At 66.2% G+C, this 111,112-nt stretch carries 106 protein-coding genes (1 of these 106 cut by a window edge); 60 read left to right on the forward strand and 46 right to left on the reverse strand.

The genetic code is table 11. The annotated features are described in order from the left end of the window. The first annotated feature begins 13 nt into the window (after window positions 1–13). A complete protein-coding gene (locus tag C5F46_RS00920) occupies window positions 14–2,560 on the forward strand; it encodes a TIGR02302 family protein (protein ID WP_107323614.1) in 2,547 nt (848 codons plus the stop codon). A gap of 43 nt (window positions 2,561–2,603) precedes the next feature. Here the strand turns inward: C5F46_RS00920 and C5F46_RS00925 are convergent, their stop codons facing one another. Beyond that, window positions 2,604–3,563 (reverse strand): zinc-ribbon domain-containing protein, encoded by a 960-nt coding sequence (locus C5F46_RS00925; protein WP_107323495.1) that lies wholly within the window; start codon window positions 3,561–3,563, stop codon window positions 2,604–2,606. A 141-nt stretch (window positions 3,564–3,704) separates the two neighbouring features. Between C5F46_RS00925 and C5F46_RS00930 the strand changes: the two genes are divergently transcribed. The 3 genes from C5F46_RS00930 to C5F46_RS00940 are packed head-to-tail and all read left to right on the forward strand — an operon-like array spanning window position 3,705 to window position 6,027. Beyond that, a complete protein-coding gene (locus C5F46_RS00930; protein WP_107323496.1) occupies window positions 3,705–4,376 on the forward strand; it encodes a cell division ATP-binding protein FtsE in 672 nt (223 codons plus the stop codon). After that, complete coding sequence (locus C5F46_RS00935; RefSeq protein WP_107323497.1) at window positions 4,373–5,272, forward strand: cell division protein FtsX; 900 nt, start codon at window positions 4,373–4,375, stop codon at window positions 5,270–5,272. Before C5F46_RS00930 ends, C5F46_RS00935 begins: the two co-directional genes overlap by 4 nt. Continuing rightward, window positions 5,269–6,027: a lysophospholipid acyltransferase family protein gene (locus C5F46_RS00940; protein WP_107323498.1), complete on the forward strand. Its 759-nt coding sequence runs from the start codon at window positions 5,269–5,271 to the stop codon at window positions 6,025–6,027. The genes C5F46_RS00935 and C5F46_RS00940 overlap by 4 nt, the downstream gene beginning before the upstream one ends. Here the strand turns inward: C5F46_RS00940 and C5F46_RS00945 are convergent. The 3 genes from C5F46_RS00945 to C5F46_RS00955 all read right to left on the reverse strand — a co-directional run bounded on the left by C5F46_RS00945 (window position 6,024) and on the right by C5F46_RS00955 (window position 8,656). After that, entirely contained in the window at window positions 6,024–6,983 is a 960-nt protein-coding gene (locus C5F46_RS00945) for an acetyl-CoA carboxylase carboxyltransferase subunit alpha (RefSeq protein WP_107323499.1), read from the reverse strand. The two genes, C5F46_RS00940 and C5F46_RS00945, sit on opposite strands and share 4 nt — an antisense overlap. A 113-nt stretch (window positions 6,984–7,096) precedes the next feature. Further along, window positions 7,097–7,519: a Spy/CpxP family protein refolding chaperone gene (locus C5F46_RS00950; RefSeq protein ID WP_107323500.1), complete on the reverse strand. Its 423-nt coding sequence runs from the start codon at window positions 7,517–7,519 to the stop codon at window positions 7,097–7,099. Between the two features lie 180 nt (window positions 7,520–7,699). Next, window positions 7,700–8,656, reverse strand: coding sequence for an L-malyl-CoA/beta-methylmalyl-CoA lyase (locus tag C5F46_RS00955; protein WP_107323501.1), 957 nt, complete (start codon window positions 8,654–8,656; stop codon window positions 7,700–7,702). A 269-nt stretch (window positions 8,657–8,925) separates the two neighbouring features. On the opposite strand from C5F46_RS00955, the gene dgcN reads away from it, so the two are divergent. From dgcN to C5F46_RS00970, 3 genes are read left to right on the forward strand one after another with little or no spacing between them, the layout of a single operon-like run. Continuing rightward, window positions 8,926–9,927, forward strand: a complete 1,002-nt coding sequence (gene dgcN, locus C5F46_RS00960; RefSeq protein WP_107323615.1) for an N-acetyltransferase DgcN — start codon at window positions 8,926–8,928, stop codon at window positions 9,925–9,927. Window positions 9,928–9,960: 33 nt separating this feature from the next. Beyond that, on the forward strand, window positions 9,961–10,923 hold the full coding sequence (dgcA, locus tag C5F46_RS00965; protein WP_107323502.1) for an N-acetyl-D-Glu racemase DgcA: 963 nt from the start codon (window positions 9,961–9,963) through the stop codon (window positions 10,921–10,923). Between the two features lie 7 nt (window positions 10,924–10,930). Further along, window positions 10,931–11,791, forward strand: a complete 861-nt coding sequence (locus C5F46_RS00970; protein WP_107323503.1) for a D-amino-acid transaminase — start codon at window positions 10,931–10,933, stop codon at window positions 11,789–11,791. A gap of 48 nt (window positions 11,792–11,839) precedes the next feature. On the opposite strand, the gene C5F46_RS00975 is transcribed toward C5F46_RS00970, so the two are convergent. Then, entirely contained in the window at window positions 11,840–12,589 is a 750-nt protein-coding gene (locus C5F46_RS00975; RefSeq protein WP_107323616.1) for an N-formylglutamate amidohydrolase, read from the reverse strand. Between the two features lie 135 nt (window positions 12,590–12,724). On the opposite strand from C5F46_RS00975, the gene pyk reads away from it, so the two are divergent. The 5 genes from pyk to pheT all read left to right on the forward strand — a co-directional run bounded on the left by pyk (window position 12,725) and on the right by pheT (window position 18,564). Next, entirely contained in the window at window positions 12,725–14,170 is a 1,446-nt protein-coding gene (gene pyk, locus C5F46_RS00980; RefSeq protein WP_107323504.1) for a pyruvate kinase, read from the forward strand. Between the two features lie 116 nt (window positions 14,171–14,286). Beyond that, window positions 14,287–14,487, forward strand: coding sequence for a 50S ribosomal protein L35 (gene rpmI, locus C5F46_RS00985; RefSeq protein WP_107323617.1), 201 nt, complete (start codon window positions 14,287–14,289; stop codon window positions 14,485–14,487). 12 nt (window positions 14,488–14,499) lie between these two features. Next, window positions 14,500–14,865: a 50S ribosomal protein L20 gene (rplT, locus tag C5F46_RS00990; protein WP_107323505.1), complete on the forward strand. Its 366-nt coding sequence runs from the start codon at window positions 14,500–14,502 to the stop codon at window positions 14,863–14,865. 122 nt (window positions 14,866–14,987) lie between these two features. Continuing rightward, window positions 14,988–16,070 carry a phenylalanine--tRNA ligase subunit alpha gene (pheS, locus tag C5F46_RS00995; protein ID WP_107323506.1) on the forward strand — a complete coding sequence of 361 codons (1,083 nt, stop codon included), beginning with the start codon at window positions 14,988–14,990 and terminating at the stop codon, window positions 16,068–16,070. Between the two features lie 85 nt (window positions 16,071–16,155). Continuing rightward, window positions 16,156–18,564: a phenylalanine--tRNA ligase subunit beta gene (pheT, locus tag C5F46_RS01000; RefSeq protein ID WP_107323507.1), complete on the forward strand. Its 2,409-nt coding sequence runs from the start codon at window positions 16,156–16,158 to the stop codon at window positions 18,562–18,564. A gap of 38 nt (window positions 18,565–18,602) precedes the next feature. Here the strand turns inward: pheT and aroQ are convergent, their stop codons facing one another. The 4 genes from aroQ to C5F46_RS01020 are packed head-to-tail and all read right to left on the reverse strand — an operon-like array spanning window position 18,603 to window position 22,425. Next, complete coding sequence (gene aroQ / locus C5F46_RS01005; protein WP_107323508.1) at window positions 18,603–19,046, reverse strand: type II 3-dehydroquinate dehydratase; 444 nt, start codon at window positions 19,044–19,046, stop codon at window positions 18,603–18,605. Window positions 19,047–19,073: 27 nt separating this feature from the next. Next, window positions 19,074–20,678 (reverse strand): ABC transporter ATP-binding protein, encoded by a 1,605-nt coding sequence (locus tag C5F46_RS01010; RefSeq protein WP_107323509.1) that lies wholly within the window; start codon window positions 20,676–20,678, stop codon window positions 19,074–19,076. Next, window positions 20,675–21,484: an ABC transporter permease gene (locus tag C5F46_RS01015; RefSeq protein WP_107323510.1), complete on the reverse strand. Its 810-nt coding sequence runs from the start codon at window positions 21,482–21,484 to the stop codon at window positions 20,675–20,677. Before C5F46_RS01015 ends, C5F46_RS01010 begins: the two co-directional genes overlap by 4 nt. Then, on the reverse strand, window positions 21,481–22,425 hold the full coding sequence (locus C5F46_RS01020) for an ABC transporter permease (RefSeq protein WP_107323511.1): 945 nt from the start codon (window positions 22,423–22,425) through the stop codon (window positions 21,481–21,483). The genes C5F46_RS01015 and C5F46_RS01020 overlap by 4 nt, the downstream gene beginning before the upstream one ends. A 202-nt stretch (window positions 22,426–22,627) precedes the next feature. On the opposite strand from C5F46_RS01020, the gene C5F46_RS01025 reads away from it, so the two are divergent. Then, window positions 22,628–23,461 carry a L,D-transpeptidase gene (locus C5F46_RS01025; RefSeq protein ID WP_407947332.1) on the forward strand — a complete coding sequence of 278 codons (834 nt, stop codon included), beginning with the start codon at window positions 22,628–22,630 and terminating at the stop codon, window positions 23,459–23,461. 12 nt (window positions 23,462–23,473) lie between these two features. On the opposite strand, the gene C5F46_RS01030 is transcribed toward C5F46_RS01025, so the two are convergent. Together C5F46_RS01030 and C5F46_RS01035 are read right to left on the reverse strand one after the other, a co-directional pair. After that, complete coding sequence (locus tag C5F46_RS01030) at window positions 23,474–23,857, reverse strand: cupin domain-containing protein (protein ID WP_107323512.1); 384 nt, start codon at window positions 23,855–23,857, stop codon at window positions 23,474–23,476. After that, a complete protein-coding gene (locus tag C5F46_RS01035) occupies window positions 23,845–25,317 on the reverse strand; it encodes an ABC transporter substrate-binding protein (protein ID WP_107323513.1) in 1,473 nt (490 codons plus the stop codon). Before C5F46_RS01035 ends, C5F46_RS01030 begins: the two co-directional genes overlap by 13 nt. 147 nt (window positions 25,318–25,464) lie before the next feature. On the opposite strand from C5F46_RS01035, the gene panB reads away from it, so the two are divergent. The 9 genes from panB to arsJ all read left to right on the forward strand — a co-directional run bounded on the left by panB (window position 25,465) and on the right by arsJ (window position 34,769). After that, window positions 25,465–26,298 (forward strand): 3-methyl-2-oxobutanoate hydroxymethyltransferase, encoded by an 834-nt coding sequence (gene panB / locus C5F46_RS01040; protein WP_107323514.1) that lies wholly within the window; start codon window positions 25,465–25,467, stop codon window positions 26,296–26,298. Next, window positions 26,295–27,134, forward strand: coding sequence for a pantoate--beta-alanine ligase (gene panC / locus C5F46_RS01045; protein ID WP_107323515.1), 840 nt, complete (start codon window positions 26,295–26,297; stop codon window positions 27,132–27,134). The genes panB and panC overlap by 4 nt, the downstream gene beginning before the upstream one ends. Before the next feature lie 169 nt (window positions 27,135–27,303). Then, a complete protein-coding gene (locus tag C5F46_RS01050) occupies window positions 27,304–27,588 on the forward strand; it encodes a hypothetical protein (protein ID WP_235820041.1) in 285 nt (94 codons plus the stop codon). Window positions 27,589–27,601: 13 nt separating this feature from the next. Continuing rightward, the gene (locus C5F46_RS01055) at window positions 27,602–28,252 is read left to right on the forward strand and encodes a DUF1523 family protein (RefSeq protein WP_107323516.1); all 651 of its coding nucleotides are present in this window, start codon (window positions 27,602–27,604) and stop codon (window positions 28,250–28,252) included. An 83-nt stretch (window positions 28,253–28,335) separates the two neighbouring features. Continuing rightward, the gene (gene deoC / locus C5F46_RS01060) at window positions 28,336–29,292 is read left to right on the forward strand and encodes a deoxyribose-phosphate aldolase (RefSeq protein ID WP_107323620.1); all 957 of its coding nucleotides are present in this window, start codon (window positions 28,336–28,338) and stop codon (window positions 29,290–29,292) included. A gap of 9 nt (window positions 29,293–29,301) precedes the next feature. Next, entirely contained in the window at window positions 29,302–31,656 is a 2,355-nt protein-coding gene (locus tag C5F46_RS01065; RefSeq protein ID WP_107323621.1) for an aldehyde dehydrogenase family protein, read from the forward strand. A 66-nt stretch (window positions 31,657–31,722) separates the two neighbouring features. Further along, entirely contained in the window at window positions 31,723–32,544 is an 822-nt protein-coding gene (locus tag C5F46_RS01070; protein WP_107323517.1) for a metalloregulator ArsR/SmtB family transcription factor, read from the forward strand. 3 nt (window positions 32,545–32,547) lie between these two features. Further along, window positions 32,548–33,555 carry an ArsJ-associated glyceraldehyde-3-phosphate dehydrogenase gene (locus C5F46_RS01075; RefSeq protein WP_107323518.1) on the forward strand — a complete coding sequence of 336 codons (1,008 nt, stop codon included), beginning with the start codon at window positions 32,548–32,550 and terminating at the stop codon, window positions 33,553–33,555. Further along, window positions 33,498–34,769: an organoarsenical effux MFS transporter ArsJ gene (gene arsJ, locus C5F46_RS01080; protein WP_107323519.1), complete on the forward strand. Its 1,272-nt coding sequence runs from the start codon at window positions 33,498–33,500 to the stop codon at window positions 34,767–34,769. The genes C5F46_RS01075 and arsJ overlap by 58 nt, the downstream gene beginning before the upstream one ends. Window positions 34,770–34,818: 49 nt before the next feature. Here the strand turns inward: arsJ and grxD are convergent, their stop codons facing one another. The 4 genes from grxD to C5F46_RS01100 all read right to left on the reverse strand — a co-directional run bounded on the left by grxD (window position 34,819) and on the right by C5F46_RS01100 (window position 38,868). Next, on the reverse strand, window positions 34,819–35,178 hold the full coding sequence (grxD, locus tag C5F46_RS01085) for a Grx4 family monothiol glutaredoxin (RefSeq protein WP_107323520.1): 360 nt from the start codon (window positions 35,176–35,178) through the stop codon (window positions 34,819–34,821). Window positions 35,179–35,209: 31 nt separating this feature from the next. Further along, window positions 35,210–35,446, reverse strand: coding sequence for a BolA/IbaG family iron-sulfur metabolism protein (locus tag C5F46_RS01090; RefSeq protein ID WP_107323521.1), 237 nt, complete (start codon window positions 35,444–35,446; stop codon window positions 35,210–35,212). Between the two features lie 81 nt (window positions 35,447–35,527). Further along, window positions 35,528–37,687 (reverse strand): phosphoribosylformylglycinamidine synthase subunit PurL, encoded by a 2,160-nt coding sequence (gene purL / locus C5F46_RS01095; RefSeq protein WP_107323522.1) that lies wholly within the window; start codon window positions 37,685–37,687, stop codon window positions 35,528–35,530. A 269-nt stretch (window positions 37,688–37,956) separates the two neighbouring features. Beyond that, window positions 37,957–38,868, reverse strand: coding sequence for a LysR family transcriptional regulator (locus C5F46_RS01100; RefSeq protein ID WP_107323622.1), 912 nt, complete (start codon window positions 38,866–38,868; stop codon window positions 37,957–37,959). Between the two features lie 156 nt (window positions 38,869–39,024). Between C5F46_RS01100 and C5F46_RS01105 the strand changes: the two genes are divergently transcribed. Next, window positions 39,025–42,420 (forward strand): indolepyruvate ferredoxin oxidoreductase family protein, encoded by a 3,396-nt coding sequence (locus tag C5F46_RS01105; protein ID WP_107323523.1) that lies wholly within the window; start codon window positions 39,025–39,027, stop codon window positions 42,418–42,420. Between the two features lie 98 nt (window positions 42,421–42,518). Then, window positions 42,519–43,331, forward strand: a complete 813-nt coding sequence (locus C5F46_RS01110) for a glutamate racemase (RefSeq protein ID WP_107323524.1) — start codon at window positions 42,519–42,521, stop codon at window positions 43,329–43,331. Window positions 43,332–43,346: 15 nt separating this feature from the next. Here C5F46_RS01110 and C5F46_RS01115 read toward each other — a convergent pair whose 3' ends face one another. Continuing rightward, window positions 43,347–45,047: an FAD-dependent oxidoreductase gene (locus C5F46_RS01115; protein ID WP_107323525.1), complete on the reverse strand. Its 1,701-nt coding sequence runs from the start codon at window positions 45,045–45,047 to the stop codon at window positions 43,347–43,349. 121 nt (window positions 45,048–45,168) lie between these two features. Here C5F46_RS01115 and argC point away from each other — a divergent pair, with 121 nt between their 5' ends. The 11 genes from argC to C5F46_RS01170 all read left to right on the forward strand — a co-directional run bounded on the left by argC (window position 45,169) and on the right by C5F46_RS01170 (window position 54,052). Next, window positions 45,169–46,197 (forward strand): N-acetyl-gamma-glutamyl-phosphate reductase, encoded by a 1,029-nt coding sequence (gene argC, locus C5F46_RS01120; RefSeq protein WP_107323526.1) that lies wholly within the window; start codon window positions 45,169–45,171, stop codon window positions 46,195–46,197. Window positions 46,198–46,206: 9 nt separating this feature from the next. Then, on the forward strand, window positions 46,207–46,650 hold the full coding sequence (ccmE, locus tag C5F46_RS01125; protein WP_107323527.1) for a cytochrome c maturation protein CcmE: 444 nt from the start codon (window positions 46,207–46,209) through the stop codon (window positions 46,648–46,650). A 71-nt stretch (window positions 46,651–46,721) separates the two neighbouring features. Then, window positions 46,722–47,333, forward strand: coding sequence for a holin-associated N-acetylmuramidase (locus C5F46_RS01130; RefSeq protein ID WP_107323528.1), 612 nt, complete (start codon window positions 46,722–46,724; stop codon window positions 47,331–47,333). Then, on the forward strand, window positions 47,324–47,830 hold the full coding sequence (locus C5F46_RS01135) for a holin family protein (protein WP_107323529.1): 507 nt from the start codon (window positions 47,324–47,326) through the stop codon (window positions 47,828–47,830). Before C5F46_RS01130 ends, C5F46_RS01135 begins: the two co-directional genes overlap by 10 nt. A gap of 113 nt (window positions 47,831–47,943) precedes the next feature. Then, window positions 47,944–49,908 (forward strand): heme lyase CcmF/NrfE family subunit, encoded by a 1,965-nt coding sequence (locus C5F46_RS01140; RefSeq protein WP_107323530.1) that lies wholly within the window; start codon window positions 47,944–47,946, stop codon window positions 49,906–49,908. Window positions 49,909–49,913: 5 nt separating this feature from the next. Continuing rightward, window positions 49,914–50,369, forward strand: a complete 456-nt coding sequence (locus C5F46_RS01145; RefSeq protein ID WP_107323531.1) for a cytochrome c-type biogenesis protein — start codon at window positions 49,914–49,916, stop codon at window positions 50,367–50,369. Window positions 50,370–50,435: 66 nt separating this feature from the next. Next, on the forward strand, window positions 50,436–51,212 hold the full coding sequence (locus tag C5F46_RS01150; protein ID WP_107323623.1) for an enoyl-CoA hydratase-related protein: 777 nt from the start codon (window positions 50,436–50,438) through the stop codon (window positions 51,210–51,212). 57 nt (window positions 51,213–51,269) lie between these two features. Then, the gene (locus C5F46_RS01155) at window positions 51,270–52,313 is read left to right on the forward strand and encodes an aldo/keto reductase (protein ID WP_107323532.1); all 1,044 of its coding nucleotides are present in this window, start codon (window positions 51,270–51,272) and stop codon (window positions 52,311–52,313) included. Window positions 52,314–52,322: 9 nt separating this feature from the next. After that, complete coding sequence (locus C5F46_RS01160) at window positions 52,323–52,655, forward strand: hypothetical protein (protein WP_107323533.1); 333 nt, start codon at window positions 52,323–52,325, stop codon at window positions 52,653–52,655. Next, a complete protein-coding gene (locus tag C5F46_RS01165; RefSeq protein WP_107323534.1) occupies window positions 52,643–53,152 on the forward strand; it encodes a lipocalin/fatty acid-binding family protein in 510 nt (169 codons plus the stop codon). Before C5F46_RS01160 ends, C5F46_RS01165 begins: the two co-directional genes overlap by 13 nt. A gap of 9 nt (window positions 53,153–53,161) precedes the next feature. After that, on the forward strand, window positions 53,162–54,052 hold the full coding sequence (locus tag C5F46_RS01170; RefSeq protein WP_107323535.1) for a DMT family transporter: 891 nt from the start codon (window positions 53,162–53,164) through the stop codon (window positions 54,050–54,052). On the opposite strand, the gene C5F46_RS01175 is transcribed toward C5F46_RS01170, so the two are convergent. Beyond that, window positions 54,049–54,756 (reverse strand): NUDIX hydrolase, encoded by a 708-nt coding sequence (locus tag C5F46_RS01175; RefSeq protein WP_107323624.1) that lies wholly within the window; start codon window positions 54,754–54,756, stop codon window positions 54,049–54,051. The two genes, C5F46_RS01170 and C5F46_RS01175, sit on opposite strands and share 4 nt — an antisense overlap. Before the next feature lie 169 nt (window positions 54,757–54,925). Here C5F46_RS01175 and C5F46_RS01180 point away from each other — a divergent pair, with 169 nt between their 5' ends. The 4 genes from C5F46_RS01180 (at window position 54,926) to C5F46_RS01190 (ending at window position 57,076) form a co-directional block, all read left to right on the forward strand. Next, complete coding sequence (locus C5F46_RS01180; RefSeq protein WP_168796795.1) at window positions 54,926–55,510, forward strand: EF-hand domain-containing protein; 585 nt, start codon at window positions 54,926–54,928, stop codon at window positions 55,508–55,510. 78 nt (window positions 55,511–55,588) lie between these two features. After that, a complete protein-coding gene (locus tag C5F46_RS01185) occupies window positions 55,589–56,173 on the forward strand; it encodes an RNA polymerase sigma factor (protein ID WP_107323537.1) in 585 nt (194 codons plus the stop codon). Next, window positions 56,160–56,555 (forward strand): dihydroorotate dehydrogenase, encoded by a 396-nt coding sequence (locus tag C5F46_RS16530; RefSeq protein ID WP_181317722.1) that lies wholly within the window; start codon window positions 56,160–56,162, stop codon window positions 56,553–56,555. The genes C5F46_RS01185 and C5F46_RS16530 overlap by 14 nt, the downstream gene beginning before the upstream one ends. A 2-nt stretch (window positions 56,556–56,557) precedes the next feature. Further along, complete coding sequence (locus tag C5F46_RS01190; protein WP_168796793.1) at window positions 56,558–57,076, forward strand: periplasmic heavy metal sensor; 519 nt, start codon at window positions 56,558–56,560, stop codon at window positions 57,074–57,076. 15 nt (window positions 57,077–57,091) lie between these two features. Here C5F46_RS01190 and C5F46_RS01195 read toward each other — a convergent pair whose 3' ends face one another. Further along, entirely contained in the window at window positions 57,092–58,486 is a 1,395-nt protein-coding gene (locus tag C5F46_RS01195; protein ID WP_107323539.1) for a diguanylate cyclase domain-containing protein, read from the reverse strand. Between the two features lie 106 nt (window positions 58,487–58,592). Here C5F46_RS01195 and C5F46_RS01200 point away from each other — a divergent pair, with 106 nt between their 5' ends. From C5F46_RS01200 to dacB, 7 genes are all read left to right on the forward strand, one after another. Then, window positions 58,593–58,877 carry a DUF3572 domain-containing protein gene (locus C5F46_RS01200; protein ID WP_107323540.1) on the forward strand — a complete coding sequence of 95 codons (285 nt, stop codon included), beginning with the start codon at window positions 58,593–58,595 and terminating at the stop codon, window positions 58,875–58,877. A gap of 57 nt (window positions 58,878–58,934) precedes the next feature. Then, the gene (locus tag C5F46_RS01205) at window positions 58,935–59,648 is read left to right on the forward strand and encodes an HAD family hydrolase (protein ID WP_107323541.1); all 714 of its coding nucleotides are present in this window, start codon (window positions 58,935–58,937) and stop codon (window positions 59,646–59,648) included. A gap of 72 nt (window positions 59,649–59,720) precedes the next feature. Continuing rightward, window positions 59,721–61,466, forward strand: coding sequence for a DUF4153 domain-containing protein (locus C5F46_RS01210; RefSeq protein WP_133618331.1), 1,746 nt, complete (start codon window positions 59,721–59,723; stop codon window positions 61,464–61,466). 63 nt (window positions 61,467–61,529) lie between these two features. After that, window positions 61,530–62,189 carry a heme NO-binding domain-containing protein gene (locus tag C5F46_RS01215; RefSeq protein WP_107323543.1) on the forward strand — a complete coding sequence of 220 codons (660 nt, stop codon included), beginning with the start codon at window positions 61,530–61,532 and terminating at the stop codon, window positions 62,187–62,189. After that, the gene (locus tag C5F46_RS01220; RefSeq protein ID WP_235820043.1) at window positions 62,186–63,313 is read left to right on the forward strand and encodes a GGDEF domain-containing protein; all 1,128 of its coding nucleotides are present in this window, start codon (window positions 62,186–62,188) and stop codon (window positions 63,311–63,313) included. The genes C5F46_RS01215 and C5F46_RS01220 overlap by 4 nt, the downstream gene beginning before the upstream one ends. Before the next feature lie 27 nt (window positions 63,314–63,340). Then, the gene (locus C5F46_RS01225) at window positions 63,341–63,961 is read left to right on the forward strand and encodes a nicotinate-nucleotide adenylyltransferase (protein ID WP_107323545.1); all 621 of its coding nucleotides are present in this window, start codon (window positions 63,341–63,343) and stop codon (window positions 63,959–63,961) included. Window positions 63,962–64,011: 50 nt separating this feature from the next. Beyond that, complete coding sequence (gene dacB / locus C5F46_RS01230) at window positions 64,012–65,514, forward strand: D-alanyl-D-alanine carboxypeptidase/D-alanyl-D-alanine endopeptidase (RefSeq protein ID WP_107323546.1); 1,503 nt, start codon at window positions 64,012–64,014, stop codon at window positions 65,512–65,514. Between the two features lie 4 nt (window positions 65,515–65,518). Here dacB and C5F46_RS01235 read toward each other — a convergent pair whose 3' ends face one another. Then, entirely contained in the window at window positions 65,519–65,950 is a 432-nt protein-coding gene (locus C5F46_RS01235) for a tellurite resistance TerB family protein (RefSeq protein ID WP_207186696.1), read from the reverse strand. Window positions 65,951–66,049: 99 nt separating this feature from the next. Between C5F46_RS01235 and C5F46_RS01240 the strand changes: the two genes are divergently transcribed. Continuing rightward, entirely contained in the window at window positions 66,050–67,627 is a 1,578-nt protein-coding gene (locus tag C5F46_RS01240; protein WP_107323547.1) for a lysine--tRNA ligase, read from the forward strand. Between the two features lie 4 nt (window positions 67,628–67,631). Here the strand turns inward: C5F46_RS01240 and C5F46_RS01245 are convergent, their stop codons facing one another. After that, entirely contained in the window at window positions 67,632–68,507 is an 876-nt protein-coding gene (locus C5F46_RS01245; protein ID WP_107323548.1) for a CHAD domain-containing protein, read from the reverse strand. Between the two features lie 257 nt (window positions 68,508–68,764). Between C5F46_RS01245 and C5F46_RS01250 the strand changes: the two genes are divergently transcribed. Both C5F46_RS01250 and C5F46_RS01255 read left to right on the forward strand, forming a co-directional pair. Then, window positions 68,765–71,056, forward strand: a complete 2,292-nt coding sequence (locus C5F46_RS01250; protein WP_107323549.1) for a glycosyl hydrolase family 28-related protein — start codon at window positions 68,765–68,767, stop codon at window positions 71,054–71,056. Window positions 71,057–71,194: 138 nt separating this feature from the next. Then, window positions 71,195–72,844 (forward strand): SulP family inorganic anion transporter, encoded by a 1,650-nt coding sequence (locus C5F46_RS01255; RefSeq protein ID WP_168796792.1) that lies wholly within the window; start codon window positions 71,195–71,197, stop codon window positions 72,842–72,844. Here C5F46_RS01255 and C5F46_RS01260 read toward each other — a convergent pair. Then, window positions 72,841–73,659, reverse strand: coding sequence for a sulfotransferase family protein (locus tag C5F46_RS01260; RefSeq protein ID WP_107323550.1), 819 nt, complete (start codon window positions 73,657–73,659; stop codon window positions 72,841–72,843). The two genes, C5F46_RS01255 and C5F46_RS01260, sit on opposite strands and share 4 nt — an antisense overlap. A 149-nt stretch (window positions 73,660–73,808) precedes the next feature. Between C5F46_RS01260 and C5F46_RS01265 the strand changes: the two genes are divergently transcribed. Further along, window positions 73,809–75,386 (forward strand): DUF5928 domain-containing protein, encoded by a 1,578-nt coding sequence (locus C5F46_RS01265; protein ID WP_107323551.1) that lies wholly within the window; start codon window positions 73,809–73,811, stop codon window positions 75,384–75,386. 11 nt (window positions 75,387–75,397) lie between these two features. After that, window positions 75,398–75,778: an HIT domain-containing protein gene (locus tag C5F46_RS01270; RefSeq protein ID WP_107323552.1), complete on the forward strand. Its 381-nt coding sequence runs from the start codon at window positions 75,398–75,400 to the stop codon at window positions 75,776–75,778. 33 nt (window positions 75,779–75,811) lie between these two features. Here the strand turns inward: C5F46_RS01270 and C5F46_RS01275 are convergent, their stop codons facing one another. Next, window positions 75,812–77,122: an ATPase gene (locus C5F46_RS01275; RefSeq protein ID WP_107323553.1), complete on the reverse strand. Its 1,311-nt coding sequence runs from the start codon at window positions 77,120–77,122 to the stop codon at window positions 75,812–75,814. A gap of 132 nt (window positions 77,123–77,254) precedes the next feature. On the opposite strand from C5F46_RS01275, the gene C5F46_RS01280 reads away from it, so the two are divergent. After that, complete coding sequence (locus tag C5F46_RS01280) at window positions 77,255–78,883, forward strand: hypothetical protein (protein ID WP_107323554.1); 1,629 nt, start codon at window positions 77,255–77,257, stop codon at window positions 78,881–78,883. On the opposite strand, the gene C5F46_RS01285 is transcribed toward C5F46_RS01280, so the two are convergent. From C5F46_RS01285 to C5F46_RS01345, 13 genes are all read right to left on the reverse strand, one after another. Beyond that, window positions 78,864–79,370, reverse strand: coding sequence for a prepilin peptidase (locus C5F46_RS01285; protein ID WP_107323555.1), 507 nt, complete (start codon window positions 79,368–79,370; stop codon window positions 78,864–78,866). The genes C5F46_RS01280 and C5F46_RS01285 overlap by 20 nt on opposite strands. Window positions 79,371–79,375: 5 nt before the next feature. Further along, the gene (locus C5F46_RS01290) at window positions 79,376–80,236 is read right to left on the reverse strand and encodes a tetratricopeptide repeat protein (protein ID WP_107323556.1); all 861 of its coding nucleotides are present in this window, start codon (window positions 80,234–80,236) and stop codon (window positions 79,376–79,378) included. Between the two features lie 27 nt (window positions 80,237–80,263). Beyond that, the gene (locus tag C5F46_RS01295) at window positions 80,264–80,842 is read right to left on the reverse strand and encodes a tetratricopeptide repeat protein (protein WP_107323557.1); all 579 of its coding nucleotides are present in this window, start codon (window positions 80,840–80,842) and stop codon (window positions 80,264–80,266) included. A gap of 4 nt (window positions 80,843–80,846) precedes the next feature. Next, entirely contained in the window at window positions 80,847–81,848 is a 1,002-nt protein-coding gene (locus C5F46_RS01300) for a type II secretion system F family protein (protein WP_107323558.1), read from the reverse strand. A 10-nt stretch (window positions 81,849–81,858) separates the two neighbouring features. Then, window positions 81,859–82,827, reverse strand: a complete 969-nt coding sequence (locus C5F46_RS01305) for a type II secretion system F family protein (RefSeq protein ID WP_107323559.1) — start codon at window positions 82,825–82,827, stop codon at window positions 81,859–81,861. Window positions 82,828–82,838: 11 nt separating this feature from the next. After that, on the reverse strand, window positions 82,839–84,272 hold the full coding sequence (locus C5F46_RS01310; protein ID WP_107323560.1) for a CpaF family protein: 1,434 nt from the start codon (window positions 84,270–84,272) through the stop codon (window positions 82,839–82,841). Window positions 84,273–84,282: 10 nt separating this feature from the next. Next, complete coding sequence (locus C5F46_RS01315) at window positions 84,283–85,542, reverse strand: AAA family ATPase (RefSeq protein ID WP_107323561.1); 1,260 nt, start codon at window positions 85,540–85,542, stop codon at window positions 84,283–84,285. A gap of 239 nt (window positions 85,543–85,781) precedes the next feature. Further along, the gene (locus C5F46_RS01320) at window positions 85,782–86,438 is read right to left on the reverse strand and encodes an OmpA family protein (RefSeq protein ID WP_107323562.1); all 657 of its coding nucleotides are present in this window, start codon (window positions 86,436–86,438) and stop codon (window positions 85,782–85,784) included. A 4-nt stretch (window positions 86,439–86,442) separates the two neighbouring features. Further along, window positions 86,443–87,846: a type II and III secretion system protein family protein gene (locus C5F46_RS01325; protein ID WP_107323563.1), complete on the reverse strand. Its 1,404-nt coding sequence runs from the start codon at window positions 87,844–87,846 to the stop codon at window positions 86,443–86,445. A gap of 190 nt (window positions 87,847–88,036) precedes the next feature. Then, window positions 88,037–88,906: a Flp pilus assembly protein CpaB gene (gene cpaB / locus C5F46_RS01330; RefSeq protein WP_107323564.1), complete on the reverse strand. Its 870-nt coding sequence runs from the start codon at window positions 88,904–88,906 to the stop codon at window positions 88,037–88,039. Window positions 88,907–89,166: 260 nt separating this feature from the next. Next, window positions 89,167–89,361, reverse strand: coding sequence for a Flp family type IVb pilin (locus C5F46_RS01335; protein ID WP_107323565.1), 195 nt, complete (start codon window positions 89,359–89,361; stop codon window positions 89,167–89,169). Window positions 89,362–89,553: 192 nt separating this feature from the next. Continuing rightward, window positions 89,554–89,802 carry a Flp family type IVb pilin gene (locus tag C5F46_RS01340; RefSeq protein ID WP_107323566.1) on the reverse strand — a complete coding sequence of 83 codons (249 nt, stop codon included), beginning with the start codon at window positions 89,800–89,802 and terminating at the stop codon, window positions 89,554–89,556. Window positions 89,803–90,001: 199 nt separating this feature from the next. Further along, complete coding sequence (locus C5F46_RS01345; RefSeq protein WP_107323567.1) at window positions 90,002–90,193, reverse strand: hypothetical protein; 192 nt, start codon at window positions 90,191–90,193, stop codon at window positions 90,002–90,004. A gap of 351 nt (window positions 90,194–90,544) precedes the next feature. Between C5F46_RS01345 and C5F46_RS01350 the strand changes: the two genes are divergently transcribed. Both C5F46_RS01350 and C5F46_RS01355 read left to right on the forward strand, forming a co-directional pair. Next, window positions 90,545–91,378, forward strand: a complete 834-nt coding sequence (locus C5F46_RS01350) for a lytic transglycosylase domain-containing protein (protein WP_107323568.1) — start codon at window positions 90,545–90,547, stop codon at window positions 91,376–91,378. Window positions 91,379–91,388: 10 nt separating this feature from the next. Further along, entirely contained in the window at window positions 91,389–92,807 is a 1,419-nt protein-coding gene (locus C5F46_RS01355; RefSeq protein WP_235820045.1) for a UbiA family prenyltransferase, read from the forward strand. Window position 92,808: 1 nt separating this feature from the next. Here the strand turns inward: C5F46_RS01355 and C5F46_RS01360 are convergent, their stop codons facing one another. The 6 genes from C5F46_RS01360 to topA all read right to left on the reverse strand — a co-directional run bounded on the left by C5F46_RS01360 (window position 92,809) and on the right by topA (window position 100,021). Next, on the reverse strand, window positions 92,809–93,546 hold the full coding sequence (locus tag C5F46_RS01360; RefSeq protein WP_107323570.1) for an SDR family oxidoreductase: 738 nt from the start codon (window positions 93,544–93,546) through the stop codon (window positions 92,809–92,811). Further along, entirely contained in the window at window positions 93,543–94,850 is a 1,308-nt protein-coding gene (locus tag C5F46_RS01365; RefSeq protein WP_107323571.1) for an FAD-binding oxidoreductase, read from the reverse strand. Before C5F46_RS01365 ends, C5F46_RS01360 begins: the two co-directional genes overlap by 4 nt. Next, window positions 94,831–95,841: a lysylphosphatidylglycerol synthase transmembrane domain-containing protein gene (locus C5F46_RS01370; protein WP_107323572.1), complete on the reverse strand. Its 1,011-nt coding sequence runs from the start codon at window positions 95,839–95,841 to the stop codon at window positions 94,831–94,833. Before C5F46_RS01370 ends, C5F46_RS01365 begins: the two co-directional genes overlap by 20 nt. Before the next feature lie 102 nt (window positions 95,842–95,943). After that, window positions 95,944–96,573 (reverse strand): 3-oxoacid CoA-transferase subunit B, encoded by a 630-nt coding sequence (locus C5F46_RS01375; protein ID WP_107323573.1) that lies wholly within the window; start codon window positions 96,571–96,573, stop codon window positions 95,944–95,946. Window positions 96,574–96,576: 3 nt separating this feature from the next. After that, window positions 96,577–97,272: a CoA transferase subunit A gene (locus C5F46_RS01380; RefSeq protein WP_107323574.1), complete on the reverse strand. Its 696-nt coding sequence runs from the start codon at window positions 97,270–97,272 to the stop codon at window positions 96,577–96,579. 121 nt (window positions 97,273–97,393) lie between these two features. Beyond that, the gene (gene topA, locus C5F46_RS01385) at window positions 97,394–100,021 is read right to left on the reverse strand and encodes a type I DNA topoisomerase (RefSeq protein WP_107323575.1); all 2,628 of its coding nucleotides are present in this window, start codon (window positions 100,019–100,021) and stop codon (window positions 97,394–97,396) included. A gap of 144 nt (window positions 100,022–100,165) precedes the next feature. Here topA and C5F46_RS01390 point away from each other — a divergent pair, with 144 nt between their 5' ends. Further along, on the forward strand, window positions 100,166–100,615 hold the full coding sequence (locus C5F46_RS01390) for a hypothetical protein (RefSeq protein WP_133618329.1): 450 nt from the start codon (window positions 100,166–100,168) through the stop codon (window positions 100,613–100,615). A gap of 48 nt (window positions 100,616–100,663) precedes the next feature. Here the strand turns inward: C5F46_RS01390 and dprA are convergent, their stop codons facing one another. Next, window positions 100,664–101,815: a DNA-processing protein DprA gene (gene dprA / locus C5F46_RS01395; protein WP_107323577.1), complete on the reverse strand. Its 1,152-nt coding sequence runs from the start codon at window positions 101,813–101,815 to the stop codon at window positions 100,664–100,666. Window positions 101,816–101,910: 95 nt separating this feature from the next. Next, window positions 101,911–103,332, reverse strand: a complete 1,422-nt coding sequence (gene tldD / locus C5F46_RS01400) for a metalloprotease TldD (protein WP_107323578.1) — start codon at window positions 103,330–103,332, stop codon at window positions 101,911–101,913. A 151-nt stretch (window positions 103,333–103,483) separates the two neighbouring features. On the opposite strand from tldD, the gene thrC reads away from it, so the two are divergent. The 4 genes from thrC (at window position 103,484) to C5F46_RS01420 (ending at window position 108,187) form a co-directional block, all read left to right on the forward strand. Beyond that, complete coding sequence (gene thrC / locus C5F46_RS01405; RefSeq protein WP_107323579.1) at window positions 103,484–104,875, forward strand: threonine synthase; 1,392 nt, start codon at window positions 103,484–103,486, stop codon at window positions 104,873–104,875. Then, complete coding sequence (locus tag C5F46_RS01410; RefSeq protein ID WP_107323580.1) at window positions 104,872–106,134, forward strand: M16 family metallopeptidase; 1,263 nt, start codon at window positions 104,872–104,874, stop codon at window positions 106,132–106,134. Before thrC ends, C5F46_RS01410 begins: the two co-directional genes overlap by 4 nt. Beyond that, window positions 106,134–106,718, forward strand: coding sequence for a GNAT family N-acetyltransferase (locus tag C5F46_RS01415; RefSeq protein WP_107323581.1), 585 nt, complete (start codon window positions 106,134–106,136; stop codon window positions 106,716–106,718). Before C5F46_RS01410 ends, C5F46_RS01415 begins: the two co-directional genes overlap by 1 nt. Window positions 106,719–106,783: 65 nt before the next feature. Further along, a complete protein-coding gene (locus C5F46_RS01420) occupies window positions 106,784–108,187 on the forward strand; it encodes an FAD-binding oxidoreductase (RefSeq protein ID WP_107323582.1) in 1,404 nt (467 codons plus the stop codon). An 18-nt stretch (window positions 108,188–108,205) separates the two neighbouring features. Here the strand turns inward: C5F46_RS01420 and C5F46_RS01425 are convergent, their stop codons facing one another. Next, complete coding sequence (locus tag C5F46_RS01425; protein WP_107323583.1) at window positions 108,206–108,736, reverse strand: adenine phosphoribosyltransferase; 531 nt, start codon at window positions 108,734–108,736, stop codon at window positions 108,206–108,208. Between the two features lie 3 nt (window positions 108,737–108,739). Further along, a complete protein-coding gene (locus C5F46_RS01430) occupies window positions 108,740–109,615 on the reverse strand; it encodes an S-methyl-5'-thioadenosine phosphorylase (protein WP_107323626.1) in 876 nt (291 codons plus the stop codon). A 155-nt stretch (window positions 109,616–109,770) separates the two neighbouring features. Here C5F46_RS01430 and C5F46_RS01435 point away from each other — a divergent pair, with 155 nt between their 5' ends. Further along, window positions 109,771–110,625, forward strand: a complete 855-nt coding sequence (locus tag C5F46_RS01435; protein WP_107323584.1) for a DMT family transporter — start codon at window positions 109,771–109,773, stop codon at window positions 110,623–110,625. Here the strand turns inward: C5F46_RS01435 and C5F46_RS01440 are convergent. Next, window positions 110,622–111,112: the 3' portion of a flavin reductase family protein gene (locus tag C5F46_RS01440; RefSeq protein ID WP_181317723.1), read on the reverse strand. 115 nt of this gene lie beyond the right edge of the window; 491 of the gene's 606 nt are visible here — the last part of the coding sequence; the start codon falls outside the window, past its right edge; the stop codon is at window positions 110,622–110,624. The two genes, C5F46_RS01435 and C5F46_RS01440, sit on opposite strands and share 4 nt — an antisense overlap.

Below are 111,112 nucleotides of genomic sequence, written 5' to 3' on the forward strand. Positions count from 1 at the left end.
GCTTGATGCCGCGCTGCAGCGCCTGCGCTGGCCTCTGGGCTTGACGCGGGCTGGGATGGTGGCCGAGCGGGCGTTGCGCGCCTTCTGGCCCGGCTTCACGGCGCTGGGCCTGTTGGTTGCGGCGCTCGGCTTTGGCGCGCTGGATCTGGCGCCTGCGGCGGGGCGGTTGTGGCTGGTGCTGGCCGCCGGGCTGATTGTTCTGGGCCTGCTGGCGCGTGGGGCGCTGCGGTTTCGCTGGCCCGACCGCGCCGAGGCTGTGGCGCGGCTGGATGCGACGCTGCCGGGCCGCCCGCTGACCGCGCTGGGTGACGGGATTGCGCTTGGTGGCAACGATGCCGCCGCGCGCGGGCTGTGGCAGGCGCATCTGGTGCGGATGGCGGCGCGGCTGGCAGGCGTGCGCCCGGTGCCCCCCGATCCGCAGCTTGCCGCGCGCGACCCGTTTGCCCTGCGGCTGGTGGCGTTGACAGCGCTGACGATGGCGCTGCTGTTCGGGGCACCGACCCGTGTGGTCGAGGCGCTGCGCACCGGCACCGGCCCCGCCGCCGCTGCCGCCGCTGGCCCGACATGGGAGGGCTGGGCCGAACCCCCGCGCTACACCGGGCGGCCTGGGCTCTACCTCAACACGCTGGGCAGCGATGCGCTGACGTTGCCCGCGGGCACCCGGCTTTCGTTTCGCCTGTATGGTGCGCCGGGAGTTCTGGACGTTCAGGAAAGCGTTTCGGCAGGTGCGGCCCCGCTGCCCGCGCCACCGCCCGAGGGCGAGGTGCAAAGCCTTGATCTGGAGGCGGTGCGGTCGGGCACTGTGGCAATCACCGGCCCCGGCGGGCGCAGCTTTGAGCTGACGATCCTGCCGGACGCCACCCCTGCGGTCGAGGTTCTGGGCAGCGCCGAACGGCGCGCCGATGGCCGCCTGTCACAGCCCTTTCGCGCGCGCGATGATTACGCGGTGACCGCGGGCCGTGCCACGATCACACTCGATCTGGGGGCGGTTGACCGGCGCTTTGGCCTTGGCCCGCCGCCCGAAGCGCGCGAGGCGCTGGTGTTCGACCTGCCCTTGCCGATCACTGGCAGTCGCGCCGATTTTACCGAGGTGCTGGCCGAGGATGCTGCGCGCCACCCCTGGGCCAACCTGCCGGTGCGACTGAACCTGAGCGTCGAAGATGGCCGTGGCCAGATCGGGGTCAGCGCGCCTGTGACGATGGAGTTGCCGGGGCGGCGGTTTTTTGACCCGCTCGCTGCCGCGCTGATCGAGATGCGGCGCGATCTGCTGTGGTCGCGCGAAAATGCGCCGCGCGTGGCCGAACTGTTGAAAGCTGTCAGCCACCGCCCCGAGGGCTTTGTGCGGGCCGAGCGCGTCTATCTGATGTTGCGCGTGGCGATCCGGCGGTTGGATGCGGCGCTGGCCACCGGGCCGCTGGACCCTGCGCTGCGCGACGAACTGGCCGAGGCGCTGTGGGAAATGGCCGAACTGCTGGAAGATGGCGGGCTGTCGGATGCGCTGGCAGCAATGCGGCAGGCGCAAGAACGCCTGTCCGAGGCCATCCGCAACGGCGCCTCGCCCGATGAGATCGCCAAGCTGATGGAGGATTTGAAGGCTGCGACCGACAACTACATCCGCCAGTTGGCCGAACGCGGCGAACAGGCCGACCCCGCCGAGCGGTTCATCGAAAACCAGCAGGGCCAGCAGATTACCGGCGACCAGATCCAGCAGATGATGGATGAGATCGAGCGGCTTATGCAGGAAGGCCGGATGGCCGAGGCGCAGGAGCTGCTCGATCAATTGGCGCGAATGATGGAAAACCTGCGGGTCACGCAGGGGCAGGATGGCGAGGGGATGCAGGGCCCCGGCGGTCAGGCCATGCGCGATCTGGCCGACACGCTGCGGCGTCAACAGGGCCTGTCAGACGAGGCGTTCCGACAGTTGCAGGAGGGGACGGGTCAGGGGCAGGGTCAGCCCGGCGAACCCGCGCCGGGACAGGGACAGAACGGGCAGGGCCCGTCTGGCCAAGGTCAATCGGGCCAAGGTCAATCGGGCCAGGGGCAGGGAGACCAAGGCAATCTGGCGCAGCGCCAGCGTGACCTGCGCGAAGACCTGGGGCGCCAACAGGGCCTGATGCCCGGCACCGGCAGCGAGGCGGGTGATCAGGCCCGTCAGCGGCTGGACGAGGCAGGGCGGGCGATGGAGCGGGCCGAGGAGGCGCTGCGCCAAGGCGACAACGGCACTGCGCTGGACCAGCAGGCCGATGCAATCGAGGCCCTGCGCGAGGGGATGCGGTCTCTGGGCGAGGCGCTGGCCGAACAGCAGGGCGGTGCCGCCGGGCAGGGTGCGGCTCGTCCGGGGCAGGGCGAGGGGCAGGCCGGGCGTGAAATGCCGCGCGACCCCTTGGGCCGCACCGCGGGCGAGGGCGGCCGGATCGGTACCGATGAGACCCTTTTGCAGGGCGAAGATGTCTATCGCCGCGCGCGCGATCTGCTGGACGAGATCCGCCGTCGTTCGGGCGAGCGGTTGCGCCCCGAGGATGAACTGGACTATCTGCGCCGCCTGCTGGAGCGGTTCTGACGGTGCGGCGTGGGGCGTGTGGGGCGCACCGCCCTGCCAAGTGTCAGTCCTGGGTTTTCGCCTCGATCAGGGCGGTCAGCCCGCGTAACTGGTCATCCAGCCAGCCGCGGCCCTGATCCACCGCGCCGACATAGGCCGCAAGCGCGGGGGCTGCGGTGGGCACGGCGGTGCCGATCTGTTGGGCCGAGATGTAGAGCCACATCGCCGCCGCAGCCAGCAATAGCGTGATCCCAAAGCCCAGCCGGAACCCGGCGCGCCGTCGGGCCAGGGCTTCGGGCGCATCGCGCGCTGCCGGTTCATCCGACCGTTCGGAACTGGCCCGCAGGGTCGAATTGATCTGCTCCACATCAGGCAGAAGACCGCGGCGCCCTGTTGCGGCTTCCGGCTCCGGTTCCGGGGCAGACAGGTCGGCCCAGCCGCTTTGCGCGGGTGTCGGTTGCGACGGCGGCTCTGGCGCCGCTGCTTCGGTTTGTGCTGCAACGGGTTGATGGGGCGGGGTGGCCACAGGCTGCGCAGCGGCCAGCCCCAGGTCGGTTTGGGTTTCCAAAACCGCCGCCTCGGCGCGTCGGGCGCTGGCCTCGCGCTCGGCCTCTTCGCGCAGCACTGCCATCACGTTTTCATCAAGGTTTCGGCGCACCCGCTCCGGCGCGGGGGGCGGCGGGGTGACGGGTTCGTCCTCTGCCGCGGTTGGCAAAGGCGCTTCAGGGGCCAGATCACGCTGGGCGGGTTGGTCGAGTGTGGGGGCATCTGCCCGGTCTTGCAGCCCTATCGCCTTATCCAAGACCGCTGCCTCGGGGGATGCATCGAGGGTCCTGCGCGCCGTATCCGCGGCCTCTGGCGGTGTGTCGGCGGCCGGTGCTGCGGCATGGGCGGCCAAGGCCGCCGCACCGGGCTGGAACCACGAATGGCCGCAGCCGGAACATTGAACGTCGCGACCGTTTTCGGGGATGACGCTGTCATCCACTTCGTATTGCGCAGCGCAATTCGGGCAAATCAGACGCATCCCACCTCACACTTGCCATGCCGTCATGCCGATCTGGCATTTGCTCTGCGCATGTTGTAGCAAGCGCGCGACCATTGTCCAAGCCTTTGCAGGCATTGGCATGCCATGCGGCGGAACGCGGATCGCAGAGGGAGGCGCGCGGTGATCGAGCTGAGATCGGTGGCCATGAGCTATGGCGGAACCGAACTTCTGTCGGACATGACGCTAAAGCTGATGGCGGGGTCGTTTCATTTCCTGACCGGCCCGTCGGGTGCGGGCAAGACGACGTTTCTGAAACTGTGCTACGCCGAACTGATGCCCTCGGGCGGGCAGTTGAACCTGTTCGGGCAGGATGTGCGCGATCTGGGCCGCGACGATATCGCGATGCTGCGCCGAAGGGTCGGCGTGGTGCATCAGGATTGTCAGTTTCTGGACCATCTGCCGCTGCTGGAAAACGTGGCGTTGCCGCTTTCTGTGGCCGGCCGGGCGGTTGACCCGCAGGAATTGAAGGATTTGCTGGGCTGGGTCGGGTTGGCGGGGCAGGCCCGTGCCTTGCCGCCGCAACTGTCGGGCGGCGAACGGCAGCGCGCCGCGCTGGCGCGTGCCGTGATCCTGTCGCCGGATATTCTTTTGGCCGACGAGCCGACCGGCAACCTCGATTGGGAGATGTCGTTGCGCCTTCTGACGCTGCTGGTGGAGTTGAACCGGATGGGCAAGACGGTGGTGATTGCAACGCATGACCTGAACCTGATCCGCGCCGCCAAGGCGCAGGTGCCCGCCCGTGTGCTGCGCATCCAGAACCGGCGGCTGCATCTTGCGGGGGCCGACCTGTGAGGCGCTTGCTGGGCCTTTTGCCGCAGGCAGAGCCGCGCGGCGCCGACCGGGTTGTGCCGCCCACCGGCTTTACCGCGCGGCTGACGCTGCTGACGGCGGCGGCGATGGCGTTTCTGGCGGTGTTCGCGCTGGCGCTGTCGCTGGCGTCGGGGCGGCTGGCCGACCGTTGGGCCGAGGCGCTGGCGCGCTCGGCCACGATCCGCATTTCTGCCCCGGCGGAACAGATGGCTGCGCAGACCCGCGCGGTGCTGGATATTCTGGCCGTCACCCCCGGTGTTGCCAGCGCGCGGGCGCTGGACGAGGCCGAGATGCGCAACCTGCTGTCGCCGTGGTTCGGCCCCGATCTGCCGGTCGATACGCTGCCTTTGCCGCAACTGGTCGAGGTCGTGGAAACCGCCGGGGGACTGGATGCAGAGGGTCTGCGCCTTCGGCTGGCAGCCGAGGCGCCGGGTGCGCTGTTTGACGACCATACCCGCTGGCGCCGCCCGCTGGTGGCCGCGGCGGAACGGCTGCGGCTGTTGGGCATCTTGTCGCTGGTGCTGATCGGGGGCGCCACGGCGGCCATGATCACGCTGGCCGCGCAGGCGGCGCTGGCGGCGAATGGGCAGGTGATCCGTGTGCTGCGACTGGTGGGTGCGCGCGACGTGTTCATCGCGCGGGCCTTTGTGCGCCGCTTTACGCTGCGCGGTTTTTCCGGGGCGGTTCTGGGCACTGTTCTGGGTGTGGCGGCGGTGGCGGCCCTGCCCGATACCGATGCGGCGGGCGGGTTTCTGACCGGGCTCGGCTTTCAGGGCTGGGGCTGGCTGTGGCCGCTGGCGATCCCGCCGCTGGCGGCGGGGGTGGCGTTCGGGGCGACGCGGGCGGCTGCGTTGCGCATGTTGAAAGGGATCAGATGAAACTCGCGCTGCAATATGCCCGGTCGGTGGTGTTCATCGGGCAGATGTATCTGGCGCTGGCGCTGTTTGCCACGCTGGGGCTGCCGATTGCACTGCTGGGCGGGCGCCGGGGCACGCTGGCGGTGATGCACGGCTATTGCCGCTGGGTGATGTGGACGGCGGGCTGGATGGTCGGCCTGCGCTGCGAGACACGCGGCACCCCGCCCACCGGCGACGTGCTGGTGGCTGCCAAGCATCAGTCTTTCCTTGATATTCTGATGATCTTTGCCGCCGTGCCACGCGGTCGCTACATCATGAAGAAAGAGTTGAAATACACACCATTCATCGGCTGGTATGCCTACCTCTCGGGCTGCATTCCGGTGGACCGCGGCAAGAAAGGTGCCGCGATTCGCGCGATGTTGCAGGCGGTTATGGCCGACAAGGCCGGCGGGCAACTGATCATCTTTGCGCAAGGCACGCGCGTGGCGCCAGGGGTTCACGCGCCCTACAAGGTCGGTGCCGGCGTCCTTTATAACGAGATGCAGGTGGATTGCGTTCCTGTGGCGGTGAATGTCGGCGTGTTCTGGCCTCGCCGCGGAATGTTGCGCAAACCGGGGGTGGCGGTGGTGGAATTCCTGCCCACCATCCCGGCCGGGATCGACACACGCAGCTTCATGGAGCGGCTGGAAGAGGATATCGAGGTCGCCTCGGACCGGCTGATGATCGACGCGGGCTTTGACGTGCGAAACCCGCGTCTGCCCAAGGGCAATGCCTAAGCGGCCAGCCCCTTCGCGCCCATTTTCAAATACTTCTGCCGCCGGTCGCGGATCAGGTCGGCGGGCTGTTTGCCAGACAGTTGTTTCAACAGCGTGGCGATTTCGGCACCCACGGCCGCGATCGCCGTATCGGCGCCCCTCTGCGCGCCGCCCGTCGGCTCGGGGATGATGCGGTCGATCACGCCCAGTTTCAGCAGGTCTTGCGCGGTCAGGCGCAACGCCTCGGCGGCCTCGCGCATCTTTTCGGCATCCTTCCACAGGATCGAGGCGCAGCCCTCGGGCGAGATCACCGAATAGACCGAATGTTCCAGCATCGCCACGCGGTTGGCCGTGGCAAAGGCCACCGCTCCGCCCGATCCGCCCTCGCCGATGATCACCGAAATCAGCGGCACGCCGATTTCAAGGCATTTCTGGGTGCTGCGCGCGATCGCCTCGGCCTGCCCGCGTTCTTCGGCGCCCTTGCCGGGGTAGGCGCCGGGTGTGTCCACAAGGGTGATCACCGGCAGGCCAAAACGGTCGGCCATGTCCATCAGGCGGATCGCCTTGCGATAGCCCTCGGGGCGGGCCATGCCAAAGTTGCGCTCGATCCGGGTTTTGGTGTCGTTGCCCTTTTCATGGCCGATCACCACCACGGGGGCGTCGTTCAGCCGCGCCAGACCGCCCATGATCGCGTGGTCATCGGCAAAGTTCCGGTCCCCCGCCAAGGGGGTATAGTCGGTGAACAGCGCCTCGATGTAATCCTTGCAGTGCGGCCGGTCGGGGTGGCGTGCGACCTGGCATTTGCGCCAGGGTGACAGATCCTTGTAAAGATCGCGCAGCAGGTCGGCTGCCTTCTTGTCCAGCGCGGCGGCCTCTTTTTCCACATCCATACCGGCGTTCTTGCGGGCAAGGGCGCGCAGCTCCTCGGCCTTGCCTTCGATTTCGGCCAGCGGCTTTTCGAATTCGAGATAGGTCATCACTGCACCCCGGTTGCGGAACCCCGACTATATGCCGGGGCGCCGCGCCAATTGCAACCGAGCGTATGCCCCGCAACGGGTTGCGCGATGCCGCAACTGGCGCGCGCCTGGCGTCAGTTCACATCCGCAAGCTGCAACAGCTTTGCAAATTGCTCTGGCGACAGGATCGCGCGCCAGTGATCGACGCAATCCGAGCGCATCATGATCAGCGCGGTTTCATTCGCCCCGATCTTGTCTGCCAGTTCCTGACGCTCGGCGACCGGCGAGCCAGTCGCGATCGCCGCCTGCATGTCCGCGCGCAAGGCCACGGTTTCGGCCTCCAGTGCCTCGCGCCGCGCGGGCATCGTGCCGACCCAGTCCTTGAGGGCGGCGCGCTGGCTGTCGGTCAACCCCAGCGCGTCAGCGTTCTTCGCCAAGACGCCGGTCAGGGCAATCACCGGGGTCGAAAGGCCGGTGGGAACCGGGGCTGCCTGCTGCGCCAGCGCGGCAAAGGGAAGAAAAGCGGCAAGAATGCCGGAGAGGAGGTATCGTTTCATCGCAAGCCTTTACACAAACATGGGGTAAAAATAACATCGCCTGCCCGGATCGGCAACACAGACAAAAGCACAGCGCCCCGAAGGGGCCTTCGGGGCGCTGTCATGTCCCGCGGCGGCGTCACCTCCTCGTGTCGCTGCGCCACGGGTCGCGGACCTCGGCCCGCGGGTGTTTGCCGGGCCTCAGCCCGCGATCATCTCGGATTGCCGCACGATCACCTCGGCCTGCTTGATCGAGGCGATATCGACCAGCCGGCCCTTGTAGACGGTGGCGCCTTCGCCGCGGGCCTTGGCGGCCTCCATCGCGGCCAGGATTTCGCGCGCCTCGGCCACCGCGGCCTCGGACGGGGTAAAGACCTCGTTGGCCAGCGTCACCTGCTTGGGGTGGATCGCCCATTTGCCGACCATGCCCAGCGTGGCCGAGCGCAGCGCCTGCGCGCGGAAGCCCTCGTCATCGGAAAAGTCGCCAAACGGGCCATCGACCGGCAGCAGGCCATGGGTGCGGCAGGCCGCGACGATGGCGGCTTGCGCCCAGTGCCACGGGTCCGACCAGTACTTGGCGCCCTCGCGCAGCATGTAATAATTTTCCTGCGTGCCGCCGATGCCGGTGGTGGCCATGCCCATGCTGGCGGCAAAGTCGGCGGCACCAAGGCTCATGGCTTGCAGGCGGGGGCTGGCGGCGGCGATTTCCTCGACATGGGCGATGCCTGCGGCGGATTCGATGATCACCTCAAGGCTGATGCGCTTTTTGCGGCCCTTTGCGGCCTCGATCGCCGTCACCAGCGCATCGACCGCGTAAACGTCGGCGGCGCAGCCCACCTTGGGGATCATGATCTGGTCGATACGCTCGCTGCCCTGTTCCAGCAGGTCCACGACATCGCGATACCACCACGGCGTGTCCAGCCCGTTGATCCGCACCGACAGGTATTTGCTGTTCCAGTCCACCTCGTGGCTGGCAGCGATGATATTGGCGCGGGCCTGCGCCTTGTCGTCGGGGGCGACCGAATCCTCCAGATCGAGATTGATCACATCGGCGGCGGAACTGGCCATCTTTTCAAAGATCGCCGGGCGCGAGCCGGGGCCGAACAACTGGCAGCGGTTCGGGCGGGCAGGGCTGGGCGGCTGGGTGCGGAAGCTCATGGCGGGGCCTTTCGCAAGGATGTTTCGTGATGTGTTGCGCGGGGGATATATTGTTGCGCATGCGTTTTCAAGCGGGCTTTTGCAGGTGCAGAAACCACATGTGGGGCAACCTTTGCGCCGTCGCGGCGGGCGGCGCGCCTAATTCTTGTTCGAAGTAACGATTTTGTCACGGAATCTTCGATAAATCGAAGCGATGCACGCCATATTCCCCATGAAATTCCTCTGCGGCGCGATATCCTGATCGCGAATGAAGGAGTTTGCCCATGGCCCTGATCGAAACCCCCTATCTTCTGTTTCTGGGCGATGCGCCCGACCAATTGGCTGCAAAGGTGGCGCAGGGCATCAAGGACTGGCGCCCCGACTATGCCGTTGCCCAATTCCGGATGGAGGGCTGCAAGGCCGACATGGGCCTGCCCGACATGACGCTGGCCGAGGCGAAGGCGGCGGGTTGCAAGACCATGGTCGTGGGCGTGGCGAACCGCGGCGGGGTGATCTCGCCTGCATGGAAGAAGGTGCTGGTCGCGGCTTTGGAGGAGGGCTTTGATCTGGCCTCGGGGCTGCACAATCTCTTGCGCGACGAAGAAGACCTTGCCGCCGTGGCCCGCGCTACGGGCCGCGCGCTGCATGACGTGCGGGTGCCCGAGGTGGATTATCCCATCGCAAATGGCCGCAAGCGCCAGGGCAGGCGGATGCTGGCGGTGGGCACCGATTGTTCGGTGGGCAAGATGTATACCGCGCTGTGCATGGAGCGCGAGATGCGCGCCCGCGGCATGAATGCCAGTTTCCGCGCCACCGGCCAGACCGGCATTCTGATCACCGGCGACGGGGTTCCGCTGGATGCCGTGGTGGCCGATTTCATGTCCGGCGCGGTGGAATATCTGACGCCCGACAACGACCCCGACCACTGGGATCTGATCGAGGGGCAGGGCAGCCTGTTCCACATTTCCTATTCCGGGGTCACGCTGGCGCTGATTCATGGCGGCCAGCCTGACGCGCTGGTCGTCTGCCACGAACCGATGCGGGCCCACATGCGCGGGCTGCCCGAGTATGCCCTGCCGAGCCTTGAACAGGTGCGCGACGCGGCGCTGGCGATGGCGCGGGTGGCCAACCCCGGCTGCGTCGTGGTGGGCTATGCGATCAACACTCAGGCTCTGCCCGAGGCCGAGGCCCGCGCCTATGTGGCCGAGGTCGAGGCGCGGCTTGGCCTGCCCGCTACAGACCCGTTCCGCTTTGGCGCGGCCAAGCTGGTCGATGCGTTGGCGGCGCTGTAAACCGGGCCGCGGCGTCGCAACGGAGGAAGCCTCATGATCACCGTCACCCCCGATACTTTCCGCCTTGCGCAGGTGTTCACCATCTCGCGCGGTTCGCGCACCGAGGCGCGGGTGCTGACCGTGCGTGTTACCCGCGGCGGTCTGACCGGCTGGGGCGAATGTGTGCCCTATGCCCGCTACGGCGAAAGCCTGGACAGCGTGACGGCCCAGATCGAAAGCCTGCCCGCCGGCATCAGCCGGACCGAGTTGCAGCAGGCGCTGCCCGCCGGTGCCGCCCGCAACGCGGTCGATTGCGCGCTGTGGGATCTGGAGGCGAAGGCTGCGGGCTGTCGGGTCTGGGAACTGGCGGGCCTGCCTGCGCCGGGGCCGCAGATCACCGCCTACACGCTGTCGCTTGATACGCCCGAGGCGATGCGGGCGGCGGCGACGCAAAACGCGCACCGGCCCATTCTCAAGATCAAGCTGGGCACCCCCGACGACATGCCGCGGCTGGAGGCGGTGCGGGCGGGGGCGCCGAATCCAGGGATCATCGTCGATGCCAACGAAGGCTGGACCGCCGAGGTCTATGCCGATCTGGCCCCGCATCTGGTGCGGCTGGGGGTTGCGCTGGTGGAACAGCCGCTACCCGCCGCCGCCGATGAGGCGCTGGCCGACATTGCCCGCCCGCTGCCCGTCTGCGCCGACGAAAGCTGCCACGACCGCGCCAGCCTGCCGCATCTTGCGGGCAAGTATGACATGGTGAATATCAAGCTGGACAAGACCGGCGGCCTGACCGAGGCGCTGGCGCTGCGCGATCTGGCCCGCGCCGAGGGCTATGGCGTCATGGTCGGCTGCATGGTCGGATCAAGCCTTGCGATGGCGCCCGCGGTTCTGGTGGCCCAGGGCGCGGCCTACACGGACCTTGACGGGCCGCTTCTGTTGGCAGAAGACCGCGAAAACCCGCTGCGCTATGAGGGCGGGCAGGTTTTCCCGCCCGACCGGGCGCTTTGGGGGTAAGGATCGCATGAGCCGGATTGTCTATGTGAATGGCGCCTATGTGCCCGAGGAAGAGGCGAAGGTTTCGGTCTTTGACCGCGGCTTTCTGATGGCCGATGGCGTTTACGAGGTAACAAGTGTTCTGGGCGGCAAGTTGCTCGACTTCGCCGGTCATGCCCGGCGGCTTGACCGGTCGCTGCGCGAGTTGGGCATGGAAATGCCGATGAGCGAGGCCGACTTGCTGGCGATCCACCGTGAGCTGGTGGCGCGCAACGATGTTGTCGATGGCATGGTTTACCTGCAGATCACCCGCGGCAACCCCGGCGACCGCGACTTTGCCTTTCCGCCTGCCGGCACGCCGCTGACGGTGGTGCTGTTCACCCAGTCCAAGCCCGGCCTTGCGGACAACCCGCAGGCGAAAACCGGCCTGCGCGTGATCTCGATCGAGGATATCCGTTGGGGGCGGCGCGACATCAAGACGGTGCAACTGCTGTATCCGTCGATGGGCAAGATGATGGCCAAGAAGGCCGGCGTTGATGATGCCTGGTTTGTCGAGGACGGGTTCGTGACCGAGGGCACCTCGAACAACGCCTATATCGTTTCGGGCGGCAAGATCATCACCCGCAATCTGGGCAGCGACATCCTGCACGGCATCACCCGCGCAGCGGTGCTGCGTTTTGCCGCAGAGGCGCAGATGGAGGTTGAGGAGCGCCCCTTCACCCTGGCCGAGGCCCATGCGGCCGACGAAGCCTTCATCACCTCGGCCTCGGCCTTTGTGATGCCGGTGGTCGAACTGGACGGGCAAAAGATCGGCGCGGGCGCGCCCGGCCCGGTGGCCAAGCGGCTGCGCGAGATCTATCTGGACGAAAGCCGCAAGACCGCGGTCTGAGGCGCCAATCATGGCATCGGGGGCGGCCAGCAGGCCGCCCTTTTGCATTCAAAGGCCGCTGTCGGCCAGAACCCGGCCCAGCACCGGCGCCAGCCGCGCGGCCCAGTCGGCCTGCGCGGCTGGGGTGGCGATCAGATCGTTTCGGACCTCGATCAGCACATTGGGCCGCCCCGGTGCCAGCGCGTGCCGGTCGATTGCGTCGCCCTCCAGATGGCCGGCGTAGGGTTCATTGTCGCCCACGCACAGCCCTTGGTCAGCCAGCGCCGCAATCAGCGGCAGTGCAAGGCGTTCGTCACGGTGGGAATAGAGAATGCCAACCTGCCAAGGCCGTGGCGGGCGGCCCTTGAGTTGCGGCGTGAACGAATGGACCGCGCAAATGACCGTGTCGGGGCGCCGCGCGGCGAGCCGCGCATAAGCGTCGTGATAGGGGCGATACAGCCGACCCAGCCGCTGTGCGATATCGGCGGCCGTCACATGGCGGTTGGCGGGGATGATCGTGCCATCATAAAGTTTCATCACCAGTGTCGGGTCGTCTTCGCCGCGGTTGGGGTCGATCACAAGGCGCGAGAAATCCGACAGGATCGCAGGGGCATCCAACTGCTCGGCCAGCGCACGGGTCAGCCCGGCGGCGCCCACATCATAGGCGATGTGGCGCCCCATGTCGGCGGCCGCAATGCCAAGGCTGCCGCCCGCCACCCAGCCCGGCACCCGGTTGGTGGCATGGTCGCAGGTGACCAGCCAGCGCGCGGGGCGCGGCTCGCCGATGATCTGGAACGGGGTTTCGGGGTCGGAAGTCATCATTCTTTCGTGCATTTCCCGCAGAACGGTTTACGACAGCCCGCGCCCAAGCGCCAGTTGCCCTGCGGTTGAAATTCCGCCATAGAGGGCACCGGCCCCAGCACGATGAACCATGAACCGGAGAACCGAGGCAGGATGAGACGCCTTCGCAACGTGAAGATCGTGGCCACGCTGGGCCCCGCATCAAGTGATTATGACACCATCCGCGCCCTGTTCGAGGCTGGCGCCGACGTGTTCCGCCTGAACATGAGCCACGGCAGCCATGCCGACCACCGCGAACGGTTGGATATCATCCGCCGGATTGAGGCCGATACCGGCCGCCCGATTGCCGTGCTGGCCGACCTTCAGGGGCCGAAGCTGCGCGTGGGCACCTTTGCCGTCGGCGCTGCCGAACTGGAAGAAGGCGCGCCGTTCCGCTTTGATCTGGACCGGGCCGAGGGCGATGGCCACCGCGTCTGCCTGCCCCACCCCGAAATTTTCGCCGCGCTGGAGCCGGGCACCACGCTGTTGGTGAACGATGGCAAGATCCGCCTGAAGGTGAATGAATGCGGCCCCGATTTTGCCAATTGCACCGTGACCACGGGGGGCACGATCTCGAACCGCAAGGGCGTGAACGTGCCTGATGTGGTGCTGCCGGTGGCGGCGCTGTCGGACAAGGACCGCGCCGATCTGGAATTTGCCTGTTCGGCGGGTGTGGACTGGCTGGCGCTGTCGTTCGTGCAGCGCCCCGAGGATGTGATCGAGGCGCGCGATCTGGCCCGCGGCCGCGCCGCCGTGCTGTCAAAGATCGAGAAGCCAGCAGCGGTCAAGGCTTATGCCGAGATTTTGGCGGTGTCGGATGGCATCATGGTGGCCCGTGGCGATCTGGGGGTGGAATTGCCGGTGCATTCGGTGCCACCGATTCAAAAGCGCCTTGTGCGCGGCGCCCGCGCTGCCGCCAAGCCGGTGATCGTGGCCACCCAGATGCTGGAAAGCATGATCGAAAGCCCGATGCCCACCCGTGCCGAGGTGTCGGATGTGGCGACCGCGATCTATGAGGGCGCCGATGCGGTGATGCTGTCTGCCGAAAGCGCCGCGGGGCGCTATCCGGTCGAGGCGGTGGCGACGATGAACGCGGTGGCAGAATCTGTTGAAAGCGATCCTACCTACCGCGAGGTGATCGAGGCCAGCCGCAGCGCCAAACGCCAGACCATCGCCGATGCGATCGTGTCGGCCGCGCGCGAGATTGCCGAGACGACCGATATTTCCGCGATCTGCTGCTATACCCAGACCGGCACCACCGTGGCGCTTGCTGCGCGCGAACGCCCGCGGGTGCCGATCATCGCGCTGTCGCCCGTGACCGCCACGCTGCGGCGCCTGTGCCTGCGCTGGGGGGTGCATACCGTGCGCTGCGAAGAGGTGGAGCGGTTCAAGATGGCCGTGGTCAACGCCGCCCGCGCCGCGCGCGATTTCGGCTTTGCCGACGAGACGAACCAGATCGTGGTGATGGCGGGGGTGCCTTTCAACGTGCAGGGCACGACCAATATCCTGCGGGTGGCGCCGTGTGATGAGCGCCTGATTTTCCGCACCGATCCGGAATGACCCTTTTGGCTTGCCAATTCGGGGCGTGCCGCCTATACGGCGCGCTCTGACACCCGCGCGTCCGGCCAAAGTGGCATGCCGAGTCGTGCGTTCACCACTCGAAAGAGGAGATGGAAATGCCCAAGATGAAGACCAAATCCGCTGCGAAAAAGCGGTTTTCCTTCACCGCCAGCGGGAAGGTCAAATCCGGCCCCGCCGGCAAGCGCCATGGTATGATCAAGCGCACCACCAAGTTCATCCGCGACAGCGCGGGCACGATGATCCTGGCCGATTGCGACGCCAAGATCGTCAAGAAATACATGCCCTACGATCGCTGAGGAGGATGAACCATGTCTCGCGTTAAATCTGGCAAAGTCACCCACGCGCGCCACCGCAAGGTCATCAAGAAGGCCTCGGGCTATTACAGCGCGCGTTCGCGTAACTTCCGCACGGCGACCCAGGCGGTTGACAAGGCGATGCAATACGCCACCCGCGACCGGAAGGCGCGCAAGCGCAACTTCCGCGCGTTGTGGATTCAGCGGATCAACGCCGCCGTGCGCGCCTTCGACGCCGAAATGACCTATTCGCGCTTCATCAACGCGCTGGCAGTGGCCGGTATCGAGGTGGACCGCAAGGTGCTGGCCGATCTGGCGGTGCACGAGCCCGAAGCCTTTGGTGCGATCGTCGAAAAGGCCAAGGCCGCGCTGGCTGCCTGATCTCGATCAAGCGATCATGAAACCCCGCGCTGGCCCCGGCCCGCGCGGGGTTTTCTTTTGTGCCTGCGGCTTGCAATCGCGCCCCCCAATGGCTAGCACGGAGACGATTTCAGGAGGGAACCATGGCCGATCTGGACGCGCTGCGCGGCAAATACATCTACGCCATCCAATCCGCGACCGACGAGGCCGGGCTGGAGGAGATCCGCCTTGCCGCGCTGGGCAAGAAGGGCGAGATCAGCCTGAAGATGCGCGAACTGGGCCAGATGGAACCGGCGGCGCGGCAGGCGGCGGGCGCCCGGCTGAACGTGCTGAAGGATGAAATCGACGCCGCCCTGCGCGCGCGCAAGGCCGCCCTGGCCGATGCGGCGCTGGAGGCGCGGCTGGCCGCCGAATGGCTGGATGTGACGCTGCCCGCCCGCCCGCGCCGCGTGGGCACCATCCACCCCGTCAGCCAGGTGATGGAGGAAGTCTCGGCGATCTTTGCCGACATGGGTTTTGCCGTGGCCGAGGGGCCGCAGGTCGAATCCGACTGGTTCAACTTTGATGCGCTGAACATCCCGCCCGAACACCCCGCACGGCAGGAACATGACACCTTCTTCATGGCCCGCGCCGAGGGCGACGCCCGCCCGCCGCATGTGCTGCGCACCCATACCAGCCCGGTGCAAATTCGCGCCATGGCCGATCTGGGCGCGCCGATCCGGGTGATCGCGCCGGGCCGGGTTTACCGCATGGACATGGACCAGACCCACACCCCCATGTTCCACCAGGTCGAGGGGCTGGCGATTGGCCGCGACATTTCGATGGCCAACCTGAAGTGGGTGCTGGAGGAGTTTTGCCGCACCTTTTTCGAGGTGACCGACGTGGAACTGCGCTTTCGCGCCAGCCATTTCCCCTTTACCGAGCCGTCGGCCGAGGTCGATATCCGCTGCTCGTGGGATGGCGGGCAGTTGAAGATCGGGCAGGGCGACAGTTGGATGGAAATTCTGGGCAGCGGCATGGTCCACCCCAAGGTGCTGGCCGCGGCGGGGGTGGACCCGGCCGAATGGCAGGGCTTTGCCTTTGGCATGGGCATCGACCGGCTGGCGATGCTGAAATACGGCATCCCCGATTTGCGCGCGTTCTTTGAGAGCGACCTGCGCTGGCTGCGCCACTACGGCTTTGCCAGCCTCGACATGCCGACGGTGCATGGGGGGTTGAGCAGGTGAGTGATGCGCCAGTGGCCATGATAGACTGGCTGGAATGGGCCATGGTGGGCAAGATCGCCCACCCTACGAACCCCGAGGACACCAAATGAAATTCACCCTCTCCTGGCTGAAAGACCATCTCGATACCGAGGCCAGCCTCGACGAGATCGCCGAGGCGCTGACCGATCTGGGCCTTGAGGTCGAAGAGGTCGTAAACCCCGCGGCCAAGCTGGCGCCCTTTACCATCGCCAAGGTGCTGCATGCCGAACAGCACCCCGACGCCGACAAGCTGCGCGTGTGCCGCGTGCAGACCGACGAGGGCGAAAAGCAGATCGTTTGCGGCGCGCCCAATGCGCGGGCGGGCATCACGGTCGTGCTGTGCAAGCCGGGCGATTATGTGCCGGGCATCGACGTGACGCTGGGCGTTGGCAAGATCCGCGGCGTGGAAAGCCACGGCATGATGGCCTCGGAACGCGAGCTGGAACTGTCGGACGAACACAACGGCATCATCGAGCTGCCCTCGGGCGAGGTGGGGCAGTTGTTTGTCGATTGGCTGGCCGAAAACCGCCCCGATGCGGTGGACCCGATGATCTACATCAAGATCACCCCCAACCGCCCCGATGCGCTGGGCGTGCGCGGCGTGGCGCGCGATCTGGCCGCGCGCGGCCTTGGCCGACTGAAACCGCTGGCGGTGGAGCCGGTGCCCGGCGGCTTCCCCTGCCCGGTGTCGGTGACGATTGATCCGGCGCTGAAGGACAAGGGCTGCCCGCTGTTCGCGGGCCGGCTGATCCGCGGCGTGGTGAACGGCCCCAGCCCCGACTGGCTGCAACAGCGGCTGACGACGATCGGGCTGCGGCCGATTTCGGCGCTGGTCGATATCACCAACTTCTTCACCTTCGACCTGAACCGCCCGCTGCATGTGTTTGACGCCGCCAAGGTCAAGGGTAGCCTGACCATTCGCCCCGCGTGCGACGGCGAAAGCCTGCTGGCGCTGGACGGCAAGACCTATTCCCTGCGCGCGGGCCAGATGGTGATTGCCGACGACACCGGCCCTGAAAGCCTGGCGGGCATCATGGGCGGCGAGGCGTCGGGTTGTTCCGCGGCCACGGTGGATGTGTTCCTGGAAAGCGCCTATTGGGACCCGATCACGATTGCCGCCACGGGCCGCGCGCTCAAGATCAACTCGGACGCGCGCTATCGGTTTGAGCGCGGGGTGGACCCGGCGTTTACGCTGGACGGGCTGGAACTGGCCACGCAGATGGTGCTGGACATGTGCGGCGGCGAGGCGTCGGATGTGGTGATCGACGGCGCCGTGCCCGACACCACCCGTGCCTACCGGCTGGACCCGGCCCGCGTGATCAGTCTGGTGGGGATGGATATCCCCGAGGCCACCCAGCGCGCGACGCTGGAGGCGCTGGGCTTTGCGCTGGCGGGCGACATGGCGACCCCGCCAAGCTGGCGCCCCGATGTGCTGGGCGAGGCTGATCTGGTCGAAGAGGTGGCGCGGATCGCGTCGCTGACGCAGCTCAAGGGCAAGCCGCTGGCGCGTGAGACGATGGGCGTGCCCGGCCCGATCCTGACTCCGATGCAGATGCGCGAGAAGGCCGCGCGCCGCACGCTGGCGGCCCTGGGCTACAACGAATGCGTGACCTACAGCTTTATCGACGCGGCCAACGCGGCGATGTTCGGCGGCGGGGCCGAGGTTACGCGGATCGACAACCCGATTTCGTCGGAAATGACCCATCTGCGCCCCGATCTGCTGCCGGGCCTGTTGCAGGCCGCGGCGCGCAATCAGGCGCGGGGCCATGCCGATCTGGCGCTGTTCGAGGTCGGCCCCGCCTTCCACGGCGGGGAGCCGGGCGAGCAGCACCTTCAGGCCGCGGGCTTGCTGGTCGGGGCGACCGCGCCGCGCGACCCCTACGCCAGCCGCCGCCCGGTGGACATCTACGACGCCAAGGCCGATGCCGAGGCGGTGCTGTCGGCCATCGGCGCGCCGGCCAAGGTGCAAATCAGCCGCAAGGTTGCGGGCTGGTGGCATCCGGGCCGGTCGGGCGTGATGGCGCTGGGGCCCAAGGCGCTGTGCGTGTTCGGCGAGGTGCACCCCAGGGTGCTGCGCGAGATGGGCGTGAAGGGGCCGGCGGTCGCCTTTACGATCTGGCCCGAAAACGTGCCCTTCCCCAAGACGAAGGTTCCCACGCGCCCCGCGTTGCACCTGTCGGACCTGCAGGCGGTGGACCGCGACTTTGCCTTTGTGGTCGATGCGGGGGTTGAGGCGCTGGTGGCGGTCAATGCCGCGGCAGGCGCCGACAAGGCGCTGATTGAAAGCGTGCGCGTGTTCGACCAGTTCACCGGCGACAAGGCCGAGGTCCAGATGGGGCCTGGCAAGAAGTCGATCGCGCTGACGGTGCGGCTGCAACCGCGCGAACGCACCCTGACCGAACCCGAGATCGAGGCGGTTTGCGCCAAGATCATCGACAAGGTGACAAAAGCCACCGGCGGCGCGCTGCGCGGTTGACGGCGGGCGGGCGCAGGCCCGCCCCCCCCCTTTCGGCCTCAGTCGGGCAAGTTCAGGTTGTCGCGCAGCGCCTCGATCGCCAACACATAGCCGTAGGCGCCAAAGCCGCAGATCATGCCCACTGCCACCTTCGAGATGTAGGAGTGGTGGCGGAACGGCTCGCGTCGGTGGATGTTCGACAGATGCACCTCGGCCACCGGCACCTCGACGCTGGACAGCGCGTCCATCAGCGCGACCGAGGTGTGGGTATAGGCGCCCGCATTCAGCACGATGCCCGAATGGCGGCCACGGGCGGCGTGGACCCAGTCGATCAACTGGCCTTCGTGGTTCGACTGGTGAAAGTCGATCCCGATGCCCAGATCGGCGCCGCGTGCGCGGCACATCGCCTCGATATCGGCCAGCGTGGTGGCGCCGTAAACCTCGGGCTGGCGGGTGCCCAGCAGGTTCAGGTTCGGGCCGTTCAGGATCAGAAACGACGGCATGGCGGCTCCTTGCATTGTTTGGGCTGACTAGACACCGGCGCGGGGGGCTTTGTCCACGGCCCGCTCGGCGGGCAGGGGGGGCGTCGCGGCCAGCAGGCTGCGGGTGTAGGGGTGGGCCGGGGCGGTGAAGATCTGTTCGGTTGGCGCCAGTTCGACGATCTGGCCCGCCCGCATCACCGCCACCCGGTCCACCAGCCCGCGGATCACGCCCAGATCGTGGCTGATGAACAGATATGCCAGCCGGTGGCTGTTGCGCAGCCGGGCTAGCAGATCAAGCACCTGCGCCCGCACCCGCAGATCCAGCGCCGAAACCGCCTCGTCCAGCACGATCAGCCGGGGGCGGATGATCAGGGCGCGGGCGATGGCCAGCCGCTGCCGCTGGCCGCCGGAAAATTCGTGGATATGGCGCGTGGCGTCGTCGGGGCTAAGGCCCACCTCGCGCAGTGCCTCCGCCACGCGGTCGCGCCAGTCGGCGGGGCGCCCGGTCAGGTGGAACGGCTCGGCCAGCAGCCGGGCCACTCGGTGGCGGGGGTTGAAACTGCCGTAGGGGTCCTGGAACACCGCCTGGATCTGCGCGCGCAGGGTGGCGGGCACGGCGCCCGCCTGCACCTGTGCCCCGGCCAGCCGGATGGTGCCGGTCTGCACCCGCTCCAGCCCCAGAATGGCCCGCGCCAGCGTGGATTTGCCGCAGCCCGATTCCCCCACAAGGCCCAGGCTTTCGCCCTCGTGCAGGGTCAGGCTGACGGCGTTCAGTGCCTGCACTGCCGGCTGCGGGCCAAACAGCGCGGACCGCGGCAGCAGGTAGCGGCGCGAGACGCCCGCGACCTGCAACAGGGGCGGGCCGGGGCGCTGTGCTGCAGGGCTGGGCCGGTGGCGGGCGGCGGCCATCAGTGCGGCGGTATAGGGATGCGCGGGCTGACCAAAGACCGCCGAGGGCGGCCCGTCTTCGACGATGCGCCCGGCCTGCATCACCGCCACCCGCTGCGCCATGCCCGCGACCACCGCCAGATCATGGCTGATCAGCAGCAGGCCCATGCCCTCGTCGCGGACCAGATCGCGCAACAGGGTCAGGATCTGTGCCTGCGTGGTCACGTCCAGTGCGGTGGTGGGCTCATCGGCGATCAGCAGCGCGGGCCGGGCGGCGATGGCCATGGCAATGGCCACCCGCTGACGCTGGCCACCCGACAACTCATGCGAGTATAACCCCAGCGCGAAACGGGGGCTGGGCAGGCCGACCCGGTCCAGCCTGTCGCGCGCGGCGGTCTGCGCGGCACGGCGGCCAAGGCCGCGGTGCAGGCGCAGCGTCTCGGCCACCTGATCGCCGATGGTCATCAGCGGGTTCAGCGCAGTCATCGGTTCCTGAAAGATCATCCCGACCCGATTGCCGCGCTGCGCGCAAAGCGCCGCTTCGGGCAGCCCCAGCAGGTCGGTGCCCGCCAGCATCACCCGGCCCGTTGCGTTGGTGCCCTCGGGCAGCAGCCCCAGCACCGCCAGCGCCGTCATCGACTTGCCCGAGCCGCTTTCACCCACCAGCCCGAATACCTCACCCCGGCCCAGATGCAGGCTGACCCCATCCAGCAGCACCCGCCCCCCCAGCCGGACCGACAGGTTCTCGACGGCAAGCAGGCTCATGCGTCCGGGCTCCGGCGCGGGTCCAGCGCATCGCGCAGGCCGTCGCCCAGCAGGTTCAGCCCCAGCACCGTGGCCACGATCGCCAGCCCCGGCATCAGCGCGACATGCGGCGCCAGCGCCACCATCGTCTGCGCCTCGGCGAGCATCCGGCCCCAACTGGGCGTGGGCGGCTGCGCGCCAAGCCCCACATAACTCAGCCCCGCCTCGGCCAGAATGCCAAGGCTGAACTGGATCGTGCCTTGCACGACCAAAAGCCCCGCCAGATTGGGCAGGATATGTTCGACCGAAATACGCGCCCGACCCTTGCCCGCCAGTTCCGCCGTGCGGACATAATCCAGTGTCCACAGCGCCAGCGCGGCGCCGCGGGTCAGCCGGGCAAAGACGGGGATGTTGAAGATGCCGATGGCAAGGATCGCATTCAGTGCCGACGGGCCGAAAACCGCAGTGATCAGGATCGCGATGACCAGCGCGGGAAAGGCAAAGATCAGATCGTTGCCGCGCATGATGACCTCATCCAGCCAGCCGCCGCGCGCGGCGGCCGCCAACCCCATCGGCACGCCCGCGCTCATGCCGATGCCCACCGCCACCAGCGCCACGGCAAGCGAGGTCTGCGCCCCGGTCATCAGCATCGCGGCAATGTCACGACCGAAATGGTCGGTGCCGAGCCAATGCGCAGCCGAAGGCCCCTGCAGCCGGTCGGCAATGGCCATGCGCGTTACATCATGCGGCACCCAGACCAGCGAGACCAGCGCCGCGGTCAGTGCCACGCCGGTAAGTGCCGCGCCAAGGGCCAGTGCGGCCCTCATCCGCGGCGCCTGAGCCGGGGGTCGGCGGTGGCATAGGCCAGATCGGTCAGAAAGGTGACGAGGATCACCGCACAGACAAGGATCATCACCACCGATTCCACCACGATCAGGTCGCGCTGGGTGATAGCCTGAAAGATCAGCCGACCAAGGCCGGGCAGGGAAAACACGTTTTCAATGATGATCGTGCCCGCCAGCAGAAAGGAAAACTGCATCCCCAGAATGGTCAGCACCGGGATCAGCGCGTTGCGCAGCCCGTGCCGGGTCAGCGCCTGCGTGTGGCTCAGGCCCTTGGCGCGGGCGGTGCGAATGTAATCTTGCGCCATCGTCTCGATCAGAGCGGTCCTCAGCACGCGGGCCAGAATGGCCGCCTGCGGCAGGGCCAGCGCCACCGCAGGCAGGATCAGCGCGCGCAAGCCCGCGACCGGGTCGGCCCAACCGGGAAAACCGCCTGCGGGAAACAGCCGCCAGTGCAGCGCAAAGGCCGATACCAGCAGCATGGCGAACCAGAAATTCGGCACCGCGATGCCCAGTTGTGTGGCCGCCATGATGGCCCCGTCCGTTGCCCGGCCCCGCCGCGCCGCTGCGATCAGCCCCACCGGCAACGCAATCGCGGTGGACAGCGCCAGCGCCAGCCCAGCCAGCGGCAGCGATACCGTCAGCCGGTCGGCCACCAGATCGGACACCGGCACCTTATAGGTCCAGCTGTCGCCGAAATCGCCCGTGGCCATGCCGCCGACCCAGCCCAGATAACGCAGCGGCAGCGGCTGGTTCAGCCCCATGCTGTCGCGCAGCGCCGCCAGCGTGTCGGGTGCCGCGTTCAGCCCCAGCATATAGGCCGCCGGATCGCCTGGGATCACCTCGATCACCGCAAAGACCACAAGGCTTGCAGCCCCAAGGCTTGCGACAAGCGCGACAAGACGGCGGGTCAGGTATCGGATCATCGGGCCTCCGCGCGCAGGCTAGTCGGGCGGGGGGCGCAGGTCCAGAGGGCGGCGACCTGTGCCCTTGGGGATATTTTGCTCGTAAAAACAGGGCGACCGCATTGTGGGGCTTGACGCCTGCGGTTGCGCTGGCGCTGATAGGGGGTGGCGTCGGCTGTTGCGGGGCGCAGATGACATACCTATTAGCCGGGGCTTTTACGCCGTGAATTTGTCCAGCCTTCGCGCCCTGCGCGCGCCCGTTCTTCTGACGCTTGGCCTGGTTCTGGCGGCCTGTTCCGGTACGCCGGGAACAGTCAGCCGCACTGTGCCGCCCGAATACGCCGCCCGCGCCGATGGCGAGCGTATGATACCTGCGGTCAATCCGAAATATCTGAATGAACGCAACCGGCGCCGCTGGGTCGATTATGCCGGCCCCGAGGCGCCGGGCACGATCGTCGTCGATCCTTATGCGCGGCTGCTGTATCATGTGCAGGAGGGCGGGCGCGCGATGCGCTTTGGCATCGCGGTGGGCCGCGAGGGGCGCGGGTTTCACGGCTCGGCCACGGTACGGCGCAAGGAGCAGTATCCCTACTGGGCGCCGACGAAAAACATGATCCGCCAGGACCCCGAGGTTTATGCCGCGCTCGCCGGGGGCCTGCCCGGCGGACTGGACAACCCGCTGGGCGCGCGCGCGCTGTATCTGTATCGCGGCGGTCGCGATACGATGTATCGCATCCACGGCACGATGGACCCGGCCTCGATCGGCAAGGCGACCTCGGCGGGGTGTATCCGGCTGTTCAACCAGGACATCATCGACATGTTCGACGAGGCCGAACTGGGCACCCCTGTGCGGGTCCGCACCCGCGCTGAAAGCCTTGCACTTGAGGGGGCGATGGTCGAACTGACATCGGGCTATCTGGTGCCCGCAACCGCGACCGATCTGATCGAGGCCGACCGCACCGCCAACGAGGCGGCAAAAGCCGCGGCAGAGGCGGCTTCGGCTTCGGCTTCGGCGCGCGCGCAGCGCGAGGCCGAACTGACAGGGCAGGCCGGTTAAGCGCAGGCCGGTTCAGCCAAGACCGGGTGCCGCCACGCGGCCCGCGGCCTGGCTGAGCACGATCACATAATCCTTGCGGGTCGTTTCCAGAACTTGCCATGTGCCGCGAAAACCGGGACGCAGCACAAAGCTGTCGCCGGGGCCAACCTCAAGCCGCGATCCATCCTCGCCCGCAATCACCGAGCGGCCCGAAAGGATGCGGCAATATTCCCATTCGTCATAGCTGATACGCCATGTGCCGGGCGTGCTTTGCCATATGCCGCACCACAGCCCGTCGCGTTCTTCCACGTTCCATGTGGTAAAGACCGGATCGCCCTCCAGCACCTTTTCGGGTGCGGGGCGGTCGGTTTCGGGTGCCGCAGCGGCGGGGGTAAGGGGCAGGATCAGTCGGTCCATCGCACCGCCGTCAGGTCATTGGCCGGGGTGGGGGCATTTTCCCACAGCCCTTGCAGGCGCGCGTCGGCAACCCCGGTCTTGGCCAGTTGAAACAGGAAGCCGTTGACGTGATCGCGCGCGATCATCTCTTGCGCCTGATGCAGGATCGCGCGGCGCGCGGCGGGGTCTACGGTGGCCTCAAGCTGCGCGATCAGGGCCACAAATTCGGGCCGGGCATATTGAAAGTAATAGTCGGGCCGGGCGTAGATGTTGAGGTCGGCGGGTTCGGTATGGCTGACAATGGTCAGGTCGAAATCGCGCCCCTTGAAGACGGTTTCCAACCATTGCGCCCATTCCAGATTGGTGATCTGCGTCTCGATCCCCACGGCGCGCAACTGCGCCGCCACGATCTCGCCGCCGCGGCGGGCATAAGTGGGCGGCGGCAGCGCGAGGCGCAGTTTCAGCCCGCTGACCCCGGCCTCGGCCAGCAGCGCCCTTGCCCGTTCGGGGTCGTGGGCCGAAAGGGCGGTCAGGTCGAGGTAATCGGGGTTGTGCGGCGGAAAATGGGTGCCGATCGGGGTACCATGGCCGAACATCGCCCCCTCGATGATCTCGGCGCGGTTCAGGGCATGGGCAATGGCGGCGCGGACGCGGATGTCATTCAGCGGTGGGCGGGCGTTGTTCAGGGCCAGAATCGTCTCGCCCTCGGTGGTGCCGACGATCACCCGAAACCGCGGGTCGGCGCCCAGAATCGCCAGTGTCTCCGGGGCGGGATAGTTCGGGAAGGCATCGACATCGCCCGCCATCATCGCGGCAAAGGCCGCCGTCGGGTCGGCGATGAAGCGGAAGGTGGCACGGGCCAGTTCAGGCTTTTCGCCCCAATAGCCGGGGAAGGCGGTCAGGCTGACATGATCGCCCTGCACCCATTGGGCAAAGGCGAAGGGGCCGGTGCCAATGGGGCGGGTGGCCAGTGTCGCGGCGCTTTCGGGGGCCACGATCACCGCATCGCCCCAGGCCATCTTTTCGGCAAAGGCGCCGTCGGGCGCCGTCAGCGTGACACGCAGCGTTGCGGGGTCTGGCGCCTCGACTGTCTCGATCCCGGCGAAAAGCGCCTTTTGCGCATTGCCGCTGGTGTCGGCGCGGGCACGCTCAAGCGTGAATTTGGCGTCTTCCGCGTCAAAGGCGGTTCCATCGTGGAACTGCACGCCCTGGCGCAACGCGAATGTGTAGACGCGGCCATCGGGTGACACGGCCCAGCTTGCCGCCAGCGCTGGGCGGATGCTGCCGTCGGGGGCAAAGCGGGTGAGGCCCTCGAACACATTGGCATAGACCACCTCGTCGATGGCGGCCGCGGCGCCTGCGGTCGGGTCAAGGTTTGGCGGTTCCAGCACCATGCCCAGGGTGATCGTGTCGGGGGCGGCGGTCGCCATTCCCGCAGCCAGCGCCAGTGCGGTGGCCGAAACTGTCATCTGCCTGAACATCTGCCATCCTTTCCGATTGCCCCGGCATGATCGCCCCGTTGCCCAAGCCAATCAAGCCACCGGCATTGCTGCGCTGCGGCATGAGATGGCTTCCCTCAAGGCCGCAGACCCGCTAAAAGACGCGCCAACCTTGGGGGAGGGGAGCCGATGAGTGCCACCAGCCAGATCCGGGCGCTGACGCCCGCCGATATCACCGCGCGCAAGGGCGGCCAGCCCATCGTCTGCCTGACCGCCTATACGACGCCGATGGCGCGTTTGGTGGATGCGCAATGCGATGTGGCGCTGGTGGGTGATTCGGTGGGAATGGTGCTGCATGGTCTGCCCTCGACGCTGGGGGTCACGCTGGAAATGATGATTCTGCATGGCCAGGCCGTGGCGCGCGGGCTGAAACGCGCGCTGATGGTCATCGACATGCCCTTTGGCAGCTATGAGGAAGGCCCGGCGCAGGCGTTTCGCAATGCCGCCCGGCTGATGGCGGAAACCGGGGCCGCGGCGGTCAAGCTGGAAGGCGGGCGGCATATGGCCGAAACGATCGCCTTTCTGGTTGCCCGCGGCGTGCCCGTGATGGCACATGTCGGGCTGACACCGCAGGCGGTGAACACGCTGGGGGGCTATAAGGTGCAGGGCCGGGGCGCCGATGCCGCGCGGCTGCGCGCCGATGCGCAGGCGGTGGCCGAGGCCGGGGCATTCGCCGTGGTGCTGGAAAAGCTGCCCGCGCGTCTGGCCGACGAAATCACCGCGGCGGTGCCGATCCCGACCATCGGCATCGGCGCGTCGGCGCGCTGCGATGGGCAGGTGCTGGTCGTCGATGACATGCTGGGGCTGTTCACCGATTTCCGCCCCAAATTCGTGCGCCGCTATGGCGAGTTGGGCGCCGCCGCCGAGGCCGCGGTTGCCGCCTATGCCGCGGATGTGCGCGCCCGCGCCTTTCCGGGGCCAGAGCATGAATTCGCCGATGACGCCGCCGGGGCCAAGGCATGACCGGGATCGTGCGCCATGTCGCCGATCTGCGCGCGGCGGTGGCCGGATGGCGGCGCGCGGGCGACAGTGTGGGCGTGGTGCCCACGATGGGCGCGCTGCATCAGGGCCACCTGAGCCTTGTGGCCGCCGCCCGCGCCGCCTGCGACCGGGTGATCGTGACGATCTTCGTCAACCCCCGTCAGTTCGACAACCCCGAGGATCTGGCGAAATATCCACGCACCGAGGAAACTGACGCGGCACTGCTGGCGCCCTTGGCGGTGGATGCGATCTTTGCCCCGGCGCCAGCCGAGGTTTACCCGCAGGGCTTTGCCACCACGGTGTCGGTTGCGGGCGTCAGCGCGGGGCTGTGTGGTGCGCATCGGCCGGGGCATTTTGACGGGGTGGCCACGGTGGTGGCCAAGCTGTTCGGGATGACCCAGGCCGATCAGGCGTTTTTTGGTGAAAAGGATTGGCAGCAGGTGCAGGTGGTGCGCCGCCTTGTCGCCGATCTGAACATTCCCGTGACGATCAACGCCTGCCCCACGCTGCGCGAGCCTGACGGGCTGGCGCTGTCGTCGCGCAACGCGCGGCTGTCGGCGCAGGATCGGGCGATTGCCCCCGCGCTCCATGCCGCGATGCAGGATGCCGCGCGCGCGATCCGGGCGGGCACGCCTGTGGCAGCCGCGCTGGTCGGGGCCGAGGCGGCGGTGCTGGCCGCGGGTTTTGCGCGTGTCGAATATCTGGACCTGCGCAGCGCCGAGGGGCTGGAGCCTGTCATCCTGCTGGACCGCCCTGCGCGGTTGCTGGCAGCGGCATGGCTGGGCGATGTGCGCCTGATCGACAATATTGCGGTCTGATCTGCCCCGCCCGGCGCGGGCCGGGAATTGGCCCCCCTGCGGCGGCGGGACACCTTGTCGCGGCGGCACCCGCAGCCGATGATGGCGTGGTATATGGCTTGCGCGCCGGGCTTGTGCGCAAGGGCCACTATGCCCATGTCCTGTGTTCTGCAACACCGGGGAGGCCTGCATGTTTGCGATGGTCCGCGGGGCGGCGCTTGCCCTGATCGTGCTGACGATCATCTTTGTCGTGGTACGAATCTATGCCCGCTCGGTGCGGCGCGAGGCGCTGGAAAAAGAATGGGACGCGGCCTATCTTGCCGACGAGAACCCCGAAGCGCGCGCTGACTACATCGACCGTGGCATGGCAACCTATGAACGCAGCCTGGCGCGCAGGCTGGTCTGGCTTGTCTATGTCATTCCGCTTGGCCTTGCTGCGCTGACGGCTTTTGCCGTCAATCATCAATGGAATTGAAAGGAGCCTTCCCATGTGGGGCTATGTAAAATGGACGCTGATTGCCCTGATCGTGGCGACGTTCGGCGCCTTCCTGCATTACACGCTGCCGCAAACCGATATCGTGCGGATCACCAACACCTTCAACAGGCAGACCACCATCGGCTCGAACTGGATGTTCTACGCCAGCTCTGATTCCGGCAGCGCCGAAACCGAGGTGCGCGATATCCGCTTCATCGAGGCGGTGCGCCCGAACGACAAGGTGATTGTGTATCGCAACGAGGATACCGGCTGGGTCTGGCCGCCCTATTTCAAATACGACAGCTCGAACCTTCAGGCCGAGGCGTCAAACCTGAAATCGGACAAGGCCACCCCGCAATGGGTGAAGGTCACGCATTACGGCTGGCGGATTCCGCTGATTTCGATCTACCCCAATGCGGTCAGCGCAACCGCGATCGAGGGGCCTGATGTGCGGATCATCCCGTGGTTCAATATCGTGTTCCTGTCGTTCCTGGCACTGGCGCTGCTGATGGTGCGCCGGATGTGGCTGCAATTCCGCGAACGCACCATCGACCCGCTGATCGACGAGGTCGAGGACAAGTTCGACGAAGTCAGCCTTGAGGGCCAGCAGGCAGCGCGCAAGGCGCGTGGGCTGGTCGCGCGACTGTTCGGGCGCAAGGGCTGAGGTCAAGGGGCGTTGAACGGCGGGCGGGCTTTCGCTAGCCTGCTGTTCCGGGCCGCATGGGGCGGCCCCAACAGGATGCCCCGATGCCAGACCCCGCCCATGCGCGCAACGCCGGTGTGCCCTTCGCCCCCGACTGGTTTGCGCGGATCACGGTCAATACGCCCGCTGCCGAACGGCGGGCTGATACGCTGGTGGCCCGGCGCAGCCTGAAAGGGCCATGGCAGGCCGCGTGGCTGGTGAATGCGCTCCGCTGCATGGATCTGACCACGCTTGCGGGCGACGATACCCCCGACCGGGTCGCGCGGCTGTGCGCCAAGGCGCGCGCGCCCTTAGCGCCGCACATTCTGGCGGGGCTGGGGCTGACGGGGGTAACGACCGGCGCGGTTTGCGTTTACCCTACGATGGTGGCGCCTGCCGTGCGCGCGCTGGACAGGTCGGGCATCCCCGTGGCCTCGGTCGCCACGGGCTTTCCCGCGGGGCTGATGCCGCTGCCGCTGCGGCTGGCCGAAATCCGCTATGCGGTGGATCAGGGGGCAGCCGAAATCGACATCGTGATTTCGCGCGCGCTGGCGCTCCGGGGCGAGTGGGCGGGGCTTTATGACGAACTCTGCGCGATGCGTGAGGCCTGCGGGCCTGCGCATATGAAGGCGATCCTGGCGACGGGCGAGTTGCAGACACTGACCAATGTCTATCGCGCCAGCATGGTGGCGATGCAGGCGGGGGCCGATTTCATCAAGACATCGACCGGCAAGGAACCCGTCAACGCCACGCTGCCGGTGTCGCTGGTGATGCTGCGCGCGCTGCGCGACTATGGCGCCCGGACCGGGGCTCGGATCGGGTTCAAGCCTGCCGGAGGGCTGCGCACCGCCAGGGACGCGCTGAACTGGCAGGTGCTGATGCACGAGGAAATGGGGCCAGACTGGTTGCGGCCCGATCTGTTCCGTATCGGCGCCTCGTCGCTTCTGTCGGATATCGAGCGGCAGTTGGAACACCATGTCACCGGCCGCTATGCCTCGGCCGCGCGCCAGGCGCTGGCCTGAGGGGGAATGATGCCGACCGTGAGTGACATTCTGGACAGCCTTGACTACGGCCCCGCTCCCGAAGGCACCGTCGAGGTGCGCGGCTGGCTGGCCGCGCGCGGGCGGTTTGGCCATTTTATCGGCGGCGCCTTCACCGCGCCGGTGGGGCTGTTTGACACGCTGAACCCCGCCACCGGCGAGGTGCTGGCGCAGGTGACGCAAGGTACGCCCGCCGACGTGGCCGCCGCCGTTGCTGCCGCGCGGGTCGCGCAGCCCGGATGGGCGGCGCTGCCGGGGCATGAACGGGCGGAGTGGCTGTATGCGCTGGCCCGGCAGGTGCAAAAGCGCGAGCGGTTTTTGGCGGTGCTGGAGGTGCTGGATACCGGCAAGCCGATCCGCGAGGCGCGCGATATCGACCTGCCGCTGGTGGTGCGCCATTTCTACCACCATGCGGGCTGGGCTGAGGTTCTGGCCGACCAATTTCCCGGTGCGGCGCCCTTGGGTGTGTGCGGCCAGATCATTCCCTGGAACTTTCCGCTGCTGATGCTGGCGTGGAAGCTGGCGCCTGCGCTGGCGGCCGGAAATACCGTGGTGCTGAAGCCCGCGGAATGGACGCCCCTGACGGCGCTGGCCTTTGCCGAGATTTGCGCGGAGATCAGGTTGCCTGCGGGCGTGGTGAATATCGTCACCGGTGACGGTGCGACGGGGGCGGCGCTGGTGGCCGCCGAAGTGGACAAGATCGCCTTCACCGGATCGAGCGAGGTGGGGCGCGAAATCCGCCGCGCCACCGCGGGCACCGCCAAGCGGCTGACGCTGGAACTGGGCGGCAAGTCGCCTTTCATCGTCTTTGCCGATGCCGATCTGGAGGCGGCGATCGAGGGTGTGGTTGATGGCATCTGGTTCAATCAGGGGCAGGTCTGTTGTGCCGGGTCGCGCCTGCTGGTGGCCGAGGCGGTGGCGGATGCGTTCACCGAACGGCTGCGCGCACGGATGGCGCGGCTCAGGGTAGGTGACCCGCTGGACAAGGGCACCGACATCGGTGCGATCATCCACCCCGACCATCTGGCGCGGATCGGCGCGCTGGTGGCCGAAGGTCAGGCGGCGGGCGCTGAACTGGTGCAGGCGCCCGCGCAACTGCCCGCGCGGGGCTGCTATTGCGCGCCGGGTTTCTTTACCGGGGCTGCCCCGGCAAACCCGGTGTCGCAGCGCGAAATCTTTGGCCCTATCGCCACGCTGACCACCTTTCGCACGCCCGACGAGGCGGTGCAGCTTGCCAATGCCAGTTGTTACGGGTTGGCGGCCTCGATCTGGTCGGAAAACCTGGCGCTGGCGCTGGATATCGCGGCGCGGGTCAAGGCCGGGGTGGTCTGGGTCAATTCGGTCAACGTCTTTGACGCGGGCGCGCCGTTCGGCGGGATGCGCGACAGCGGTTTTGGGCGCGAGGGTGGGCGGGCCGGGATGCTGGAATATCTGGCATGGCCCGCGCCTGCGGCGGTTGCCGAACCGGAGCCGGCGGCCTTGGTGGCCGCGCCCGACCCGACCCATCCGGGCGCCGCAGGGGGCATCGACCGGACGGCCAAGCTGTATATCGGAGGCGCGCAAAAGCGCCCCGATTCGGGGCAATCCTACGCCGTTCGAGCGGGCGACAGGCTGCTGGGGCTGGCGCCATGGGGCAGCCGCAAGGATATTCGCAATGCGGTCGAGGCGGCGCAGAAGGCCAGCGGCTGGGCCGCGATGGCGGGCCACGCCCGTGCGCAGGTTCTGTATTTCATCGCGGAAAACCTGTCGGCCCGCGCCGCCGAATTTGCCGCACGCCTGGCCGAGGCAGGCCAGCCCGATGCCCAGGCCGAAGTGCAGGCCACGATCCGTCGCGCGTTCTACTATGCCGCGCTGGCCGACAAGCACGATGGCCGCATCCCCGCCACACGCGCGCGGCATCTGACGCTTGTGCAGCCCGAACCACATGGCGTGATCGGTATCGCCTGCCCGAATGCCGCGCCGCTTTTGGGGTTGGCGAGCCTGATCCTGCCCGCCATCGCCATGGGTAACCGCGTGGTGGCGATCCCCGCGCAGGACATGCCCTTTGCCGCCACCGATCTGGCGCAGGTGTTTGACTGTTCCGACCTGCCGGGCGGGGTGGTGAACCTTGTTACCGGCCCGCGCGACGATCTGGTGGCGGTGATGGCCTGTCATGATGATGTCAACGCGCTGTGGGTCTGTGGCACCAAGGCAGGTGCCGCGCGGGCGCAGGCCGACAGCGCGGGCAACCTGAAACCTGTCTGGGTGATGACAAACCGCGACTGGCAGGGCGCGTCTGGGCAGGGGCAGGCGTTTCTTGACCATGCCGTGCGACTGAAAACGATCTGGCTACCCTTCGGGGCGTGATCTGTCAGCGGGCTGTCATCAAAACTTCATTCGACGCCGGCACAATACTTCGGTATTTCGTGAAGTATGGAACATGAGATCGCCGCCAACCTTTTCTCGACCCTCGGCCATGATGGCCGGTTGCGCGTTTTGCGCCTGCTGATGCGTCGCGCCCCGCAGGGCGCGCGCCCGACCGAAATGGCGGAGGCGCTGGGGATGAAGGCCAACACGCTGTCCACCTATTTGGCCGCGCTGGAAACCGCCGGGTTGGTGCGCGCCGAACGGCGGGGCCGCGCCATAACCTACCGCGCCGAAACCGGCCGGTTGGCCGCGCTGCTTGACTACCTTTTTGCCGACTTTGCCCGCGGTCGCCCCGATCTGGCGCCCGCCCCCCTTGCTGGAGTCTTCCCGATGGAAAACCGCCCCTATCGTGTATTGTTCATCTGTTCGGGCAACTCGGCCCGGTCGATCTTTGCCGAATGTCTGTTGCGCGATCTGGGGGCGGGGCGCTTTGTCGTCCATTCAGCGGGCACGCGGCCGGAAAGCGCGCTGAACCCCACCGCGCTGGAGGTTCTGGCGCGGGCGGGGCACGACACCTCTGGCCTGCGCGCCAAACATATCGCCGAGTTCCAGACCCCCGGTGCGCCGCTGATGGATTTCGTCTTTACCGTCTGCGATCAGGCCGCAAATGAAGAATGCCCGCCTTGGCCCGGCCAGCCCATCACCGGGCATTGGGGCGTGGCCGACCCGGTCAAGGCCACCGGAACCGATGCCGAAAAGGCGCTGGCCTTCGCCCGTGCCTATGCCGAACTGCGCCGCCGGATCGCGGCCTTTGCGGTGCTGCCCTTTGCCGAACTGGACAAGGTCGCGCTGCAACGGCGCGTCGATCAGATCGGGCAGGAGGGGTAGGCCATGGCAAAGATTGCAATCAACGGCCTGGGACGGATGGGCAAGCTGGTGCTGCGGCGGCTGTTCGATGCAGGCCACGGCGGGCAGATCGTGGCCTTGAACGATGTGCAGGGCGATCCGGCCCAGCACGCGCTGCTGCTGGAGTTTGACAGCGTGCATGGCCGCTGGCCCGCCGCCATCGGGCACGCGGAGGGTGCGCTGCATGTGAACGGGCACCGCATGGCGCTGACCCATCACAAACGGATCGAAGATCTGCCGTTGGCGAAATCGGGTGTCGATCTGGTGATCGACTGCACCGGCGTCTTCAAGACGGTCGAAAAGGTTGCCCCCTATTTCGATTCAGGGGTGCGCAAGGTTGTCGTGTCGGCCCCGATCAAGGACAGCGCGCTGAACCTGGTTTATGGCGTGAACCATCAGGCCTATGACCCGGCGCGGCACGATCTGGTGACAGCGGCAAGCTGCACGACGAACTGCCTCGCCCCGGTGGTCAAGGTCGTGCATCAGACGCTGGGCATCCGGCACGGGATGATCACCACGCTGCATGATGTGACCAACACCCAGACGCTGGTCGATGCCCCCGCCAAGGATATGCGCCGTGCGCGCTCGGCCCTGATGAACCTGATCCCGACAAGCACCGGCTCGGCCACCGCGATCGGGCTGATCTTTCCCGAACTTCAGGGGCGGCTGAACGGCCATGCGGTGCGGGTGCCGTTGCTGAACGCCTCGCTGACCGATTGCGTGTTTGAACTTGAGCGCGCCACGACAGCGGCCGAGGTGAACGCGCTGTTCAGGGCCGCCGCCGAAGGGCCGCTGGCGGGGATTCTGGGCTATGAGGACCGCCCGCTGGTATCATGCGATTTCGTGAACGATGCACGTTCGGCCATCGTGGACGGGCCTTCGACCATGGTCGTCAATGGCACGCAGTTGAAGGTCTATGCCTGGTATGACAACGAATGGGGCTATGCCTGCCGCCTTGCGGATGTGGCGCTGATGGTTGCGGGGCGGATGTGAACGGGCGCCGCGCCTATGCTGCCGTGACCGCGGCCTACTGGGCCTTCATGCTGTCGGACGGCGCCTTGCGGATGTTGGTGCTGCTGCATTTCAACAGCCTTGGCTTTTCGCCGATTCAACTGGCGTGGCTGTTCCTGCTGTATGAACTGGCGGGTATCGTCACCAACCTGTCGGCGGGCTGGATTGCCGCGCGGTTCGGGCTGGCCTTTACGCTCTATGCGGGGCTTGGCTTGCAGATTGCTGCCCTGGCGGTGTTGGCGCAGCTTGACCCTGGCTGGTCGGTGGGGGCCTCGGTCATTTTCGTGATGGCGGTGCAGGGCGCATCAGGCGTGGCCAAGGATCTGGCAAAGATGTCGTCCAAATCGGCGGTCAAGCTGCTGGCGCCGGAAGGCGAGGGCGGGCTGTTTCGCTGGGTGGCGCTGCTGACGGGTTCCAAGAACGCGGTGAAGGGGCTGGGCTTTTTCCTGGGGGCCGCGCTGCTGGCCTGGACGGGGTTTCAGGTCTCGGTCTGGGCGATGGCTGGGGTTTTGACGGTGATCCTGATCGCGGTTGCAGCCTTTCTGCCGCCGGGGCTGCCGGTGGGGAAGAAAGGGGTCAAGTTCCGGCAGGTTTTCTCCTCCGATCCGCGGATCAACCGATTGTCGCTGGCGCGGATGTTTCTGTTCGGCGCGCGCGATGTCTGGTTTGTGGTGGGCATCCCGGTCTATTTCCAGATGGTGCTGTCGGATGGTACCGCCGAAGGCCGGCGCGAGGCGTTCTTTCTGATCGGCGGTTTCATGGCTCTGTGGATCATCGCCTATGGCGCGGTTCAGGCGGTGGCCCCACGGCTGCTGGCCGGGCGGGCGACGCCCGCGTCGGCGGCGTCCTGGGTGGCGGTGCTGACGGTCATTCCCTTTGCGCTGGCAGGGCTGGCGCTGGCCGCGGGCGGCCCCTCGCCCTGGTTGACCGGGGCGCTGGTTGCCGGGCTGCTGACCTTCGGGTTTGTCTTTGCTGTCAATTCTTCGCTGCATTCCTACCTGATTCTGGCCTTCACCAGTGCCGAGCGGGTGACGATGGATGTGGGCTTTTATTACATGGCCAATGCGGCCGGTCGGCTGTTGGGCACGGCGCTGTCGGGGATCAGCTATCAGGCGGGGGGGCTGTCGCTGTGCTTGGCCACGGCGGGGGCGATGGCGGCGGCAAGCTGGCTGGCGATGCGCCGGGTCGCGCCATGAAAAAGCCCCGCCCGAAAGGGCGGGGCGCGGCGGTTTCGGTGCTGCCGGATCAGGCGTTGGCTTCGCGGATCTTGTCGGCGGCGTCTTTGCTGTAGTCGATGCCCTTGGCCTCAAACAGCGCGTCCAGCTCGCCCGACAGCGTCATTTCAGTGACGATGTCGCAGCCGCCGACAAATTCGCCCTTGACGTAAAGCTGAGGGATCGTTGGCCAGTCGGAAAACTCCTTGACGCCTTGGCGCACATCTTCGTCGGCCAGCACATCGACGGCGACGTAGTTGACCTCCATGTAGTTCAGCACGCCCGCAACACGGCTGGAAAAGCCGCATTTCGGCGCGGTTTTCGTGCCTTTCATGTAAAGCACAACATCATTCTGGGCGACGGTATCGCGGATCTGGTCAACGGCGGTCATCGGGTTTCCTTCGGGGCTGGCGATTTCAGGGTCACTCGGGGGCCTTGGTGGTCAGCGCAAGCGCGTGCAACTCGCCACTGTCGAGCTTGCTTTTGAGGGCTGCGTTCACCGCGCGGTGCTGTTGCACACGGTTCAGCCCGCGCAAGCTTTCGTCGATCACCTCGGCGGCCCAGTGATTGCCGTCACCGACCGTGTCGGTGATGGTGATCTTTGCGTTCGGGAAAGCGGCCCGGATCAGGGCTTCGATGTCGTGGGCTTCCATCGCCATGCGGCAGGCTCCTTCGGGTCTCTTTGTCGCAACCTAGAGCCAGGACCGGGCCGCTTCAAGGCCCGTACCGAGATGGGATGTTCAGGCGACGGCTGCTGCAAAGGCGGTGCGGTAGAGCGTTGACAGGTCGGCAAGGGGCGCGGCCTCGGCCCCCAGCGTCACTGCATCGCCGCCAAAGTGGCCAACACGCGCGACCGACACGCCTGCCGCTTGTCCGGCAGCCTCAAGTGCCGCGGCCCCGTCGGCATCGCAGGCCACAAGGTAGCGCGCCTGATCCTCGCCAAAGAGCGTGGCTATATCGCTTGCGGTCAGCGTCAGGCCCAGCCCCGCGGCTTCGGCCATTTCAAAGGCCGCCAGCGCCAGACCGCCATCCGACAGATCGGTTGCCGCTTTTACATGGACTCGGTTGGCGCGCAGAAACTCGCCGTGGAGCCGCTCGGCCGCCAGATCGACGGTCGGCGCATCGCCCGCCTCGATGCCAAAGGCTTCGGCCAGCAGCGCCGACTGGCCCAGATGGCCCTGGGTCTGGCCGATGACCAACGCCAGATCGCCCGCCACGGGCTGGCCCGCGATCAGCTCATCGAGCGATTTCAGCAGGCCAACGGCGCCGATCGTGGGCGTGGGCAGGATGCCGGTGCCGTCGGTTTCATTATAAAGCGACACGTTGCCCGACACGATGGGGAAATCGAGCGCATGGCACGCCGCGCCGATGCCTTTGATCGCGCCGACCAACTGGCCCATGATCTCGGGCTTTTCGGGATTGCCGAAGTTGAGGTTGTCAGTCGCGGCCAAGGGCAGGGCGCCCACGGCGGTCAGGTTGCGATAGGCTTCTGCCACGGCCTGCTTGCCGCCCTCGAACGGGTTGGCCTTGACGTAGCGCGGCGTTACATCAGACGTGAAGGCCAGCGCCTTGCCGGTGCCGTGCACCCGCACCACGCCCGCGCCCATGCCGGGCCGGCGCACGGTGTCGGCGCCCACCTGCGTGTCATACTGTTCCCATACCCATGCCTTGTGTGCGTAGTTGGGCGAACCGATCAGCGCCCGAAGCGCGTCGATGGCGCCGATGGTGGGCACAAGCCCCAGGGGCGCGGCGGGGGGTGTTTCAACCCAGGGCCGGTCATATTCCGGGGCGGTGCCCGACAGCGCCTTCAGCGGCAGGTCGGCTTTGACCTGATTGCCATGCATGATCAGAAAACGGTCCTCGGCGATGGTTTCGCCGACGATGGCAAAGTCGAGATCCCATTTTTCAAAGATCGCCCGTGCCTCGGCCTCTTTTTCAGGCTTCAGCACCATCAGCATCCGTTCCTGAGATTCCGACAGCATCATTTCATAGGCGGTCATGTTCCGCTCGCGCGTAGGAACGCGGTCAAGATCGAGCCGGATGCCCAGATCGCCCTTGTCGCCCATTTCCACCGCCGAACAGGTCAGCCCTGCGGCGCCCATATCCTGAATCGAGATCACCGAATCCGAGGCCATCAGCTCAAGACATGCCTCAAGCAGACATTTTTCGGTGAACGGGTCGCCGACCTGAACGGTGGGGCGTTTTTCCTCGATCGTGTCGTCAAACTCGGCACTGGCCATGGTGGCGCCGCCGACGCCATCACGCCCCGTCTTGGCGCCGAGGTAGACAACCGGCATCCCCACGCCCGAGGCGGCGGAATAAAAGATCTTGTCAGTATCGGCGAGGCCCGCTGCAAAGGCGTTTACCAGGCAGTTGCCGTTGTAGGCGGCGTGAAAGCGCACCTCGCCGCCCAGGTTGGGCACACCGAAGGCGTTGCCATAGCCGCCCACGCCCTCGACCACGCCCTTGACCAGATGTGCGGTTTTCGGATGGCTGGGCAGGCCGAATGACAGCGCGTCCATTGCTGCGATGGGGCGGGCGCCCATGGTGAACACGTCGCGCAGGATGCCGCCAACCCCGGTGGCCGCGCCCTGATGCGGTTCGATGTAGCTGGGGTGGTTGTGGCTTTCCATCTTGAAGATGACGGCCTGGCCGTCTCCGATATCCACCACGCCCGCGTTTTCGCCCGGCCCGCAAATCACCTGCGGCCCGGTGGTGGGCAGGGTGCGCAGCCATTTCTTTGACGATTTGTAGGAACAATGCTCGTTCCACATCGCCGAAAAGATGCCCAGTTCGGTGAAGGTCGGCTCGCGCCCGATCAGGCCCAGAATGCGCTCGTATTCATCGGGCTTCAGCCCATGCGCGGCAATCAGTTCGGGGGTGATCTTGGGCTCGTCCATCGGGGCCTCCTGTCCAGATGCCGCCTCTTAGAACAGGGGGGCCATCCGGGGAAGGCCCGATTTGCCCTGCGGGGCCGCGAATCTGTCTGCCGAGCAAAAAAAAGGCCGAGACAAAGCTCGGCCATAGTCCAACAGGGAGGTAGAAGGTGATGAGAGTTTCCTCATGTCATCGCCTTCACCGCCCGATTTATGGGCAGTCTGAGAACCATTCAAGGGAAATGATGCTGCGGTTGCAACATGTCTGCCATGCGTTGCGGTTATGCCTCATGTCAATCGGCGGTTGTGCCGCCTTCGGCCTGCGCGCGGCGGTACAGGGTAATTTCTTCCTGCACGAAATCGCGGAAGGCGGTGACGCGGCGCGATTGGCGCAATTCTTCGGGGTAGGCCAGAAACACCGGCACCTCGACCGAGGCCACATCGGGCAGCACCCGCACCAGATCGGGAAAGTCGCTGGTCAGGTAATCGGGCAGCACGCCGATGCCGATGTGGTTCAGCACACCCTGAAGCACCCCGAAATAGTTGTTCACCGTCAGCGTGGATGGAATGTTGAAGGCCAGCAACCGTTGCGATAACTGCGCGCCCGCCTGCACCTGCGGGGTGGCGGGGTTCTGGCAGATCAGGCGGTGCGCGGCGATATCCTCGATCGCCTGCGGCGTGCCTGCGCGGGCCAGATATTCGGGCGTTGCATAAAGTCGCATCCGGATATTCAAAAGCCGCTTGCGGATCAGGTCGGCCTGCGCCGGTTCCTTCATGCGGATCGCCACGTCGGCCTCGCGCATGGGCAGGTCAAGCACCCGCTCCTCCAGCAGCAGGTCGATCTTGAGGTCGGGGTAGCGATCATAAAGTTTGACCAGACGCGGCGCCAGCCACAGTGTGCCAAAGCCGGTGGTGGTGGTCACCTTCAGTTCGCCGAACACCTCTTCTTCACTGTCGCGGATGCGCGCCGAGGCGGTTTCCAGCTTTTTCGCCATGGTCGAGGTGGCGTCAAACAGCAACTCGCCCTGTTCGGTCAGAATCAGCCCCCGCGCGTGGCGGTGAAACAGCGTGGTGCCCAGACTTTCCTCAAGCGCGCGGATCTGGCGGCTGACTGCCGATTGCGACAGGTGCAGCACATCACCCGCATGGGTCAGGCTGCCCGCATCGGCCACGGCGTGGAATATTCTGAGCTTGTCCCAGTCCATCGGCATCACTTTCTGATCACATCTGCTGTGTGGCGCACGGAATCTTACCTATCCATGCTAAACTTAACAAACAGGTTTCAGGTTAAATTCCATCTTGTAGGTCAGCAATTTTGACCTAATATGCGCGAGTGCTCGTTCAGCAAGCGGAGGTGCCAGATGAGCAGGCAGGAAATTTCCTTGTCGGATCGGTTCGACCTGACGAAAAGCCCGGTGCTGTTGAACGGCACGCAGGCGTTGGTGCGGCTGATGTTGATGCAGGCCGCGCGCGACAAGGCGGCGGGGTGGAATACGGCGGGTTATGTGACCGGCTATCGCGGCAGCCCTTTGGGCGCGGTCGATATGCAGATGGCCCGCGCCCGGCGCGAGCTGGAGGCCGCGCAGGTGCGGTTTCAGCCCGGCCTGAACGAAGATCTGGCCGCCACCGCGATCTGGGGTACGCAACAGGCCGAACTGCGCGGCGAGGGGCGGTTCGAGGGAGTTTTTGCCCTGTGGTATGGCAAGGGCCCCGGCGTGGACCGGTCGGGCGACGTGATGCGCCACGCCAACATGGCCGGCACATCGCCGCGCGGTGGAGTGCTGATGGCGATGGGCGACGATCACACCGGCGAAAGCTCGACCGTGTTGCATCAGTCGGACTGGGCGCTGGTCGATGCCTATATGCCGGTCCTTTCCCCCGCAGGTGTGCAGGAAATTCTGGATTATGGCCTTTATGGCTATGCGCTGAGCCGGTTTGCCGGGGTCTGGGTGGGCCTCAAGACAATGAAGGACACGGTCGAGGCCACGGCGGTTGTCGATGGCGACCCGTTCCGCATGGCCTTTGTGGCGCCCGAATTCGCGATGCCGCCGGGGGGGCTGAACATCCGGCTGGGCGATACGCCCGTGGCGCAGGAAGCGCGGATGATCGACCACAAGCGGTTCGCTGCCGAGGCGTTTGCCCGCGCCAACCGGATCGACCGGCGGGTGCATGGCGCTGCGGGCGCCAGGATCGGCTTTGTCGCGGCGGGCAAAAACTGGCTTGATCTGGTGCATGCGCTGCAACTGCTGGGCATCGACGGGGCGGAATGCGAGCGGCTGGGTCTGACCACCTACAAGATCGGCCAGACATTCCCGATGGACATGAAATCGTTCAACGACTGGGCCGAGGCGCTGGAGGTGATCGTCGTCGTCGAGGAAAAGCGCAAGCTGATCGAGGTGCAGGTCAAGGAGGCGATCTTTGATAACCGCCGGGGTCGGCGCGTGCTGGGCTGGCACCATGACCGCACCGGCGCGGAACTGTTCCCCACGCGCTTTGCGCTTGATCCGGTGATGATTGCCGAAAAGATCGGCCAGATCCTGATCGAGGAGGGGCGCGGAACCGACGCGTTGCGCGCGGGCCTTACGACAATGGCCGAGGCGCGCCGCGCCGACAACGCGCCCGAAATTGCCACCCGCACCCCGTGGTTCTGTTCGGGCTGCCCGCATAACACCTCGACCAAGGTGCCCGAGGGCAGCCGCGCCTATGCCGGGATCGGCTGTCACTACATGGTGCAATGGATGGGGCGCGAGACGCAGGGCTTTACCCAGATGGGGGGCGAGGGCGCCAATTGGGTGGGCGAGGCGCCGTTTTCCACCCGCAAGCATGTGTTCCAGAACCTTGGCGACGGCACCTATAACCATTCGGGGGTGCTGGCGATCCGGTCGGCTTTGGCGGCGGGCACCAACATCACCTATAAAATCCTGTTCAACGATGCGGTGGCCATGACCGGCGGCCAGCCCAACGAAGGCGGGCTGACCGCGCCGCAGATCGTGCGGGAAATTCAGGCGATGGGGGTCAGGCCCATCGTCGTGGTCTATGACGCCAAGGAGGGGCTCGACCTGGCGCAGTTTCCGCGCGGGGTGGAAACGGTCGAACGCGCGGGGCTGATGCCGGTGCAGCAGCGGCTGGCCGAAACGCCCGGCGTGTCGGCCATCGTTTATGTGCAGACCTGTGCCGCCGAAAAGCGCCGCCGCCGCAAACGTAGCACCTTCCCTGACCCGGACCGGCGCGTGTTCATCAACACCGATGTCTGCGAAGGCTGCGGCGACTGCGGGGTGCAGTCGAACTGCGTGTCGATCGTGCCCGCTGAAACCGCCTTGGGCACCAAGCGCGCCATTGATCAATCGTCGTGCAACAAGGATTTTTCCTGCCTCAAAGGCTTTTGCCCGTCATTCGTGACGCTGGAAGGCGCGCGGGTGAAAAAGGCCGCCACGGCCCAGGTTGCCCTGCCCGACATGGCCGAGCCTGCGCTGCCCGCCATTGCGGGCACGCATAACGTCGTCATCACCGGGGTGGGCGGCACCGGCGTTGTGACCGTGGGCGCGGTTCTGGCGATGGCCGCGCATCTGGATGGCAAGGGCGCGGGCATGATGGAGATGGCAGGGCTGGCGCAGAAGGGCGGCGCAGTTCACATCCATCTGCGATTGGCAAACCGGCCCGAAGATATCTCGGCGATCCGCGTCGCGGTGGGCGAGGCCGATTGCGTGATCGGCGGCGATCTGGTGGTGACGGCGGGGGCCAGGACGCTGGGCCTGATGCGCACAGGCCGCACCGGCGCCGTGGTCAACGCGCATGAAATCGTGACCGGCGATTTCACCCGAAACCGCGATTTCCGCCTGCCAGCCGACCAGTTGCGCCTGTCGCTTCAGGCGCGGCTGGGCGACGGGGTGGTGTTTTTCGACGCATCAGAACTGGCGCGGCGGGCCTTGGGTGATTCGATCTATTCCAACATGATCGTGCTGGGTGCGGTCTGGCAGCGGGGCCTTGTGCCCCTCAGCCGCGCGGCGATCCTGCAGGCGGTGGAGTTGAACGGGGCGGCGGTCGAGGCCAACCAGCGCGCGTTTGAACTGGGCCGCTGGGCGGTGGCCTGCCCGACCGATGCGGCCCGACTGATCGCGCCCGAGGCCGCAAGCCCGGCGCCCGACCCGGTTGAGCTGCGCGCCGCGCATCTGACCGCCTATCAGGACGCGGCGCTTGCCGCGCGCTTTTGCGATCTGGTGGCGCGTGCGCCCGGCCCGCTGCGCGCATCGGTGGCGAAGGGTTATCACAAGCTGCTGGCCTACAAGGATGAATACGAGGTTGCCCGGCTGCATCTGGAAACCGCCGAAAAGGCGCGGGCTGAATTTGACGGCGCCTTCCGGCTGACCTTTCACCTTGCGCCGCCGGTGATGGGCGGTTCTGACCCCGACGGGCGCCCGAAAAAGCGGGCCTTCGGCGAATGGGTCTTGCCGGTCTTCCGACTGCTGGCGCGGATGAAGACCCTGCGCGGCAAACCCTATGATCTGTTCGGCTGGCTGCCCGAACGCGTCACCGAACGCCGCCTGATCGCGCAGTATGAGGCCGACATGGCCGAGGTGTTGCCCGCGATCACCCCCGCCACGCTGGAGATTGCGCGCGAACTGGCCGAACTGCCGCTGACCATCCGCGGTTTCGGCCCGGTGAAAGAGGCGGGCGTGGTCGCCGCCGCCAAAAGGCGCGAGGCGCTTTTGGCTGCGTTCCGCGCGGGTGGCAACCCGCAAGCGATGGCCGCGGAATAAGCGCAACCGCGCGGTGGATTTTCCTGCGCGCAGGGCGTATGTCAGGGCAAAGCGCCCCGCCTTGCGCGGGGGGCACACCTCGCGGGCAGGAGGCGGGCATGGCGGTTGGGGTTTTCGATAGCGGCTTGGGCGGGCTGACGGTTTACGAGGCGCTGGCCCGAAAGATGCCCGATGTGGCCTTTGTCTATCTGGGCGACAATGCCCATGCCCCCTACGGTGTGCGCGACGCCGAAGATATCTATCGGCTGACCTGTGCCGGGGTCGAACGGCTGTGGGCCGAGGGCTGCGATCTGGTGATTCTGGCCTGCAACACCGCCAGCGCCGCCGCGCTGAAGCGGATGCAGGAACACTGGGTTCCGAAGGACAAGCGCGTTCTGGGCGTGTTCGTTCCGCTGATCGAGGCGCTGACAGAACGCGAATGGGGCGACAATTCCCCCCCGCGCGAGGTCGAGGTCAAGCATGTGGCGCTGTTTGCCACCCCAGCCACCGTGGCCAGCCGCGCCTTTCAGCGGGAACTGGCGTTCCGCGCCATCGGCGTGGATGTGGAGGCGCAGCCCTGCGGCGGGGTCGTCGATGCGATCGAGCAGGGCGACGAGATTTTGGCCGAGGCGCTGGTGAAAAGCCATGTCGAGGCGCTGAAACGCCGGATGCCCCACCCCGAGGCGGCGGTTCTGGGATGCACCCATTACCCTCTGATGGAAGCCGCCTTTCAGGAGGCGCTTGGCGCGGGCGTCAAGGTCTATTCCCAGCCCAACATCGTGGCCGAAAGCCTGGCCGACTATCTGGCCCGGCGCCCCGAGATGCTGGGCAAAGGAACGGTGTCGCGGTTTCTGACCACGGGCAACCCGGCCTCGGTGTCGGCCAAGGCCACGCAATTCCTGCGCCACGGAATCCGGTTCGAAGCGGCCTGAGCGGCGCCCGGCCGATTATTGCTCTGGCCGTGTTTCGGTGGTGCTGTCGGGCGGCCATTTCATGCCGTGGCGCGCCATGTAGGGCCCGAAATAGTCACGGAAGGCCGAAAAGCCCTCGGCCAGTTTCATGAATTCGTCGCGGTCCATCACCAAGACCTTTGTATCTTCGATTGCGCGCACGCTGGTCTGACGCCGGGTCGCGCCCAGTATCAGCCGTTCGCCGAAATGGTCGCCGGGGCCGATGCGGCGCAGCCGCAGCGCGCCGGTGGCGGGATCGGTCGTGGTCATCTCGACCGCGCCGCTGATCACGGTGTAGAACCCGTCCGAACGGTTGCCGAGTTCATAAATCTGATCGCCCGCGCGGTAGTGGACATAGCGCGCGGCTGAGGGCGAATGGGCGCGCAACTGCACCACGCTGCGCGGGGAAAGCCCGTCCATGAACCAGTTGAGCAGAACCTGAATCCGCGTCGTGATACCGGGCAGGAAGGCGAGATAGTAGAACCGCCACAGCAGCCACGCCGGAAACCCGGTCAGTTGCAGCCCCATGACCTCGGCCACGCCGCGCCGCGCACCCAGCGAGGCCAGCGCGCCGCGGGATTTGTAGCTGAACGGGCGCGGTGTCTTGCCTTCGATGGCGGCCGCGATGTTTTCGGCGAGCAGCTTGGCCTCGCGCACCGCGAATTGCGCGGTAGGGGGGGCAAAGTCGCGTGGCCCGGTTGCGCCGTCCTTGATCGGGATCAGCGCGCAATCCCCCAGAGCCCAAACGCCGGGTCGGTTCTTGACGCCCAGCGTCCGGTCCACCGCGATGCGGCCGCGATCAAAGGGTAGCGCCATCCGCTGCACCACCGGCGAGGGGGCGTTGCCGATCGTGGCCACGATGGTGCGGGTGTCGATCACCTCGCCCGTGGTGGTGACCAGATGGGTGCCCGTCGCACTGGCGACGCCGGTGCCCAGTTTCAGCGCGATCCCGTGGCGGGCCAGTGTGTCGGTGGCATAACGGGCCAGCCGCTCGGGCATTTCGGCAAGAATGCGGTTGGCATATTCCACCACCATGACACGCACCTCGGCGGGGTCGATGTCGGGGTAGAATTTCAGCGAGCGGTCGATCAGTTCCTTCATCTCGCCCACGGTTTCAATGCCGGAAAAGCCGCCCCCAACCACGCAGAAGGTCAGCGCGCTGCGCTTGACCTCGGGCAGTTGGGTGATCTGGGCATGTTCCAGTTGTTCGATCACATGGGCGCGCAGACGCCGGGCATCCTCCAGCGTCTTCATCTTCAACGCGTGATCTTCCAGACCCGGCATCCGCGACAGATCGACGGTCTGGCCAAGCCCTATGACCAGATGGTCATAGGGCACCTCGGTCGGGCGGCGCTGGACACCCTGAAAGACGGTGACAATGCGCTTGTCGAAATCGACGCTGTCCACCACCGCCTTTCGCACGAACACATCGCGCAGCAGAAAGCGCAAGGGCGAGACGGCATTGGCCGGCGTGATCGAGCCTGCGCCGACCTCGGGCAGCAGCGGCTGGAAGACAAAGTAGTTTTCGGCGTTGATCAACTCGATCCGGGCCACGGTGCCCAGCCGGCGCTGAAGCGCGCGCGCCGCATACATGCCGCCAAAGCCGCCGCCCAGAATAACGATCCGTGTCGCCAAGACGATTCTCCCGATTGCTGCTATGCAGCATAACCGCTTCGGCGCAGGGCGCCAGATGCGCATTGGTCATTGCCGCGCCGCGCCATGCGCAGGGCTGCGCGAACCCTGGCCGCGCCTGCCACAAAGCTCTTGCGCCGCGCCCTGTCCTCCGGCATCCCATCCGCAACCCAGGAGGGAGCCTGCCATGACCCAGACCATCGCCATTCTCGGGGCCTCCGGCTATACCGGGGCGGAACTTGTCCGGCTGATCGCCACCCATCCCAGCCTGCGCGCCGTGGCGCTGTCGGGCGACCGCAAGGCGGGGATGAGCATGGGCGATGTGTTTCCGCATTTGCGCCATCTGGGCCTGCCCGATCTGGTCAGGATCGAGGATATCGACTTTGCGGGCGTCGATCTGGCGTTCTGTGCGCTGCCCCACGCCACCAGTCAGGCGGTGATCGCCGATCTGCCGCGCGATCTGAAGGTTGTGGACCTGTCGGCCGATTTCCGGCTGCGTGATCCGGCCGATTACCAGAAATGGTATGGCAAGCCGCATTCGGCGCCCGACTTGCAGAAAGAGGCGGTCTATGGCCTGACCGAGTTTTACCGCGAGCAGATTCGCGCAGCCCGTCTGGTGGCGGGCACGGGCTGCAACGCGGCAGCCGGGCAATATGCGCTGCGACCGCTGATTTCGGCCGGGGTGATCGACCTTGACGAGATCGTGATCGACCTCAAGGCAGGCGTTTCGGGCGCGGGCCGCAGCCTGAAGGAAAACCTGCTGCACGCCGAACTGTCGGGCGGCACACATCCTTATTCGGCCGGGGGCACGCATCGTCACCTTGGCGAATTCGATCAGGAATTCAGTCTTTTGGCTGGTCGTTCAGTGCGTGTGCAGTTTACACCCCACCTGATGCCCTTCAACCGCGGCATCCTTGTGACTGTTTATGTCCGTGGCGATGCGGCGGAAATTCATGCCACGCTGGCCGCCGCCTATGCGCCCGAGCCGTTCCTTGAGGTGCTGCCTTTTGGCGCGCTGCCCTCGACACGTTCGATAGCAGGGTCCAATTACGTGCATGTGGGCGTAATCGGTGACCGTCTGCCGGGCCGGGCGGTGGTGATGGTGGCGATGGACAACCTTGCCAAGGGGTCTTCGGGGCAGGCGATCCAGAATGCCAACCTTATGCTGGGCAATGACGAAACTGCGGGACTGATGCTGGCCCCGGTGTTCCCGTAAGGAGGGAATATGAAAAGTCTAAAGAAAAAGCGCCGCATTCAGGTGCTGTTGGTCGCGGCGGTAGCCTTGGGGCTGTCAACCGCGATGATCGGCTATGCGATGCGTGACGGGATCAACTTCTTCCGCGCGCCCAGCCAGATCGTGGCCGAGCCGCCGGCCGAGGGCGAAACCTTCCGCATCGGCGGGCTGGTCGAGGCGGGCAGCCTGGTGCGCGGGCAAAGCGAGGTTATCACCTTCAACGTAACCGATGGCGGTGCCACGATCCCGGTCAAGTTTTCTGGCGTTCTGCCCGATCTGTTCGGTGAAAATCAGGGCATGATCGGCACCGGCCAGATGCAGGCCGGGGTGTTCGTCGCCAGCGAGATTCTGGCCAAACACGACGAAAGCTACATGCCCAAGGAGGTGATTGATTCGCTCAAGGAGCAGGGGCTCTATCAAGACCCTAATACCTGACCGTTCGCCCGCTTGGCCGCGAATTAACCTGATCTGGCGGACTTTCCCCTTTCAGCGAAGGGGAGGCCGCCATGAAAAGCGTTCAGGAAATTGCCCGGGAGATCGTCGCCCGCGAGGGGGGCTTTGTGAACGACCCCGACGATCCGGGCGGGGCTACGAAGTATGGTGTGACCATCGGCACGATGCGCCGGCTGGGAATTGATCTGACCGGCGATGGTCGTGTGACCGAGGCCGATGTGCGCGCGCTGACCCGCGACAAGGTCACCGAAATCTTTATCCGCAACTATTACGAAACCCCGCGGATCGCGGAATTGCCCGCGTCGGTTCAGGCGTCGGTCTTTGACATGTATGTCAATTCTGGTGCCAATGCGGTGCGAGTGCTGCAACGCCTTCTGATCGAGATGGGCCACGATCTGACCGTGGACGGGGTGCTGGGGCCGCTTACGATCCGGGCCGCGCATGCCGCGCAGGCGGCGGCGCCCGATCATCTGGCCGATGCCTACGGCATCGCGCGGCGCAATTACTATTACGCGCTTGCCGATGCCCGCCCCGCCAGCCGCAAATACGCCCGCCGCCGCGATGGAGGCAAGGGCGGCTGGATCACCCGAGCCGAGGAATTCATCGCCCCGCGCTTTCACCTGAGCGAGGACGCGCACCACGCACGGGTGGCGACATGGGCCTGATTTCACGCGTGCTGGGCAATTCTGCCGCAACCTCGGCAATCGGCAGTGCGGCGGTGAATGTGGCCGAGGTGTTCGTGCCCAATGCCACCAAGAAGATGGAGGCCGCGCATGACGCCTACCGCGCGGCGCTGGATGAACACGGGGCCGAGTTTCAATATGCCGCCCCCGGCTGGTTCGACCGGTTGGTGAACGGGCTGAACCGGCTGCCGCGGCCGATGTTGGCGCTGGGGACGCTGGGACTGTTTGCCCATGCGATGGTCGATCCGGTCAGCTTTGCCGAACGGATGGTGGGCCTGGGCTATGTGCCAGAGCCGCTTTGGTGGCTGCTGGGGGCGGTTGTCAGTTTTTATTTCGGCGCGCGCGAGGCACATTACTTTCGCACCCGCCCCGTTCTGGCGCAGCCGGCCGGCCCGGTCGCAGGCCCTGCCGCGCCGGTCGAGGAAAACGCGGCGCTGAGCGAATGGCGCGCCGGGCAGGGGAGCGTGAGAGGCGGCTGAAGGGGGGGATCGCCCCTTTTCCGACCTGATGACAAGCCCGCGACCGGCGCGGATCAGCCATTGGCGCCGCCGGTCCGTGCCCCTATGATCCACTGCGCAAGCGGAGGAAGACGATGATCGCAGAACTTGGCCATTTCGCCCTGATCCTGGCCTTTGGGGTGGCGCTGATTCAGGCCCTTGTGCCGCTGATCGGGGCGGCGCGCGGATGGGCGGGCTGGATGGCGGTGGGCGAGCCTGCGGCCTCGGCGCAATTCCTGCTGATCGCGGCCTCGTTCGGGGCGCTGACCTATGCCTTTGTAACGTCGGATTTCTCGTTGCAACTGGTTTGGGCCAATTCGCACACCGACAAGCCGCTGCTTTACAAGATTTCGGGCGTCTGGGGCAACCACGAGGGCTCGATGCTGTTGTGGGTACTGATCCTGGCGCTGTTCGGCGCGGCGGCGGCCTGGTTCGGGGGGGCGCTGCCACCCAGCCTGCGGGCGCGTGTACTGTCGGTTCAGGCGATGATCGGGGCGTCGTTTCTGGGCTTTATCCTGTTCACCTCGAACCCGTTCACCCGACTGGCGCAGCCGCCTTTCAACGGTCAGGATCTGAATCCGCTGCTGCAAGACCCCGGTCTGGCCTTTCATCCGCCGTTTCTTTATCTGGGCTATGTGGGCCTTTCGATGGCCTTTTCCTTTGCCGTGGCGGCGCTGATCGAGGGTCGGGTCGATGCCGCCTGGGCGCGCTGGGTGCGGCCCTGGACGCTGGCAGCCTGGGTTTTCCTGACCATCGGCATCGCGCTGGGGTCGTGGTGGGCCTATTACGAACTGGGCTGGGGCGGCTTCTGGTTCTGGGACCCGGTCGAAAACGCCAGCTTCATGCCTTGGCTGCTGGCTGCGGCGCTGCTGCATTCGGCCATTGTGGTCGAAAAGCGCGAGGCGCTGAAAAGCTGGACGATCTTGCTGGCGATCATGGCGTTCGGGTTTTCGTTGATCGGCACGTTCATCGTGCGGTCGGGGGTCATTACCTCGGTCCACTCCTTTGCCTCGGACCCGGAGCGGGGGGTGTATATCCTTGCCATTCTGGGCGTGTTTGTGGGCGGCGCGCTGACGCTTTATGCCGCGCGCGCCGGCGCCATGCAGGCAAAAGGCGTGTTCTCGATGGTCAGCCGTGAAAGCGCGCTGGTGATGAACAACGTGCTGCTGGCTGTCGCGGCGCTTGTGGTGTTTGTCGGCACCATCTGGCCGCTGGTGGCCGAGATGTTCTGGGATCGCAAGTTGTCGGTCGGGGCGCCGTTCTTTGAAAAGGCCTTTACGCCCTTCATGATCGCGCTGGCGATCATCCTGCCGATCGGGGCGGTGATGCCGTGGAAGCGCGGCTCGATCATCAAGGCATCGCAGCCGCTGTGGGGCGCGCTGGTTCTGGCGCTGGCGGTTGTGGCGCTGGTCTGGGCGGTCGGCACGGACCGGTCGGCGGTGGCGCTGGTGGGGGCGGGGCTGGGCAGTTGGCTGGTCTTCGGGGCGCTGGCGGAACTGTGGCTGCGCGCCGCCCACCGGCCCGCGCGTCTGTTGCGCCTGCCGCGGGCCGACTGGGGCAAGGCGACCGCTCATGCCGGGCTGGGGGTCACGTTCATCGGCATCGCCCTGCTGACAGCCTGGGATATGGAAGATATACGCGTGGCGCAGGTGGGCGAGCCTTTCACCGTGCGCGGCTATGAAATCACGCTCGACAAGGTCGAGCAGATCGAGGGCCCGAACTACCTTTCAACCACGGCCACCATGACCCTTCGTGAAGGCGGCGTGGTTACTGCGGTGCTGCACCCTGAAAAGCGAGTCTATCCGGTGCAGGCGATGCCCACCACCGAGGCCGCGATCGACTACCGCTTTACCCGCGATGTCTATCTGGTGATCGGCGACGCGCAGGATGGCGGCGGCTGGGCGGTGCGCACCTATATCAAGCCCTTCGCCAACTGGATCTGGGCGGGGTGCATGATGATGGCTCTGGGCGGGCTGTTGAGCTTGTCCGACCGGCGCTACCGGGTTGCCGCGGGCGCGCGCCGCAGCGCCGCCCCCCTTGCCGCAACCCCGGCGGAGTAGATGCGATGCTGAAACGTCTGATCCTGGCTGTGGTGCTTCTGGCCTCGCCTGTGCTGGCGGTTCAGCCCGATGAGGTGCTGCCCGATCCGGTGTTGGAATCGCGGGCGCGGGAACTGGCCAAGGTGCTGCGCTGCCCGGTCTGTCAGGGCGAGAATATTGATGAATCGAACGCCTCGATTTCTCGCGATCTGCGGCTTTTGGTGCGCGACCGGTTGCTGGCGGGCGACAGTGACGGCGAGGTGCTGGATTATGTCGTGGGCCGCTATGGCGAATATGTGCTGTTCGAGCCGGACAGGTCGGGGGCAAACCTGATCCTGTGGCTGGTGGGGCCGGGGGTTTTGCTGGTGGCTTTGGGCGGGGCGGCGGTGTTCATCCGGTCACGCAGGCCGACCGATGGCCCAACCGAGCCTGCGCTGAGCGATGATGAACGTGCCCGCCTGGCCGAAATCCTGCGCGAGTGACGCGCCGTTCCGGTTTTCCGGCCCGCGTCAGCCGCTAGTCTGGGGTTGATGGGCAGGGAGGCGCCGATGGAATTTGAAACGATCCGCTATGAACTGGCCGGGGGCGTGGCGGTGATCACGCTGAACCGGCCCGAGGTGATGAACGCGCTGAACACCGCGATGCGCGTCGAAATCACCACGGCGCTACGTCGGGCGAGCGCCGAGGCGCGGGTGGTGGTGCTGACCGGCGCGGGTCGGGCGTTTTGTTCGGGGCAGGATCTGGGCGATGGTGTCACCGCAGCGACGCTCGATCTGGAACGCGTGCTGCGTGATGAATACGAGCCGATGCTGGAAGCGATCACAAACTGCCCGGTGCCGACGATTGCGGCGGTGAATGGCGTGGCGGCGGGTGCGGGGGCGAACCTTGCACTGGCGGCTGATGTGGTGATCGGGGCCGACGGCGCGGCCTTCATTCAGGCCTTCACCCGGATCGGGCTGATGCCCGATGCGGGCGGCACCTTCTGGTTGCCGCGGCAGGTGGGGGCAGCGCGGGCGATGGGAGCGATGCTGTTTGCCGACCGCATCCCCGCGCGACAGGCCGCCCAATGGGGCATGATCTGGGAAGCCGTGCCCGATGAGGCATTCGAGGCGCATTGGCGCGCGCGGGCGGCGCATCTGGCGGATGGGCCGACGCGGGCCTATGGCGCGATCAAGGCTGCGCTGCGGGCCACCTGGGCCAATGACCTGCCCGCGCAACTGACGCTTGAGGCGCAGCTTCAGGGGGGCTGCGGCGCCAGCGACGATTTCCGCGAAGGCGTTGCATCCTTTCTGGAAAAGCGTGCCGCCGTCTTTGCCGGGCGCTAAGCGGCCTTTCCCCTCGCCGCGCGCTGTGGCACCTTGCGCCGCAAAACGGAGGCGGGAATGCGCAAGGTCAGGCTGGGGCGGAACGGCCCCGAGGTCAGCGAAATCTGTCTGGGGTCGATGACTTGGGGCACCCAGAACACCGAGGCCGAGGGCCATGCCCAGATCGACCGGGCGCTGGATCGGGGCGTGACCTTCATCGACACCGCCGAGATGTATCCGGTCAACCCGGTGGCTGCCGAAACCGCGGGCCGCACCGAGGAAATCATCGGGTCGTGGTTGGCGCGCAGCGGGCGGCGGGGCGATGTGGTGATCGCCACCAAGATCACCGGGGTCGGCAGCAAGGCTGCGCGCGACGGGGCGCCGATCACGCCCGCGGCGATCCGCGCAGCGGTCGAAGGCTCGCTCCGGCGGTTGCGCACAGACCATATCGACATCTATCAACTGCACTGGCCCAACCGGGGCAGCTATCACTTTCGTCAGCACTGGCGCTATGACGCCGGCGGGCGGGATCGGGCGGCGGTGCGCGCCGACATGGGTGCCTGCCTTGAAGCCATCGCCGCGCTGGTGGCGGAGGGCAAGATCGGCCATTTCGCCCTGTCGAATGAAACCGCCTGGGGCATGGCCGAATGGCTGCGGCTGGCCGAGGCCGGGCTGGGGCCGCGGGCGATTTCGGTGCAGAACGAATATTCGTTGCTGTGCCGGATGTATGACACCGATCTGGCCGAACTGGGCGTGATGGAGGATGTCACGCTGCTGGCCTATTCGCCGCTGGCGGCGGGGCTGTTGTCGGGAAAATACACGCCCGAGGTGACACCCCAAGGCTCGCGCCGGTCGATCAACCCCGATCTGGGCGGGCGGATCACGCCGCGGGTCTGGCCCGCTGTCGCGGCTTATCGGCAGATCGCGGCGACGGCAGGGCTGGACCCGGTGACGATGGCGATTGCCTTTGTGCTGGGGCGCCCGTTCCCGGTGGTGCCGATCGTGGGGGCGACCAGCGTGGCGCAGCTTGACCGCGCGCTGGATGCGGCGGGCCTGACCCTGCCCGAGCCGGTGCAGCGCGAAATTGCCGCCGCCTGGCGCGCCCATGCGCTGCCGTTCTAGGAGGTGAGGATGCGCGCAGCCGCTGTCATCATCGTTCTGGTCGCGCTGGCGGGGTGCCGCGAGGGTGGGGCAGAAAGGTTGGAACCCGTGGGCGAGGCCCGCATTGCCGCCGAGCGCACCGCCTGCGAGGCGCGGGGCGGCACCTGGCGCAGCATGTCGGGCGGAGCGCTGCAATTCTGCCAGCGCCAGACCCGCGACGGCGGCAAGGCCTGCACGCGCGAGTCAGATTGCGAAGGCGCCTGTCTGGCACGATCAGGCAGCTGTTCGCCCATCGCGCCGCTGTCGGGCTGCAATGAGGTGCTGACGAATGCCGGGCTGCGGGTGACCGAATGCGTGCAATAAGCCGTGCCCCGATCTGGGCACTTGTCGCCGTGCTGGCCGCTTGTGCCCCGGCGCCGGACGCGACCCCGCGCCGCGATGCCGACACACGCATTTCTTCGGCGGTGCTGTTTGACCCGGCGCGGTTTGCCGGGCGCTGGCGGGTTGCGGCCAGCCACACGCCAGGCTGCACCGGGGCGGTGCAGGATTGGGCCGCGGTGGCGGGGGGCGGCTATGCCCTGTCGGGCATCGACTGCACCGGCCCCGCGCCTGCGGCGCTGGGCGGGCGGGCCATTGTGACCGGGCCGGGCGGGCGGATCACGCCCGAGGCGGGCTTTGGCCGCGATCCGGTCTGGGTGCTGTGGGTGGATGAGGGCTATCGCATCGCCGCGCTGGGCACGCCCTCGGGGACATGGGCGATGATCCTTGTGCGCGAGGGTGCGGCGCGTGCCGATCTGATCGCCGCGGCGCGCGAGGTGCTGGCGTTCAACGGCTATGATCTGGCGCAACTGGCGCCGTAGGGGGCAGGCATGAGCCTCTGGGTTCTGGTCACGCTGGCCGCCGCGGCCATGCAGACGCTGCGCTTCATGCTGCAAAAGCGGCTGAAGGGCGTGGGTCTGTCGACCGGCGGGGCGACCTTTTCCCGATTTCTGTTTGCGGCCCCTTTGGCCGCGGTGGCCGCGGCGGCCCTGCTGCGGACCACCGGCATCGAGGTGCCGGTGTTGACACCACGGTTCTGGGTCTTTGCCCTGTTGGGTGGGGCCGGGCAGGTGGCCGCGACCTTTCTGACGGTGGCGCTATTTTCATTGCGAAATTTTGCTGTGGGGGTGGCTTTCACCAAGACTGAAACGGTTCAGGTCGCGGTGTTTTCGGCCCTGCTGCTGGGCGAGGTGGTCAGCATGGCCGGCTGGATTGCGATTGCCACGGGCTTTGTGGGCGTGGTGCTGCTGTCGCGCGGGCCGGGGGGGGCGGGCATGTTTGGCCGCGCGTCGGTTTACGGGGTGCTGGCGGGCGGGCTGTTCGGGTTGTCGGCCATCGGCTACCGCGGTGCCACGCTGGAACTGTTGCCGCTGGATGCCCTGTCCCGCGCAATCGTGACGCTGGCGATCGTTTCCGCGGCGCAGACGGTTGGCATGGCGCTGTGGCTGCGGCTGCGTGAGCCGGGCGAGTTGGGCCGCGTGTTGGTCGCCTGGCGGCGCACCGTCTGGGTGGGGGTAACGGGGGTTCTGGGCTCGGCCGGCTGGTTCACGGCCTTTGCCTTGCAGAACGCGGCCTATGTGCGTGCGGTCGGGCAGGTGGAAATTGTCTTCACACTGATCGTTTCGGCGCTGGTGTTCAAGGAACGGCTGACGGCGCGCGAGGGGGTTGGCATCGCACTGGTGGTGGCAAGCCTGATCCTGATCGTGCTGGTTGGCGGCTAGATCAGGCGGCGGAACTGCGCACGGGGGCCAGAGTTGTCGAAGAAGGGCACCGCCTCGGGCGGCGCGATCCGGGTGCCCGCATCGGCCAGAAGTGCCGCCACCTCGGCCAGAACCACCTCGGTGATGAAGGGCAGGTTCAGCCGCCGCGCCTCGGTCAGCGGCACCCAGTGCAGATGCGAAAGCTCGTCGCAGGCGCGCGAGAAATCGTCGGGGTCACAGGCCAGATCGGCGGCATCGGCCAGAAAGAAGCGCGCATCGAATCGGCGTGGGCGGCCCGGCGGGGTGATGGCGCGGAACACAAAGGTCAGCCCCGCGGCCGAAGGCAGGTGCCCGGTATCGGAAAAGCTCTGCCAGTCGGCGGGCACCGCGCCGGGCCAGTGGCCGGGGGCGCCCAGAAACAGGCCGGTTTCCTCCCACAACTCGCGCAGGGCGGCGGCTGCAAGCGCATGTGGCAGCGCGGCAGGCGCGCCGTCGCGCAGGTCTTGGGCCAGCCGGGCGGCGCATCGCGGGCCGGGCGGCGTGGCCAGCGGCACCGCAGCATCGCCCGGATCGACCGCGCCGCCGGGAAAGACGTATTTCGAGGGCATGAACGCCGCCCCCGCCCCGCGTTGCCCCATCAGAACTGCGCCCCCCGGCGCATCGCGGCGGACCAGCAGAACGGTGGCAGCATCGCGGATGGCGGTCTTGTCGGGGGTGTCGGTCATGGCGGGCTCCGGGCTGGGCTGCGCAAGCTTATCGCGGTGATGCATGCGGCGGAAAGACCCGATCGTCACGCTTGCGTGAGGGTGCCCTGACGGCGACGGAAACCGCCGCCCTCTGCGTTTGATATGCATGGACGACGGGAAAGCCGTCGGGAGCATCAAGGAGACGATGATGAAAGCCACGAGGATGATCACCGCGGCAATTCTGGCCGCTACCACCGCTGCCTTTGCCTTGCCCGTGCTGGCGCAACAGGCCCCGGCACCCGGCAATATGCCGATGATGCAGGCCTTTGACCAGTTCGATGCCAACAAGGACGGCAAGATTACGCAAGACGAGATCAAGGCCGCCCGTGCCGCCGAAACCACGGCGCTGGACGCTGACAAGGACGGCAAGATCAGCGCCGCCGAACTGGTCGCGCAAGACATGCAGAATGCGCAGGCCCGTGCCGAGATGCGCGCCAAGAATCGGATCGAGCGTCTGGATACCGATGGCGACGGGATGCTGTCGGCGGCCGAACTGGCGGCCCGGCCGATGCAGTTGAAGATGTTCGACCGGCTGGACGCCAACAATGACGGCGCCGTGGACAAGGACGAACTGGCCCAGATGCGCGGCAAGATGCGTGATGGCCGGGGCGAGGGGCGCGATGGTCGCCGCGATGACCGGCGCGGTGACGGCTGGGGCGATTGCGATGACGACGGTTGGGGCGGCTTTGGCGATGCCCCGCGCCGCGGCATGATGCAGCCGCCGGCCAACTGAGCCGAGACAGGACCGGACCGGGGTGCGCCCCGGTCCGGGTTTGCCCCAGAACGGGATTCGCGTTAGGCCAAGAGCAGTATGGACATGGCATTTGACGCAACAGGCGAAGTCTCGGACGAGGCGCTCTTGGTTCTCTATGCAAATGGAGACCGGGACGCGGCGCGTTTCTTGACGTTGCGGCTGGTGCCGCGGGTCTTGCGGGTGGCTGCGCGTATGTTGGGCGACGCAGCCGAGGCAGAGGATGTTGCGCAAGAGGCGATGCTGCGGCTGTGGCGCGTGGCGCCCGAGTGGCGGCAGGGCGAGGCGCAGGTTTCGACCTGGTTGTACCGGGTTGCGGCCAATCTTTGTACCGACCGGCTGCGGCGCCGCCGTGGGCTTGCCCTTGATGAGGTGGCCGAGCCGGAGGACGGGCGACCCTCGGCTGTTGAGGGGATGATTGCGGCTGACCGGGCTACGGCCTTGCAGGCGGCACTGGACGCGCTGCCCGAGCGGCAACGGCAGGCGGTTATTCTGCGCCATCTGGAGGGGCTGACGAACCCTGAGATTGCACAGGTGATGGAGATTGGCGTCGAGGCGGTGGAAAGCCTGACGGCGCGTGGCAAACGGGCGCTGACGGCCATGCTGGCAGGGCGGCGTGAGGAGTTGGGGTATGGCCATGGCTGAGCGGCACAGCAGCGACGACTTTCTTGACGGCTTTCTTGCCGCAGCCCGGCAGGCCGCACCCGAGCCTTCGGCGGATCTTCTGGCGCGGGTTCTGGCCGATGCCGAGGCGCAGATGGCGCAACGGGCTGCGCCGCCGCTGCCCGCAGCCCCGGTTGGGGCGGGGATATGGGCGGGGATCATGTCTGCCGTGGGCGGATGGCGCGCGATGGGCGGGCTGGCGACCGCGGCGGTGACCGGGGTCTGGATCGGCTTTTCCGGGGCCGAGCCGCTGGCCGATGCGGCGGGGGGGCTTTTTGCGCAGGGCGCCTCGGACACGCTTGCCAGCATCAGCCTGCTGCCCGAAGACGATGTGCTGGCATTGGCGATGGATATGGAGGAATGAGCATGACCGAAACCCCGCAGACGCCAGCTCCGAAGGCTGCCAAAGGGTCTGGCCGGTGGCTGCTGATCATGTCGCTGACGCTCAATCTGCTGGTTCTGGGCGTTGTCGTGGGCGGGCTGGTCGCGCATGGTGGGCGGTTGCCGCGGCCGGGTGGGGGCGATATCAGCCTTGGCGTTTTCACCGAGGCGCTGTCCGAGGCTGACCGCGCCACGATGCGCCGGGCCGCAATGGCGCAGGTTCCCGAGTTTCGGGAGATGCGGCGGGCCGCGCGCGCTGATCATGCCCGTATGATCGCGGCGTTGCGCGCCGAGCCGTGGGACCGCGCCGATCTGGAGGCGGTGATGGCTGCCAACCGCACCCGCACGCTGGAACGGATGGAGTGGGGCCAGCGCATGATCCTGGAACGTGTTGCAGCGATGACCCCCGACGAGCGGCGCGCCTTTGCCGCCCGGCTGGAACAGGGCCTGCGCCGCGGCGACCGAGACCGCGCGCATCGTCGTGACACCGCGCCTGAACGCTGACCGGGCCGTGGCGGGTCAGGCGGCGCTGGCCCTTGCGGCAAGCCTGACCTGATTGCGTCCCCCGGCCTTGGAGGCCAGCAGCGCGCGGTCTGCCTGATCCAGCAGCGCCTCGGCGCTTTGATCGGGCAGACCCAGTCCGATTGCCACGCCGATCGACATGGTCACCCGGATTTCACCCGCGCCATCGGGCAGCGTGACCGGCTGTTGCCTGATCGCGGCGCAAAGACGGTTGGCAAGCGCGCGTGCGGCTTCGGGTGTGGTGTCGGGCAGAACGATCAGAAATTCTTCGCCGCCAATGCGGGCGGCCAGATCGGTCTCGCGCAGGTGGGTGCGCAGGCGGCGGGCGGTTTCGGTCAGCACGGCATCGCCTGCGGCATGGCCCCAACTGTCATTGACCGCCTTGAAACGGTCCAGATCCAGCGCCAGAACCGCAAAGGGCCGCCCGGTCTGGCCCGCATGGGCGGTGACGCGGGCCAGATGAGGCAGCGCGTAGCGCCGGTTGAACAGCCCGGTCAGCGGATCGGTGACGGCAAGGCGCAGCCCATCGGCCACGCTGGATCTTTGGCGGTCGGCGATCCGTTTGCGCGCCAGATGCTGGCGCAGGCGCAGCGCGGCCTCTTCGGCGGCTTCGGGCTTGGCCAGGGCGGCGGGCAGCAGGTCGTTGGCGCCCAGATCCAGCGCGATGGCCGCCGTTTCGCGCGGCGCATCGGGCAGCGCCATGCAGATCACTGCATGGCGTGTGGCTGGGCGCGAGCGCAGTTCAGACAAAAGCCGCAGCCCATCACCGGGGTGGTGGGGATCGACTGCGATCAGGATGGCATCGGGCGGTGCCCTTTCCTCCGACTGGGTCAAGGCCTCGTCGCGGCTGGCCAATGTCAGCTCGACCCCCGGCAGATGCGGTGTCAAGGCCTGTTTCCAGCCCAGCGAAGCCTCGCGCGTGGGGCTGACCAGTGTTACCCGCACGGGCACACGGAACGCGGCGGCGGGTTCGGCAAAGCCCAGATCGCGGCAGGTCGCCTCGCGCAGGCGCAGTTCCTCTTCGGTTTCGCGGGCGCGCAGCAGGCTGCGCAGGCGCGCCAAAAGCAGCATTTCATCCAGCGGTTTGGCCATCACCTCCTCGGCCCCTGCGCGCAGGGCCGCAATCCGTTCGGCGGGCGTCTGCGCGACGGCCACCAGCGGGATGGCCCGGGTGGCCGGATCGGCCTTGAGGTGGCGGCACAGATCAGGGCCGTTACCATCGGGCAGGTCGAGGTCCAGCAGGATCAGGTCGGGGCGGTCGGTCTGGGCCAGTGTCAGCGCGGCAGCGCCGGTGGCGGCTTGACAGGTATCATAGCGCGCGGCGGCCAGCTTGACCTTCAGCACGATGCGGTTGGTTGCGACGCCGTCCACGATCAGGATTTTGCCTGGCATGGTTGGAACGCTCCCTTTACTGATACCCTGTGCTCGCTGAAGTAATCATTTGTGGATAATGGTTAACAAAGTCTTTCTGGCGGCAATTGTTTCGAAAAGGTGAACGATGGCGATCTCACGCGATGGGGCAGAACTGCTGGCTTTGCGGGTTTTGGGCTGGATGGCCGAAGACCCCGAGATTATGGGTGGGTTTCTTGGGGCGACCGGCGCCGGGGTTGGTGATCTGCGCGCGCGGGCGACTGACCGGGCCTTTCAGGTGGCCGTTCTGGATCATCTTCTGATGCGCGATGACTGGGTGCTGGCCTTTGCCGAGGCTGTGGGCTGTGCGCCCGATCAACCGCTGGCGGCGCGGATGGCGCTGGGTGGGGCCGAGGGCACGCCCTGGGGCTGAGCCCTTGCAAATCCGCCCCGTAGAACGATCTGTAGGGCACAGTAGCAGGAGTGCGACATGGCAGCGGTGGCGGGGCTGATCTTTGACAAGGACGGGACGTTGTATGATTTTCAGGCCACCTGGTGCGCCTGGTCGCGTGGCCTGTTGATGGAGCTGGCCGAGCAGGACGAGCGTCATGCCCGCGCTCTGGGCGCCGCGATCGGCTATGAGCTGGGCGAGGCCGGGGCGGGGGGGCGGTTTGCCCCCGAAAGCCCGGTGATTGCAGGCACTGTCGAGATCATCGCGGGGCGGTTGCTGCCGCATCTGCCGGCCTGGGATATGGCCGCGCTGGTCGATCGGATGAATGTGCGCGCCGCGCTGGCGCCGCAGACCGAGGCGGTGCCGCTGCGCCCGCTGCTGGCCGGGCTGCGGGCGGATGGATTGAAACTTGGCGTGGCCACCAATGATTCCGAGGCCCCGGCGCGGGTGCATCTGACCGCCTCGGAGGTCGAGGATCTATTTGATTTCATAGCCGGATTTGACAGCGGATTTGGCGCCAAGCCTGCACCGGGGCAATTGTTGGCCTTTGCCGAGGCCACCGGGCTTGTGCCCGAAACGGTGGTGATGGTGGGCGACAGCCGCCACGATCTGGAGGCCGGGCGCGCCGCCGGGATGCGCTGTTTGGGGGTATTGACCGGCCTTGCCGGGGCTGATGACCTTGCCCCCCATGCCGAGGCGGTGCTGCCCGACATTGGTGCGCTGCCCCGCTGGCTGGCGGCCCAGACGGCCTGAGCCGCGCGATGGCTGGTGTTTTTGCCCGGCTCTGGATAGCCTGACCCTGCGGTGCAGACGCAGGAGGCGGCGATGCTACGGAACCGGGCTTTGCATGTGGCGCTGGGCGCGCTGGCTGGGCTTGCGGGCTGGGTTTTGGCCGAAATACTGGCCGAGATCGCCGCGGCGCGGACCGTTCTGGGGCTCGCGACGCTGGGGGCTGCATTCTTTGGCGTGGTGCTGGCGATGCTGACCGATGTAGCGCCGCGCCGGGCGATTGCCGCCGGTGCCGGGGTGGCGGGTGTGACCGCGGCGCTGGTGGTGCTGGGATCACTTCGGTTTGATGACCCGCAGGATTTTGTGGCGGCTGGGCATGGCGTGCTGGCCGGGCTGGTGCTGGCCTCGCTGCCCGTGCCTTTCCTGATGGCGGTGGCGCGCGGCGGGCGCGGTGCCTGGGCCGATTACCCGGCGCTGTTTCTGCATTCGTGGAACATTGTCGTGCGCTATGCCGCTGCCGCGTTGTTTGTGGGGGTGGTCTGGGCGGTGCTGATACTGTCGGGCGCGTTGTTGCGCCTTGTCGGCATCGAGGCGCTGGCCAACCTGCTGGAAGAGCCGCTGGCCATCTGGTTGATCAGCGGCGCCGCGCTGGGGCTGGGGCTGGCGGTGGTGGGCGAGTTGAGCGATCTGGTATCGCCCTATCTGATGCTGCGGCTGTTGCGGCTTTTATTGCCGGTTGTTCTGGTTGTGGTGCTGGTGTTTCTGGCGGCGCTGCCTTTGCGCGGCCTCTCGGGGCTGTTTGGCAACCTGTCGCCGGGCGCAATGTTCATGGCGATGGCGGCGGTCGCGGTCGGGTTGATCGCGATTGCGGTCGATCAGAGCGAGGCCGAGGCGGTGCAGGGACGCCTGATGCAGACCATGGTGCGGGCGCTGGCGCTGACGGTGCCGGTGCTGGCGGGGCTCGCCGTCTGGGCGGTGGCGCTGCGGGTGGTTCAGTATGGCTGGACGCCGGGGCGGGTGGCGGCGGCCTGTGGTGCAGGGGTGAGCCTTGGTTATGGTCTGGCCTATGCGCTGGCGGTGCTGCGCGGGGCGCGCTGGATGGGGCATATCCGCCGTGCGAATATCGGGTTGGCTCTGGGGCTGATCGTGCTGGCCGCGCTGTGGCAGACGCCGCTGCTGAACGCGCAGGCGATTGCGGCGCAAAGCCAGCAGGCGCGTTATGCCGAGGATCGCGCGATGCCCGAACAGATGCCTTTGTGGGAACTGGCCCATGATTGGGGCCGCCCCGGCCTTGCCGTGCTGGCGGAGCTGCGCGATGTCGCTGCCCTGCCGGGGCAAGAGGCGCTGGCGCGGCGTTTTGCGGCGATGGACCGGGCCCCGCAACGCTGGGAATTCGATGATCCGGGCCGCACTCCGATCGGGGCGGCACGGGCCGTTGGGCTGGCCGCTGCCCTGCCGGTCTGGCCCGAGGGGCGCAGCGCCCCCGAGGGTCTGTTGGAAAGCCTGAGCGCGCCGGAGGGCCAGATGGTGCTGGAGGCTTGCGCCCGGACCACGCCTGCGGGCAACCCCGGCTGCCTTCTGCTGCTGGCCGATCTGGTGCCGCAGCGCGACGGCGACGAGGCGGTGATTGTGCTGTCCTCCGGTGGCCGTACGCGCGGGGTGGTGACGCTGGTATTTGCGCGCGAGGGGGCGGGCTGGACCACCCCTGATTCGCGCAGCGATGGCGAAGGCCCCGAAGCGGGCCGCGCCATTGACCTGATCCGGCAGGAGGGGGTGGCGCTGGTGCCGTTGGGCCTTTCGGCGCTGCAGTTTGGTGATCGGCGGATTTTTCTGTATCCCTGAGAGGGATTGGGGCTTTGTTAACCTGGCGGCTCTAGCCTTCCTTCGGGAAGGGAGGTGTGCCCCATGCATGGTCTTGTGAACCGGTCGATCCAGTGTTTCCTCGGCGACACCTACGGCGCCGATCTGTGGGCTGCCGTGGCGGCCAAGGCCGGGGCGCCTGTCGAGGGGTTCGAGGCAATGTTGCGCTATGACGATGCGCTGACCTGCGACCTGATACAGGCGGCGACCCTGCGGCTGGGCAAACCCCGCGCCGCGCTGCTGGAGGATCTGGGCGCCTATCTGGTCACGCGGGAGCCGCTGCGTCGGCTGATGCGCTTTGGCGGGGTGGATTATACGGAATTCCTGCTGTCGCTGGAGGATTTGCAGGGCCGTGGCCTGATGGCGCTGCCGGATCTGGACCTGCCGGAGCTTGGGCTTGAAAGCGGGGCGGCGGGGCGATTTACCCTGACGGTGACTGCTGCACAGCCCGGTTGGGGCGCGGTCTTTGCCGGGATGCTGCGGGCGATGGCCGATGATTATGGCGCGCTGGCGCTGATCGAGCATGTTGCCCCCCCGGTCGATCATGAGACGACGGGAGCGGGCCAGACCGGACCGGGGCAGCCCGCGCCGGTGCGGCTGGGCCCGCAGGCGGCGGCGCAGGAATGGGTGACGGTCGAGTTGCTGGAAGCGCGCTTTGCCAGTGGGCGGAGATTTGATCTGGCAGCGATGACGACAGGCGCATGATGTGCTGCGCAGGGGTATGGGAGGGCAGTGTTCTGGCGGTTGATGCCGAGGCGTTGGGGCGGTTGATGCCGATGGCGCTGTGGCTGGACCGCACCGGGATCATCCGTGGCGCGGGGCCGGCGCTGGAAAAGCTGTGTGCCGACAGCCTGCCGGGGCAGAGGCTGGGCGCGCAGTTCGAGGTCTTGCGCCCGCGTCTGCCAGAGGCCACGTCAGCGTCCGAGGCGAGGCCCGCAGATGACCGGGCCAAGGCCGTGGCCGGTCGCAACGCCGGGGCCGAGGTCGATCTGGCGGGGCTGCTCGGGGCGCGGGTCTATCTGCGGCTGCGGCGTGCGCCCGCCACGACGCTGCGGGGGGTGGCGGTTCCTGCGCGGGTTGCGGGCGCGGACGGGCTGATACTGAACCTGACCTTCGGGATCGGGCTTGCTGATGCTGTGCGCGACCATGGTCTGACGACCTCCGATTTCGCCGTGACCGATCTGGCGATGGAGTTTTTGTATCTGCAAGAGGCCAAGGCTCTTGTGATGGGCGAATTGCACGCGCTCAACGCCCGGCTGCAAGACGCCCGCCGCACCGCCGAGGCACAGGCGATGAGCGACCCGTTGACCGGGCTCGCCAATCGCCGCGCGTTGGATCAGGATCTTGCGCGCGCGGCAGCGGTGGCGGCGCGCGGGGGGGCGCCGTTTGCGCTGGCGCATCTGGATCTGGACCACTTCAAGGCAGTGAACGATTTGCTGGGCCACCCGGCAGGCGATTTCATGCTGGGCCGGGTCGCCGCGATCCTGCGCGAGGAAACGCGGCGGGCCGATCTGGTGGCGCGGGTCGGGGGCGATGAATTCGTGCTGCTGCTGCGCGGCGCCCATGACCCCGCAGGGTTGATGGCGCTGGGCGCGCGGATCATCGCGCGGATCGAAGAGCCGTGCCTGCATGAGGGGCGGCCCTGCCGGATATCGGCGAGTATCGGGATTGTCCTGTCCGCAAGCCACCCAGGCGCCGACCCGGCCCAGATGCTGGCCGCTGCGGATGTGGCGCTTTATGCCTCGAAGCGCCGGGGCAGGGGGTGTTGCACGGTTGCGCCGCCACCGCCGACGGGTCCACCTGACGACGGGGCAGACTGGCTCGACTAGGCCGGGGCGTTGCGCTAGGCAGGGGCCATGAGACAGGGGTTTCCCATTGCAGCGCCGGGTATGGCCATCGGCCTTCTGGGCGGGTCGTTCGACCCGGCCCATTCGGGCCATGTGCATATCACTGAAGAGGCCTTGCGCCGGTTCGGGCTGGACCGGGTGTGGTGGCTGGTCAGCCCCGGCAACCCGTTGAAGCCCAATTCGCCCGCGCCGATTGCTCGGCGTGTGGCTGCGGCGCGCGCGATCATGCAGCATCCGAAGGTCGTGGTGACGGCGATCGAGGCGCGGCTGGGCACACGCTATACCGCGCAAACACTGGCGCGGCTGAAGGCACTCTACCCCGGTGTGCGCTTTGTCTGGCTGATGGGGGCCGACAATCTGGTGCAGTTCCACCGCTGGGATAACTGGCGCCAGATTCTGGCGATGGTGCCGGTGGGGGTGCTGGCGCGGCCGGGCGCGCGGATGCCGGCGCGGCGTTCGAAGGTGGCGCAGACCTATGCCGGTGCCCGCCTTCCGGGCGAGGCGGCGCAACTGCTGCCGGGCATGACGCCGCCCGCATGGTGTTTTGTCGATGTGCCGATGGTCAATCTGTCGTCCTCGGCGATCCGGGCACGGGTGCAGCGGCGGGGGCCTTTGCGCAGCAAGGCTTGATCGCGCGGGGTGACCTGCGCTTTAGTGTGGTGGGAAAACGGGGGTCAACCATGCAACTGTCGCGCCGCGTTCTGCTGGGCGGTCTTCTGGCGGGGTTGGCCGAGACCGGGCTGGCCCAGGCGCCAGCCGTTTCGCCCCGCCCCGCCCCGCGCCCTGCGGTGACATCTGGCGCTGCGGCAGCCCCGGCGTCGGCACGGGTGGCGGCGGTGGCGGTCGAGGATCTGATCGCAGCGGCACGGCTGGGGGGCGATGTGACCTTTGCCGTGGCCGATGCCCGGACTGGTCTGATTCTGGAAACCCGTGGCGCAGATCGCGCGATGCCGCCCGCCTCGACCGCCAAGGCGGTCACGGCACTTTATGCGCTGGAGCATCTGGGCCCGACGTTCCGGTTCGTGACGCGGCTGATTGCGACCGGGCCGGTGGCGGGGGGGATAGTGCAGGGCGATCTGGTGCTGGCGGGGGGCGGCGATCCGACGTTGTCCACCGACGATCTGGCGCAGATGGCGGCAGCGCTGGCGGCGCGGGGCGTGCGCGGCGTCACGGGGCGATTTCTGGTCTGGGCGGGTGCGCTGCCGTTTCAGCGCGACATTGCCGAGGGGCAGCCGGTGCATGTGGGGTATAACCCGGCGGTCAGCGGGCTGAACCTGAATTTCAACCGGGTGCATTTTGAATGGCGCCGCGGGCAGGGTGGCTATGCGCTGAGCATGGATGCCCGGTCTGAACGCGTTGTGCCCAAGGTCTATTCGGCCCGCGTGGCGCTGGCCGACCGCAGTGTGCCGCTGTTCACCTATGCCGAGAGCGGCGGGCGCGAGGAATGGACGGTGGCGCGCACCGCGCTGGGCAAGGGCGGCAGCCGCTGGCTGCCGGTGCGCCGCCCTGATCTGTATGCGGGCGATGTGTTCCAGACGCTGGCGCGCGCGCAGGGCGTGCCCTTGCCTAACCCGACCCCGGTGGATCGGTTGCCGGGTGGCACGGCGGTTGTCAGTCATGACAGCGCCGATCTGCGCGAGGTGCTGCGCGACATGCTGCGGTATTCGACGAATGTGACCGCCGAGGCCGTGGGCATGGCCACGACCCAGGCGCGCGGCGGGGGGGGAGGAATTGCGGCCTCGGGGCGGGCGATGACCGAGTGGCTGCGTGTCCGCGCGGGCGCCGGGGGGGCGCGGTTCGTGGATCATTCCGGCTTGGGGGTAGAGACGCGGATTTCGGCAGCCGAGATGGTGGCGGCATTCGTGCGGCTGGGGCCCGCGCTGAACCTGCGACCGATCCTGCGCGACATCCCGTTGCGCGATACAAAAGGCCGCGAGATCAAGGGCCATCCGATCCGGGTGGAGGCCAAGACCGGCACACTGAATTTTGTTTCGACGCTGGCGGGCTATATGACCACGCCCGACGGAACCGATCTGGTCTTTACAATCTTTACCGGCGATGTGGCCCGGCGCGCAGCGGTGGGGCCGAGCGAGGCGCCCGAGGGGGCTGATGCCTGGGTAAAACGATCCAAGCGGTTGCAGCAGCAACTGATCGAGCGCTGGGCGGCGGTTTACGGGCGCTGAGGCGTTACAGCGTCATGTGGCGCGCGCGTGCGCCGCGTTCGATCGCGGCGGCGTTCAGGCGGTCCACCTCCAGTTCGTGGCGGACTTCTTCCAGCATCCGCAACTCGATCTCGCCCAGCTTGCCATCGGCTGCGGCCACATCGCAGGCCAGCGCATAGGCGGTTTCAAAGAGCTTTTCGGGCAGCGCGTCGCGCACAAGGCCGAACAGGGCATCAAGCCCCTCTTCCTCTTCGAGCAGGGCGTAGACGGTTTGCGCCACCACCGGAATGCGGTCGATGTCGTAGCTGGCGAAGATCGGCATGTGGTTGACCATGCGTTCGATCGCGACAAGTTCCGCGGTACGGATATTTTCATCCGAAACGGAGACCGCGACCATGACGGCGACAAGCGCATCTTGCGGGGAAAGCGAGGGCAGGGCTTCGGTCACGGTATCCATCCTGAAAAGGGCATTCCAGGTGCAAATTATTGACCTTCGGCCCCCCGCACAATAGGGGGAACGCGATGGGCGCATGGGGTGCCCCGCATGAGGTATGACATGACGACTTTGCGCGACGGTGCGATGAACTCCAAAGCCTGGCCTTTCGAGGAAGCGCGCCGCGTGCTGAAGCGTTATGAAAAGGCGCCGCCAAAGAAGGGCTATGTGCTCTTCGAGACCGGCTATGGGCCGTCGGGGTTGCCGCATATCGGCACGTTCGGCGAGGTGGCGCGCACCACGATGGTGCGCCGCGCCTTTGAGATCATCAGCGATATTCCCACGAAACTGCTGTGCTTTTCCGACGACATGGACGGGATGCGCAAGGTGCCCGAAAACGTGCCCAATCAGGACATGTTGCGCCAGCACATGCAAAAGCCGCTGACCGCGGTGCCCGACCCGTTCGAGCAATACGAAAGCTTTGGGCATCACAACAACGCCATGCTGCGGCGGTTTCTGGATACTTTCGGCTTTGAATACGAATTCGCCAGTGCGACCGAATATTACAAGGCGGGCAAGCTGGATGCGATCTTGCTGAAGGCGGCCGAGAAATACGACGACATCATGAAGATCATGCTGGCGTCGCTGCGCGAAGAGCGGCAGCAGACCTATTCGTGCTTTTTGCCGATCAGCCCCAAGACGGGCAAGGTTCTGTATGTGCCGGTCAGCCATGTCGATGCGAAGGCGGGCACCATCACCTATACCGACGAGGACGGCGAAGAGGTGACGGTTGCGGTCACCGGCGGCAATGTGAAGTTGCAGTGGAAGCCCGACTTCGGCGCGCGCTGGGCGGCGCTGGATGTCGATTTCGAGATGTATGGCAAGGATCACAGCACGAACACCCCGATCTATGACGGGATCTGCAACGTGCTGGGGGGCCGTGCGCCGGAACATTTCACCTATGAGTTGTTCCTTGACCAGAACGGCGAGAAGATTTCGAAATCGAAGGGCAACGGCCTGTCGATCGACGAATGGCTGACCTATGCGGCGACCGAGAGCCTGAGCTATTTCATGTATCTCAAGCCGAAAACCGCCAAGCGGATGTATTTCGACGTGATTCCGAAGGCGGTGGACGAATACCACCAGCAGCTGAAGGCCTATCCGACCCAGAGCATGGCCGAGCAGGTGAACAACCCGGTCTGGCACATCCACGGCGGTAACCCGCCGGAATCGAAGATGGTGGTCAGCTTTGCGATGTTGCTGAACCTTGCCTCGGTGGCGGGGGCGAGCGACAAGACCGGGCTATGGGGTTTCATCAAACGCTATGCACCCGAGGCCAGCCCCGAGACGCACCCCGATCTGGATCAGGCCGCCGAATTTGCGGTGCGCTACTTCCGCGACTTTGTGGCGCCGGGGCGAGTGTTCCGCCTGCCGACCGAGACCGAGCGCGCGGCGCTTGAGGATCTGGTGGTGCGGCTGAAGGGCTGGCAGGGGGGGCTTGATGCCGAGGAGTTGCAGAGCCTTGTGTTCGCCGTCGGCCGCGATCACGGGTTCGAGCCGCTGCGCGACTGGTTTACCGCGCTTTACGAGGTGCTGCTGGGGGCAAGCCAGGGGCCGCGGTTTGGCGGGTTCATCGCGCTTTACGGGGTGGATGAAACCGTGGCGCTGATCGAAAAGGCGCTGGCGGGCGGGCTGGTCTGAGGTCTTAGCCCGCTTGCCAGACCTGCCACCACTGCCGCCAGCGGGCAACCAGTGCCTCGGGGGTGTCAGCGAACAGCCGGGCGGCAAGACGGCGCGCGTCGTGTTCAAGCCCGGACTGCCGGCGGGCGGCCAGCGCATCAAGCGCCGCCTGCGCGTCGGGTGGCAGCCGACTGTCGGCCAGATGCGCGCGCAGCACGGCCAGATCGTGATGCAGGCCCAGCAATTCGCCCAAGGCATCGGCGGCTTCGATATGGGGGGCCATTGCCTCGGGCCAGATCGGGCGCAACAGGCGGGCGTGATACCAGTGGTCCTTGACGCGCTTGCGCCATTGGTGGATCGCCTCGGCATCGGGGTGGTCATCGGCGGCGCGGGCGGCGCCCTGCGCGGCGGCCAAGGTGCGCAACAGCCCCGGTTCCAGTGTGGAAAAACCCTTGCCCTTCGGGGACCAACGACTGGCGCGGTCGCGCAGGGCCTCCATCGCGGCAAGAAAAGAGGCCATGGCGTTGGTGCGGTCGGCCTCGGGCGGGCGGGCGGCCAGTTCGGCGGCCAGCGCGCGGGCGGCCTCGGCTGCGGGGCTGTCATCGTCGCGCGCCAGATCGGCCAGCGTGGCCTGCATCACCTCGGCGTCGCGCTGGCCTGACAGCATCCGCCCGGCATCGCGCAGGGCGGCATTTTCCAGCCCATAACCGTGCAGGCGGGGGCGCAAAAGCCGGATCAGCCCACGCAGTTTCTTGACATTTTTGCGCAGCGCGTGGGTCTGGCCCGCGGCATCGGCGGCGCGGGCGCGGGCGCAGGTCAGTGCCGTGTCGATCTCTTCCAGCGCGATCCGGCGAACGGCGTTTGTGATCGTGTCGTCGTTCAGGTCAAAGCAATAGCCCATGGTTGCCCCTCCGTCGGGCAAGCCTAGCAAGGGGCGCCGCGCGGTGGAACCGCCGCAACGGTCGCAGGGGCAGCGCGCGGCGTGGTTAAGGCTTCTTCAAGGTTTCGCCTTAGCTCTGATCGCGCCGGGGCAAGGCCCGCGGCACCTTCCCAGCAGGAGCATCCCGTCGCGGCGACGGCATGGGGGCCCTGCGCTGCCCGGCCCCCGATGCGGAGCCTCTCTGCCGGGACGGGCGGAACAGGCGAAGGGGATGGCGCATGAACAAGGCGATTACAGACGGGCTGTTGCTGATGCCGCCCGCGTTCGGGGCGGGGCTGGATGTCTGGTCCAGCGAGGATGGCACGCCGGGGCAGGCGAGCTATCAGGGCGCTTACAATGCAGCGCTGGTTGCGGCCGATCAGGATTTTGGCCCCTGTCTGGAACTGGTCAAGACGACCGCCACGCAAAAGCTGCGCTACATGGGGGAAACCCCGATCCTGCCGGGCTGCTATCTGCGGATCACCGCGCGCGTCAAGGTGATCAGCGGCAATCTGCCCGGTGTGCGGATCGCGGGATGGGCGGGTGGCGCCGGGGGCGTGCATGTGGAGGGGCTGGTCGAAACCGGCCCCGAAGCGGTGCCGGGCGGTTATGGCGAGGTGGTGACGGTCAGCGCGATCGTGGGCACTGGCGCGCGCGGCGGCGTGGATATGCCGTGGGGGCTGGCCCCGATCTATGGCCATTTCGGGCTGGATCTGACCGGGGCCAATGGCGGCGTGGTGCGGATCGAGTCGATCGCAATCGAGGACGTGACCGCAGCCTGGCTGCGCGAGATGGTGCCGTTCGTCGATGTGCGCGATTTCGGCGCGGTGGGTGACGGTGTCACAGATGACCGCGCGGCCTTTGCAGCGGCGGATGCGGCAGCAGCGGGGCGCGGGATTCTGGTGCCCGAGGGCAGCTATTACCTGTCGGGCAATCTGTCGCTGAATGCGCCGGTGCGCTTTGTGGGCACACTGGTGATGCCGCTGGCGGCGCGGCTGTTGCTGCTGAAAAGCTATGATTTCCCGACCTATGCCGCGGCGTTCGGCGACGAGGATCTGGGCTTTCGCAAGGCAGTGCAGGCGTTGTTTTACTACACCGACCATACCGTGCTGAACCTGAAGGGACGCCGGGTAGAGCTGACCGCCCCGGTCGATCTGCGGGCGCTGCTGCCGGATCTGGGCAGCTTTTCCAACCGCCGGGTGATCGCCAATGGCCAGATCAATGTGATTGACGGGCCGGGCTGGGCCTCGGCCATGGTCAGTTCGCAGGCCAGCTATGACATCGCGCTGCCCGACCAACTGACCGCCGTTGCCAATATCGCCAGCATTCCGGTGGGCGCGCGCGTTGCGGGCACGGGTGTTGGGCGCGAGGTTTATGTGAAGGCGGTGAACGTGGTTGCTGGTAGCCTGACCCTGTCGCAGCCGCTGCACGGCGGGTCGGGCAGCCGCAGCTACAGTTTCACGCGTGATCGCTATATTCTGGACTTGTCGGGGATGGAGCGGCTGGACCGGCTGAACATCGCCGAGGTGGAGTTTTTGTGCAACGGCGTAGCCAGCGCGGTGATGCTGCCGCCCGAGGGCGATGTTTTTGCGATGCGCGACTGCTGGGTGATGCGGCCCAAGGATCGTGCCATCACCTCGATCGGCCGCGGCTGTCAGGGGATGCTGATCGACCGCTGCCATTTCCTGTCGAACGAGATGAGCCTGCGCGTGCAGGACCGCAGCACCATTGCGCTGAACGTCAACGCCAATGACGTGAAAATCCGCGAGAACCGCTTTGTGCGCTTTGCACATTTCATGGTGGCGGCGGGCACGGGGCATCTGATTCTGGGCAATCACTGGTTTCAGGGGGATGAGGAAACGCAGGGGCTGCGCTCGGCCGGGTTGGTGCTGGCGCAGACCAATGTGCTGACCTCGGTCACCGGTAATTATATCGACAACGCAGGGCTGGAATGGACCAATGAATACGCGCCCGATCCGGCATTTGGCACGCAGTATTCCTTTGGCGGGCTGACAGTGACCGGCAACACCTTCCTGTGTTCCGATATGGCACCCGGTTTTCGCTGGATTTCGGTCCGGCCCTATGGGGCGGGGCATTTCATTCACGGGCTGAACCTGTCGGGCAATGTGTTCAAGGCCGCCGGCGGCACGGTCGAGCGGATCGAGCGGGTGGACACGACCGTTGCCGATCTGGATTACAGCCGGATGCGGAACGTCGTGGTGGAGGGCAACACTTTCAACGGGATCAGCCAGTTCGTGTCGAACCCGGCGACGCTGGAACACGATCAGGCGACGGCGCAGACGGTCTGGACCCTGACGCCGGGTGCGATGCTGCCGTTCGGAGGCTGGGCGCGAAATGTCGAGGGGGTAGTGGCCGAGGGGATGATTTCGGGAGCCACGGGCGCCCGCATCACCGAGATGCCCTTTGTTCAGGTGGAACAGGGGGCGGCCAAGCAGCAACTGCAACTGAACTGGTCACAGGCCGCCAAGGGCCGGGTTCAGGTCAAGGTGCGGATGGACAATCTGGCCTGATTGGGCACGGTATGGTGGGCGCGGGTTTCGGCCCGCGCCCCAAATGCGGGCCTGCCCGCAGGGGGTTGCACGCCCGGCGCTTGACAAGCCTGGGGGCGCGGATTCAGGGTGGCGCGGCCTTGCCTGAAAGATCGCATCATGCCCGCCAGACGTGCTGAGGCCCCGAAACGGGGCGAAGATTTCCTGCCCAAAACCGTGACCGTCCTGCGCGAGGGCTATGGCCTGGGGGCGCTGCGGGCCGATGCGCTGGCGGGACTGACGGTGGCTATCGTGGCGCTGCCGCTGTCTATGGCGATTGCCATTGCCTCTGGGGTGGGGCCGGAACGAGGGCTGTTCACCGCCATTGTCGGCGGGTTTCTGGTGTCGGCCCTGGGCGGGTCGCGGTTTCAGATCGGGGGGCCTGCCGGGGCCTTTATTGTGCTGGTCTCGGCCTGCGTGATGCAGACGGGGATTTCGGGGCTGATCCTTGCCACCTTTCTGTCAGGGTTCATGCTGATTGCGCTGGGGCTGTTGCGGATGGGCAGTTATATCCGCTTCATCCCCTACCCGGTGACGGTGGGATTTACTGCAGGTATTGGTGTTATTATTTTTGCCAGTCAGATCAAGGATCTGCTGGGCCTGACCCTGCCGGGGGCCGAACCCGGCGAAATCATCGAAAAGGTGCAGGTGCTATGGGAGGTGAAGGCCAGTTTCACCCCGGCAGCGCTGGCCGTGGCGCTGGCGACCATCGCCATCATCGAGGCGATCAAGCGGTTTGCGCCGCGCCTGCCCAGCCTGCTGATCGGGGTGGTTGTGGCTACGGTTGCGGCTTGGGCGCTGGCCTTGCCGGTGGAAACCATCGGCTCGCGCTTTGGCGACCTGCCGCGGGTGCTGCCGGTGCCGGCACTTCCCGACCTGTCGGCCGAGGCGATCCGCGCGGCGCTGCCGTGGGCGGTCAGCTTTACCCTGCTAGGGGCCATCGAATCACTGCTGTCGGCGATGGTGGCCGACGGGATGAGCGGCACGCAGCACCGGTCCAACGGTGAGCTGGTGGCGCAGGGCGTGGCCAATATCGGCGCCGCTCTGGTTGGCGGGTTTTGCGTGACGGGCACCATTGCGCGCACTGCCACCAATGTGCGCGCCGGGTCACGTGGGCCGGTTTCGGGGATGCTGCATGCCGTGTTCGTTCTGGTCTTTATGCTGGTGGCGGCGCCGCTGGCCTCGTTCATTCCGCTGGCGGCGTTGGCGGGGGTGCTGGCCATCGTTGCTTGGAACATGATCGAACGCGAGGAAATGGCGGCGCTGATCCGGTCCTCCAGGGCCGATGCGATGGTGCTGATCGTCACCTTCCTGCTGGTGGTGTTTCGCGACCTGTCCGAGGGGATCATCGTGGGCTTTGCGCTGGGGGGCCTTGTGTTCATCCGCCGCATGTCGGAGGCGACCCAGCTTGAGGCGCATCCGCATCATGCCGATGAGACGTTCACGATCCCGTCTGACGTGGTGGTTTACCGGTTGCGCGGGGCGGTGTTTTTTGGCGCCGCGGCAACACTGGGGTCGGTGCTGGACCGGATCGCGCAGCGCCCGCGGGCCTTTGTGGTCGATTTTTCAGAGGTGCCTTTTGTCGATTCCACCGGGGCGCGGATGATGCTGACGCTGGCACAAAAGATGGAGCGGCGCGGCGGGCGGCTCTACGTTACCGGCACCACGGCTGAGTTGCGCCGCGCGCTGCATGCGCAGGGCCTGCATGACCCGTTGGCACGGTTCCTGCCCGATGTTGCCACCGCGCTTAAGATGGCCACCCAAGGCTAGCTGCCCAGCTTGGCGTGCACCTCGTCCAGATCGACCTCGGCTTTGGGCATCTTGTTGTCGGGGTCGTCAAAGTCGTAGCGGAAGAACTGGAAATCCTTTTTGTAGATTTCCCACATCAGATGCCGCGACAGATCGTCGAAATAGGCGCTGACGGGATGGGCGCGCCTGGGCCCATGCCCCTCGCTTTCGTTGAACCTCGGGATCGCGGCCAGATCGACCGGCACCGGGGTTTGCACCGCATTCAGCACGCCCTGCATGCCCTCGTTGAACGTCTCGGTGAAAAAGATTTGGTCATAGCGCCCGCCGTTCACGATGAAGGTGGCGATATGGCCCGACATGGCCGACCAGTGGATGTCGGGCTCCATCGGGCGGCGAAAGCGGATGGTGTCGCGCGCGAACAGCAGAAACCGGCGGAACGATGCGATCTGGTCGAACTCGAACCCGGCTTCGGGGCTGCCCACATCGACCCCGTATTTCTGCGCCAGTTGCGGCACCAGATTGCCGCGATAGCGGCGCCCGTTGCGCTGGATCCCCGCGATCTTGTCAAAGAACGACGACAGGATACGTGCATAAGGGTTTCGGATGCAGGTGAAGGTGTAGGATTTGTGGCCCCGCACATTTGCTTCGATCAGCTTCTGGCTGGTCTCGGCCGACCATTTGTGCAGCCCTGCGGTGGCGTCGTGAATGTCGCCGTCAAAGAAACGGCCATGGTCGGAATAGAACATGATCTGGCCAATGGTCGAACAGGCGCATTTGGGCACCACGCGATAGACCATGCTTTCGCTTTCCGTCATCCAGGTGCCTGGAAACCCCATTCTTGCCCCATATCCGGCCACCGCGCGCGGCGACGCCTCAACACTCAGAAGAATTAGCATCTAGGAAGCAAAGAAACACTGTCGTTTCAATGTTTGTTGACGCTATCTAGGCAAGAATTCGGCAACCGGGGCCCGTTATCCTCTCCAACATGGCCAAGATCGCCTTCATCCTTTTGTGCCACAAGGATCCCGAGGGGATCATCCGGCAGGCCGAACGCCTGACGTCGACCGGCGATTGCGTCGCCATCCACTTTGATGCGCGCGCCAAGGCCGCCGATTATCAGCGCATCCGCAGCGCACTGGCCGATAACCCCGCGGTGGTGTTCGCCCGCCGTCGCATTCGCTGTGGCTGGGGCGAATGGAGCCTGGTCGCCGCCACCTTGGAGGCGTTGCGCGCCGCCGTTACAGCCTTTCCCCGCGCGACGCATTTCTACATGCTGTCGGGCGACTGCATGCCGATCAAAACCGCCGAATGGGTGCATCGTTACCTGGATGCCGAAGATGTCGATTACATTGAAAGCGTAGATTTTTTCACCTCGGGCTGGATCAAGACGGGCCTGCGCGAGGAGCGGCTGATCTATCGCCACTGGTTCAACGAACGCACCCAGACGCGCCGGTTCAACGCGGCCTTTGCGCTGCAGCGCAAACTGGGCCTGACCCGCGCGATCCCCGAAGATCTGCAGATGATGATCGGCTCGCAATGGTGGTGCCTGCGGCGGCTGACGGTGGAAAAGGTGCTGGAGTTCATACGCAACCGGCGCGATGTGATGCGGTTTTTCCGAACCACATGGATACCCGACGAGACGTTTTTTCAGACCATCGTGCGCCACCTCGTGCCCGACCGCGAGATCCGCGCGCGCACGCTGACGTTTCTGATGTTTACCGATTACGGAATGCCGTTGACCTTTTACAACGACCATTACGAGCTGCTGTTAAGCCAGGATTATCTGTTCGCCCGCAAGATCAGCCCTGATGCGCAGGATCTGAAGGCGCGGTTGGGCGATCTTTGGGCCGAAGAAGGGGTAGCGTTCTCGATCTCGAACGAAGGCGCCCGGCTGTTTGCCTATCTGACCGGGCGCGGCCGGGTCGGGCGGCGATTTGCCCCCCGGTTCTGGGAGGCGGATGCAAGCCTTGGCCGCGGGCGCGAGTTGATGATTGTCGCGTGCAAGAAATGGCATGTGGCCAAACGGCTGGTGGCACGGGTGGCCGAGGTCAGCGGCACCCCCGGTGTTGAGTATCTGTTTCACGAAGAAGCGACGGCACTGCCCGATCTGGGCGGCGTCCAGACCACGGTTGGCAAGCGCAACCGCCACCGCCGGGCGCTGCTGCGGATGCTGTTCGACCATCACCGCACCGACCGGCTGGTGATCTGCCTTGACCCTTCGGCGCTGGAGCTGATGCAGGATTTCGCCGCGGACAAGGCGCAGGTGCGGGTTCTGGAGATCGAATGCCAGTTTACCGACGCCTACCTTCTGGGCCATGCCCGGCGCATCGGCCTTGCCGGGGAACGGGCGCCGCAGCAGGTGATCGAGCGGCTGTTGCCCACCCTCCGGCAAGAGTTGCATTTTGAAAGCGAGCGGCTGCGGGATGCGGGTTTTCCGTTGCTGGCGCGGATGCGGCAAGGTGCCAGTCTGGACGAAAACGCCCGCGCCCTTACCGAATTTCTGCGGGTGGAGGATGGTCCCGCCCGCGCGATCGCTGCGACCGATTACCTGTTTGAGGACTGAGAGGATATCCGATGGCTTATGTGTATGACGACACAAACATTTTCGCCCGCATCCTGCGTGGCGAAATCCCCAATCAGACGGTTCTGGAAACCGTGCATACGTTGGCATTCCGCGATATCCGACCGCAGGCGCCGCATCATGTTCTGGTGATCCCGAAGGGGCCTTATGTCACGCTGGATCATTTTGCCGAAGCCGCGACCGAGGCCGAGATTGTCGATTTCACCCGCGCCGTTGCCAAGGTCTGCCAGATGCTGGGGGTTCAGCCGGGCAACGGCGGGAATGGCTTCCGCGCGATCACCAATGCGGGCGACGATGGCGTGCAGGAGGTGCCGCATTACCACCTGCACATTCTGGCGGGCCGCGATCTGGGGCGGATGCTGCAACCGGCATGACCATGGCAGGGCGGGGGCGAGCCCGCCCAACCTTCAGTGCAGGATTTCTTCGTCGCGCACCAACATGTTGCACCAGGCGCGGTCCAGCAACTCGGGGGTCATCTGGTGCGGGATGCCCTCGAAATCACAGATGGCGATCATCTGGTCGATCAGGAATACTGGCTGATAGTTGGCATAGACGTTGTCGATGGTGGGGTATTTCACCTTCATCATGTGCAGCATCGTGCGTTCGTCCAGTGGCACCTTGCGCTTGCGCGCGACCATCGCAAAGATCTTGAGGAAGTCGGCCTGATCCGGCCCGTCGATCTTGATCTTGAAAAAGATCCGGCGCAGCGCTGCGCGGTCGAAAATCTCGTTCGGGTGAAAGTTGGTGGAAAAGATCACCAGCGTATCAAACGGCACCTCGAACTTTTCGCCCGATTGCAGCGCTAGAATGTCGCGGCTTTCCTCCAGCGGCACGATCCAGCGGTTGACCAGCTTTTGCGGCGGTTCGGCCTGACGGCCAAGGTCGTCCACGATGAACACGCCGCCCGAGGATTTCATCTGCAACGGCGCGGTGTAGGTGCGGGCGGTGGGGTTATACGTCAGGTCCAGCATGTCGAGCGACAACTCACCCCCGGTGATCACCGTGGGACGGTCGCAATAGACATAGCGGTTGTCAAAGCGGTTCCCGGCCTTGCGCAGGCTGGTCGTGTCTTCGGCGCTTTCAGACGCGGCCGAATGCACGATCGGGTCATAGACGGTGATCACCTGTCCGGCGTATTCCACCGCGCGCGGAATGTAGATGCGGTCACCCAAAGCATTGCGGATACCGTTCGAGATCGAGGATTTGCCGTTCCCCGGCGGCCCATACATCAGGATAGAGCGGCCCGCACTGACCGCAGGCCCAAGGTGATCCAGCAGGCTGTCGGGCAGGATCAGATCGCCCATCGCCGCAGTCAGCTGTGGCCGCGTGATCTGAATGTTACGGATCGACTGGCGCCGGACCTGATCCTGATAGGCGGCCAGCGGCACCGGAACCGCGCCGTAATATTCCGACTGGCTCAGCGCATCCAGCGCGCGCGCCTTGCCCGCATCGGCCAACTGATAGCCCATCTCGCCGCCCGAATTGGCATGCAGCGTGCCGGTCGCCTCCAGCAGTTTCTGACCGCGCGCCAGATCGACCAGTTCCTGCGTCACCGGGATTGTCAGGCACAAAATCCGCGACAGGCCACTGACGGTATCCACGTTGGTGCGAAACATCGTCTTCAACAGCAGATCGCGCAGCATCACCATCTGCAACCCGGTTTCGGCCAGATTGCGCGGCGGCATCGGTGCCATCACGTTCGAGGCGATCATGTTCATGGTCGGTCTGTTCCTCTGCTCGGCATGACACGCAAAAACCACGATTCCACATCATTCACGATGGCGGGATTCACTTGCCGACACTGCGCAGCTAATGTGGCGAAAAAAGGGAAAGCTTGGGGTAAGGCGGCGATGAAACAGGCAAATTCAGGCGCGCTTGTGGTCTTTGGCCTGGTGCTGATCGCGGGGCTGGGCGGGGCGCTGCTGGCGCGCGGCGCGCTTTATCTGGGCATGCATGAGGGGGACACGCTGCACCTGTTGGACATGGCGTTGCGGATGGGGTTGCACGGGCAATGGCCGCATCTGGATTTCATGACCCCAATCGGAATTCTGGCGATCGCCCCGATTGCAGGGCTGGTGGCGATGGGGCTTGGCATCGGCACCGCGATCCTTTGGGCGCAGGTGCTGGTGGCGCTGGTTCTGTTGCTGCCGCTGGTGCGGATGGCGGGGTCACGCTTTGGCGGACTGTGGTCTTATGTCATGCTGGGCTATGGGGTCGTCTTGTGCCTGGCGCTGGTGCATGGTCTGGCGAACCCGGCACCTTCGGTGTCGATGCATTACAACCGCTGGGCCTGGGCGATTGTCTATGTTGTTCTGCCGCTGGCGCTGCTGCCAGACCGCGGGCGGGCGCGGCCTTATCTTGACGGTGCGCTGATCGGGCTGGGGGTGGGCGCGCTGGTGCTGATCAAGGTCACCTATGCCGCCGCCCTTGGGCCGGGCATTCTGGTGGCGCTGCTGGTCCGCCGCGAATGGCGCGTGCTGGTCGTGGCGGTCGTGGCAGGTTGCGCCGTGCTGGCGGTGATGACAGCTTTGGGCGGCTCTGGCTTCTGGGTTGCCTATCTGACCGACCTGCTGACGGTTGCGCAGTCTGAAACGCGGCCCGCGCCGGGGGGCATTGATTTTGCCGATGCAGTGGCGGGGCCGGCCAATATGCCGTCGTCGATCCTCGCGCTGGCCGTCGTGGTGCTGCTGCGCATGACCGGGCGCAAGGCCGAGGGGCTGGCGCTTCTGGTTCTGGCGCCGGGGCTGTTTTATGTCACCTGGCAGAATTTTGGCAACGATCCTCAATGGTTGCTTTTGCTGGGCGCCGCCGTCTTTGCCCTGCTCCGCACAGATCAGCCCGATAGCCGCCATGCTGGCAGGTTGCATGATGCGATGAAAATCGCCGGGGTGGCCGCGCTGGCGCTGACGGCCTCGTCCGCGGTCAACATCGCCTATAGCCCGATCCGTCATCTGTTTGCCGAGGCCGGAAATACGGTTCCGCTGCTGTCCGCTCTGGCTGGTCAGGATGATATCCGGGTTGCGGAAAAGCGACTTTACAAGGTGGATGCGGGGGTGCCGCTTGATGGGGTAGGCCAGCCTTTTGCCGCCTATCACGACCGTGCCGACCGCAAGGAGCTTTCCCGCCTGAAAGGTGAGGTATTGCCCGCCTGCGAGTTGAGCACCGGCTACAACGCCATGTTCGAAACGATTGCCGCCGATCTGGAGGCGCAGGGTCATGCCGGGTCTGCGGTGCTGACCGCGGATTTGCTGGGTTCGCTGTGGATGTTTGGCGATCTCAAACCGCTGAAGGGCGGGGCGCCGTGGTATTATGGCGGCGCGCCGGGCCTTGCCGCTGCCGATCTGGTCGTGGTGCCCCTGTGCCCGACAACCGAAAAGTCGCGCGCGACCATCCTTGCCGCGCTGGAAAAAAGCGGCTGGCGCTTTGACGAACTGCGCCGGACCGACGTTTACATCCTGCTCAGGCCGGTGCGCCCGTAACCGCCCGGATTGCCAGATAGGCCCAGAGCGCCCCGATCAGTGCCAGCCCCATCGGAAAATCGGCGCGCCGCCACGACACCCAGTCTGGCGCCATCGCCCGAACCGCCGGGATAGCGCGCAGCAGGCGGTGCGCCGCAAAGGCCCCCAGCAAAAAGGCCGCCAGCAGCAGCATGGCAAGCTGCGCATCCGCCAGCGCAAAGAACGGTGCCATGGCAGCCGCGAATTTTGCGTCGCCCGCGCCGAAATGCGCCATGGCATTCAACACGATACCAACCCCCAGAACCACCACCAGATGCAGCCAGCGCCAGCCCCAGTCGCCCAGCGGCAACACCAGCGGCCCCGCCAGTGCAAAAACTGCAACCATCGCCAGAACCGCCCGGTTCGGAATTTTCATCGTCTTCAGATCAGACCACGCCACCCAGGCGCAGATCGGGGTCACCAGCACCAGAAACACCAGTGCCGCCTGCTGTGCGTTTGCTCCCAGCATCGCCGCTAGCCTCTTGCCACGCTGCCATCCAGCGCGGCCAGCGCGCGCGCGGCTTCGTCAAAATGCTGCGGATGGGTATCCACAGCCTCTTGCAGCAGGGTCTTGCCGATCGTCACATCGCCCCGTTTGATCGCGCTCAGCGCGGCGGTATACAGCAATTGCGCCCGTTCGGTCTGGGTCATCGCCACCACCGGAAGGTCGTATTTGCCCTGCGCGGCGCGGGCCAGAACAAGGTTGTTTTTGGCGGTGAACAGGCTCGGCTCGTGCGTCAGCGCCTCAGCAAACAGCTTGGCCGCGCCCGCGTAATCAGCCCGCGTCAGTTTGGAATAGCCCCAGTTGTTCAGCACGCTGGCCGGTTTTGTGGTTAGCCCGGCGGCGGTTTCATAGAAACTGTCGGCTTTTTTCCAGTTCTTGTTCGCATCTGCCACCATCGCTTCCAGCCGGTAGCGTTGATAGGTTTCATGCGTGGGCGGGATCGCGTTCAGTTCCGTTTCGGCACGCTTCCACTCGTTCATGCGGATCAGCGCATCGGCCAGATTGACCCGGTCATCGGGCACCGTCCCCGGCATCGCCACCACCTCGGTCCAGACCTTGACGGCCTCTGCGGGGCGCCCGGCGCGCACCAGCGACTTGGCCAGCCCGCGTTTCAGGTCGATCCGGTCGGGGTTGTCGGCGCTGGCGCGGGCGAAATAGGCCACCGCCTCGGCGGGGTCGCCTACCGTCAGCATCACCTCTGACAGGTTGGTTTCGTCGATCACGTTCACGCTTTTCATGGCGCGGGCCACATCGGCATCCGAGCCACGGTTGCACGCAGACAGCATCACAGCGCTGCCGATGCAGAACATCACAAGAATAGGGTGGCGCATCTTTGTGCGTCCTTTTCTGCTCAAGCCTCAGTGCCGGGAGAGCAGCAGGTATTCACCATAGCCACGCCGCACCAGCGAGAATTCAGTGTTCTCGACCGGATCATAGGCAGATTTCTCGATTTTTGCGAGCGCGCGCCGCAGATTTTCACGAATGTCGTCCGAACGGCCACTATCCAGCGCATAGGCGGTCTGGAACACGCGCGCCGCCTCGGCGGGTTTGCCGCGCTCCATCAGCACGACGCCAAGGTTATTCCACGCCGGAACAAAGGTTTCGTCCACCTCGGTGGCGCGGCGCAGGATGCGTTCGGCCTGCCCCAACCGGCCCAGCCGCAGATTGGCCGAGCCGATGGCCGACAGCACATCCACTGTCGCACCCTGCGTTCCGGCAGCGCGGTAATAGGCCTTCAGCGCCAGTTCATATTCGCCCGCGGCCATCAGGCGGTGCCCCACCGTCAGCCCGTCCACCGCCGCGCCGCGCGCCACGCCGCTGGGGGCGTAGGGCGAGTCTTGGTCGGGGCGCATCCCACCTGCCGACCCGCAGGCCGACAGCGCCAGCACAGCCAGCATCAGAACGGGGCGGGCGGCGCCGGGCCGGGGGGATGTCATCGAATCACAGGGCGATATTCATCGTGGCGAAGGTTTCCATCATGTCATGGACCGACGGACCCACAAGGATGATCAACAGCGGCGGCACCGTGAACATCATCGTGCCAAGAGTCATCTTGGTCGGGATCTTGTTGGCGGCCTCTTCTGCGCGCATCACCCGTTTGTCGCGCATGTCGGCCGAATAGACCCGCAGCGCCTCGGCGATCGAGGTGCCGAAGGCTTGCGACTGGATCATCACGGTCACAAATGATTGCACGTCTGGCACCCCGGTCCGGTCGCCAAAGCCGCGCAGCACCTGCGCCTTGTCCTTGCCTGCCTTCAATTCATAGGCGATCAGCGCAAATTCCTCGGCCATGGCCGGATAGCCGGTCGCCAGTTCCTTGGCCACGCGGATGATGCCCTGATCCAGCGACTGGCCCGCCTCGACGCAGACCAGCAGCATGTCCAGCGCATCGGGAAAGCCGTTCTGAATGTCTTGATGGCGGGTTTGCACGCGCCGTTCGACCCAGTAGGTGGGCAGGTAGTAGCCAATGACGCCCGGCAGCAGCACCGCGATGACCATGTTGCTTGTGGTGACTTCGCCGCGGGTCGAAGCGATCAGCGTATAGACAACGCCCAGCGTCAACATTCCGATGCCCAGCACGAACTGGGCGGCGTGAAAGATGCGCACCGCATTTTTGCTGCGATAGCCCGCGCGCGTCATCTTCAGCAACGAGGCCGACATTTCCTGTTCGGTCTTGGGCTCCAGAAATTCAGCGAATTTTTGCAGCTTGTCCTTGCCGCCATCGACGCGCAGGCGCTGGCCCGGTGTCTGTGCCCTCGGGCGTGCCGCGCGCTCTGCCAGATTGGACTGGCGCAGCCTGTCCAGCGGATCGGGCCGTCGCTGCATCATCGAATAAAGCGCCAGCAAGATCAGAATGAACCCCAGGGCCGCGACGATGATGACCGGCCCAAGCGGACCGAGGGAGGGGGTCAGCTTCTCTGCCAATGCGGCAATACTATCCACGCCGATCTCCTCAGACCTTGATGTTGACCATGGCCCGCATGAACAGCACGTTCACGCCGAGCATCGTGAAAACCGCCAGCGCGGCCGGGATGAAGGCGGGGGCGTCCTTTACCGTATCGTAGAAATCGGGCTTGGTCAGCTGGATGATGACCAGCACCATCAGCGGAAAGGCCGACAGGAAGTTGCCCGACCATTTTGCATCGGCAGTAATCGCCTTGACCCTGCGAAACAGCCGGAACCGTGCGCGGATCACCTTTGACAGCCCTTCCAGAATCTCGGCAAGGTTGCCGCCAGATTGGCTCTGGATCGACACCGAAACGGCCAGAAAGCGCAAATCCTGCATATCCATCCGTTCGGCCAGATCGCGCAGGCTTTCGGCCACGTCGCGGCCATAGGCCGCCTGATCGGCGATGATGCCAAATTCCGATCCCATCGGGTCGGGCAATTCCTTTGCCACGATCTGGATTGCGGCCGAAAACGGGTGGCCCACCCGCAACGACCGCACCATCAGTTCGATCGCGTCGGGCAGTTGCTCTTCGATCATCGACATGCGCTTTTTGGCCTTGCTGTTGACCCACAGCACAACGCCGCCCACGCCCATCACCACAGCCACCGCCACACGCACCGGCGCGGCGGCACTGGTGCCGATCGACAGACCCAGATAGGCCACCGCAACCAGCAGCGCCATCACCGCGATCAACGCCTTGGGCGAAAACGCGATATTGGCCTTTTGCGCCTTGTCGGCCAGCATAGAATACAGCGGTATTCCGCCCGCATTGCGGTGCTGGTTCATCTCTTTGCGAAGCTGTTCCAGAACCTCTTCGCGGCGCCCGCCCTTTTCCAGCAGTTCCAGCCGCCGGTTGACCCGCTTGTTCAGCGAGATCGACTTGCCATAGACCAGCAGATAGATGCCCTCGACCAGCAAGAGCACGGCCAGAAAGATCAGGCCATAGATGATCGGCGTTGGGCTGATGATCATGTCCGGGCCTTTCAGTCGATGGGATCGTAGATCGAGGCGGGCAGGTCATAGCCCCACTGCCGGAACCGATCAGAGAAGTGCGACCGCACCCCCGTGGCCGTGAAACGACCGATGATCTTGCCATCCGGGGCGATGCCCAGACGTTCATAGCGGAAAATTTCCTGCATCGAGATCACATCGCCTTCCATGCCGGTGATTTCCGTCACCGACACCATCCGGCGCGAGCCGTCCTGCAGGCGGCTGACCTGCACGATCAGGTTGACGGCGCTCGCGATCTGGCTGCGCACGGCCTTGATCGGCATTTCGATGCCCGACATGGCGATCATGTTTTCCAGACGGCTGACGCTGTCGCGCGCCGAGTTGGCGTGGATCGTGGTCATCGAGCCGTCGTGGCCGGTGTTCATGGCCTGCAGCATGTCGATAACCTCTTCGCCGCGGGTTTCGCCGACGATGATCCGGTCGGGCCGCATCCGCAGGGCGTTGCGCAAACAGTCGCGCTGGGTCACCGCGCCGCGTCCTTCGACGTTGGGCGGGCGGCTTTCCATCCGGCCCACATGAACCTGTTGCAACTGAAGTTCCGCGGTATCTTCGATGGTCAGAATGCGCTCGTGGTTGTCGATGAACGACGACAGTGCATTCAACGTCGTGGTTTTCCCCGAGCCGGTCCCGCCCGACACGATCACGTTGAGCCGGGTTGAAACGGCGGCTTGCAGATAGGCGGCCATTTCTTCGGTAAAGGCCCCGAATCGCACCAGATCGTCGATCCCGAGCTTGTCCTTCTTGAATTTCCGAATCGACACAAGACTGCCATCCACCGCAATCGGCGGCACCATTGCGTTGAAACGGCTGCCATCGGCCAGACGGGCGTCAACATAGGGGTTCGATTCGTCCACGCGCCGGCCCACCGCCGACACGATCTTGTCAATGATTCGCAGCAGGTGCCGCTCATCCTTGAACTGGGTGTCGGTCAGCTCCAGCTTGCCCGCGCGTTCCACAAAGATCTGCTGCGGCCCGTTGACCAGAATATCGTTGACGGTTTCGTCTTTCAGCAGAGGCTCCAGCGGGCCAAGGCCCATCACCTCGTCATACAGCTCCTGGTTCAGCGTGCTGCGTTCTGCGGCGGTCAGAACCACCGACATTTCGTTCAGCGCCTCGCCCGCGATCGCCGAAATTTCAGCGCGCAGGTCGGCTTCGGTGGCGTGCTCAAGCGCCGACAGGTTCAGGTTCTCAAGCAGCCGCCGGTGCAGCTCGATTTTAAGTTCGTTCAACCGTTCCTTGCGTTTGCGGTCCTTGTCCGACACCGGGGCCGCGGCTGCGGCGGCCTTTGCCCGACGCATCATGCCCGACAATTCCAGCGGGTTCAGCACCGCAGGCGTCGGTGCAGGGGCGGCGGCAGCGCCGGGTTTGGCGCCGGTGGGCGAGGGTTTCTTGTAACGCGAGAACATCGGCGGTTCCTCAGATGCTGACGGCTTCCGCGGCGCGGTTCAGATCATAAAGCGACCTGGCGAGCTTGGCGATATCCTTGCGAAGCGGGTTCTTGGCGGCGGCCTCAGACAGGGGCAGGCCGTGGTCATTGGCCTCTGTCACCTGTTTCCCGCCATCCGTCAGTTGCAACTCAATCGAGATATCAAGGCTTTCCGCCAACCGCCGCACGCGCGATTTTGCGCTGAGGTCGGTGAATTTCGGCCCCCGGTTCAGCACATAGCGCAGACGTTCGGCAGGAAGCCCTTCGGATTTCAGCGCCCGGATCATGCGCAGCGTGTTCTGCGCTGACCGCAAATCCAGCTCGATCAGGGCGAAATACACATGCGCCGCGTTCAAAACCGTTTCGGTCCAGGTGACGACCGTCGTCGGCATGTCGATCACGACAAAGTCGAAATTCGCTCGCGCCATGTCGATCAGGCGCTGGATGTCTTCGGGGCCGACGATGTCAAGCGGCACCATGTCGGCGGGGGCTGTCAGAACCTGAAGCCGGTCGTTGAAGGTGCTCAGCGCCTGAACGAAGCTTTCAGAGTCCATGCGCGACGTGTCGGACAGCAGTTCCAGCACCGCCTCGCGCCGGGGCAGGTCAAGATAGGTCGAGACGCTGCCATATTGCAGGTCGAGGTCCAGCAGGCAGACCCGCGGGCCGCCTTTCTTTTCGCAATTGGCCAGTTCCCACGCCAGATTGACGGCAAAGGTCGTGGCGCCCGCACCACCCGCCAGCCCATGCACCGGGAGGATAACGCCATCCTTGCCCCCCGTCGCGGTGAAGGCAGGGGCGGTGTCGCCCAACAGCGGCAGGCGCTGATCGGGAATCGGGGCCTTGGTCTGCGACAGCCGCTCGATCGCCTCATGCAGGGCGCCATCGGGCAGCGGATATGGCACGAAATCATCCGCCCCCTGACGCAACAGTTGATGCAGGGCGATCGGGCTGACATCTTCGGCGATCACAATCACCCGGATGCCGCGGTCGCGCGCAGCCACGATGATGTCCGCGACGCGGGCCAGATCGCCCTCATCCTCGCCATTGACCGCGATTGCCACAAATTCCAGCGCTGCCGCGTCTGGCTGCGCCAGAAACAGTATCGCATCGTCAAAGGTCAGGTCGCCCCAGCTTTCGCCAAGTTCGGCCTCCATATCCTCGATCAGCAGATCGAAATTTGCGACATCGCGCGAGATCGTACAGGCTACGATCGGGGCGGGTTCTGGCTTCATTACTGCAGTTGCGCTCATTACCTGTCGTCCTTCCATAGGCGGTCGCCTTGGGGGCTGATGGTCGCTTGCCATGTTTTTCGTCAACGCCCCAGCGCGGCCATCTGGCGCATCACAGATCGCGCGCCACTCCTGCCAAGTTTCAGAGTTGCAGCTAATCTTGGCGACATTGGGGCCAAAAAACCGTAATTGTGCGGTTTGCTTACACGATCTTGGGCAGCGCAGGCCCCCGGCCTGAATGCTGGCCGGGGCGCAAGGCGTCAGTTGCCGCCAAGGCCGGTGACGGCCTGATCGGTCTTGCCACCCTGCTGTTGCCAGGCGGCGCTTTCCACATAATCGCGGAAGATGATCTGGGCATATTTGCCGTTCAAGACCATCGGATGGCTGTTCACAAAGCCCGAGACCTCGGTGACTGTGCGGCGGTTGCGCACGTCTTCGCCCGGCGTGTAAACCAGCGGCCGGGTTTTGCCATAAGACACCACAGCCTCCAGCCGCGAGCGGGAAATTCCCTGCGATGTCAGAAAGTTGACCACGGCGTGGGCGCGCCGCATTCCCAATGCCTTGTTATAGCCTTCCGACCCGACAAGGTCGGTGTGCCCATAGACGCGAAACCGGACCTCGGGGAACTGGCGAATCCAGTCGGCCTGGCGCACCAGCGCCGCCCGTGCGGTGCCATCCAGCACAGCGCTGTCGAAGGCAAAGTTGACGGTGCTGGGCACCTCGGCTGCAAAGCGCTGGTTCAGGTTGACAGTGTAATCCCGATGACCTGACTGGATCAGGGTGTTGTTCATCGTCGCGTTGCCGAAATTGCCGCCGTCAAGCTGCGAACCGGCCTCTGCGTTGAAGGTGGCGGGGTTGCACCCCGCAAGGCCGGAAAGGGCCAGTGCCAGAACGACGATTCTGCCGGAAACCTGCATCGCCTTACTCCATCACATAGCCATAAGAGCCGGAAAAGTCCTGCCGCGCCACCTCTGCTGCGGGGCCGCTATTGCGTGCCCCCGCAGAGGTGCGGCCCAGCAGGAACAGTTCGCTTTCGCTGGGTGGGCGGACCCGGTCGGTGGGCAGCGCCAGCGCCTCGCCGCGGGTCGGCGTGACCAGATGCGGGGTGACGATGATCACCAGTTCCGATTGCTTGCGTTCATAGGCCGCCGAGCGGAACAGCGCGCCCAGCACCGGCACATCGCCCAGCCACGGGATCTGTGAATTCAGGTCGGTGAAATCGTCCTGCAACAACCCGGCAATGGCAAAACTCTCGCCGTCGCGCATTTCAACCGTGGTCTGCGCATCGCGCCGCTTGAAGGCATTGACCGAAAAGCCACCATTAGCCACCGTCACCGTGGTGTCGATCGCCGAAACGGCAGCCTGAATTTCCAGGTTGATGATGTCGCCATCGACCACCCGTGGAACAAAGGCCATTTCCACGCCGAAGGGTTTGTATTCGATGGTGATGCCATCATCGCTGGAAACCGGGATCGGGTATTCGCCCCCCGCCAGAAACTTCGCCTCTTGCCCCGACAGGGCAGTCAAGTTCGGTTCGGCCAGTGTCCGCACCATGCCCTTGGCCTCCAGCGCCTCCAGCAGGACCGCAATCCCGACCTCCCCAATCGAAAACCCGGTGCCGATCCCGCCCAGCGACTTGCCGCCCAACGGAATGGTCGAGCCATCAAAGATCGCGTTGATGCCGTTGATATTGTTGTTTGCGCCCGACAAAACCCCGTCGCTGCCAGCCGAGGCGATCCCCAGTGACGCGGACAGATTTTTCGACACCGAGCGTTGCATCTCGGCAAACCGCACCTTCAGCATGACCTGCTGGGTCCCGCCCACGCTCATCAGGTTGGAGACACGGTCGGGTGCGTAGCGTTGCGCCAGTTCCAGCGCACGATCCAGTTTCGCTGTCGAGGATACTGTGCCCGACAGCACGATACCATCGTTTGCGGTGCGCACCTCGATCGGCTCGCCCGGAAGGATCTGGCGCAGGCGTTCCTTGAATTCACCGATGTCGGGGGTGACCTGCACCTCGACGTTGGTGATCAGGTTGCCGTCGGGGCCAAGGATCGTCATCGTCGTGCGACCGGGCACTTTGCCCAGCACATAGATGGTGCGGTCCGACAAGGTGGTGATATCGGCGATGCCGGGGTTGGCAATCGACAATTCCGCAAAGGGCTGATCGCTTTCGACCACCACGGCACGGTTCATAGGCACGTTCAGCGGGCTGGAGGTGGACCCCGACATCACACGCAGCGTTTCTGCGCTGACAGGCATGACCGCCCCGATCACAAGAGAAGTGCCCAGCAGGCAAGCCCCGAATATTGCTCGTACTTTCATTGTGATCCTGCCTCTCCGATCACGTTTCTTGTCGGATCTTGCGCCCGATTGAGCGGCCTTTGCAGCCTTTTCCGTTCGCAGGATGAGTGAGATGAAAAAGTTTTGCAATAATCAAACGATTGGCACCTGTCTTTCGCGCAATTTGGTGGGAATCGTGCAACGCCTGCCGGATCGGGCCAATCCGGGACTTTCAATCCGGGCAGGGAATTTCGGTTTCGATCATCTCGCCCGCCTTGCGGGTGCGAATGGTGCAGACCTTGGGCGCTTCGGTTTCAACGATCTCTGCGCGCTCGATGCCCAGCAGGCGGTTGCGGTCGATCTCGATGGCGCCGACGGCGGTATCATCGCCGGTGCCGACCAGCGCCAGCGTCAGCCGCCCGGTCGATTGTGCCAGCGTCAGCGCGGCCACCTGTTCCGAGGTCACCTCGGCGGTGACCGTGCGCGCCTGCACCGTTTCTGCCGCGCGGTCCGCGTCGGCGCTTTGGTCGATGGCGATCAGTTTCAGGTTGGTGTCGATCAGTTTTGACACCTCGCGGTCGCCAGAGCGGCCAAACCAATACACATCAACCCGGTCGCCCGGTCGCAAGAAACCCGAAACACTCGATGTCGCATCGACGCTGATCGTGAATGCCCGCATGTTGGGCGCAAGGCTGGCGGTGATGCCGGCGCCCACGCCGGGCGCGGTGATCTTGGTTGCCAGCAGCGGTTCATAGGCCGCCAGGCTGCGCAGCGTGGCCCGTGGGCGGGTTTCGCCCTCGACAAAGACGGCGCGGGCCTGTTGTGCCTGCGGTTGCGGGGCGATGATCGTTGCGAATGTGCCTTCGGGCACCTTTCCCGCCTGCACCTTGACCACGTCAAGATCTGCTGGGGAAAAGCGTTCGCCATATTTCAGCGGGCGCTTGATCACGACGACATCGACGAGTTGCGGTGCCCGCGCCTGTGCGGCCAGCAGCATGTCGCGTTCCATCTGCGTCTGCGCGATAAAGCCCTGCGCCATGTAGACCGCAAACCCCGCAAGGGCGATCCCGAGCAGCAGCACCAACCCGAACACCAAGCGCATTCTGTCACCCTTTCCGCCGTTTCCGACCCGCAGTTCAACTTGCGCGCCTCGTCGTAGCTTGTGTCATGAAGCGCAACCATGGCCCAAGATAAAGCTATTTGTGGCCAATTTGAGGGTGCGCGTGATCATGGCCGCGATCTGCGTTTGAAAAACAACACTACCCCGCACCGGCCAGGGCCTGCGGGATCATGTCGGCCTGGCACAGGGCAACGCCGCGCCTTGGGCCACGCTTGGCCTTCGGGCGCGGGCTGCAATCACCGTCAGAATGCCGTGGTGATGATGTCGTTTTCCAGTTCGTCGGCGATTTTGCTGGTCAGCGAGCCGACGCCGCCGCGAACGACGTTCAGCGCGGCAATGCCAAGCCCGACAACCGCGGCGGTCAGCACGACCCAGTCAACGGTCACGGCGCCGTCTTCTTCCCGCTCCACACGCTTCAAGATTCTGAAGATCTTCATTTCCGGGTCCTTTCCACATGAGGCAGACACTGATCGGCGTCGGGCCTGTTGATTCCATCATTAACACTTACAACCATTCACCAAGATCATGGCGGCATTTTGTCGTCGGCGTGTTCACAAGGATTCCGCCCTGACCATGTGCAAAGACCGCGCCCTGTGGCGCGGCCCCGTTTGTTGTGCAATGACTAGCGATCAGCCGTTGTCTCCGCCATCACCGCCATCACCGCCATCACCGCCATCACCATCCCCAAACGAGGTGTTGATGATATCGCCGCCAACCGCATTGTTGATCGCGGTGGATTGGGTGCCCACGCCACCACGGACGACGGCCAGCGCAGCCAGGCCCAGGCCCACGACGGCGGCGGTCAGCACGACCCAGTCAACGGTTACGGCGCCGTCTTCATCGCGCTCCAGCCGCTTCAAGATTTTAAAGACGTTCATCCTGGCTCCTTTCCTCTCATGGCGCGGCCATCTGCCTTGGCCAGAGTGGTTCTGATACTGTCACTTTACCTGATCTGTGATGTCGTCCGGGGGCGGGCCTGATCTGCCCGCGGCATGAATCCCTTGGCCCCGCCTCGTGAAAAGGGCCGCACCCTGCGGCACGGCCCCTTGCTGCGATCAGACAGCGGCCAAAGCCACCTCAGAACGTCTTGACGATTTCGGCGGTCAGCACGTCGTTGATCTTGCCGGTTTGGTCTTTCACGCCACCACGGATCACGCTCAGCGCGGCCAGGCCCAGGCCGACGACGGCGGCGGTCAGCACAACCCAGTCAACGGTCACGGCGCCGTCTTCTTCGTTGTTGAACTTTTTCAGAATTTTGAAGGCTTTCATGGGGGTTCTCCATCGGGTTAAGGTTTCTGCCGCTGCGGGTCGTCTGGGTCTTTGTCTTTCGTCTGACCCGTTCCGTCGCGGTATGACCCTATATGGCCCCTGAATCGTGGCCCGAATTTGGCAGCCATCGGACATTTTGGCGAAGCCGTTAATTTTTCATTAGTTTATTTTAAGGCGTTGAAATAAAAACGTATAGTTTTTGCGTCCCGGCGTTTTTCCGGTTCGCGCTGTTGCGCCAATGCCGAGTTGCGACCGGAATATGGCGCTGGGCGCCCGAAACGCTGGCTCCGCGCCGCGATTTCTGGGACACTTGCCCAAAGTCGCAACAGACGACAGAGCAGGATCGCACCCATGCGCCCATTGGCCCCCATGATCGCCGTTTGTGCGGCGCTGGCTGCCGTTCCGGCCCTGGCCGAGGACGGCCCGCAGCCCTATCCCGATTTCACCTTCAAACGGGTGGGCTTGCCCAAGCCCGGCCAGGCCAAACGCCTGACTATTCAGATAGACCCGGCCGAACAGGCGCGGATGCTGGCCTCGGTGATGCCGCCGCCCGAACACCCGATCCGCCCCGAGGCGGCACCCGGCCCGACAGGGCCGATGCCGTTTGACTGGTTCTGGGGGCAGGTGTCGCCCGGCATCGGCGACCGCGCCGGGCGGTTCTCCAAGGCGCTGGCGGCGCTGTCGCAGGGCCCCGAGGGCAAGGGCGTGCCCGCGCCGCGGCTGGCGCATCTGCAAGACATCGCCAACCGCCACGGCCGCGATATTCTGGCGGCCACGATCGGCACCGAGGTGTCGCCCGCGCTGGTGCTGGCGGTGATCGGCATCGAAAGCGGCGGGCAGGCGCAGGCGGTGTCTTCGGCGGGGGCGGTCGGGCTGATGCAGTTGATCCCGGCCACGGCGGAACGGTTCAAGGTGGCCGACAGCACCGACCCGGCGCAGAACATCCGCGGTGGCGTGGCCTATCTGAACTGGCTGATGAAGGAATTTGACCGCGACCCGCTGATGGTGCTGGCGGCCTATAACGCGGGTGAAAATGCGGTGAAGCAGAACGGCGGCGTGCCGCCCTATGCCGAAACGCGGGCCTATGTGCCCAAGGTTCTGGCCGCCTGGGGCGTGGCGCGGGGGCTGTGCCTGTCGCCGCCTGAACTGGTCAGCGATGGCTGCGTCTTTGCGGTCAAGGGCTAGGTCGGTGACGATGCGACCGCTGGTTCTGGATGTGGACGGCACCTTCCTGCGCACCGACATGCTGCTGGAATGTTTCTGGGGCGCGCTGGGCCGCGATCCGCTGGCCACTCTCGCCGCGCTGCGCCACCTGCGCGACCGGCCGCAGCTTAAGGCCGAACTGGCGGCGCTGGCGCAATTGCGCACCGATCTTTTGCCCGTCAACCCCGATGTGGCTGCCCGCGCCGCCGCCGCCATGGCCGAGGGGCGCGAGGTGGTTCTGGCCTCGGCCGCCGATCGCGGGCTGGTGGCGCGTCTGGCCGCCGATCACGGGCTGTCGCCGCGGGTCTTTGCCTCGGGCGAGGGCGTCAACCTCAAGGGGGCGGTCAAGGCGCAGGCGTTGGTGGCGGCCTTTGGCCCGCGCGGCTTTGACTATGCGGGCAACGAGCCGGCCGACCGCGCCGTGTGGGATCAGGCCGAAACCGCGCTGGTGGTGGGCGATGCGGCCAGCGCCCGTGCCCTGGCCGCAGCCGGGCGCCCGGTTCAGCACTTGCCCGGCGGCTGGTCGGTGCGGGCGCTGGCCCGCGCCTTGCGACCGCATCAATGGGTCAAGAACGTGCTCTTGCTGCTACCGATGATCGCCGCGCATCAATTTGACATGGCCACGCTGCTGCCGGTTCTTTTGGGGGTCGTGGCGTTTTCGGCCGCCGCCTCGGCCATCTACATCGTCAACGATCTGCTGGATCTGGAGGCCGACCGCCTGCACCCGGTCAAGCACCGCCGCCCCTTTGCCGCCGGAGCGGTACCGATCGGGGTGGGGATGCTGGCCTGCCTTGGGCTGGGCGGGGTGGCGTTGATGATCGGTGCGGCGCTGAACATGGCCTTTCTGGGGGTTCTGATCCTCTACATGGTCACATCGCTGGCCTATTCGCTCCGGCTCAAGCGCGCGCGCTGGGTCGATGTGGCGACGTTGGCCGGGCTATACACGCTGCGCGTGGTGGCGGGCGCGGCGGCGGGCGGCATTGCCGCCTCGCTCTACATGCTGATCTTTGTGTTCCCGGTCTTTCTGACCCTTGGCTGTGTCAAGCGGTTGACCGAGCTGGCGCTGGCGCCCGATGCGGGGCGGCTGCCGGGGCGCGGCTATGGGCGCGCAGACCGGGCCGATCTGCTGAACGTCGCGGGGCTGGGCGTGTTTGGCGCACTGCTGATCTTTTTCCTCTACAGCCTGTCCGAACAGGGCCGCGCGCTTTATCCCGACAGTTGGTTGATGTGGCTGGCGATGCTGCCGATCGGCGTCTGGCTGGTGCGGATGGTGGCGTTGGGCTGGATGGGCCGCCAGGACCATGATCCGATCGTCTTTGCGATGCGCGACAAGCTGGGGCTGGGCCTCGTGATGCTGACGCTTGCGCTGATGTTCTGGGCCGCCGGGCTGTGGGGGCAGTGGTTCGGCTAGGCTAGATTTTCAGCTTCTTGAAGATCGGCTCGGGGATGGTGCGGATGATCAGCATGATCCAGCGCCAGAAGAACGGGGTGTAGATCACGTTGCGCCGCCGCAAGATTGCGCTGCGAATGTCGGCGGCCACCGCTTCGGGGCGGGCGACCAGAAACATGCCAGGCAGCCCCCATGTCATCGCGGTATCGACAAAGCCGGGCTTGACCGTCACCACATGCCCGCCGGCGCGGCCCAGCCGGTTGCGCAAGCCCGACAGATAGGCGTGAAATCCCGCCTTGGCCGCGCCGTAGACATAGTTCCCCAGCCGCCCGCGGTCTCCCGCGACGGAACCCACGCCCACCACGGTGCCCGCGCCTCGCGCCTCGATCACGGGTGCCAGCATCTGCAGGAACCGCGCGGGGCCTGCAAAATTGTCCGCGACCACCCCCTCGATCAGCGCGGGGTCGGCGTCGATCGCGGCTTGCGGCGGCATCGAGCCAGCAAATACCGCCGCGCTGATCGGGCCGGGTTCGGCCGCGGCGCGGGCGATCAATGCGGCGAAGGTTGCGGCATCGCGGGTATCAAACGCCATGGCTTCGGCCAGCCGCGCGCCGCGCAGGCGGCAGTCTTGGGCCAGCAGCGCCAGTTCGGCGCCATCCCGCCCGGCCAGCAGCAGGCCCGCGCCCTCTGCGGCAAGGCTGCGGGCAAAGGCGCGCGCCATCGCCGAGGTGGCGCCAAGAATGATCCAGGTGTCGCTCATGCGGGGGCTCTCAGTTGCAGGCGGCGGACAAGGTCGGTGGCCAGATAGCCTTGCGGGTCGGCACGGGCGGCCTCGTGCGCCCAAGCCCCCAGTTCGGGATACATCGCGCGGATCGTGGCCGGGGCGGCCAGCGCATCCTTGGCCAGATAGATCCGCCCCTCTGCCGCCAGCGCCATCGCCTCCAGCCGGGCGATCAGGTCGCGCGCGGCGGGACCGTTGGGAAAATCTATCGCCAGCGTCCAGCCCGCCATCGGAAAGCTGAGCATCCCGGCCCGCCCCGGCCCCATCCGCTTCAGCACCGCCAGCGGCGATGCAAGGCCCGAGGCCGCCACAGCCTCCAGCATTTCGCGCAGCGCCTTGGCGGCGCCCGGCGGCACCACGCATTGAAACTGGTGAAAGCCGCGCTTGCCGTATAGCCGGTTCCAGTCGTGCAGCCGGTCCAGCGGAAAGAAGAAATCGGGCAGCGCGCGCAGCCGGGTGCGGCCAGCGGGCGGAATGCGGTTGAAATAGGCCGCGTTGAAGGCCCGCACCACCGGCGCCGACAGCGCAAGGCCGGGCGCATCCAGCGCCACCTTGCGCGCGCGGGTCTGCGCCGCCACCGGCCCGGCGCTGTGGCGCGCCTCTTCGACGATGCCGCGGCCCAGCGTGGCGCCGGTCGCGGTGGCGTCGATCCAGCCCACGCAATAGGGCGCGTCCGACCGCTCCAGCGCAGCCAGATGATCGGACCAATGGGCGGCGCGGGTTTCTCGCACCTCCATCGCAGCCCCCGGAACCCGCATCAGCCGCAGCCGCGCCGACACGATTACCCCGGTCTGGCCCAGACCGCCAAGGGTCGCGAGAAACAGGTCGGTGCCCGGTGCCACCTCGACCGTCGCACCGCCCTGCAACAGGGTCAGGCTTTCGACATGCTGGCCAAAGCTGCCCGCGTGGTGGTGGTTCTTGCCGTGCACATCCTGCGCGATGGCGCCACCCACAGTGGCAAAGCCGGTGCCCGGCAGCACCGCAGGCAGCCAGCCGCGCGGCGCCAGCGCCGCCGCGATTTCGCCCAGCCGCGTGCCCGCTTCCACCTCCAGCAGCCCGGCGTCGGGATCAAATCCCGTCATCCGGTCCAGCCGGGTCATGTCGATGGCGCGACCGGCATCATTGGTGGCCGCATCGCCGTAGGACCGGCGCATCCCGATCGCAGGTGCCGGGGTTTCGGCGCAAATCCGCGCCAGATCGGCCCGGCGTTCGGGTCGGGCCAGATCGCCGCGCGCACGGTGACTGCGGCCCCAGCCGCTATACTCAAGCGTTTTCCAGCGCATGTCGTGGCCTTTTTGAAATCCGTTCGGCAACAGGAAAGACGGTAAGCCCGATGACGATGGCAAACCAGAGTGTCGTGAGGCGGATCACCGCCGTTGCGGGCAGCGCAATCTCCATGCCCACACCGTCAAGCGCCAGCAGCGCCACCATCGCCGCCTCTGCGCCGCCCAGACCGCCCGGCGCCCCGGTCAGGCCCCCGGCAAGCGTGGCAAAGATGAAAATCGCAACCGCCCGCCACAGCCCGATGTCGGCCCCCATGGCAGTCAGCAGCAGGTGAAAGGCATACCCTTCGGCCAGCCAGCCCAGCCCGCCCAGCGCCAGCGCAAGGCCCAGCGTCGGCCCATGGCTGAACCGCCCAAGCGAGCGCGCGGCATTCCGCGCGCGGGCAAACAGCCGCGGCGCCCGGCCCAGCGCGCGAAAGGCCAGGGTAACCGCACCGGCCAAAAGCCGCGGTCGCGTCACCAGCACAGCCGCACCCGCAGCCGCGATGGCCACCGGCACAGCGCCCGCCATGCCCCCCGCCGCCAGCGCGACCGAGAGCGCCAGCAAAAGCCCCATCGCCGCCAGATCCGCGGCCCGATCCATCAGTGCCAGCGGCGCGCCGCGTTCGAGCGGCCAGCCGGTTTCCCGCGCGATCCAGCGCATCCGCACCAGCTCGCCCAGCCGCCCCGGTGTCACGCTCAGCGCAAAGCCGCCGAGAAAGTGGCGCAGGTTCTGCGCCAGCCCCAGCCGTAGCCCGAGACGGCGGGCAAAGACGTGCCAGCGCAGCCCGCGGGCCAGATAGTTCAGGCCAGACAATGCCAGCAGCCCGGCCATCAGCGCGGGCGAAAGCCGCGCGATCTGGGCCAAGGTTTCCTCCCAGCCGGTCGCGGCGGCCAGCGCGGCAAGGCCGAACGCCACCAGCGCGATCAGTCCGGCCATCAGCGCAGCATCGCGCAGGCGCCGGTTCGGCGCAGGGGCGGGGGCAGAAGAGATCGGGCGTCGGGCTGTCATGCCGCACTGTCTGGCGACAGACCTAGGCAGGAATATGGAAATGTTTCGACCCGACGAACAATTCCCAAGGCTGCGGGCGGCACAGAGCCGCCCGCGCGGGGGTCAGTCGACAATGGTCGCCTCGGTCGCGGCGCGCAGTTCGGCCTCGGTCACGCCATCGGCCAGTTCAACAATGTGCAGCCCCTTGTGGCCCACATCCAGAACGCCAAGGTTTGTAATGATCCGGTCCACCACCGCCTTGCCGGTCAGGGGCAGGGTGCATTCGCGCAGCACCTTGGATTCGCCTGCCTTGTTGGTGTGATCCATCACCACCACCACGCGTTTCACCCCGGCGACAAGGTCCATCGCGCCGCCCATGCCCTTCACCAGCTTGCCGGGGATCATCCAGTTTGCCAGATCGCCCTTTTCCGACACCTCCATGGCGCCCAGAATTGCCATGGCGATCTTGCCGCCGCGGATCATGGCGAAACTGGTGGCGCTGTCGAAATAGGCCGAATGCGGCAGTTCGCTGATCGTCTGCTTGCCTGCGTTGATCAGATCGGGGTCCACCTGGTCCTCGGTCGGGAAGGGGCCGATGCCCAGCATCCCGTTTTCCGATTGCAGGGTGACGGTCACGCCTTCGGGGATGTAGTTGGCCACCAGCGTCGGAATGCCGATGCCGAGGTTCACATACATCCCGTCTTGCAGTTCCTTCGCGGCGCGCGCAGCCAGTTGGTTTCTGTCCCAAGCCATGTGTCAGCCCTCCCGCACAGTGCGCTGTTCGATTCGTTTTTCATGCGTGCCGGTGATGATCCGGTGCACATAGATGCCAGGCAGGTGGATGCAGTCGGGGTCCAGACTGCCCACCGGCACGATTTCCTCGACCTCTGCCACGCAAACACGCCCGCAGGTGGCGGCGGGCACGTTGAAGTTGCGCGCGGTCTTGCGGAACACGAGGTTGCCCGAGGTATCGGCCTTCCATGCCTTCACGATCGCCAGATCGACCACGATCCCGGTTTCAAGGATATAGGTTTCGCCGTTGAAATCCTTGTGCTCCTTGCCCTCGGCAATCACCGTGCCGACGCCGGTTTTCGTGTAGAACCCCGGAATGCCCGCGCCGCCCGCGCGCATCCGTTCGGCCAGCGTGCCCTGCGGGTTGAATTCCAGCTCCAGTTCGCCCGACAGATACTGCCGCATGAATTCGGCGTTTTCGCCGACATAGGACGAGATCATCTTCTTGATCTGGCGCGTATCCAGCAGCTTGCCCAGACCAAAGCCGTCCACCCCGCAGTTGTTCGAGGCGATCGTCACATCCTTCACGCCGCTGTCCACCAGCGCGTCGATCAGCAATTCGGGAATGCCGCAGAGGCCGAAGCCCCCGGCGGCGATGCTCATTCCATCGCGCAGCAGGCCGTCAAGGGCCTCGGCAGCGGATGCGTAAACCTTCTTCATGGATACCTCCCCATCGGTCTGGGAAAGTTGTGGCGAAGGGGCGCCGCGCTGTCAATTGCCGCGCCGCGGCGGGGGCGGGCGAAAATTTTTCGTCCGAAAAATTTTGCCACCTCCGGTCGGGTCAGGGCACCTTGGCGGCCTTGGGTTTTGCCGCCGCCTTGGGCTTGGCTGCAGCCTTGGGTTTCGCGGCAGCCTTGGGCTCGGCCGCAGTCTTGGCCTTGGCGGGGGCCTTGGGTTTTGCCGCGGCCTTGGCGCGGGTGGCCTTTTTCGGCGCCTTGGCGGCCTTTTCGGCCAGCAGCGGCAGCGCCTCTTCCAGCGTCATCGCCTCGGGTTCCACGCCTTTCGGAAGGGTGGCGTTGACCTTGCCCCATTTCACATAAGGCCCGTAGCGGCCCGGCATCACCTGAATGGCGCCGCCGTCGGGGTGTTCACCCAGTTCTTTCAGCGGTTGCGCAGCGGCACCGCGGCCCGGCCCGCGCGCCGCCTTGAGCGCCAGCACCTCCACCGCGCGGTTCATGCCGATGGTGAACACCTCTTCGACATCGGGCAGGTTCGCATAGGTGCCGTTGTGTTTTACATAAGGCCCAAAGCGACCGATCGCCGCCTCGACCGGGGCGCCATCTTCGGGGTGCAGTCCGATCTGGCGGGGCAGGTTCAGCAGGCTCAGCGCGCGCTCCAGCGTCAGCGTCTCGGGCGCCCAGCCCTTGGGCAGGCTGGCGCGCGGCGGCTTGGGCGCATCGGCAGTTGCCTCGCCCTTCTGCACATAGGGGCCAAAGCGGCCCGCGCGCAGGCTGATAGGCTGGCCATCCTCGTCATGCCCCAGAAGGTTGCCATCAGGTGCGATCGCCGCGCCCTCGTCGCCGCCCGGTGCCGACAGGGGCCGGGTATAGCGGCACTCGGGATAGTTCGAACAGCCGATGAAGGCGCCGCCCCCGCGGGCGGTTTTCAGGTTCAGCCGCCCCGCCCCGCAGACCGGGCAGGATTTGGGGTCGCTCCCATCGGCCCGCGGCGGGTAGAGATGCGGCGCCAGAACCTCGTCGATCTTTTCCAGCACCTCGGTGATGCGCAATTCCGACGTTTCCGCGATGGCCGCCGAGAAATCGCGCCAGAACCGGGCCAGCACATCCTTGTAATGCCGGTCCCCTGCCGAGATATCGTCAAGCTCTGCTTCCAGATCGGCGGTGAAATCGTATTCCACATATTTGCGGAAGTAGTTTGACAGGAACGCCGTCACCAACCGTCCGGTATCTTGCGGGATCAGGCGGTTCTTGTCTTTGGTGACATAGCCGCGATCCTGAATCGTGGTGACAATGCTGGCATAGGTCGAGGGGCGGCCGATGCCCAGTTCTTCCATCCGCTTGACCAGCGTCGCCTCGGTGTAGCGCGGGGGCGGCTGGGTAAAATGCTGCTCGGGCACGACGCTGCGCTTGTCGGCAGGCTCGCCCTGCATGATCTGCGGCAGGCGGGCGCCGTCGTCGCCCTCGTCATCGTCGCGGCCCTGATCATAGACCTTGAGAAAGCCGTCAAACAGCACCACCTGCCCGGTCGCGCGCAATTCCACCTGACCGTCGGGGCTGGCCACATCGACCGTGGTGCGCTCCATCCGGGCAGCGGCCATCTGGCTGGCGATGGTGCGCTTCCAGATCAGGTCATACAGCTTTTTCTGGTCGCCCTCGGCGTGCAGCCGGTCAGGCGACAGGCTCATGTCGGTGGGGCGGATGCATTCATGCGCCTCCTGCGCGTTCTTGGCCTTGTTCTTGTACATCCGCGGGCTGTCGGGGACGTAGTCGGCGCCAAAGCGGCGCTTGATCTCGTCGCGCGCGGCCATCACCGCCTCGGGGGCCATGTCGATGCCATCGGTCCGCATGTAGGTGATATGCCCCGCCTCATACAGCCGCTGCGCCGCGCTCATGCAGGCCTTGGCGCCCATGCCGAACTTGCGGCTGGCCTCCTGTTGCAGAGTCGAGGTCATGAACGGCGCCCAGGGGTTGCGGCTGGCGGGCTTTGCCTCGACCGATTTCACCACCAAGGTTCGATTTGTGACAGCCTGCACCGCAATTTCGGCCGCCTCGGCGGTTCCGATATCGAATTTGTCCAGCTTCTTGCCGCCCAGCACGGTCAGCCGCGCGCTGAATTCCTGCCCGCGCGGGGTAACCAGCGCTGCGGTGACGGTCCAGTATTCGCGGGCGCGGAACGCCTCGATCTCCATCTCGCGTTCCACGATCAGCCGCAGGCAGACCGATTGCACCCGCCCCGCCGATTTCGCGCCCGGCAGTTTGCGCCACAGCACCGGCGACAGGTTGAAGCCCACCAGATAATCCAGTGCGCGGCGGGCCAGATAGGCCTCGACCAGCGCCACATCGACCTGCCGTGGCTTGGCCATCGCCTCGGTCACGGCGGATTTGGTGATTGCGTTGAAGGTGACGCGGCTGACCTTCTTGCCCTTTTTCAGGCTGGAGGCCAGCGCCTCTTGCAGGTGCCACGAAATCGCCTCGCCCTCGCGGTCGGGGTCGGTGGCAAGGATCAGTTCGTCATCGGTCTTCAGTGCCTCGGTAATCGCGCGGATGTGCTTTTTGCTGTCCGCCGCAACCTCCCATTTCATCGCAAAGCCATCGTCCGGATCGACCGATCCATCCTTGGCGGGCAGGTCGCGGACATGGCCGAAGGATGCCAGAACGGTATAGTCAGAGCCGAGATATTTGTTGATTGTCTTGGCCTTGGCGGGGGATTCGACGACGACAACGGCCATGACTTCCTCTTGGGCGAACGGAACCTGCGCTATGGGCGGGGAACATGGGGGGCAGGCGGGGGCATTGTCAATGCGCCTTGGGCCGGGCCATGATGCTTGACGTGGGCCGGTGCGGTTGGCCAGATGGCGCGGCTGGGGGGCAGGATGCGGCAGTGGGTCAGGCAGATCGGGTTGGGTTTCATGCTGGCGCCGGTCGCGGCGCCGGGCTTGGCGCAGGGCTGGGAGGCGCCCGCTCGCGGCAGTGAGTTGCGTGCCGATCTGATGGATGCGATCCGCCCCCATGCCGAATGGATGCTGGGCGCCCCGGTCGAGTTTGTGGTCAACGATCTGAGGGTGCGGGGCGACCGGGCGGTGGCGATGCTGGTGGCGCAGCGCCCCGGCGGCGGAGTGATCGACGTGGCGCGCAGCCCGATGGTAGCGCGCGGCGAGTTTGCCCCCGAAATTGCCGATATCGCGCATATCGAGGCGTTCTATGTTCGCTCGGGGCGCACATGGGTGGCGCTGCACTGGGCAATCGGGGCCACCGATCCGTGGTTTGCCTGGGAACCGATCTGTGCCGAGTTCGGCGCGCTGATCCCGGAATATTGCCGCTAGCAACGCGCAATCGCGCGGCAGGCCAGACTGCGGGGTCAGACTGCGGGGTCAGACTGTGCGGGCCAGCAGGCCGCCGGGTTGGCGCAGGATCAGACCTTCCATCTCCAGCGCCAGAAGGTGAGGCGCCACGGTCGCCGCGGGCAGCGCCAGATCGCGGATCAGCTGATCTTCGGCCAGCGGGCTGGGGCCAAGCCGGTCAAGGATATGGCGGTGCAGATCGCTCGCCGGGCGTGGCGGTGCCGCAGCGCCGATGGCGGGCGCTGTAGGGGCGGGGGCTGCTGCTGCGGATTTGTCGGGGGCCGGTGCGGGTTGGCCCAGCACCGCCAGCACATCCTCGGCCCCGCGCACCAGAACCGCACCGTCGCGGATCAGCGCATTGCAGCCCGATGCCCGCGCATCCAGCGGATGGCCCGGCACAGCCAACACCTCGCGCCCCTGATCAAGCGCCATCTGCGCCGTGATCAGGCTGCCCGACCGTGCCGCCGCCTCGACCACCACCACCGCGCGCACCAACCCGGCTATGATCCGGTTACGCATCGGAAAATGCCGCGCTTGCGGATCAAGCCCCGGCGGCTGTTCCGACACGCGCAGGCCATGGCCGGCAATTGCGACCGCAAGCGCCGCGTTTTCGGCGGGGTAGATCACATCCACCCCGCCCGCCTGCACCGCCACCGTGCCGGTGGGCAAGGCCGCCGCATGGGCCGCCGCATCGACCCCGCGCGCCAGCCCCGACACCACCACAAAACCCGCCGCCCCCAACCCCTCGGCCAGTTTGCGCGCCATCCGCTGACCCAGCGACGAGGCGTTGCGCGCCCCCACCAGCGCCACCATCGGGCGCATCATCAGGCCCGGATCGCCCAGCGCCCACAAGACCGGCGGCGCATCGGGCAGGTCGGCCAGTGCCGCGGGATAGCCGGGCTGCGCGATGCGCAGCATCCGCGCGCCCGCTTTGCGCGCCGCCCGCATTTCGGCCAGCGCCACGGGTTCGGGGCAGGGGGTGTAATCGGCCACGCCCGCCGCGCGCGCCACCTGGGGCAATGCGGCCAGCGCCGCGCTGGCCGAGCCGTGCTCGGCGATCAGCCGGTGATAGGTGGTGGCGCCCACGCGGCGAGAACGGATGAGGCGAAGGACCGACAGGTCGTCTTCTTCCGACGTTGGGGGGGGGAGGAGGATGGGGCAAGAAAACAAACCCTTGGTCATCCGATCCTCCGCCGCATCCGCCCCCTCTTTTTACGCGCGCAAGGTTAACAACTCGTTTACGCGATCCGGTCTGGTGCGCTGCTGGCGTTGCGCCCTCAGGTGGCCGAGCCGCCCACCGTCAGCCCGCCGATCATCAGCGTCGGCTGGCCTACCCCCACCGGCACCCACTGGCCCGCCTTGCCGCAATTGCCGATGCCGGGGTCAAGCGCCATGTCGTTGCCGATCGCGCGCACCTGCCGCATTGCGGTGGGGCCGTCGCCGATCAGCGTGGCGCCCTTGACCGGCGCGCCGATCACGCCGTTTTTCACGCGGTAGGCCTCGGTGCAGGAAAACACGAACTTGCCATTGGTGATATCGACCTGCCCGCCGCCAAAGCCCACGGCATAGATGCCGTCTTTCAGGCTGGCCACAATGCCCGCGGGGTCGGCATCGCCGCCCAGCATGATCGTGTTGGTCATCCGTGGCATCGGGATATGTGCATAGCTTTCGCGCCGCCCGTTGCCGGTGGGGGCCACACCCATCAGGCGCGCGTTCTGGCGGTCCTGCATATAGCCCACAAGGATGCCGTTCTCGATCAGCACGGTCCGCCCCGAGGCCGTGCCCTCGTCATCCACGCTGATCGAGCCGCGCCGGTCGGGGATCGTGCCGTCATCGACCACCGTCACGCCGGGGGCGGCCACGCGCTGACCCATCAGCCCGGAAAAGGCCGATGTCTTCTTGCGGTTGAAATCCCCCTCCAGCCCATGGCCCACCGCCTCGTGCAGCAGGATGCCGGGCCAGCCCGCGCCCAGCACCACATCCATCTGGCCCGCGGGCGCGGGCTCGGCGCCCAGATTCACCTGCGCCACCCGCAACGCCTCGCGCGCGGCGGCCTGCCATGTGTCGGGCGCCATAAGCTGCGCCAGCCCATGCCGCCCGCCGCCGCCATTGCTGCCCGATTCGCGGCGACCGTTTTCCTCGACGATGACCGAGACATTGATCCGCGCCATCGGCCGGATGTCCCGCACCAGCCCGCCCTCGGGGCGCAGGATGAATACCTCTTGCAGGCTGGCGGCCAGCGAAGCCGAAACCTGCACCACCCGCGGATCAAGCGCGCGTGTAAAGGCGTCGATCTCGCGCAGAAGGTCGATTTTGGCGGCAAAGGGGGCGTCGGCCATCGGGTCGGCGTCGGTATACAGATGGCGGTTGGTGCCGGCGGGGGGCGGGGCCATCACGCCGCCACCCGCACCCACCGCAAGGCGCGCGGTTTCGGCGGCCCGTGTCAGCGCGGCTTCGGAAATCTCGGTGGCATGGGCATAGCCCGCCACCTCGCCCCGCACCGCGCGCAGCCCGAAGCCTTCGGATGCGTCGTAAGAGGCGTTCCTGATCCGCCCGTCATCCAGCAGGATCGATTCTGACCGGCGGCGTTCCAGATACAACTCGCCATCCTCGGCCCCCGCCAGTGCGCCGCGCAACGTGGCCAGCGCGCGGTCGCGGTCGATCAGCGTGTCGAAAGGCGAAAAGCGGGGGGTATCCATCGGGCATCCTTTGCGGCGGGGCATCATTTACAATATGGCCGTGCGGGGCAGAATGACAACGCCCGCCCCTCACGCGGAATTTCAGATGCGGAAGGGATGACAGCGCCGCCGGGCTGGCGTATCACGGCCCGAACGATCTGGGGGCGGTTTCATGCGCTATGTTTCGACCCGGGGGCAGGCCCCGGTGCTTTCCTTTGGCGAGGCGATGCTGACGGGGCTAGCCCGAGACGGCGGGCTTTATGTGCCCGAAACGATCCCGACCCTTGCGCCCGCCGACATCGCGGCCCTGGCCGGTCTGCCCTATGAGGAGGTGGCCTTTCGCGTGATGCGCCCCTTCACCGGCGACACCTTTGGCGATGACGAATTGAAGGGCGCCATCGCCCGCGCCTATGCGGGCTTTGGCCATGCCGCCCGCGCGCCGCTCAAGCAGCTTGCGCCGGGGCATTTTTTGCTGGAGCTGTTCCACGGCCCGACGCTGGCGTTCAAGGATTTCGCCATGCAGATCATCGGGCAGTTGTTCCAGATCGCGTTGGCGCGCGAAGGCCGCCACATCACCATCGTCGGCGCCACCTCGGGCGATACCGGATCGGCCGCGATCGAGGCGTTCCGCGGGCTGGACAATGTGGATGTGTTCATCCTGTTCCCACATGGCCGCGTGTCGGACGTGCAGCGCCGGCAGATGACCACGCCCACCGAGGCCAACGTGCATGCGCTGGCGCTGGAGGGCGACTTTGACGATTGTCAGGCCCGCGTGAAGGACATGTTCAACGACTTTGCCTTCCGCGATGAAGTGGGGCTGGCGGGGGTGAACTCGATCAACTGGGCGCGGGTGCTGGCGCAGGTGGTGTATTATTTCACCGCTGCCGTGGCGCTGGGCGCGCCGCATCGCCGGGTGGCCTTCACCGTGCCCACCGGCAATTTCGGCGACATCTTCGCAGGCTACATCGCGCAGCAGATGGGCCTGCCGATCGAGACGCTGGTGATCGCTACCAACCAGAACGACATTCTGCACCGTTGCCTGACCACGGGGCGCTATGAAACCGATGGCGTGCGCGCCTCGATCAGCCCGTCGATGGATATTCAGGTGTCCTCGAACTTTGAACGCGCGCTGTTCATGGCCTATGGCCGCGACGGCGCGGCGGTGGCGCAACTGATGGACGAGTTGAAGACGAAGGGCGGCTTTGCGGTGTCGCAGGGGGCCTTGCAGGCCCTGCGCGAGACCTATACCTCGGGGCGCTGTTCCGAGGGTGAGACGATTTCGACCATCGCCATGGAACTCGCCGCCTCGGGCGAATTGCTGTGCCCGCATTCCGCCGTGGGTGTGAAGGTGGCGGGCGAACATGTCGCCGCCCCGGTGCCGATGGTGACGCTGGCCACCGCGCACCCGGCGAAATTCCCCGATGCGGTGGAAACGGCAACCGGCATCCGCCCCGCGCTGCCGCCCCGCATGGCCGATCTGTTCGACCGGCCCGAACGCATGACCCGTGTTCCCAACGATTTGCAGGCGCTTGAGGCGCTGATTCAGGAAAGGCGCCGCCGTTGACCATCAACCTGACCACGCTGCCCAATGGCCTCAGGATCGTGACCGAACGGATGCCGGGGCTTGCCTCGGCCTCGGTCGGGATCTGGGTCACGGCGGGCGGACGGCACGAACGGGCCGAACAGAACGGCATCGCGCATTTTCTGGAACACATGGCCTTCAAGGGCACGGCGCGCCGCACGGCCTTGCAGATCGCCGAGGAAATCGAGGATGTGGGCGGCTATATCAACGCCTACACCTCGCGCGAGATGACGGCCTATTACGCCCGCGTGCTGGAGGCCGATGTGGCCCTTGCGCTGGATGTCATTTCCGACATCGTGCTGAACCCGGTTTTTGACGCGCGCGAGATCGAGGTCGAACGCCATGTGATCTTGCAGGAAATCGGGCAGGCGCTGGATACGCCCGACGACATCATCTTTGACTGGCTGCAAGAGGCAGCCTATCCCGATCAGGCGATGGGCCGCACCATTCTGGGGCCGGCCGAGCAGGTTTCGGCCTTTGACCGGGCCGATCTGGCGGGCTTCGTGGCCGAGCATTACGGGCCGGACCAGATGATCCTGTCGGCGGCGGGGGCGGTCGATCATGACGCCATCGTGCGGCAGGCCGAGGCGATCTTTGGCGCGCTGAAGCCGGTGGGTGAACGCGGTATCCAGCCCGCCCGCTGGCACGGGGTCGAACGGCGCGAGGTCAAGGATCTGGAGCAGGTGCATTTCGCGCTGGCGCTGGAAGGGCCGGGCTACCGCGACGCTGATCTTTACACCGCGCAGGTCTATACCACCGCGCTGGGCGGCGGCATGTCGAGCCGGCTGTTCCAGAAGATCCGCGAAGAGCGGGGGCTGTGTTATTCGATCTTTGCGCAGGCCGGGGCCTATGAGGATACCGGCATGATCACGATCTATGCGGGCACTTCGGCCGAGGAAATCGACGAATTGTGCGGGCTGACCATCGACGAATTGAAACGCTCGGCCGAGGACATGACCGAGGCCGAGGTTGCCCGCGCCCGCGCGCAGATGAAGGCGGGCATGTTGATGGGGCTGGAAAGCCCGTCCAGCCGGGCCGAGCGGATGGCCCGCAATCTGGCGATCTGGGGCCGGGTGATCGGCATCGAGGAGGCCACCGCCAAGATCGAGGCGGTCACCACCCCCATCGTGCGCGACTATGCGCAGCGTCTGGCAGGTTCGGCGCAATCGGCGCTGGCGCTTTACGGCCCGGTGACGGCAGCGCCCGGCTTGCGCGATCTGCGCCGCCGGCTTGCCGCCTGATGCTGGGGCGGCGGCGCAAGCTGCGGATCGAGACGGAGCGGATGACGCTGCGTCTGCCGCGCCACGCCGACCATGCCGAATGGGCTGCGCTGCGGCTGGACAGCCGCGACTTTCTGGTGCCGTGGGAGCCGGGCTGGGCGCCCGATCATCTGACCCGCAAGGGCTTTGCCAATCGTGTCTATTGGTCGGCCCGCGCCGAAAGCTCTGGCACGGCGCTGCCCTTGTTTCTGATCCGGCGCGAGGATGAGGTTCTGCTGGGTGCGATCACGCTGGACAACATCCGCCGCGGTCCTGCGCAGGCCGGGACGCTGGGCTATTGGGTGGGGGCGCCCCACGCCCGCCAAGGCTACATGCGCGAGGCTATTCGCGCCGTGGTGCACCATGCCTTCACCGTGCTGGATCTGAGCCGGATCGAGGCCGCCTGCCTGCCGGAAAACGCGGCCTCGCGCGGGGTGCTGGAGAAATCGGGGTTCAAATATGAGGGCGTGGCGCAAAGCTATCTGCAGATCAACGGACGCTGGCGCAACCATGTACTGTATTCCAACCTGCGGGCCGACAGGCGCGGGCGCACCGATATCGGCTGAAGGCCGGGGGGCGCTGCCCCCCGGACCCCCCGGGATATTTGGGCCAAGATGAAGGGGAATGGGGAATGCTGAACCCGGCAGATGCAGAGTTTGCGGCGCGGCTGGGGGCGCTGGGGCTTGAGGCGGTGCCTGCGGGCGCGGCCTATCTGGAGGAGCCGCGCGGCCGGCTTGCCGGTGTGGCTGGGCTTTTGGTGCGGCCCCGCACGGTGGAGGAGGTTGCGGCACTGCTGCGCGCCTGTTCGGCGGCGCGAGTGGGGGTGGTGCCCTATGGCGGCGGCACCGGGCTGGTTGGGGGGCAGGTGCTGACCGAGGGGTCTGCGCCGGTGACCCTGTCGCTGGAACGTATGGCTGCGCTGCGGGCGGTGGACCCGGTGGGCAATGTGGCCATCGTCGAGGCGGGGATGACGCTGCAGGCCGTGCAGGAGGCGGCGGCCGAGGTGGGGCGGGTGTTTCCGCTGACGCTGGCAAGCCAGGGATCAGCCCGGATCGGCGGCTGTCTGGCGACCAATGCAGGGGGCGTGAACGTGCTGCGCTATGGCAATGCGCGCGATCTGTGCCTGGGGCTGGAGGCGGTGCTGGCCGATGGCACGATCCTGCGCGGGCTTAAACGGCTGCGCAAGGACAATACAGGCTATGATCTGCGCGGGCTGCTGGTGGGGTCGGAAGGCACGCTGGGGGTGATTACGGCCGCCAGCCTGCGGCTGTTTCCGCGCCCGGCAGCAGAGGGCACGGCGATGCTGGCGGTGGCCTCGCCCGCCGCAGCGCTGGAGCTGCTGGCGCTGGCCGAGGCGCGGATGGCGGGCTGTGTGTCGGCCTTTGAGCTGATCCACCGGCAGGGGCTTGCCTTTCTGGAGGAGGTCATGCCGAAAGTGCGTCAGCCCTTTGTCACGCGCCGCGAGTGGTCTGTGCTGATCGAGGTGGGTCTGCCCGAAGGGATCGACCCGCAGGTGGCGCTGGCGGGGCTGTTTGAGGCCGGGGCCAAGCGGGGCCTTGTCTGCGATGGCGTGATCGCGCAGGGCGCGGCGCAGCGCGCGGCGTTCTGGCGGCTGCGGGAAAGCCTGCCCGAGGCGAACCGGCGGATCGGCTCGATCTCGAGCCACGACATTTCGGTGCCGCTGTCGGACCTGCCTGCCTTTATCGACCGCGCCGGCCCGGCGCTGGCGGCGCTGGGCGACATGCGGGTGAACTGCTTTGGCCATGTGGGCGACGGCAACCTGCACTACAACGTCTTTCCCGCCAAGGGCCGCAGCCGCGCCGAGTATGAACACCTGCGCGGCCCGATCAAGGCGTGTGTGCACGGGATCGTGGATGCCTTCGGCGGGTCGGTTTCGGCCGAACATGGCGTAGGCCGGATCAAGCGCGCCGATCTGGAGCGCTATGCCGACCCCGGCAAGCTGGCGGCGATGCGGGCGATCAAGGCGGCGCTTGACCCGCTGGGCATTCTGAACCCCGGCGCGGTGATCGGCTGACCCCGCGCCGGGCGAGGCCTAAGCCCCGTCGAATTCGCACAGGACGTTGACGGGGACGCCCTGACGTTCCAGCAGCCTGCGACCGCCCAGTTCCGGCAGATCGACGATGAAGGTGCAGCCGACCACCTCGGCGCCCAGCCGTTGGACCAGCTTGATCCCGGCCTCGCAGGTGCCGCCCGTGGCCAGCAGGTCATCGACGATCAGCACCTTTTCGCCCGGTTTCAGCGCATCGTCGTGAATTTCCATCACTGCCTCGCCATATTCCAGCTTGTAGGCCTGGCTGATCGTGGCGCCGGGCAGCTTGCCCTTCTTGCGGATTGGCACAAAGCCCACGGTCAACTGATGCGCAATGGCCCCGCCCAGGATGAAGCCGCGCGCCTCAAGCCCCACGACCTTGTCGATCCGCGCGCCGGCATAGGGGTGCAAAAGCTGGTCGATCGCCATGCGAAACCCGCGCGGGTCTGCAAACAGCGTGGTCACATCGCGGAACATGATCCCTTCATGCGGGAAGTCGGCGATGGTGCGGATATAGTCCTTGACGGTTTTCATCGGTCAGCCTTTCAGAACGCGGCCCGCGACCGCGTCGAGTTTTGCCAGAACGGCGGGGTCACGCTTTGCCGGTGCGGTCATGATCGCGGTATCGAGGGCGCGGTCGCAGCCCTGCGGGCAGGGGGCGCGGGTCGCGCCCAGCATCGCGGGCAGTCGCGCCACAAGGCTGCGGGCGTTGTCGGCGTTCTGGGTCAGGGTGGCGATGATCTGCGTCACCTCCACCGCGTCATGGTCGGGGTGCCAGCAATCGTAATCGGTGATCATCGCGACCGAGGCATAGCACAGCTCGGCCTCGCGGGCCAGTTTCGCCTCGGGCATGCCGGTCATGCCGATCACGTCGCAGCCCCAGACGTCGCGGTAAAGCCGCGATTCCGCCAAGGTGGAAAACTGCGGGCCTTCCATCGTCAGATAGGTGCCGCCGCGGTGCGCGGTGATGCCGCTGTCCTGCGCGGCCTGATAGCAGACATCGGACAGGCGTGCGCAGGTGGGGTGCGCCACGCTGACATGGGCCACGCAGCCGGTGCCGAAGAACGACTTTTCGCGCGCAAAGGTGCGGTCGATATACTGATCGACGATCAGGAAATGCCCCGGCGCATATTCCTCGCGGAACGACCCGCAGGCGGAAACGGCGATCACATCGGTCACGCCAAGGCGTTTGAGCGCGTCGATATTGGCGCGATAGGGAACAGTGGTGGGGCTATGCACATGGCCGCGGCCGTGGCGCGGCAGGAACGCCATTTTCACGCCGTTCAGCCGCCCCGTCAGGATTTCGTCCGAGGGCGTGCCCCAGGGCGTGTCCACCGCCTGCCAGCGCGCATCCTCAAGCCCCGCAATCTCATAGAGGCCCGAGCCGCCGATCACCCCGATCATGGTTTCCATGTTCGTCTCCATTCCAGTCCGGGCGGCAGATTAGGGCGCGCGCCGGGCGCAGAAAAGGGGGCAAGGGCGCGGGGACTGTGGCAAATCAACCCGCCAGAGCGTTTCCCTCGGCCGCGGGCCGCGCTAAGACAGGGAGGTTCAGGGGAGAGCGCATCTTGGGAAATCTTCGCGGTAGCGTGCTGATGGTGGCGGCGATGGCCGGTTTCGCGCTGGAGGACATGTTCATCAAATCCGCCGCGCGCAGCCTGCCCGTCGGCGAGATCCTGATCCTGTTCGGGCTGGCGGGGATGGCGGCCTTCATCGCACTGGCGCTGCGGCGGGGCGAGCGGGTTCTGCATCCCGCGATCCTCAGCCGCCCGATCCTTCTGCGCGCGATGTCCGAGGTTGCGGGGCGGCTGGGTTATACGCTGGCGCTGGCCTTCACGCCGTTGTCCAGCGCCTCGGCGATCTTGCAGGCGACGCCGCTGGTGGTGGTGGCGGGTGCCGCGCTGTTTTTCGGTGAAACCGTGGGTTGGCGGCGCTGGGCCGCCATCCTTGTGGGGTTTGCGGGCGTGCTGATCATCCTGCGGCCGGGGCTGGAGGGGTTTGAACTGGCCTCGCTTTGGGCGGTGCTGGGGATGTTGGGCTTTGCCGGCCGCGATCTGGCGACCCGCGCGGCGCCGCCGGTTTTGTCGAATGTTCAACTGGGCATCTATGGCTTTTTCATGCTGATCCCCACCGGGGCGGCGATGTTGGCGGTGACGGGGGGCTGGGTGGTGCCCGATGCCGCCACCACGCGCGATCTGGCATTGGCCACGCTGTTCGGGGTGGCAGCCTATTACGGACTGACGGCGGCGATGCGGATTGGTGAGGTGTCGGTCATCACCCCGTTCCGCTACACCCGTCTGGTCTTTGCGCTGGCGCTGGGCATGGCGGTTTTCGCCGAACGCCCCGATGCGGCCACGCTGGCCGGGTCGGCCATCATCATCGGCTCGGGGCTTTATACGCTGGTGCAGGGGCGGCGGCGTTAGCCCTCGCCAGGTCGCGGCATCTGGAAAACGCCTGTGATGCGGGCATAATCCTGATAGCCCATCCGCGCCAGCAGCCCCGAGGGCGGAAGGGCCACGCGGCCTTCGTGCAGGCAGTCGGGGCGGATATGCACCCCCGTCACCTCGCCCAGCACCAGAAAATTCGATGCGCCCTTCAGCGCCACCACCTGCGTCAGGCGGCATTCAAGGCTGGCGGGGGCGGTGGCCACGCGCGGGCAGTCGATCGTTTCGCAATCGGCGCGGGCCACGCCCGCAAGCGCAAATTCATCCACCTCCGCGGGGGCCGCCAAGGAACTGGCGTTCATCGCGTCGCGGGCGGCAAAGTCAACGATGTTCACGCAAAAGACGCGGGTTTCGCGGATATTGGCCAGACTGTCCTTGGTGTCGCCCCGGTCGGGCTTGGCCGAGGTCGAGGCAAACATCACCTGCGGCGGCGTGTAGGCAACCGCATTGAAAAAGGAATAGGGCG

The organism is Phaeovulum veldkampii DSM 11550 (assembly GCF_003034995.1).
Lineage (GTDB): Bacteria > Pseudomonadota > Alphaproteobacteria > Rhodobacterales > Rhodobacteraceae > Phaeovulum > Phaeovulum veldkampii.

What these genes read in the sequence shown, in the direction of transcription:
- C5F46_RS00925 (WP_107323495.1), bottom strand. Translation starts at nt 3,563, where the DNA reads ATGCGTCTGATTTGCCCGAATTGCGCTGCGCAATACGAAGTGGATGAC.
- C5F46_RS00940 (WP_107323498.1), top strand. Translation starts at nt 5,269, where the DNA reads ATGAAACTCGCGCTGCAATATGCCCGGTCGGTGGTGTTCATCGGGCAG.
- C5F46_RS00945 (WP_107323499.1), bottom strand. Translation starts at nt 6,983, where the DNA reads ATGACCTATCTCGAATTCGAAAAGCCGCTGGCCGAAATCGAAGGCAAG.
- C5F46_RS00950 (WP_107323500.1), bottom strand. Translation starts at nt 7,519, where the DNA reads ATGAAACGATACCTCCTCTCCGGCATTCTTGCCGCTTTTCTTCCCTTT.
- C5F46_RS00955 (WP_107323501.1), bottom strand. Translation starts at nt 8,656, where the DNA reads ATGAGCTTCCGCACCCAGCCGCCCAGCCCTGCCCGCCCGAACCGCTGC.
- dgcA (WP_107323502.1), top strand. Translation starts at nt 9,961, where the DNA reads ATGATCACCGTCACCCCCGATACTTTCCGCCTTGCGCAGGTGTTCACC.
- C5F46_RS00970 (WP_107323503.1), top strand. Translation starts at nt 10,931, where the DNA reads ATGAGCCGGATTGTCTATGTGAATGGCGCCTATGTGCCCGAGGAAGAG.
- C5F46_RS00975 (WP_107323616.1), bottom strand. Translation starts at nt 12,589, where the DNA reads ATGACTTCCGACCCCGAAACCCCGTTCCAGATCATCGGCGAGCCGCGC.
- pyk (WP_107323504.1), top strand. Translation starts at nt 12,725, where the DNA reads ATGAGACGCCTTCGCAACGTGAAGATCGTGGCCACGCTGGGCCCCGCA.
- rpmI (WP_107323617.1), top strand. Translation starts at nt 14,287, where the DNA reads ATGCCCAAGATGAAGACCAAATCCGCTGCGAAAAAGCGGTTTTCCTTC.
- rplT (WP_107323505.1), top strand. Translation starts at nt 14,500, where the DNA reads ATGTCTCGCGTTAAATCTGGCAAAGTCACCCACGCGCGCCACCGCAAG.
- pheS (WP_107323506.1), top strand. Translation starts at nt 14,988, where the DNA reads ATGGCCGATCTGGACGCGCTGCGCGGCAAATACATCTACGCCATCCAA.
- pheT (WP_107323507.1), top strand. Translation starts at nt 16,156, where the DNA reads ATGAAATTCACCCTCTCCTGGCTGAAAGACCATCTCGATACCGAGGCC.
- aroQ (WP_107323508.1), bottom strand. Translation starts at nt 19,046, where the DNA reads ATGCCGTCGTTTCTGATCCTGAACGGCCCGAACCTGAACCTGCTGGGC.
- C5F46_RS01010 (WP_107323509.1), bottom strand. Translation starts at nt 20,678, where the DNA reads ATGAGCCTGCTTGCCGTCGAGAACCTGTCGGTCCGGCTGGGGGGGCGG.
- C5F46_RS01015 (WP_107323510.1), bottom strand. Translation starts at nt 21,484, where the DNA reads ATGAGGGCCGCACTGGCCCTTGGCGCGGCACTTACCGGCGTGGCACTG.
- C5F46_RS01020 (WP_107323511.1), bottom strand. Translation starts at nt 22,425, where the DNA reads ATGATCCGATACCTGACCCGCCGTCTTGTCGCGCTTGTCGCAAGCCTT.
- C5F46_RS01030 (WP_107323512.1), bottom strand. Translation starts at nt 23,857, where the DNA reads ATGGACCGACTGATCCTGCCCCTTACCCCCGCCGCTGCGGCACCCGAA.
- C5F46_RS01035 (WP_107323513.1), bottom strand. Translation starts at nt 25,317, where the DNA reads ATGTTCAGGCAGATGACAGTTTCGGCCACCGCACTGGCGCTGGCTGCG.
- panB (WP_107323514.1), top strand. Translation starts at nt 25,465, where the DNA reads ATGAGTGCCACCAGCCAGATCCGGGCGCTGACGCCCGCCGATATCACC.
- panC (WP_107323515.1), top strand. Translation starts at nt 26,295, where the DNA reads ATGACCGGGATCGTGCGCCATGTCGCCGATCTGCGCGCGGCGGTGGCC.
- C5F46_RS01050 (WP_235820041.1), top strand. Translation starts at nt 27,304, where the DNA reads ATGTTTGCGATGGTCCGCGGGGCGGCGCTTGCCCTGATCGTGCTGACG.
- C5F46_RS01055 (WP_107323516.1), top strand. Translation starts at nt 27,602, where the DNA reads ATGTGGGGCTATGTAAAATGGACGCTGATTGCCCTGATCGTGGCGACG.
- deoC (WP_107323620.1), top strand. Translation starts at nt 28,336, where the DNA reads ATGCCAGACCCCGCCCATGCGCGCAACGCCGGTGTGCCCTTCGCCCCC.
- C5F46_RS01065 (WP_107323621.1), top strand. Translation starts at nt 29,302, where the DNA reads ATGCCGACCGTGAGTGACATTCTGGACAGCCTTGACTACGGCCCCGCT.
- C5F46_RS01070 (WP_107323517.1), top strand. Translation starts at nt 31,723, where the DNA reads ATGGAACATGAGATCGCCGCCAACCTTTTCTCGACCCTCGGCCATGAT.
- C5F46_RS01075 (WP_107323518.1), top strand. Translation starts at nt 32,548, where the DNA reads ATGGCAAAGATTGCAATCAACGGCCTGGGACGGATGGGCAAGCTGGTG.
- arsJ (WP_107323519.1), top strand. Translation starts at nt 33,498, where the DNA reads ATGGGGCTATGCCTGCCGCCTTGCGGATGTGGCGCTGATGGTTGCGGG.
- grxD (WP_107323520.1), bottom strand. Translation starts at nt 35,178, where the DNA reads ATGACCGCCGTTGACCAGATCCGCGATACCGTCGCCCAGAATGATGTT.
- C5F46_RS01090 (WP_107323521.1), bottom strand. Translation starts at nt 35,446, where the DNA reads ATGGCGATGGAAGCCCACGACATCGAAGCCCTGATCCGGGCCGCTTTC.
- purL (WP_107323522.1), bottom strand. Translation starts at nt 37,687, where the DNA reads ATGGACGAGCCCAAGATCACCCCCGAACTGATTGCCGCGCATGGGCTG.
- C5F46_RS01100 (WP_107323622.1), bottom strand. Translation starts at nt 38,868, where the DNA reads ATGGACTGGGACAAGCTCAGAATATTCCACGCCGTGGCCGATGCGGGC.
- C5F46_RS01105 (WP_107323523.1), top strand. Translation starts at nt 39,025, where the DNA reads ATGAGCAGGCAGGAAATTTCCTTGTCGGATCGGTTCGACCTGACGAAA.
- C5F46_RS01110 (WP_107323524.1), top strand. Translation starts at nt 42,519, where the DNA reads ATGGCGGTTGGGGTTTTCGATAGCGGCTTGGGCGGGCTGACGGTTTAC.
- C5F46_RS01115 (WP_107323525.1), bottom strand. Translation starts at nt 45,047, where the DNA reads ATGCGCATCTGGCGCCCTGCGCCGAAGCGGTTATGCTGCATAGCAGCA.
- argC (WP_107323526.1), top strand. Translation starts at nt 45,169, where the DNA reads ATGACCCAGACCATCGCCATTCTCGGGGCCTCCGGCTATACCGGGGCG.
- ccmE (WP_107323527.1), top strand. Translation starts at nt 46,207, where the DNA reads ATGAAAAGTCTAAAGAAAAAGCGCCGCATTCAGGTGCTGTTGGTCGCG.
- C5F46_RS01130 (WP_107323528.1), top strand. Translation starts at nt 46,722, where the DNA reads ATGAAAAGCGTTCAGGAAATTGCCCGGGAGATCGTCGCCCGCGAGGGG.
- C5F46_RS01135 (WP_107323529.1), top strand. Translation starts at nt 47,324, where the DNA reads ATGGGCCTGATTTCACGCGTGCTGGGCAATTCTGCCGCAACCTCGGCA.
- C5F46_RS01140 (WP_107323530.1), top strand. Translation starts at nt 47,944, where the DNA reads ATGATCGCAGAACTTGGCCATTTCGCCCTGATCCTGGCCTTTGGGGTG.
- C5F46_RS01145 (WP_107323531.1), top strand. Translation starts at nt 49,914, where the DNA reads ATGCTGAAACGTCTGATCCTGGCTGTGGTGCTTCTGGCCTCGCCTGTG.
- C5F46_RS01150 (WP_107323623.1), top strand. Translation starts at nt 50,436, where the DNA reads ATGGAATTTGAAACGATCCGCTATGAACTGGCCGGGGGCGTGGCGGTG.
- C5F46_RS01155 (WP_107323532.1), top strand. Translation starts at nt 51,270, where the DNA reads ATGCGCAAGGTCAGGCTGGGGCGGAACGGCCCCGAGGTCAGCGAAATC.
- C5F46_RS01160 (WP_107323533.1), top strand. Translation starts at nt 52,323, where the DNA reads ATGCGCGCAGCCGCTGTCATCATCGTTCTGGTCGCGCTGGCGGGGTGC.
- C5F46_RS01165 (WP_107323534.1), top strand. Translation starts at nt 52,643, where the DNA reads ATGCGTGCAATAAGCCGTGCCCCGATCTGGGCACTTGTCGCCGTGCTG.
- C5F46_RS01170 (WP_107323535.1), top strand. Translation starts at nt 53,162, where the DNA reads ATGAGCCTCTGGGTTCTGGTCACGCTGGCCGCCGCGGCCATGCAGACG.
- C5F46_RS01175 (WP_107323624.1), bottom strand. Translation starts at nt 54,756, where the DNA reads ATGACCGACACCCCCGACAAGACCGCCATCCGCGATGCTGCCACCGTT.
- C5F46_RS01180 (WP_168796795.1), top strand. Translation starts at nt 54,926, where the DNA reads ATGAAAGCCACGAGGATGATCACCGCGGCAATTCTGGCCGCTACCACC.
- C5F46_RS01185 (WP_107323537.1), top strand. Translation starts at nt 55,589, where the DNA reads ATGGACATGGCATTTGACGCAACAGGCGAAGTCTCGGACGAGGCGCTC.
- C5F46_RS16530 (WP_181317722.1), top strand. Translation starts at nt 56,160, where the DNA reads ATGGCCATGGCTGAGCGGCACAGCAGCGACGACTTTCTTGACGGCTTT.
- C5F46_RS01190 (WP_168796793.1), top strand. Translation starts at nt 56,558, where the DNA reads ATGACCGAAACCCCGCAGACGCCAGCTCCGAAGGCTGCCAAAGGGTCT.
- C5F46_RS01195 (WP_107323539.1), bottom strand. Translation starts at nt 58,486, where the DNA reads ATGCCAGGCAAAATCCTGATCGTGGACGGCGTCGCAACCAACCGCATC.
- C5F46_RS01200 (WP_107323540.1), top strand. Translation starts at nt 58,593, where the DNA reads ATGGCGATCTCACGCGATGGGGCAGAACTGCTGGCTTTGCGGGTTTTG.
- C5F46_RS01205 (WP_107323541.1), top strand. Translation starts at nt 58,935, where the DNA reads ATGGCAGCGGTGGCGGGGCTGATCTTTGACAAGGACGGGACGTTGTAT.
- C5F46_RS01210 (WP_133618331.1), top strand. Translation starts at nt 59,721, where the DNA reads ATGCTACGGAACCGGGCTTTGCATGTGGCGCTGGGCGCGCTGGCTGGG.
- C5F46_RS01215 (WP_107323543.1), top strand. Translation starts at nt 61,530, where the DNA reads ATGCATGGTCTTGTGAACCGGTCGATCCAGTGTTTCCTCGGCGACACC.
- C5F46_RS01220 (WP_235820043.1), top strand. Translation starts at nt 62,186, where the DNA reads ATGATGTGCTGCGCAGGGGTATGGGAGGGCAGTGTTCTGGCGGTTGAT.
- C5F46_RS01225 (WP_107323545.1), top strand. Translation starts at nt 63,341, where the DNA reads ATGAGACAGGGGTTTCCCATTGCAGCGCCGGGTATGGCCATCGGCCTT.
- dacB (WP_107323546.1), top strand. Translation starts at nt 64,012, where the DNA reads ATGCAACTGTCGCGCCGCGTTCTGCTGGGCGGTCTTCTGGCGGGGTTG.
- C5F46_RS01235 (WP_207186696.1), bottom strand. Translation starts at nt 65,950, where the DNA reads ATGGATACCGTGACCGAAGCCCTGCCCTCGCTTTCCCCGCAAGATGCG.
- C5F46_RS01240 (WP_107323547.1), top strand. Translation starts at nt 66,050, where the DNA reads ATGACGACTTTGCGCGACGGTGCGATGAACTCCAAAGCCTGGCCTTTC.
- C5F46_RS01245 (WP_107323548.1), bottom strand. Translation starts at nt 68,507, where the DNA reads ATGGGCTATTGCTTTGACCTGAACGACGACACGATCACAAACGCCGTT.
- C5F46_RS01250 (WP_107323549.1), top strand. Translation starts at nt 68,765, where the DNA reads ATGAACAAGGCGATTACAGACGGGCTGTTGCTGATGCCGCCCGCGTTC.
- C5F46_RS01255 (WP_168796792.1), top strand. Translation starts at nt 71,195, where the DNA reads ATGCCCGCCAGACGTGCTGAGGCCCCGAAACGGGGCGAAGATTTCCTG.
- C5F46_RS01260 (WP_107323550.1), bottom strand. Translation starts at nt 73,659, where the DNA reads ATGGGGTTTCCAGGCACCTGGATGACGGAAAGCGAAAGCATGGTCTAT.
- C5F46_RS01265 (WP_107323551.1), top strand. Translation starts at nt 73,809, where the DNA reads ATGGCCAAGATCGCCTTCATCCTTTTGTGCCACAAGGATCCCGAGGGG.
- C5F46_RS01270 (WP_107323552.1), top strand. Translation starts at nt 75,398, where the DNA reads ATGGCTTATGTGTATGACGACACAAACATTTTCGCCCGCATCCTGCGT.
- C5F46_RS01275 (WP_107323553.1), bottom strand. Translation starts at nt 77,122, where the DNA reads ATGAACATGATCGCCTCGAACGTGATGGCACCGATGCCGCCGCGCAAT.
- C5F46_RS01280 (WP_107323554.1), top strand. Translation starts at nt 77,255, where the DNA reads ATGAAACAGGCAAATTCAGGCGCGCTTGTGGTCTTTGGCCTGGTGCTG.
- C5F46_RS01285 (WP_107323555.1), bottom strand. Translation starts at nt 79,370, where the DNA reads ATGCTGGGAGCAAACGCACAGCAGGCGGCACTGGTGTTTCTGGTGCTG.
- C5F46_RS01290 (WP_107323556.1), bottom strand. Translation starts at nt 80,236, where the DNA reads ATGCGCCACCCTATTCTTGTGATGTTCTGCATCGGCAGCGCTGTGATG.
- C5F46_RS01295 (WP_107323557.1), bottom strand. Translation starts at nt 80,842, where the DNA reads ATGACATCCCCCCGGCCCGGCGCCGCCCGCCCCGTTCTGATGCTGGCT.
- C5F46_RS01305 (WP_107323559.1), bottom strand. Translation starts at nt 82,827, where the DNA reads ATGATCATCAGCCCAACGCCGATCATCTATGGCCTGATCTTTCTGGCC.
- C5F46_RS01310 (WP_107323560.1), bottom strand. Translation starts at nt 84,272, where the DNA reads ATGTTCTCGCGTTACAAGAAACCCTCGCCCACCGGCGCCAAACCCGGC.
- C5F46_RS01315 (WP_107323561.1), bottom strand. Translation starts at nt 85,542, where the DNA reads ATGAGCGCAACTGCAGTAATGAAGCCAGAACCCGCCCCGATCGTAGCC.
- C5F46_RS01320 (WP_107323562.1), bottom strand. Translation starts at nt 86,438, where the DNA reads ATGCAGGTTTCCGGCAGAATCGTCGTTCTGGCACTGGCCCTTTCCGGC.
- C5F46_RS01325 (WP_107323563.1), bottom strand. Translation starts at nt 87,846, where the DNA reads ATGAAAGTACGAGCAATATTCGGGGCTTGCCTGCTGGGCACTTCTCTT.
- cpaB (WP_107323564.1), bottom strand. Translation starts at nt 88,906, where the DNA reads ATGCGCTTGGTGTTCGGGTTGGTGCTGCTGCTCGGGATCGCCCTTGCG.
- C5F46_RS01335 (WP_107323565.1), bottom strand. Translation starts at nt 89,361, where the DNA reads ATGAAGATCTTCAGAATCTTGAAGCGTGTGGAGCGGGAAGAAGACGGC.
- C5F46_RS01340 (WP_107323566.1), bottom strand. Translation starts at nt 89,802, where the DNA reads ATGAACGTCTTTAAAATCTTGAAGCGGCTGGAGCGCGATGAAGACGGC.
- C5F46_RS01345 (WP_107323567.1), bottom strand. Translation starts at nt 90,193, where the DNA reads ATGAAAGCCTTCAAAATTCTGAAAAAGTTCAACAACGAAGAAGACGGC.
- C5F46_RS01350 (WP_107323568.1), top strand. Translation starts at nt 90,545, where the DNA reads ATGCGCCCATTGGCCCCCATGATCGCCGTTTGTGCGGCGCTGGCTGCC.
- C5F46_RS01355 (WP_235820045.1), top strand. Translation starts at nt 91,389, where the DNA reads ATGCGACCGCTGGTTCTGGATGTGGACGGCACCTTCCTGCGCACCGAC.
- C5F46_RS01360 (WP_107323570.1), bottom strand. Translation starts at nt 93,546, where the DNA reads ATGAGCGACACCTGGATCATTCTTGGCGCCACCTCGGCGATGGCGCGC.
- C5F46_RS01365 (WP_107323571.1), bottom strand. Translation starts at nt 94,850, where the DNA reads ATGCGCTGGAAAACGCTTGAGTATAGCGGCTGGGGCCGCAGTCACCGT.
- C5F46_RS01370 (WP_107323572.1), bottom strand. Translation starts at nt 95,841, where the DNA reads ATGACAGCCCGACGCCCGATCTCTTCTGCCCCCGCCCCTGCGCCGAAC.
- C5F46_RS01375 (WP_107323573.1), bottom strand. Translation starts at nt 96,573, where the DNA reads ATGGCTTGGGACAGAAACCAACTGGCTGCGCGCGCCGCGAAGGAACTG.
- C5F46_RS01380 (WP_107323574.1), bottom strand. Translation starts at nt 97,272, where the DNA reads ATGAAGAAGGTTTACGCATCCGCTGCCGAGGCCCTTGACGGCCTGCTG.
- topA (WP_107323575.1), bottom strand. Translation starts at nt 100,021, where the DNA reads ATGGCCGTTGTCGTCGTCGAATCCCCCGCCAAGGCCAAGACAATCAAC.
- C5F46_RS01390 (WP_133618329.1), top strand. Translation starts at nt 100,166, where the DNA reads ATGCGGCAGTGGGTCAGGCAGATCGGGTTGGGTTTCATGCTGGCGCCG.
- dprA (WP_107323577.1), bottom strand. Translation starts at nt 101,815, where the DNA reads ATGACCAAGGGTTTGTTTTCTTGCCCCATCCTCCTCCCCCCCCCAACG.
- tldD (WP_107323578.1), bottom strand. Translation starts at nt 103,332, where the DNA reads ATGGATACCCCCCGCTTTTCGCCTTTCGACACGCTGATCGACCGCGAC.
- thrC (WP_107323579.1), top strand. Translation starts at nt 103,484, where the DNA reads ATGCGCTATGTTTCGACCCGGGGGCAGGCCCCGGTGCTTTCCTTTGGC.
- C5F46_RS01415 (WP_107323581.1), top strand. Translation starts at nt 106,134, where the DNA reads ATGCTGGGGCGGCGGCGCAAGCTGCGGATCGAGACGGAGCGGATGACG.
- C5F46_RS01420 (WP_107323582.1), top strand. Translation starts at nt 106,784, where the DNA reads ATGCTGAACCCGGCAGATGCAGAGTTTGCGGCGCGGCTGGGGGCGCTG.
- C5F46_RS01425 (WP_107323583.1), bottom strand. Translation starts at nt 108,736, where the DNA reads ATGAAAACCGTCAAGGACTATATCCGCACCATCGCCGACTTCCCGCAT.
- C5F46_RS01430 (WP_107323626.1), bottom strand. Translation starts at nt 109,615, where the DNA reads ATGGAAACCATGATCGGGGTGATCGGCGGCTCGGGCCTCTATGAGATT.